The 115343-nt window shown below is 40.1% G+C and carries 114 protein-coding genes and 1 pseudogene (1 of these 115 running past the window's edge); 75 read left to right on the forward strand and 40 right to left on the reverse strand.

What is annotated here, in order from left to right; genetic code table 11:
• Nucleotides 1–574 precede the first annotated feature (574 nt).
• The 3 genes from EXE29_RS07600 (at nt 575) to EXE29_RS17825 (ending at nt 2388) form a co-directional block, all read left to right on the forward strand.
• Nucleotides 575–1501, forward strand: coding sequence for a phosphotransferase family protein (locus tag EXE29_RS07600; protein WP_120364380.1), 927 nt, complete (start codon nt 575–577; stop codon nt 1499–1501).
• A 111-nt stretch (nt 1502–1612) separates the two neighbouring features.
• The gene (locus EXE29_RS07605; RefSeq protein WP_120364381.1) at nt 1613–2074 is read left to right on the forward strand and encodes an NUDIX hydrolase; all 462 of its coding nucleotides are present in this window, start codon (nt 1613–1615) and stop codon (nt 2072–2074) included.
• Between the two features lie 185 nt (nt 2075–2259).
• Complete coding sequence (locus EXE29_RS17825) at nt 2260–2388, forward strand: hypothetical protein (protein WP_256733458.1); 129 nt, start codon at nt 2260–2262, stop codon at nt 2386–2388.
• Between the two features lie 94 nt (nt 2389–2482).
• On the opposite strand, the gene EXE29_RS07610 is transcribed toward EXE29_RS17825, so the two are convergent.
• A complete protein-coding gene (locus EXE29_RS07610) occupies nt 2483–2686 on the reverse strand; it encodes a hypothetical protein (RefSeq protein ID WP_106986633.1) in 204 nt (67 codons plus the stop codon).
• A gap of 493 nt (nt 2687–3179) precedes the next feature.
• On the opposite strand from EXE29_RS07610, the pseudogene EXE29_RS07615 reads away from it, so the two are divergent.
• A pseudogene (locus tag EXE29_RS07615) lies at nt 3180–3451 on the forward strand (hypothetical protein).
• Between the two features lie 113 nt (nt 3452–3564).
• Here EXE29_RS07615 and gloB read toward each other — a convergent pair.
• Nucleotides 3565–4296, reverse strand: coding sequence for a hydroxyacylglutathione hydrolase (gloB, locus tag EXE29_RS07620; RefSeq protein ID WP_120364382.1), 732 nt, complete (start codon nt 4294–4296; stop codon nt 3565–3567).
• Nucleotides 4297–4457: 161 nt separating this feature from the next.
• Between gloB and EXE29_RS17725 the strand changes: the two genes are divergently transcribed.
• Nucleotides 4458–4946, forward strand: coding sequence for an acyltransferase family protein (locus EXE29_RS17725; RefSeq protein ID WP_252383546.1), 489 nt, complete (start codon nt 4458–4460; stop codon nt 4944–4946).
• A gap of 5 nt (nt 4947–4951) precedes the next feature.
• Nucleotides 4952–6424: an acyltransferase family protein gene (locus EXE29_RS07625; RefSeq protein ID WP_322898947.1), complete on the forward strand. Its 1473-nt coding sequence runs from the start codon at nt 4952–4954 to the stop codon at nt 6422–6424.
• 120 nt (nt 6425–6544) lie between these two features.
• On the opposite strand, the gene EXE29_RS07630 is transcribed toward EXE29_RS07625, so the two are convergent.
• Nucleotides 6545–7132, reverse strand: coding sequence for a flavin reductase family protein (locus EXE29_RS07630; RefSeq protein WP_120364383.1), 588 nt, complete (start codon nt 7130–7132; stop codon nt 6545–6547).
• Nucleotides 7133–7249: 117 nt separating this feature from the next.
• On the opposite strand from EXE29_RS07630, the gene EXE29_RS07635 reads away from it, so the two are divergent.
• Both EXE29_RS07635 and EXE29_RS07640 read left to right on the forward strand, forming a co-directional pair.
• Entirely contained in the window at nt 7250–8086 is an 837-nt protein-coding gene (locus tag EXE29_RS07635; protein ID WP_106986628.1) for a PhzF family phenazine biosynthesis protein, read from the forward strand.
• A gap of 223 nt (nt 8087–8309) precedes the next feature.
• A complete protein-coding gene (locus EXE29_RS07640; RefSeq protein WP_120364384.1) occupies nt 8310–11093 on the forward strand; it encodes a M16 family metallopeptidase in 2784 nt (927 codons plus the stop codon).
• 122 nt (nt 11094–11215) lie between these two features.
• On the opposite strand, the gene EXE29_RS07645 is transcribed toward EXE29_RS07640, so the two are convergent.
• Nucleotides 11216–12280, reverse strand: coding sequence for an amidohydrolase family protein (locus tag EXE29_RS07645; protein WP_120364385.1), 1065 nt, complete (start codon nt 12278–12280; stop codon nt 11216–11218).
• Nucleotides 12281–12436: 156 nt separating this feature from the next.
• Nucleotides 12437–12832 (reverse strand): DUF3144 domain-containing protein, encoded by a 396-nt coding sequence (locus tag EXE29_RS07650; protein WP_106986625.1) that lies wholly within the window; start codon nt 12830–12832, stop codon nt 12437–12439.
• A 110-nt stretch (nt 12833–12942) separates the two neighbouring features.
• Between EXE29_RS07650 and EXE29_RS07655 the strand changes: the two genes are divergently transcribed.
• Nucleotides 12943–13575 (forward strand): hypothetical protein, encoded by a 633-nt coding sequence (locus EXE29_RS07655; RefSeq protein ID WP_117006993.1) that lies wholly within the window; start codon nt 12943–12945, stop codon nt 13573–13575.
• Nucleotides 13576–13700: 125 nt separating this feature from the next.
• Here the strand turns inward: EXE29_RS07655 and EXE29_RS07660 are convergent, their stop codons facing one another.
• Entirely contained in the window at nt 13701–15161 is a 1461-nt protein-coding gene (locus tag EXE29_RS07660) for a CYTH domain-containing protein (RefSeq protein WP_117006992.1), read from the reverse strand.
• A 314-nt stretch (nt 15162–15475) separates the two neighbouring features.
• Here EXE29_RS07660 and EXE29_RS07665 point away from each other — a divergent pair, with 314 nt between their 5' ends.
• The 11 genes from EXE29_RS07665 to rapA all read left to right on the forward strand — a co-directional run bounded on the left by EXE29_RS07665 (nt 15476) and on the right by rapA (nt 25245).
• Nucleotides 15476–15853 carry an Mpo1-like protein gene (locus EXE29_RS07665; protein ID WP_106986622.1) on the forward strand — a complete coding sequence of 126 codons (378 nt, stop codon included), beginning with the start codon at nt 15476–15478 and terminating at the stop codon, nt 15851–15853.
• 626 nt (nt 15854–16479) lie between these two features.
• Nucleotides 16480–17100, forward strand: a complete 621-nt coding sequence (thiE, locus tag EXE29_RS07670) for a thiamine phosphate synthase (protein WP_106986621.1) — start codon at nt 16480–16482, stop codon at nt 17098–17100.
• 41 nt (nt 17101–17141) lie between these two features.
• Entirely contained in the window at nt 17142–18440 is a 1299-nt protein-coding gene (gene hemL / locus EXE29_RS07675) for a glutamate-1-semialdehyde 2,1-aminomutase (protein WP_120364386.1), read from the forward strand.
• Between the two features lie 103 nt (nt 18441–18543).
• Nucleotides 18544–18957 (forward strand): GlcG/HbpS family heme-binding protein, encoded by a 414-nt coding sequence (locus tag EXE29_RS07680; RefSeq protein WP_117006990.1) that lies wholly within the window; start codon nt 18544–18546, stop codon nt 18955–18957.
• A 332-nt stretch (nt 18958–19289) separates the two neighbouring features.
• Complete coding sequence (locus EXE29_RS07685) at nt 19290–19556, forward strand: hypothetical protein (protein WP_120364387.1); 267 nt, start codon at nt 19290–19292, stop codon at nt 19554–19556.
• On the forward strand, nt 19544–19831 hold the full coding sequence (locus EXE29_RS07690) for a hypothetical protein (protein ID WP_120364388.1): 288 nt from the start codon (nt 19544–19546) through the stop codon (nt 19829–19831). The genes EXE29_RS07685 and EXE29_RS07690 overlap by 13 nt, the downstream gene beginning before the upstream one ends.
• Nucleotides 19832–20065: 234 nt before the next feature.
• A complete protein-coding gene (locus tag EXE29_RS07695) occupies nt 20066–20329 on the forward strand; it encodes a type II toxin-antitoxin system Phd/YefM family antitoxin (RefSeq protein WP_117006987.1) in 264 nt (87 codons plus the stop codon).
• Nucleotides 20316–20579 carry a Txe/YoeB family addiction module toxin gene (locus EXE29_RS07700; RefSeq protein WP_117006986.1) on the forward strand — a complete coding sequence of 88 codons (264 nt, stop codon included), beginning with the start codon at nt 20316–20318 and terminating at the stop codon, nt 20577–20579. The genes EXE29_RS07695 and EXE29_RS07700 overlap by 14 nt, the downstream gene beginning before the upstream one ends.
• Nucleotides 20580–20787: 208 nt before the next feature.
• Nucleotides 20788–21492, forward strand: a complete 705-nt coding sequence (locus EXE29_RS07705) for a phosphopantetheine-binding protein (RefSeq protein WP_120364389.1) — start codon at nt 20788–20790, stop codon at nt 21490–21492.
• A 132-nt stretch (nt 21493–21624) separates the two neighbouring features.
• The gene (locus EXE29_RS07710) at nt 21625–22269 is read left to right on the forward strand and encodes an RluA family pseudouridine synthase (RefSeq protein ID WP_117006984.1); all 645 of its coding nucleotides are present in this window, start codon (nt 21625–21627) and stop codon (nt 22267–22269) included.
• 138 nt (nt 22270–22407) lie between these two features.
• Entirely contained in the window at nt 22408–25245 is a 2838-nt protein-coding gene (gene rapA, locus EXE29_RS07715; RefSeq protein ID WP_120364390.1) for an RNA polymerase-associated protein RapA, read from the forward strand.
• Between the two features lie 46 nt (nt 25246–25291).
• Here rapA and EXE29_RS07720 read toward each other — a convergent pair whose 3' ends face one another.
• From EXE29_RS07720 to EXE29_RS07730, 3 genes are all read right to left on the reverse strand, one after another.
• Entirely contained in the window at nt 25292–25708 is a 417-nt protein-coding gene (locus tag EXE29_RS07720) for a hypothetical protein (protein WP_120364391.1), read from the reverse strand.
• Nucleotides 25709–25827: 119 nt separating this feature from the next.
• Nucleotides 25828–26115, reverse strand: a complete 288-nt coding sequence (locus EXE29_RS07725; protein WP_120364392.1) for a beta/alpha barrel domain-containing protein — start codon at nt 26113–26115, stop codon at nt 25828–25830.
• Nucleotides 26116–26229: 114 nt separating this feature from the next.
• Complete coding sequence (locus EXE29_RS07730; RefSeq protein ID WP_120364393.1) at nt 26230–27762, reverse strand: hypothetical protein; 1533 nt, start codon at nt 27760–27762, stop codon at nt 26230–26232.
• Nucleotides 27763–27963: 201 nt separating this feature from the next.
• Between EXE29_RS07730 and EXE29_RS07735 the strand changes: the two genes are divergently transcribed.
• The 3 genes from EXE29_RS07735 (at nt 27964) to EXE29_RS07745 (ending at nt 30650) form a co-directional block, all read left to right on the forward strand.
• Nucleotides 27964–28230, forward strand: coding sequence for a PAAR domain-containing protein (locus tag EXE29_RS07735; RefSeq protein WP_106985414.1), 267 nt, complete (start codon nt 27964–27966; stop codon nt 28228–28230).
• A 564-nt stretch (nt 28231–28794) separates the two neighbouring features.
• Nucleotides 28795–29718 (forward strand): NPP1 family protein, encoded by a 924-nt coding sequence (locus EXE29_RS07740; RefSeq protein WP_120364394.1) that lies wholly within the window; start codon nt 28795–28797, stop codon nt 29716–29718.
• A gap of 251 nt (nt 29719–29969) precedes the next feature.
• Nucleotides 29970–30650, forward strand: coding sequence for a LuxR C-terminal-related transcriptional regulator (locus EXE29_RS07745; protein ID WP_106985416.1), 681 nt, complete (start codon nt 29970–29972; stop codon nt 30648–30650).
• A gap of 17 nt (nt 30651–30667) precedes the next feature.
• Here EXE29_RS07745 and fabR read toward each other — a convergent pair whose 3' ends face one another.
• Nucleotides 30668–31327 (reverse strand): HTH-type transcriptional repressor FabR, encoded by a 660-nt coding sequence (fabR, locus tag EXE29_RS07750; protein ID WP_106985417.1) that lies wholly within the window; start codon nt 31325–31327, stop codon nt 30668–30670.
• A 179-nt stretch (nt 31328–31506) separates the two neighbouring features.
• Between fabR and EXE29_RS07755 the strand changes: the two genes are divergently transcribed.
• Both EXE29_RS07755 and EXE29_RS07760 read left to right on the forward strand, forming a co-directional pair.
• Nucleotides 31507–32574 (forward strand): ferredoxin reductase, encoded by a 1068-nt coding sequence (locus EXE29_RS07755; RefSeq protein ID WP_120364448.1) that lies wholly within the window; start codon nt 31507–31509, stop codon nt 32572–32574.
• Nucleotides 32575–32589: 15 nt separating this feature from the next.
• Nucleotides 32590–33684 (forward strand): fatty acid desaturase family protein, encoded by a 1095-nt coding sequence (locus EXE29_RS07760; RefSeq protein WP_120364395.1) that lies wholly within the window; start codon nt 32590–32592, stop codon nt 33682–33684.
• Between the two features lie 93 nt (nt 33685–33777).
• On the opposite strand, the gene EXE29_RS07765 is transcribed toward EXE29_RS07760, so the two are convergent.
• Nucleotides 33778–34422: an HAD-IB family hydrolase gene (locus EXE29_RS07765; RefSeq protein WP_106985420.1), complete on the reverse strand. Its 645-nt coding sequence runs from the start codon at nt 34420–34422 to the stop codon at nt 33778–33780.
• Nucleotides 34389–35597, reverse strand: a complete 1209-nt coding sequence (locus EXE29_RS07770) for a DUF1615 family protein (RefSeq protein WP_106985421.1) — start codon at nt 35595–35597, stop codon at nt 34389–34391. Before EXE29_RS07770 ends, EXE29_RS07765 begins: the two co-directional genes overlap by 34 nt.
• 594 nt (nt 35598–36191) lie before the next feature.
• On the opposite strand from EXE29_RS07770, the gene pgaB reads away from it, so the two are divergent.
• Genes pgaB through pgaD form a run of 3 tightly spaced genes read left to right on the forward strand, consistent with a single transcriptional unit; the run spans nt 36192 to nt 39898 of the window.
• Nucleotides 36192–38186 (forward strand): poly-beta-1,6-N-acetyl-D-glucosamine N-deacetylase PgaB, encoded by a 1995-nt coding sequence (pgaB, locus tag EXE29_RS07775; RefSeq protein WP_120364396.1) that lies wholly within the window; start codon nt 36192–36194, stop codon nt 38184–38186.
• Between the two features lie 12 nt (nt 38187–38198).
• Complete coding sequence (gene pgaC / locus EXE29_RS07780) at nt 38199–39473, forward strand: poly-beta-1,6-N-acetyl-D-glucosamine synthase (protein WP_106985423.1); 1275 nt, start codon at nt 38199–38201, stop codon at nt 39471–39473.
• An 11-nt stretch (nt 39474–39484) separates the two neighbouring features.
• Complete coding sequence (gene pgaD, locus EXE29_RS07785) at nt 39485–39898, forward strand: poly-beta-1,6-N-acetyl-D-glucosamine biosynthesis protein PgaD (protein WP_106985424.1); 414 nt, start codon at nt 39485–39487, stop codon at nt 39896–39898.
• Nucleotides 39899–40438: 540 nt separating this feature from the next.
• Here the strand turns inward: pgaD and EXE29_RS07790 are convergent.
• The 14 genes from EXE29_RS07790 to EXE29_RS07855 form a co-directional block, all read right to left on the reverse strand.
• Nucleotides 40439–40720 carry a pyocin activator PrtN family protein gene (locus tag EXE29_RS07790; RefSeq protein ID WP_009586842.1) on the reverse strand — a complete coding sequence of 94 codons (282 nt, stop codon included), beginning with the start codon at nt 40718–40720 and terminating at the stop codon, nt 40439–40441.
• Complete coding sequence (locus tag EXE29_RS07795; RefSeq protein WP_120364397.1) at nt 40720–41034, reverse strand: hypothetical protein; 315 nt, start codon at nt 41032–41034, stop codon at nt 40720–40722. The genes EXE29_RS07790 and EXE29_RS07795 overlap by 1 nt, the downstream gene beginning before the upstream one ends.
• Before the next feature lie 161 nt (nt 41035–41195).
• Nucleotides 41196–42560 carry a DNA (cytosine-5-)-methyltransferase gene (dcm, locus tag EXE29_RS07800; protein WP_120364398.1) on the reverse strand — a complete coding sequence of 455 codons (1365 nt, stop codon included), beginning with the start codon at nt 42558–42560 and terminating at the stop codon, nt 41196–41198.
• Nucleotides 42560–42865 (reverse strand): hypothetical protein, encoded by a 306-nt coding sequence (locus tag EXE29_RS07805; RefSeq protein WP_120366230.1) that lies wholly within the window; start codon nt 42863–42865, stop codon nt 42560–42562. Before EXE29_RS07805 ends, dcm begins: the two co-directional genes overlap by 1 nt.
• Nucleotides 42862–44355 (reverse strand): 3'-5' exonuclease, encoded by a 1494-nt coding sequence (locus tag EXE29_RS07810; protein WP_120364399.1) that lies wholly within the window; start codon nt 44353–44355, stop codon nt 42862–42864. The genes EXE29_RS07805 and EXE29_RS07810 overlap by 4 nt, the downstream gene beginning before the upstream one ends.
• 52 nt (nt 44356–44407) lie before the next feature.
• Complete coding sequence (locus tag EXE29_RS07815) at nt 44408–45337, reverse strand: transcriptional regulator (protein WP_120364400.1); 930 nt, start codon at nt 45335–45337, stop codon at nt 44408–44410.
• A 12-nt stretch (nt 45338–45349) separates the two neighbouring features.
• A complete protein-coding gene (locus EXE29_RS07820) occupies nt 45350–46336 on the reverse strand; it encodes a YqaJ viral recombinase family nuclease (protein ID WP_120364401.1) in 987 nt (328 codons plus the stop codon).
• A 1-nt stretch (nt 46337) separates the two neighbouring features.
• On the reverse strand, nt 46338–46553 hold the full coding sequence (locus tag EXE29_RS07825) for a hypothetical protein (RefSeq protein WP_120364402.1): 216 nt from the start codon (nt 46551–46553) through the stop codon (nt 46338–46340).
• Nucleotides 46550–46936 carry a hypothetical protein gene (locus EXE29_RS07830; protein ID WP_120364403.1) on the reverse strand — a complete coding sequence of 129 codons (387 nt, stop codon included), beginning with the start codon at nt 46934–46936 and terminating at the stop codon, nt 46550–46552. Before EXE29_RS07830 ends, EXE29_RS07825 begins: the two co-directional genes overlap by 4 nt.
• A 1-nt stretch (nt 46937) precedes the next feature.
• On the reverse strand, nt 46938–47378 hold the full coding sequence (locus EXE29_RS07835) for a hypothetical protein (RefSeq protein ID WP_120364404.1): 441 nt from the start codon (nt 47376–47378) through the stop codon (nt 46938–46940).
• A gap of 93 nt (nt 47379–47471) precedes the next feature.
• A complete protein-coding gene (locus EXE29_RS07840; protein ID WP_120364405.1) occupies nt 47472–48296 on the reverse strand; it encodes a DUF2303 family protein in 825 nt (274 codons plus the stop codon).
• 51 nt (nt 48297–48347) lie between these two features.
• Nucleotides 48348–48677 (reverse strand): YfdP family phage-associated protein, encoded by a 330-nt coding sequence (locus tag EXE29_RS07845; protein ID WP_010112842.1) that lies wholly within the window; start codon nt 48675–48677, stop codon nt 48348–48350.
• A 197-nt stretch (nt 48678–48874) separates the two neighbouring features.
• The gene (locus EXE29_RS07850; protein ID WP_120364406.1) at nt 48875–49201 is read right to left on the reverse strand and encodes a hypothetical protein; all 327 of its coding nucleotides are present in this window, start codon (nt 49199–49201) and stop codon (nt 48875–48877) included.
• Nucleotides 49202–49275: 74 nt separating this feature from the next.
• Complete coding sequence (locus tag EXE29_RS07855) at nt 49276–50001, reverse strand: LexA family transcriptional regulator (protein ID WP_120364407.1); 726 nt, start codon at nt 49999–50001, stop codon at nt 49276–49278.
• A 107-nt stretch (nt 50002–50108) separates the two neighbouring features.
• Here EXE29_RS07855 and EXE29_RS07860 point away from each other — a divergent pair, with 107 nt between their 5' ends.
• The 17 genes from EXE29_RS07860 to EXE29_RS17870 all read left to right on the forward strand — a co-directional run bounded on the left by EXE29_RS07860 (nt 50109) and on the right by EXE29_RS17870 (nt 62802).
• The gene (locus EXE29_RS07860; RefSeq protein WP_004761406.1) at nt 50109–50336 is read left to right on the forward strand and encodes a Cro/CI family transcriptional regulator; all 228 of its coding nucleotides are present in this window, start codon (nt 50109–50111) and stop codon (nt 50334–50336) included.
• 8 nt (nt 50337–50344) lie between these two features.
• Nucleotides 50345–50677 (forward strand): hypothetical protein, encoded by a 333-nt coding sequence (locus EXE29_RS07865; protein ID WP_042890567.1) that lies wholly within the window; start codon nt 50345–50347, stop codon nt 50675–50677.
• Between the two features lie 2 nt (nt 50678–50679).
• Complete coding sequence (locus tag EXE29_RS07870; RefSeq protein ID WP_120364408.1) at nt 50680–51111, forward strand: hypothetical protein; 432 nt, start codon at nt 50680–50682, stop codon at nt 51109–51111.
• Complete coding sequence (locus EXE29_RS07875; RefSeq protein ID WP_120364409.1) at nt 51108–51494, forward strand: zinc-finger-containing protein; 387 nt, start codon at nt 51108–51110, stop codon at nt 51492–51494. Before EXE29_RS07870 ends, EXE29_RS07875 begins: the two co-directional genes overlap by 4 nt.
• Nucleotides 51491–52006, forward strand: coding sequence for a hypothetical protein (locus EXE29_RS07880; protein WP_120364410.1), 516 nt, complete (start codon nt 51491–51493; stop codon nt 52004–52006). Before EXE29_RS07875 ends, EXE29_RS07880 begins: the two co-directional genes overlap by 4 nt.
• On the forward strand, nt 52003–52260 hold the full coding sequence (locus EXE29_RS07885) for a hypothetical protein (protein ID WP_061517846.1): 258 nt from the start codon (nt 52003–52005) through the stop codon (nt 52258–52260). Before EXE29_RS07880 ends, EXE29_RS07885 begins: the two co-directional genes overlap by 4 nt.
• 73 nt (nt 52261–52333) lie before the next feature.
• Nucleotides 52334–52912 carry a hypothetical protein gene (locus EXE29_RS07890; protein WP_120364411.1) on the forward strand — a complete coding sequence of 193 codons (579 nt, stop codon included), beginning with the start codon at nt 52334–52336 and terminating at the stop codon, nt 52910–52912.
• Nucleotides 52909–54366, forward strand: coding sequence for a DNA cytosine methyltransferase (locus EXE29_RS07895; RefSeq protein ID WP_120364412.1), 1458 nt, complete (start codon nt 52909–52911; stop codon nt 54364–54366). Before EXE29_RS07890 ends, EXE29_RS07895 begins: the two co-directional genes overlap by 4 nt.
• Nucleotides 54363–55331: a helix-turn-helix domain-containing protein gene (locus tag EXE29_RS07900; RefSeq protein ID WP_120364413.1), complete on the forward strand. Its 969-nt coding sequence runs from the start codon at nt 54363–54365 to the stop codon at nt 55329–55331. Before EXE29_RS07895 ends, EXE29_RS07900 begins: the two co-directional genes overlap by 4 nt.
• Nucleotides 55324–55902, forward strand: a complete 579-nt coding sequence (locus tag EXE29_RS07905; RefSeq protein WP_120364414.1) for a hypothetical protein — start codon at nt 55324–55326, stop codon at nt 55900–55902. The genes EXE29_RS07900 and EXE29_RS07905 overlap by 8 nt, the downstream gene beginning before the upstream one ends.
• On the forward strand, nt 55899–56294 hold the full coding sequence (locus EXE29_RS07910) for a DUF1064 domain-containing protein (RefSeq protein WP_120364415.1): 396 nt from the start codon (nt 55899–55901) through the stop codon (nt 56292–56294). The genes EXE29_RS07905 and EXE29_RS07910 overlap by 4 nt, the downstream gene beginning before the upstream one ends.
• A 23-nt stretch (nt 56295–56317) precedes the next feature.
• The gene (locus EXE29_RS07915; protein ID WP_120364416.1) at nt 56318–56776 is read left to right on the forward strand and encodes a hypothetical protein; all 459 of its coding nucleotides are present in this window, start codon (nt 56318–56320) and stop codon (nt 56774–56776) included.
• Nucleotides 56777–56876: 100 nt separating this feature from the next.
• Nucleotides 56877–57530 (forward strand): hypothetical protein, encoded by a 654-nt coding sequence (locus EXE29_RS07920; RefSeq protein ID WP_120364417.1) that lies wholly within the window; start codon nt 56877–56879, stop codon nt 57528–57530.
• A gap of 101 nt (nt 57531–57631) precedes the next feature.
• Nucleotides 57632–59296: a terminase large subunit gene (locus EXE29_RS07925; RefSeq protein ID WP_120364418.1), complete on the forward strand. Its 1665-nt coding sequence runs from the start codon at nt 57632–57634 to the stop codon at nt 59294–59296.
• Between the two features lie 9 nt (nt 59297–59305).
• Nucleotides 59306–61606, forward strand: a complete 2301-nt coding sequence (locus tag EXE29_RS07930; protein ID WP_120364419.1) for a portal protein — start codon at nt 59306–59308, stop codon at nt 61604–61606.
• 131 nt (nt 61607–61737) lie between these two features.
• Nucleotides 61738–62199, forward strand: coding sequence for a DUF2829 domain-containing protein (locus tag EXE29_RS07935; RefSeq protein WP_228198750.1), 462 nt, complete (start codon nt 61738–61740; stop codon nt 62197–62199).
• Nucleotides 62200–62205: 6 nt separating this feature from the next.
• Complete coding sequence (locus EXE29_RS17870) at nt 62206–62802, forward strand: Gp49 family protein (protein WP_322898951.1); 597 nt, start codon at nt 62206–62208, stop codon at nt 62800–62802.
• 48 nt (nt 62803–62850) lie between these two features.
• Here the strand turns inward: EXE29_RS17870 and EXE29_RS07945 are convergent, their stop codons facing one another.
• Nucleotides 62851–63078, reverse strand: coding sequence for a hypothetical protein (locus tag EXE29_RS07945; RefSeq protein WP_228198745.1), 228 nt, complete (start codon nt 63076–63078; stop codon nt 62851–62853).
• Nucleotides 63079–63183: 105 nt separating this feature from the next.
• Here EXE29_RS07945 and EXE29_RS07950 point away from each other — a divergent pair, with 105 nt between their 5' ends.
• From EXE29_RS07950 to EXE29_RS08040, 19 genes are all read left to right on the forward strand, one after another.
• Nucleotides 63184–64245, forward strand: coding sequence for a hypothetical protein (locus EXE29_RS07950; protein ID WP_120364421.1), 1062 nt, complete (start codon nt 63184–63186; stop codon nt 64243–64245).
• Nucleotides 64246–64271: 26 nt separating this feature from the next.
• The gene (locus tag EXE29_RS07955) at nt 64272–65561 is read left to right on the forward strand and encodes a phage capsid family protein (protein ID WP_120364422.1); all 1290 of its coding nucleotides are present in this window, start codon (nt 64272–64274) and stop codon (nt 65559–65561) included.
• A 64-nt stretch (nt 65562–65625) separates the two neighbouring features.
• Nucleotides 65626–66099, forward strand: a complete 474-nt coding sequence (locus EXE29_RS07960; protein WP_010112813.1) for a hypothetical protein — start codon at nt 65626–65628, stop codon at nt 66097–66099.
• Nucleotides 66100–66170: 71 nt separating this feature from the next.
• Nucleotides 66171–67064: a RyR domain-containing protein gene (locus tag EXE29_RS07965; protein WP_120364423.1), complete on the forward strand. Its 894-nt coding sequence runs from the start codon at nt 66171–66173 to the stop codon at nt 67062–67064.
• Nucleotides 67064–67738: a phage adaptor protein gene (locus tag EXE29_RS07970; protein ID WP_120364424.1), complete on the forward strand. Its 675-nt coding sequence runs from the start codon at nt 67064–67066 to the stop codon at nt 67736–67738. The genes EXE29_RS07965 and EXE29_RS07970 overlap by 1 nt, the downstream gene beginning before the upstream one ends.
• Nucleotides 67739–67831: 93 nt before the next feature.
• Nucleotides 67832–68029, forward strand: coding sequence for a hypothetical protein (locus EXE29_RS07975; protein ID WP_120364425.1), 198 nt, complete (start codon nt 67832–67834; stop codon nt 68027–68029).
• Nucleotides 68010–68414, forward strand: coding sequence for a hypothetical protein (locus EXE29_RS07980; RefSeq protein WP_120364426.1), 405 nt, complete (start codon nt 68010–68012; stop codon nt 68412–68414). The genes EXE29_RS07975 and EXE29_RS07980 overlap by 20 nt, the downstream gene beginning before the upstream one ends.
• 23 nt (nt 68415–68437) lie before the next feature.
• The gene (locus tag EXE29_RS07985; protein WP_130125649.1) at nt 68438–68818 is read left to right on the forward strand and encodes a hypothetical protein; all 381 of its coding nucleotides are present in this window, start codon (nt 68438–68440) and stop codon (nt 68816–68818) included.
• Nucleotides 68811–69989, forward strand: coding sequence for a fibronectin type III domain-containing protein (locus tag EXE29_RS07990; protein WP_120364428.1), 1179 nt, complete (start codon nt 68811–68813; stop codon nt 69987–69989). Before EXE29_RS07985 ends, EXE29_RS07990 begins: the two co-directional genes overlap by 8 nt.
• Nucleotides 69990–70235: 246 nt before the next feature.
• The gene (locus tag EXE29_RS07995; protein ID WP_130125650.1) at nt 70236–73397 is read left to right on the forward strand and encodes a hypothetical protein; all 3162 of its coding nucleotides are present in this window, start codon (nt 70236–70238) and stop codon (nt 73395–73397) included.
• The gene (locus EXE29_RS08000) at nt 73387–74577 is read left to right on the forward strand and encodes a hypothetical protein (protein WP_120364430.1); all 1191 of its coding nucleotides are present in this window, start codon (nt 73387–73389) and stop codon (nt 74575–74577) included. The genes EXE29_RS07995 and EXE29_RS08000 overlap by 11 nt, the downstream gene beginning before the upstream one ends.
• Nucleotides 74578–74607: 30 nt before the next feature.
• Nucleotides 74608–75195, forward strand: coding sequence for a hypothetical protein (locus EXE29_RS08005; RefSeq protein ID WP_120364431.1), 588 nt, complete (start codon nt 74608–74610; stop codon nt 75193–75195).
• 4 nt (nt 75196–75199) lie between these two features.
• Nucleotides 75200–77770 (forward strand): hypothetical protein, encoded by a 2571-nt coding sequence (locus EXE29_RS08010; protein WP_120364432.1) that lies wholly within the window; start codon nt 75200–75202, stop codon nt 77768–77770.
• A complete protein-coding gene (locus EXE29_RS08015) occupies nt 77763–78920 on the forward strand; it encodes a hypothetical protein (RefSeq protein ID WP_120364433.1) in 1158 nt (385 codons plus the stop codon). Before EXE29_RS08010 ends, EXE29_RS08015 begins: the two co-directional genes overlap by 8 nt.
• Nucleotides 78920–80818 carry a hypothetical protein gene (locus tag EXE29_RS08020; protein ID WP_120364434.1) on the forward strand — a complete coding sequence of 633 codons (1899 nt, stop codon included), beginning with the start codon at nt 78920–78922 and terminating at the stop codon, nt 80816–80818. Before EXE29_RS08015 ends, EXE29_RS08020 begins: the two co-directional genes overlap by 1 nt.
• A gap of 75 nt (nt 80819–80893) precedes the next feature.
• Nucleotides 80894–82831, forward strand: a complete 1938-nt coding sequence (locus tag EXE29_RS08025; protein ID WP_228198747.1) for a hypothetical protein — start codon at nt 80894–80896, stop codon at nt 82829–82831.
• A 77-nt stretch (nt 82832–82908) separates the two neighbouring features.
• On the forward strand, nt 82909–94602 hold the full coding sequence (locus EXE29_RS08030; RefSeq protein ID WP_165382486.1) for a PLxRFG domain-containing protein: 11694 nt from the start codon (nt 82909–82911) through the stop codon (nt 94600–94602).
• Nucleotides 94603–94663: 61 nt separating this feature from the next.
• Nucleotides 94664–95077 carry a hypothetical protein gene (locus tag EXE29_RS08035; protein ID WP_120364435.1) on the forward strand — a complete coding sequence of 138 codons (414 nt, stop codon included), beginning with the start codon at nt 94664–94666 and terminating at the stop codon, nt 95075–95077.
• Nucleotides 95058–95690: a hypothetical protein gene (locus tag EXE29_RS08040; RefSeq protein ID WP_120364436.1), complete on the forward strand. Its 633-nt coding sequence runs from the start codon at nt 95058–95060 to the stop codon at nt 95688–95690. The genes EXE29_RS08035 and EXE29_RS08040 overlap by 20 nt, the downstream gene beginning before the upstream one ends.
• A gap of 13 nt (nt 95691–95703) precedes the next feature.
• Here EXE29_RS08040 and EXE29_RS08045 read toward each other — a convergent pair whose 3' ends face one another.
• From EXE29_RS08045 to EXE29_RS17480, 3 genes are all read right to left on the reverse strand, one after another.
• Nucleotides 95704–96426 (reverse strand): phage antirepressor KilAC domain-containing protein, encoded by a 723-nt coding sequence (locus EXE29_RS08045; RefSeq protein WP_120364437.1) that lies wholly within the window; start codon nt 96424–96426, stop codon nt 95704–95706.
• The gene (locus EXE29_RS08050) at nt 96423–96713 is read right to left on the reverse strand and encodes a hypothetical protein (protein ID WP_120364438.1); all 291 of its coding nucleotides are present in this window, start codon (nt 96711–96713) and stop codon (nt 96423–96425) included. Before EXE29_RS08050 ends, EXE29_RS08045 begins: the two co-directional genes overlap by 4 nt.
• Nucleotides 96714–96791: 78 nt before the next feature.
• Nucleotides 96792–96947 (reverse strand): hypothetical protein, encoded by a 156-nt coding sequence (locus EXE29_RS17480; RefSeq protein ID WP_165382487.1) that lies wholly within the window; start codon nt 96945–96947, stop codon nt 96792–96794.
• A 110-nt stretch (nt 96948–97057) separates the two neighbouring features.
• On the opposite strand from EXE29_RS17480, the gene EXE29_RS08055 reads away from it, so the two are divergent.
• Nucleotides 97058–97375 (forward strand): Arc family DNA-binding protein, encoded by a 318-nt coding sequence (locus tag EXE29_RS08055; protein WP_065992606.1) that lies wholly within the window; start codon nt 97058–97060, stop codon nt 97373–97375.
• A gap of 31 nt (nt 97376–97406) precedes the next feature.
• Here EXE29_RS08055 and EXE29_RS08060 read toward each other — a convergent pair whose 3' ends face one another.
• A complete protein-coding gene (locus EXE29_RS08060; protein ID WP_120364439.1) occupies nt 97407–97994 on the reverse strand; it encodes a DUF4124 domain-containing protein in 588 nt (195 codons plus the stop codon).
• A 134-nt stretch (nt 97995–98128) separates the two neighbouring features.
• Here EXE29_RS08060 and EXE29_RS08065 point away from each other — a divergent pair, with 134 nt between their 5' ends.
• Genes EXE29_RS08065 through EXE29_RS08075 form a run of 3 tightly spaced genes read left to right on the forward strand, consistent with a single transcriptional unit; the run spans nt 98129 to nt 99642 of the window.
• The gene (locus tag EXE29_RS08065; RefSeq protein WP_004761334.1) at nt 98129–98509 is read left to right on the forward strand and encodes an SLAC1 family transporter; all 381 of its coding nucleotides are present in this window, start codon (nt 98129–98131) and stop codon (nt 98507–98509) included.
• Complete coding sequence (locus EXE29_RS08070; RefSeq protein ID WP_120364440.1) at nt 98506–99132, forward strand: lysozyme; 627 nt, start codon at nt 98506–98508, stop codon at nt 99130–99132. The genes EXE29_RS08065 and EXE29_RS08070 overlap by 4 nt, the downstream gene beginning before the upstream one ends.
• Nucleotides 99133–99642, forward strand: a complete 510-nt coding sequence (locus tag EXE29_RS08075; protein ID WP_120364441.1) for a hypothetical protein — start codon at nt 99133–99135, stop codon at nt 99640–99642.
• Nucleotides 99643–99646: 4 nt separating this feature from the next.
• Here EXE29_RS08075 and EXE29_RS08080 read toward each other — a convergent pair whose 3' ends face one another.
• On the reverse strand, nt 99647–101263 hold the full coding sequence (locus EXE29_RS08080; RefSeq protein WP_120364442.1) for a tyrosine-type recombinase/integrase: 1617 nt from the start codon (nt 101261–101263) through the stop codon (nt 99647–99649).
• A gap of 147 nt (nt 101264–101410) precedes the next feature.
• Between EXE29_RS08080 and dusB the strand changes: the two genes are divergently transcribed.
• Nucleotides 101411–102427: a tRNA dihydrouridine synthase DusB gene (gene dusB / locus EXE29_RS08085; RefSeq protein ID WP_265936309.1), complete on the forward strand. Its 1017-nt coding sequence runs from the start codon at nt 101411–101413 to the stop codon at nt 102425–102427.
• 103 nt (nt 102428–102530) lie between these two features.
• Here the strand turns inward: dusB and EXE29_RS17485 are convergent, their stop codons facing one another.
• Complete coding sequence (locus tag EXE29_RS17485; protein ID WP_165382488.1) at nt 102531–102680, reverse strand: hypothetical protein; 150 nt, start codon at nt 102678–102680, stop codon at nt 102531–102533.
• Between the two features lie 110 nt (nt 102681–102790).
• Complete coding sequence (locus EXE29_RS08090) at nt 102791–103840, reverse strand: NAD(P)H-dependent flavin oxidoreductase (protein ID WP_120364444.1); 1050 nt, start codon at nt 103838–103840, stop codon at nt 102791–102793.
• 224 nt (nt 103841–104064) lie between these two features.
• On the opposite strand from EXE29_RS08090, the gene EXE29_RS08095 reads away from it, so the two are divergent.
• Genes EXE29_RS08095 through EXE29_RS08105 form a run of 3 tightly spaced genes read left to right on the forward strand, consistent with a single transcriptional unit; the run spans nt 104065 to nt 106691 of the window.
• On the forward strand, nt 104065–105324 hold the full coding sequence (locus tag EXE29_RS08095) for a putative DNA modification/repair radical SAM protein (RefSeq protein ID WP_106985427.1): 1260 nt from the start codon (nt 104065–104067) through the stop codon (nt 105322–105324).
• 2 nt (nt 105325–105326) lie between these two features.
• Nucleotides 105327–106106, forward strand: a complete 780-nt coding sequence (locus tag EXE29_RS08100) for a TIGR03915 family putative DNA repair protein (RefSeq protein WP_120364445.1) — start codon at nt 105327–105329, stop codon at nt 106104–106106.
• 57 nt (nt 106107–106163) lie between these two features.
• Nucleotides 106164–106691 carry a hypothetical protein gene (locus EXE29_RS08105; protein WP_106985429.1) on the forward strand — a complete coding sequence of 176 codons (528 nt, stop codon included), beginning with the start codon at nt 106164–106166 and terminating at the stop codon, nt 106689–106691.
• Nucleotides 106692–106747: 56 nt separating this feature from the next.
• Here the strand turns inward: EXE29_RS08105 and EXE29_RS08110 are convergent, their stop codons facing one another.
• From EXE29_RS08110 to metK, 5 genes are all read right to left on the reverse strand, one after another.
• A complete protein-coding gene (locus EXE29_RS08110) occupies nt 106748–107959 on the reverse strand; it encodes a YeeE/YedE family protein (RefSeq protein ID WP_106985430.1) in 1212 nt (403 codons plus the stop codon).
• Between the two features lie 131 nt (nt 107960–108090).
• Nucleotides 108091–108792 (reverse strand): VIT1/CCC1 transporter family protein, encoded by a 702-nt coding sequence (locus EXE29_RS08115; protein ID WP_106985431.1) that lies wholly within the window; start codon nt 108790–108792, stop codon nt 108091–108093.
• Between the two features lie 194 nt (nt 108793–108986).
• Entirely contained in the window at nt 108987–109331 is a 345-nt protein-coding gene (locus EXE29_RS08120) for a hypothetical protein (protein WP_106985432.1), read from the reverse strand.
• Between the two features lie 157 nt (nt 109332–109488).
• The gene (locus EXE29_RS08125) at nt 109489–109923 is read right to left on the reverse strand and encodes an SMI1/KNR4 family protein (protein ID WP_120364446.1); all 435 of its coding nucleotides are present in this window, start codon (nt 109921–109923) and stop codon (nt 109489–109491) included.
• A 146-nt stretch (nt 109924–110069) separates the two neighbouring features.
• On the reverse strand, nt 110070–111236 hold the full coding sequence (gene metK / locus EXE29_RS08130) for a methionine adenosyltransferase (protein ID WP_106985434.1): 1167 nt from the start codon (nt 111234–111236) through the stop codon (nt 110070–110072).
• A gap of 704 nt (nt 111237–111940) precedes the next feature.
• On the opposite strand from metK, the gene tkt reads away from it, so the two are divergent.
• The 3 genes from tkt to EXE29_RS08145 all read left to right on the forward strand — a co-directional run bounded on the left by tkt (nt 111941) and on the right by EXE29_RS08145 (nt 114840).
• The gene (gene tkt / locus EXE29_RS08135; RefSeq protein WP_120364447.1) at nt 111941–113929 is read left to right on the forward strand and encodes a transketolase; all 1989 of its coding nucleotides are present in this window, start codon (nt 111941–111943) and stop codon (nt 113927–113929) included.
• A 135-nt stretch (nt 113930–114064) separates the two neighbouring features.
• Entirely contained in the window at nt 114065–114280 is a 216-nt protein-coding gene (locus EXE29_RS08140) for a hypothetical protein (RefSeq protein ID WP_106985436.1), read from the forward strand.
• A gap of 107 nt (nt 114281–114387) precedes the next feature.
• On the forward strand, nt 114388–114840 hold the full coding sequence (locus EXE29_RS08145) for a GNAT family N-acetyltransferase (protein ID WP_171356318.1): 453 nt from the start codon (nt 114388–114390) through the stop codon (nt 114838–114840).
• Between the two features lie 106 nt (nt 114841–114946).
• On the opposite strand, the gene EXE29_RS17730 is transcribed toward EXE29_RS08145, so the two are convergent.
• On the reverse strand, nt 114947–115343 hold the 3' portion of the coding sequence (locus EXE29_RS17730) for a nuclear transport factor 2 family protein (protein WP_171406261.1). Its footprint extends 134 nt past the window's final position; 397 of the gene's 531 nt are visible here — the last part of the coding sequence; its start codon lies off the right edge, out of view — the gene reads right to left on this strand; it ends in the stop codon at nt 114947–114949.

Consider the following 115343-nt stretch of genomic DNA (forward strand, 5'->3'; position numbering starts at 1 on the left):
GCACTGGATTTAGGTTCCAGCGCCGCAAGGTGTGAGAGTTCGAGTCTCTCCGTCCCCACCAAGATACAGAAGGCAAGATGAGATAATCATCTTGCCTTTTTTAATGCCGATTTTTTGTAGTTGTGCATTTTAAAAGCTGAGATATGTATTGAGTTGAGTATAAATATTTATAAAAAAGCTTTGATGTTAAATCAGGCTATATTTGAAAGTGTTTACGGACTTAACAAACTTCGGCAATAGAAAAATATCTATGATTAGCCAAATAGCAACGAATACGATTGCAGGTGAAAAGGCTAAACATGAATAAGAAAGAATAATAAATAGAATACCGCTTATATTTTTTAAGTAAAAAACAGCTTTTAACTACATTTATATCCGTTGATTATTTTATTTAAATCGTTTAATTGAGAATTATTATCAATATTTCGTTTTTTAACGAATTAAAGTTTACAACCTAGGTATGAGTCTAAGCTTTTTAATTTCGCATAACAGCTATTATGTTTAATAAAGAAGTAAAATAGGTATAACTTCTACTATGTCATGATCATTTTATTAATAATAGAAATTGAGTAGCATGAAAAATTTATATGAATTAAAGAATAAAATTCAAGAAAAGACATTAAATTTGGTTACGCAGAGAAATGGATCTTCCGTGTATCAAGGGCAATTTTTTCAAGAAAAAGTTTTTATCAAAATAGCAAAAAACCGAGAGGCCAACGATCGTTACTGTGAAATTTTAGAAGCTCTCAAAAATTTCGCATTAACGCCAAAGGTATTAAATAAATTTGAATGGGATGGTTCTTCTGTCCTTGTCATGAGTGCTATAGAGGGAACTCAATTCGATCAAATATTTAAGAATTGTACGCGGGACCAGAAAATATATTTTTTTAAAGCCGCGGGCAGATATTTAGGGGAACTTCATCGGGAAATTCCAGAGACTTTCTTATTTAATATGAGATTCTGGCAAGATAGAGATGGCTTATCAACACAGCGGATATTATGGAGTCAACAGTTAGAATTAATGATCTCTAAATGGATGTCACGCGTGAATCCATTATCATTAGATTATCATGAGTTTAGCTATCAATTAAATGAGTTACTCAAATACAGTAAAGCCTTATCCGAACCTTCACAGCTTACTTTATTACACTGTGACTATATTGGCCGAAATATCCTAGTAGACAGTAAAAATCAGATCTCGGGTGTTATAGACTTTGATGCTGCTCGTATTGGGGATGCTGTCTATGATTTAGCGAAGATTGTATGGGTAGAAATAGATTTCTCTGATCTTGAATTACGGAATGCTTTTTTAGATGGCTGGGGATGTACGTATAAGCAGAGAGTGCCTAAAGTGAATTTTCTATTCTATGTGGGCATACAATGCCTTGCGGCGATTGCTTGGACAGATAGAAATCCGTCCTCTGATGGGACTAATACTATTTTTCGCGCTTCCGCAATTCGGACGCTGAGCGTTGTGTTAAAGGAGCTAGCAGCACTTTGACTGAATTTACACGGTCATTTCGTATAATCGCCATTACTTTAAATGGGAATAAAATTTAATTTAAGAACTGTATATAATTTATGAATTAATATTTATAAAGAATTTAATTTAATGCGCGTTAGAAAATCTTCAAGATTATTAATAATAAATGAAAATTTAGAAGTTTTACTTTTTCAATTTTTTCATGAAAATGATGCTTTAGCTGGGCAGAAATACTGGGCTACTGTTGGTGGGGGAGTTGAAAATGGAGAAACTTTTGAGCAAGCTGCTTGTAGAGAATTATATGAAGAAACAGGTATAGTTCGAGATGATGTAGGAATATGTGTTGATACACGAAATTTTGAAATGCTATTACCTAGTTCTGAAATAGTAATTTCTAATGAAAGATTTTTTGTGATTTTCGTTAAAGATGATGAGATTAAGACTAATAACTGGAGTGATCACGAAAAAAAAGTTATTAGTAAAAGTAATTGGTGGAAATTAGAAGACTTAAGAGAAACCAGTGAAACTGTTTTTCCAAATGATATTCCAAATATTCTTTTTAGAAGTTTTCCACAAATATTCAAAAATTAAGATTTTCTAAAATTAACATAATACACGTTATACGCAATTCTTGAATTTTATTAATAGGTATCAGTATCTTAGTTAAATTTGTTTCTGTAAACAGCTTACGGGAAAGGATTTTTTATGATGATTCATGGATGGCACCTGTTTTTTGATCTACGTTCCATAGTTTTATTTCAGCCTAAGGCAGAAAAATGTCTAAGTATTTATTTTTAAGCTTAGGTTTAGATTTAAGCTTGTTTGATTTAGCATCTAATGAAAAGGGTAACATATACCATGTACGCCTGCTAAATAGAAAAAAGCTTGGAATAATCCAAGCTTAATAAAGAATAAAAAAAATTGGGCTGATCAAACTTTCCTTATTTGATTGAGCTGTTGATGCAACTTAAAAATGGTTGAGCGAGCTTTAAGTGCGATTTAGGCCTTAAGATGATCCTCAAATTCTTCACCTAATTGCATTGCTAAAGCATTTCCTGCAAGTTCATAAGTCACTAAACCATATTCTTTTTTGAAACTGAAAGTAAAACCACGACCATCGGCCAAGTTACGTACGTTGTAGCCGAGTTTTTCTAACCATAGACGGAAGGCGATTAGATTTTTTGCTTTAACCACTTTTTTCACAAGCGAACTCCATATTCATCTTAAAAATATTAATAGGGACATCCAAATCATTTTTAAAGGTCTGTTGACTTAGTTTTATATAAAATATTTTATTTTGAATATTTTTTCATCGAATAATGTGTTTTTGGCATTAGAGGAATTAAACAAATCCTTCATATTTTTAGATATTTTAATCATGTAACTAAATATATTAAGTTTAACTAAAAAGTTTAAGTGCGCAGAATTTCTATGGTCTAGTGTGCTGTCTTGGGTCTGCAAACATAAATGTAATTATGAATCCTTTGTAGCGTAGAAGAGTCAAATTTAGCAGGATAAATGCGCCTTACTGATTGCTTGGAACGGATATGTAAATTTAGGAGGAAGCAAGTAGGCCAGTATAGTTGTATATGCAATGATGCTTTATTCAGCATTGAGCCATACAAAACTGTATGGATTGTGTGGGAAGCCATTATACTTCACTACTATTTAGATCCATGTGTATATGAGAGCAGAAATGAGTACAGCCACAATTGAAAGTCAGGTAAAAGTACAGATTGAAGCGATGCAACAGCAAGGCCTTCAAGCTGTAGCGGTTATGTTAGGACATGAAGATTGGCTGGTTTTTCAACTGAATCAACTGTTGCTTATACGCCATTTGGCAGTGCGCGTCGTTACCAGCCTGCATTAAGCGGTTTACTGTTGGTGCGTGTAGATGAAATGCATGCCATGCGTGTAGTGACGCAAGCAGACTTAGACTTGTACACACAAAACAATCAGATTTTATAAGTACTTACCAAGCACAGCGTGCTCTGATTTTTTTTCAAATTACGCTGTGTCGATGGCTTGACCCAATTGAAGTAAAGTTAAAGCTGGTGAAGATGGTTGCTCACAATCATTATTTAAAAGTTATCTTTTAATTCCCTTAAACGCTGAAATTCTTCAACACTCTCTGCTCTTAAAAATGGATTAGTTTCTAACTCTATGTCAATACGGCTAGGCAGTGTGCATTCACCAAGCATCCGTTTACGTTTTACATCTTCGGCACGCTGCTGAATGGCCATATTGTTTGGCTCGACATGCAAAGCAAATTGCGCATTTGAAAGGGTATATTCATGTGTGCAATAGACTTCTGTTCGGGGTGGTAGGGCGGCCAAACGTGATAATGAGTGAAACATTTGCTGATGTGTGCCTTCAAAAACGCGACCACACCCCATGGCAAATAGCGTGTCGCCACAAAATACCGCATCAAGTGCATCGATAAAATAGACAATATGACCTAAGGTATGCCCTGGAACAGCAATAATTTCAATCTTCAAATCATGAAATTCAATAACTTGTTCGTGCATGAGCGCATTAGAAATAAATGGAATTTTGGACAATTCTTCGCGTGGGCCAAATACTGGAATCGAACGCGTTGCAACCAGTTCAGGTACACCGCCAATATGGTCTTTATGCCAATGCGTTAACCAAATTTGTGCCAATTTAAGTTGGTGTAATTGACAGTATTCTTCAACCAAATGAGCTTCTGTTGGGTCTATAGCCACAACTTCTGCGCTGTCTTGATGTTCAAGCAACCATATATAGTTTTGTAATTGATTTTTAACGTCGATACAGTGAATTTTATAAGTCATTTATCGGGTCGAAGAATAAAAGAGATGCTTTAACATAGCATGTTTTTAGCAACGACTTATGTGCGGATTTGCGCTAAAAATACATAATTTTTTTGCAATACACATTGAATGTGGAAGCGATAGTTCTAAAATAGCGAGTCATTTATAACCAGTAAAATTACATGAGTATTTCCTACCGTGAAGACATTGACGGACTACGCGCATTAGCCGTGAGTTTAGTGATTTTTAATCATATTGGTCTGTCTTTATTTTCGGGGGGATATATTGGGGTTGATGTCTTTTTTGTGATTTCTGGGTATTTAATTACGGCTATTTTGGTTAAAGATAGTCTACAGCATCAGTTTAGTATCAGCAGTTTTTATAAAAAACGTATTATACGTTTAGCACCAGCCTTGCACAGTATGTTGCTGGTGGTGACGTTGATCAGTTGTATGCTGATGTTACCGCATGAACTGGAAAAATATTTTAAAAGTCTGAACTACGCCATCTTCTTTATGGCCAATGTGTTCATGCGTGAAGAAGTGGGGGATTATTTTAGTCTGAACACCGATCAAATTCCGCTTTTACACTTATGGTACTTAGGCGTAGAAGAGCAGTTTTATATTTTTTGGCCTTTGTGTTTATTGTTTTACTCAAACGTGTTCCTATAAAATGGATGTCAGGACTTGTCCTGAGTCTGATTGTATTACTGATTATAAATGCTGAAATGGCAATGCAACAGAATATCGCCAAAGCCTATTTTGCGATGCCAGTTCGAGCATTTGAGCTGTTGGTTGGCGCATTGGTTTGTTTTTTACCAAAACATGTATTGCAAGATAAATGGGCAAGCTATTTAGTTTGGTTAGGTTTGATCACCATTTTAGTGTCGGCAGTTTGCATGGGGCATAGCACCCATTTTCCTGGTTTAATGGCCCTTATTCCATGCATGGCAACAGCACTGATTATTTATGCAGGCGGACAGACAGTGCATGCAAATCCTTTGCTAGTACATAAATGGAGTACATGGATCGGCAAAATTTCTTATCCGATGTATTTATGGCATTGGCCACTCATCGTATTTTTAAATATTTATTTATTAAGTTTAAATGTACTCAATCAAGTGCTGATTGTATTGAGTACCGTGCTGTTGGCCTATGCGAGCTATCGTTGGATTGAGCTGCCTTGTCGCCGTTTTAGTCGGGCATCGAGTACAAAAGTTATCCTGATTGGCTTTTTAATTCCAGCGCTAACCATTACCGCAAGTGCTCATTTGGTTGAGATAGAAAATGGCTTTCCAAACCGATTTGAAGCCAGTGTTCAACAACATTCTGATGGCTTGATTAGCTATGCGCATGAGATCCGTGGTATATGCCACAATGGCCTAGCACCAAACCAACTAGCGCCTACACAAAAGTGTATATTGGGTGTAGATAAGCCACAGATTGATTTTATGTTGATTGGTGACTCACATGCTAATCATTTTACAGGCATGTTAGATGTATGGGCTAAAGATGCGGGCTTACGAGGTTATGATGCAACACAGGACACCACAATCTTTTTGCCCCATGTGGATTTATATATTCCGAATCAAACGGGATTCACTCTAGACACGAAATTTAGAGCACGTAATGATGCACTCATTGATTATTTGCAGACACATCACTTTAATCAAATTGTTTTAGCGGGCTATTTTGAAAATTACTTACGTACCTATCGACTGAATAATTTGCCACAAGCCAGCGCAGCGCAACTGATGTTTAATAGTTTGAATGAAGCGATGCCTATTTTATTCAAATCGGCCAATGAGGTGATGATTATTTTGGATACACCGACGCTTACAGGACGAATGCATGCAAATTGCCCTGTGCGTGCAGAGGCTTTGGGTCGTCATGTAAGCTGTGATTTTGCTTTGCAACAGGATCCTGCAATGCAGCAATTTGCTCAGATATTGCAACAGTTACAACAGCGCTACCCACAGCTTAAAGTGATTGATCCAAAAGTGGCACTATGTAAAATCGGTCATTGTACGGCTTCGATTCAGGGCGTAGCGTTATACCGTGATCAAGACAACAATCATTTAAACTATCGTGGTTCAGAAGCATTGGGTCGGGCGTATTTACAACAACACCCGAATCCTTTGGGGCGCTAAATTTTAAACTTAAAAGATTATGGTTGAGCTTTCGCGTTGATTCCAACGTGAAAGCATTGCATACGAACAAATCACTAGCATAGATATGCGCTGTATTTGTAGAAGTGTTGCGAAACTATGTTATTCAACTGACACGGCTTGACCAATGGTGTAAAAATGACCGCCAGCGACATGATGTAAGCTTTTCCAATCATCTGAAGCTTGATCAAATAACCAATGGCCATCCTTAAAAATGCGTTCATCTGCATAGGCATGAATCACTTCACCTATAAACAAATCATGTTGTTGCTGATGGTGCGGTTCAGGAATAAGTTTGCATAATAACCATGCCGAGCAACCGTCAACAGCGGGCAAGGTTGAATGTGGAAAATGAAATAAATTGACGCCACATTGGCGTAGTTTTTCAGGCGCATCGTGTTGGCTCATCATACCCAGCGCATAAACCATTTTAAGCTGTTTTAAATTGGGAACTTGCAACACAAAGTGGCCAGAATTTTCAATGATGCTTCGGGTCATGGTGCTTTTATCGAGCACTACACTAACTTTGGCAGGCTTAAACTCGACTGGACAGGCCCAGGCCGCTGTCATGACTCCTGTATGCGTTTGATCTTGCGCAGAAACCAAAACTGTTGGGCCGTGATTGAGTAAGCGATAGGCCTTTTCTAAAGGGACAGGGAGTAAATGTGGGTGTAAATTAAGCTCATTCATAATTTATAGAAATAGATGACGAAAATTTAGCGGGTTGTTACATAACATATAGCATATTAGGCAATATGAATGCATAAAAGCTCATAAAATACAGACAGTTTATTTGGAATTTAAACCATGAAAATGTATCAAGTGGACGCGTTTACAGATGCGTTATTTAAAGGAAATCCAGCTGCGGTATTGGTATTGGATGAATGGCTCGGCGATGAGCTTATGCAAAATATTGCATTGGAAAATAACTTATCTGAAACGGCATTTGTTAAGTCGATAGATGCAGAAAACTTTGAAATTCGGTGGTTTACACCCACAACAGAAGTTGATTTTTGTGGCCATGCAACTTTAGCCAGTAGTTTTGTCTTGTTTAAAGACTATACATCAGCCAAAAAGATTTATTTTCACGTTAAAAATTTGGGTATTTTTATTGTGGAACAAGAAGCAGATGGCAAAATTAAAATGAATTTTCCACAGCGCAAAGCCAGTCTGGTGACTGAATACCCAGATGAATTACGCCAAGCGCTCACTAAGCCTTTTAAAAATGTGTATTTAAATGCCCAAGCTTATATTGTGGAGTATGAAAGTGTACAAGATGTGCTCGATGAACAGCCCAACTTAGAATTGCTTAAAACCTTAGGGAAGATACGCACGGCGATTACGGCATCTGAATTACAATCGCCAACTGATGTTGCGATTACCTCATTGGGTGAACAATATGACTGCGTATCACGTTATTTTGCTCCAGCCAATGGCATTAATGAAGACCCTGTGACGGGTTCAATTCATACTGCAATTGCGCCTCTGTGGGCAGAGAAACTGTTGAAAAATTCGTTACTTGCATATCAAGCTTCTGCACGTGGTGGGGCATTATATTGCACCTTGTTGGACAATGATCGGATTGAAATTGCGGGTTATGCAAAGTTATATATGCAAGCTGAGATTAATGTAGATCAAGTTTAATTGTTATATACATTTTAGTGTGGGTCTTTTAAGTGCTGTATTTATTTCTGAATGGTTGATATGTGTCCAAACTAATGATGCTACTGCATACAAACAGGAAGATAAGTGCTTAAAAGACAAAATAATTTAATAAATAACATAAAATTCACTATAAAATGAGAATCATTCTCTTATAATTGCAACATAGAATAATTGAATGTTACATGAAGGTTTATAAATAAATATGCGTTTAAAACAACTCACGCTGTCGCTTTTTTTGTTGGCTTCAACTAGCGCAGTGCTCGCACAACCTGTTTTAATCAAAACAGACAATAACATTCAAGAATATACATTAGACAACGGTTTTCGAATTATTCTTGCCCCGAATGATAAAGAAAATAAAGTATTTATGAATACGATTTACCGTACGGGCTCATTGAATGATCCGCAAGGTAAAGGTGGTTTGGCGCATCTATTAGAACATTTGGCATTTAAGGGTACGCAAAATATTAAAGGTGAAGAGTTTCAGCGCCGTTTAGATCAGTACACTCTGGGTACCAATGCCAGTACAGATTACTATTCAACAAAATATACCAATATAATTCGTCCTGAGCAGAGCGTACTCAATGAAGTTATTCATTTAGAAGCTGAGCGCATGGATAAGCTGGTCTTACAAGAAAAATATGTCCCTTCAGAAATTGCCATTGTGAAGCGTGAACGTGAAATTCGTCTAGATCAGCCTTTTTCTGTGCTGATGGATCAAATTTTTAAATCAGCTTATGGCAATCAATATTTAGGACGCTTGCCGATTGGTGATTTAAACGAACTGCAATCGATCAAGATGCAAGAGTTAAATTCATTTTATCGTACTTGGTATGCGCCTAATAACGCGGTGATGGTGCTGTCTGGTAAATTTGATGCACAAGCAGTATTGAAGCAAATCGATGCACAATTTAGCCCAATTGCATCTCGAGCTGTACCTGCACAACCTAAAGTGCCAACCATTCGTGGTAAAGATATTAAACAACGTGAATTTAGCGTACAAAAGGGTAGTGATTTAGCCAAATTCAATATTTATTTGAATGGCGCGGATGATGCGATTACAACAGCTTTATCTGTATCTCCTGTGCTTTATTCATTACAACCTAGTGGCCATTTGTATAAAGATGTTGTAGAAACTGGAATTGCGAACGCCGTACAGTCAAGTACATGGTTAGACCGAGATTTTAACTTGGTGTTCATGGGTGCAGTGTATGCGCCAAACCAAAATGCACAACAGGTTCAAACCACTTTAAATAAAGGGGTTGAACAGACTCAAGCATTTAATGATGCTGAGCTAAATCGGGTAAAAGCGATGACGCGTAATCAGGCCGATTCCATTAAAAATAATGCATCGGCAATAGGTACAAGTATTAGTGATTATTATGTGGCTTATGATGGTAATTGGGCTAAATATTTTAAAGATTTAGACGATTTGCAAAAAATGACCGTCGACGAAGTCAATCGTACCTATAAGGCATTTTTAGTGCCTGAAAATCGTATTGTAGGTAATATTTTACCAACGCCTGAAGATCAGAAAAAAGCCCAAACACAAAAGGTGGCAGAGTATGCTCAAACCTTAGATGCAACTACAGCGAAGGAAGAGCCTTTAAAAGATGTTGCTTCCTATCAGGCTGAGGTAAAACAATATGTTGAACAATCGAAAGGTTATTTGACTTCGAAAGAACAACAAATCCAGCGTGGCAAACTCAAAAATGGCATTCAATACGCACTGTTCCCAACACAGACACGTGATGATAAGACCTATGCCACGATTGCCTTGGACTTTGGTACAGCGCAATCTCTGATGAATAAAGGTGAGGTATTAGACCTGACTGCATACTTGCTATTTAGAGCATCGGCTGAGCAAAGCTTGCAAGACATCACGGATAAAATTATTGAAAGTGGTGGTGGTGCTTCAGTGAGTGCAAGTTCGAATGGACTAAGCTTGCAAATTTCGGCCAAAAAAGAAAAATTTGACGAATTTTTTAAATACTTTATGGCGGTAGTGAAAGCGCCAACCTTTGAACAAAGCCAGTTTGATTTAATTAAATCACAAAGTATTTCAAGTTTAGATCGTCCATATACAGAGCCAGATACTGTGGCAGGTATGACTTTGTCACGGATGTTAGAAAAGTATCAACCGGGTGATTTACGCTATCACTTTGAACCTGATTTGGTTAAAAAGCAGTATGAGTCCGCCACTCGCGAGCAGGTAATGCAACTGTATCAACAGTTCTTTAAAACACAGCGCGTTAATATTGCAGTCACTGGTGATTTTGATGCTAAAAATATGCAAAAATTGCTGAAAAAAGAATTCTCGCAATGGTCAACCAAAGAACCTTTTGAGCGTTTGGAGTCGGACTATACTGCATTAAACGCAACAAAAGTTCATGTGCTTTCGGAGCAACGTGAATTTGGTAGTTATCAGGCAGTATTGACCTTTCCAGCAGGTTCATATCATGTAGATATGCCAGCATTACAAGTCTTCCGGCATATTTTAGGCGATTCGCAGTTGTCGTCTCGTTTAGCGCAAGAGCTACGTGAAAAGAATGCATTGGTATATGGCTTTAACAGCTCTTTAAACTTCAGTAGTTGGAAAGACTCAGGTGCTTTGGGCATTGGGGCAAACTATACTGCGGGCAAGTCGGCACAAGTGTCTCAAGCAGTACATAAAGTATTGAATGAAATGCTGTCAAAAGGTGTGACCGAACAAGAAGTTGAAGCGGCCAAAGCCAGTATGCTGAAAAAGCGTGTCACTGCTTTAGAAGATGAGCGCCGTATCCATTCAATGCTTATTCCGCAAATGGAACATGGTCGTACTTTGGCTGAACGTGAAGAGCGTGATCAGGCGATTGCAAAATTAACCAAAGCAGATATTGATGCAGTGATTCAAAAATATATTCATTTAGATGGCTTGGTCGAGGTAATGGCAGACCAATATGGTAAAACCATTAATCAACCACCTTCAGCGTTGAAGAAAGATTAATTTTCTAAAAAGTAACAATAAAAAAGCGCCTCAGGGCACTTTTTTATTACTACTGCTAATGTGCTTTATGTGTGATTGGGAGTCTGAATGACTACAGCACAAACTAAACTTCAATTATGGTTTTACAGGCGATAGAACTGTTTGGCATTATCACGAAATATGAGGCTTAAAGCCTCTGGATGTGATACGGCTATAGCATCGCTAAAAGCATCAATAATATTGACCAAACTGGTACTGACGCTATCCATTGGGAAGTTTGAGGCAAACATGATCCGATAAGGGCCAAAGCATTGTAAAACATGACTAATTAAAGGATAAGCCAAATCAAATACTTCAGTTTTGCTGGCCAGTCGTTTTTCTTTATGAAATTGATGACCCAAAATTGGCATAAATAGCCCAGACATTTTGGTGTAAACATTGGGCAAACTTGCTAATTCAGCCATGTCTTCTTGCCAATGGAACAGAATATTTTCACGCGCTGTTTTGGTTAATCCCGTATGTGAACCCACAGAGCCAAAAAGGCCTGCTGGTGTACCAAAGTGATCGAGTACAATAGATGTTTCTGGAAAGCTTTTGGCCAATTGGACAATGTCAGGTAGTTGGCTGGAATATGCCCATGCATCAAAGCTTAGATTCATTGAAGCTAAGGCTTCAAAACCCTTCATAAATTTTGTATTGGTATATAAATGCGGATCATCTGTCCATGCATGAATTTTAGGGTCTTCATGGTAGGCCGCCATTTTACGAATACCACGAAATAGCGGTGATGCTGCTTGGTGTAGTTTTAAAATTTTTTTAAAGTTAGCATCACGTGGATCTGCAGTACCTACAATGCCAGCCAAGGTCAAATGCTGGGCTTGAAAGTCCAATGCTGAAACAAATTCCGTTTCAGCCACAACCGCTTTGCCTTTTTGATGATGCCAATTGGCTTCAACATGCACAACTTTATCTACATCATAGTGGCCAAGATCAGCTTTATAGTTTTTGGGTAAATAAGGTGCTGTCACGTGTTGGGTTAAGCCAACAGTTTCAATCAGGTCATCGGGTTGTACAAGACGGATCATTTTGTCGAGTAAATAGGGATGCTTACCCAAAAGCTTAACAGCCATTTTGGCTGCATGGGGCGTGTGATACGGGTCCCATTGATGAATGTGGGCATCAATTATTGAAAAACCGAGCTGATGCATGACTGTCCTTTGTTTGTAGCAATCTATTTTTAATATAAAAGGTCTGGGCCGATAAAACAGCAAAACATCATAAAAAAGTGACAAATGGGTGTTTTTAAAGCTTTGAGGCGCTGACAAAAACAATAAAGCTCCCAAGAGGGAGCTTTATTCGATCACTTAGTGATTATGATCGTGGTTATGCTTATTAGCATGGAATTCTTCGTTATGACGGAAGCGTAGGTAGTTTTCAAACTGGTCGCAATATTCGTCGTAGTTGTCTTCAAGCATCATTTGGAATTGCTGTAACACATAAGACATCACTTGCTCTTTGGCATCACGCATTTCATTGCCATCTTTGAAGTTGTTGGCAGCCACCCACGTATTAAAACGCGCTGTACCAAACAGCATAGCAGCACTAATTTGGCCACGTTTTTCAGCAGGTTTTTCTTCACTGCCTTTTTCTACACGGCTAAATTCATTTGCGAGTTTAATAAATTCATCTGCACGTTCAAAGAATGCCGCATTTAACGCTTCTTCTTCGGTTACATCGGTTGCATCAATCTTTTGAACCATGAATTTTTCCTGACATCTAAAATCTTAAAGCTTAATTATAGGCAAAGCCTTGCAGAAACTAAACCTTTGACTTAATCTAAAAATAGCCTAAGCAATAAAATGGATGCTTTATGCAAGATGCCATAGCGGTACAAAGTCTAAAAAGTGATATTGCCTTATTACGTCAAAACATTTGGCCACCTGCAAATTTAGCCAATGTAGAAGGCTTACCGATTTATTATGGAACTCAGGCAGAGGTGGATGAATACTATCAACAATGGACAGGTCTCATTGAAAGAGCACAAGACCTGTTTCAACCTTTTATGGAGGATGAGTTGATTGATGCCATTCATTTACCCAGTCATTTAAATCTACCGCTGTTTTATTTTCATGTAGACCGTATACGAATTAATAAAACCAGAGCCAAAGAATCTAAAAGCTTTCGTGGTATTGCGAGTTTGATTGAAAAATGTGGCCAATATGAGGCAGAGCAGGTCTTGGCGATGCGTCGTTGGTTAGACAGTGATGATACGGCAGTACTAGTTGCGCATCGCGAATTTATTGATTTAAGAACTTATGTTTTTCAGCATGGGCAAAGTGATTACACACGAACACGTTTCTATGTGAATGGTATTGTGCTGAGTGTAGAGCCTGATTTTAAGTTGGTGGATGCACGCGATAAACCCCGTAAGCAGCGTAGTGATAGTTATTCAGATGCATTGGCAGATAACAACACATGGAAGGTATTTGGAAAGAATCGCTAAGCACTTAAGTGACCTAAAAAAATCGCCATACAAGTGGGCGATATAACTATCGATCTAGCTCATAAAATAGGCAGGTATTCGCCTGCTTATTTTATGAAAGGTCAAAAGATGTTTTGCTTTAATACTTACTTAATTAATTTTCGACTCACTAAAAATTGTTCAGTCGCTTCCAGTAGGCGCTGTGCATACACTTCTTGTTTCGCCGTTAACCAGCCGAGTACAAACCAGTCACTGGCTTCTAGCTCAGTTTGTTGAATGTATTGAGCAGATGTAGATAAAACCTGATATTCATGGGCTGCTAATTGTGCATCATTCAGTGCTTTACCATACTTCTGTAGATTTTTTACATCGTAAATAGAGGTTAAAATTGGGAAGCTAAATTTGAGCTCTTGAATATGTCGAGCCAGCACATCTAAGCTTTCAAAATCAGTGATGTCGGCAAGGTTTAAACTGTCTTGTAGTAACTTGTATTGCTGTTGCAATGTGTTGTGTGCAAACCATTTTAAGTCATGGCTTTGTACATGCTGGGTTTCATTGAGGCTGAACATCATCAGTTCTAAATAATGATGCACATTGAGGGTCGATTTAACCAAATTTCCGAGTTTTTCTTTGGCATATAATATGTCTTTGGCCAAATTCTCTGCAGTCGTTGGATTTTGTAAAAAAGCACCCAGCGTATCGCGCATGTGTTCGAAGTGTTGTAATTGGTCAAACTGTTGCTTAAAAGCCTCTAATTGATAGCCCCATTTGTCAGAAACATCTGGGTTCCAATCTTTAAATAAGCTAATGGTTAATTGTAAATGTTTGAGGGCAGTGCGAGCTTCTTGCATGTGCTCAGGGGTGGCAACAGATGCAGAAATGGCCGCAATATTCGGCAGTAAATGTTGCATTTGCTGTGCAACCAAAGTCTTTAAGTTTTGGCTTGCAGGTTCTTTTTTACTTAGTACAAAGTCTTTGGCAACGACCGCAGGGCTAACCACTTGCGAGGCAACCAATAAATTTCCAATTTCAGCTTTACTGCGAACATCCAGCCAAAGTTGATATTTTTTAACCCATTCAAAGCAAAATGCCAGTAAAGACTGAATTGAACCCTGTTTTAACTCAAACTCGACTTCATGCACAATTTCTTCTGCATGTTGAGTACGAATACAGCCCACATCTAGACTAACTTCTATTTCAGCATCTTCGTATTGAATCACACGGCATGTACGCAGAATATCAGTTTCAAACTGTAGTTGTAGTTGATCAACTTGATCGCCTAGCGCATTTTTTAGTACCTGTAAGGCATCGGTATGTTGCTGATAAACAGACAAGTCAAGCTCAGGTGCATTTTCGTGTATACCTAAATCAAGATTATGTTCAAAGCGCTCAATATGGGTTTTGCCAGCTGCTTTAAGCGTTTGTATCCAACGATCTCCTTCTAAGCGTTGGCGAATCGCTGCGTGTTGTTGTGCCATTAATTTATCGGCAGTATCAAAATATTTGGCTTTAAGTTGAATCTGTTCTGATTTTTTTGGGTCGATTGCTTTAAGTAATGCTGCGCGTCGTGCTTCTGGAATCTGAAATTTTAATTCAACTTCAACCATGATTATGTCCTAAATAAAAACAACCGATTTGGAAAGGGCTGTTTACAATGTCAGATTGCCTGAAAAAGCACCTGAAATTGAATGTGTTTTCAATTTTTCAGGCTCGATTGTAACTAAAAATCAGTGCAAAGTAAGACTTGACCTTTTTGTTTGATCACGAAATCACTTCGTATTTGTTTTGAATTTGTATGGACAAAACCTCATGTCCTGTATCAAAACTAAAGGCAATATTTCAGAGTGAAGGCCGAGCATGAAATGGCTTTTCATTGATTGAAATTTAAGCTCAGGTGGAGGAAAACAATTAGGACGTTGCAATGAATGCGCAGGTACAACCCAAGTTTGAGCAAGAGCCCGAATTTCAATTACCCATTCGAAAATATTCAGATTTTTATCGTTTTTATTTGACTGAGCATCGTAATATTACCAGTCGTCGTTTACATGCCACTGGCAGTACAATAGGACTGTATTTTTTCTCCAAAGCGATTCTTAAAAGACGTCCAAAGTATGTACTTTATGGGCTGGTTTCTGGTTATGCATGTGCATGGGTAGGGCATTTTGTATTTGAGCGCAACAAGCCTGCCAGTTTCAAGCAACCTATGTACAGCTTTATTTCGGATTGGCGCATGCTAAGCGATATTATTCGAGGTAATTTAAGCTTGATTGATCGTCGCCATGACCGTATTGAAAGCTAAAATGACACAAGTGAAGAAAGTTATTTGAGCTTGTGTTGTCAAATTTGGTGAGGAATAAATATAAATTAGATAAAAAACTCTAATAAAAAACAGTAATACGAAAATGGGTTATACACATATTGCATTTTTACTGTTATTCTTCTAATAATTGTCAGTCATTAAATCTATGACAAGTTTTCCAAGCCTAGAGTGACCTTCTCTAGGCTTTTTTTATGCATAAAAATATTTTAACAAAAGATAAAATATAACCGAATTGATTAACTAGATTTGGACTATAAAACTGCAGTATGAGATGAAAATAGGTTGGATCTATAAGTGTTTCAACGCTCCCCAAAACGTTTTTTGGTGAAACACTTATAGATCCAATTTGCGCTGTATGTTTCTCTTTTAAAGTGTACTGATTTTTTTATATTATTGCTGTTGTTGTGTAAGCTATTAAAGCGTGAATATTGGCATGGCGCTATCCCTATAATTGGGTATTTTTTGTGCCTAAAAGCACTTATTTGTAAAAAACAGATCTTTTTTTTAATTTCTCAGTCAATCTTGCTGTGCACAAGCAAATATCTATGCGCTTAGAGCCATAGTTCAGCCTATAATACTGCTAAGTTTTGATAAGTGATTGTATTATGCGCGGTTTATATTTAATTACCAATGATGACCCGATTGAGCTACTTTTAGCTAAGCTTGAAGGCGCAATGGCAACGTATGAAGTGGCTGTTTTGCAATATCGCCGTAAGCATGTTGCAAAAGAGAATCAGGACTATGAAATTGGTTATATGAAGCATTTATGCGAACAGTACAAAGTGCCTTTTGTCATTAATGATGACTTAGACGCAGCTGTACAGTACGGTGTAGGTGTGCATTTGGGACAAGATGATGGTTCTATTCAAGAAGCAGTAGAACGTTTGCCTAAAGGTGTGTTGATTGGACGCAGTTGCAATAACTCTTTAGAACTGGCTGAACAAGCGATTGCTGACGGCGCAAACTATGTTGCTTTTGGCGCTATTTTTGCGACTGAAACCAAGCCTGAAGCAGGTAACATTGGTTTAGAAACTTTAAAACAAGCCAAAGCTAAATTGAACGTGCCAATTTGCGCAATTGGCGGTTTAACTGTAGAGAATTCCGCTGAAGTAATTGAAGCGGGTGCAGATCTTTGTGCTGTGATCAGTGATGTGTTAGGCCGTTCAATGTCGGTGGTTGGACAGCGTGTATATGACTGGTCTGAACTTTTTGCTGAAAAAGCTTAAGTATTGAATCGCATTTTAAATTTTTTGAGTTGAGTATTTTCATGACTTTATCTGCTAAGCAAGAACAATTATTTAAACAAGCCAGCAAGCATATTCCTGGTGGCGTAAATTCTCCTGTACGCGCATTCAATGGTGTAGGTGGTACACCAGTATTTATCGAAAAAGCACAAGGCGCATATTTGTATGACGTCGACGGTAAGCGCTATGTAGACTATGTCGGTTCTTGGGGGCCAATGATTTTAGGCCATGCACAGCCAGACATTATTAAAGCTGTGCAAGAAGCTGCAGTTGATGGTTTGAGTTTTGGTGCGCCAACAGTTCATGAAACCACTTTGGCTGATATTATTTGCGAAATTATGCCGTCTATTGAGCTGGTTCGTATGACCAACTCGGGGACTGAAGCAACCATGACAGCCATCCGTCTTGCACGTGGCTATACTGGCCGTGACAAGATTGTAAAATTTGAAGGCTGCTACCATGGTCACTCAGATTCGCTTTTAGTGAAAGCGGGTTCTGGCCTACTTACTAAAGGTGAGGGCGAGGCGACTTCTGCAGGTGTACCAGCTGATTTTGCCAAACACACTTTAACACTGCCATACAACGATATTGCTATGCTGAAAGAATGCTTTGCAAAATTCGGTTCAGAAATTGCAGGTGTGATTGTAGAGCCAGTTGCAGGCAACATGAATTTGGTGAAACCAATTGACGGTTTCTTACAAGCGATCCGTGATGTATGTGACGAGCACGGTTCTGTGTTTATCATTGATGAAGTGATGACAGGTTTCCGTGTCGGTCTTGGCGGTGCGCAAGCGCATTATGGCGTAACGCCTGACCTAACCACTTTAGGCAAGATTATTGGCGCTGGCCTGCCAGTTGGTGCATTTGGCGGTAAACGTGAAGTGATGGAATGCATCGCGCCACTAGGCAAGGTGTATCAAGCAGGCACATTATCAGGCAATCCACTTGCAATGCGTGCAGGTATTGAGATGTTTAAGCATCTTCGTGCAGAAGGTTTCTATGAAACCTTAACTGAAAAATTGGCTGGTTTGCTTGCTGGTTTACAAGCTGCTGCCGATGAAGCGGGCATTCCGTTCTTTACTCAGCAAGTGGGCGGCATGTTTGGTCTTTATTTCACAGACCAAACTGAAATCACAGGTTTTGATTCAATTTTGAAGTGTGATGTAGATGCTTTCCGTACATTCTTCCATGGCATGTTACAGCGTGGTGTAAACTTAGCGCCTTCAGCATTTGAAGCAGGTTTCTTCTCAAGCGCGCATAGCGATGAAGATATTGCATTTACCATTGAAATGGCAAAAGAAGTTTTTGCCGAAATGAAGTAATTTTCATTTAAATTGGCAAATTCTGCTTTAGAATAAAGCCTGCAGCCTGCTGCGGGCTTTTTTTGTTGTGTTAAGTTCAGCTTTTTAAGAAAAGGATTTTTAAATGAAAACCAAACACTATTTAACTTTGGCAGACGCAGAATTTTTACTAAATACAGCGCATGCTTATGCTGCCGAACAAGGTTTCAATGTCAGTATTGCAGTGGTTGATGAAACAGGTAATTTATTGGCGATGAAACGCATGGATGGCGCATCGCCAATGACAGCAAATTTATGTTTAGAAAAAGCCAAATGTTCAGCAATCAGTAAGCGCCCATCTAAATTGTTTGAAGACTTGATAAAAGGCGGGCAGATGGGTTTTCTGACCATGGATACTTTTTCAGGCATGCTGGAAGGCGGTGAGCCGATTATGTACGAAAGTCAGTTAGTGGGTGCAATGGGCGTGTCTGGCGTGAAGTCTTTTCAGGATGCAGAAATTGCACAGCAGGCGATTGAGAAGTTTTTATTTCAGGTATAAAAATTCATCAGAGTTTTGTAAGCATAACTTTAGAAATATACGTCAGTTTTATAGCCAATGATACGTGGAACGTGAATATTCACAAAAAAGCCGTTCTAGTGTGCTATACACTGGAGCTGATTAGTATAAATCATTGATTTAAAAAATAATAAAGAAGAGAATTGTGTATAGCGTGTATTATGTTAATTGTAGCAAAGCTTAATCTTAAATAATTGATTCTGTTGCCTTAAAGACTCCAAATTAAGAAGCTTAGCTAAGATCTATATAGTCAATCAATTAACAAATTAGTCCTACGGAATTTAATTTTTATTAATAAAATTTGAGAATATCCAATGAAAAAGGCAAGTGAATCTTTTAAAAATATGCATCCTTTAAATTTAAAGGAGGAGCGAGTTGGTGAGCAATGGAAAGATTTCTATCGAGTGAATATTGATGGTTGCTATGATGGAACATATGATCTTAATAAGTGGCAACATGCTTATGATCCTGCGAAATGGTGGAAAGATAATGCTAACAAAATAACATTATATTTTAATGGTTGGATGTTGTTGGGGGGGCAGAATTTGGATTCTATGTTCCCGTTTTTGTGGCTCAAGTAAATTGGGAGGGGCGAGTTTTTAGATTTTATTCTAATATTTTTAAAACACCACAAATCGCAAAATTCTCAGATCCTAAAAAAGCACATTGGATGATTTTTAAAATAGAGTTAGTTGAAGGCTTGGAACCTGGTGATTTAGAAATAGTCAAAAAATTAATTGAAAAAATTGTGAAAAATATTAAACATAAAACAACATTAAAAAATATAGAAGAAGGCTACGTACATTTTGTTTCAGGGCGTTTTGAAGAATATCCACAAGAATTATTAGGAGAATAAAATAAGAAATTTAGGTCTATCACATTAAGGTCTCTGTAAAAAAATAGCTGAATAACTCCCAATTCTGTAGACACTTTTAGGTAAATATAATTCCATTTAACATAATGGCTGTTATACGAAATTGACAACATGTACAGAATCCTGTACATTTTCATTATAGAGTTTCAATCACTACCGCTTAGGTAGTCTAGCTAGCAGCGTTTTGACGCAGCTTATCCTATGAGGGATAGATATATGCATGTATTTACATATACCGATGCACGTAACAATTTAAAATCTGTTTTAGATAAAGTAATTGACGATGTTGATGTAGCTTTTATTACGAGAAAAGAAGGTGGTCATGCTGTTGTAATGGGACAAGATCATTACGATAGCTTAATGGAAACACTTTATCTCCTGTCATCTCCTAATAATGCTAGCCGTTTAAATGAATCAATTGCTCAATTACGTGCTGGTCAAGCTAAACAAAGAGAGTTGATCGAGGATGACGAATCGTAACATCGAATGGACTGATAATGCTTGGGATGATTATATTTACTGGCAAACACAGGACAAAAAGATACTCAAACGTATCAATGCTTTAATCAAAGAGTGCCAAAGAACTCCATTTGAGGGCACAGGAAAACCAGAACCATTAAAAGCAAATCTTTCAGGGTTTTGGAGCCGTAGAATTGATGAAAAACATAGATTAGTTTATGAAGTTACGGACGAAAGAATATCTATTATTCAGTGTCGATTCCATTACTAATAATATCCCCTATTTTTAGGGGATTATTTTTTATTTAACATCAAATCTCTTATACGAAGTGCTAAATAATAAAACACTACTAAATTGTATGCTCTCGGTTTAGAGAAGCCAAGCCGAAAAATCAAGCAATCACATCAGCAAAATATCTACACCTTGGCATTCTGCGTTAGCATATAGTTGTTCCAACATGAGTTTTTACCGAGCCTGTATGCTTTACCCAATGCCTAAAAAAATCCAATTTGCACCATCTCAAGCAAAATGGCAACTGTCATCAACACAGTCTGTATTGGTATTAGTAGGACTGCAAAACTTACGTATGCAGCAGGGCATACAAGACACACCGTTGATGGAAAATCTTATCCAGTTGACCAATAAAGCCAAAGCCTTAGAAATTCCAATTGTTGATTTATATGGGGATGATTTACTTCAAGGCATGCAACAGCTTGGTGAATATGCAACAACACATCCGCAACTGATTTTTGCTGGCGAAATAACGCCTATGCTGAAACAGATTTTACCGCATCTATATAGCGTAACAGAGCAAATCTGTGTAGTGGATGATGCGCTGATGCTCAATAGTCAAGAACAGCATATTCAATGGGTAGATTCTATGTCAGAGCAAGGTATTCACCACATGAATAGCTACAGCTTAATGCGACTTTGGAATTTATCTGCACCAGCAGAATGGGTTTTATCGGCAAAAGGCATATTACTGGCAATTGCAGAACAGCTGGATATGGATGCGTTGGAGATAGATCCATTAACCGATTTACGTAGCTATGGCCTAGACTCTGTTGCGATGGTTAGCCTAGTGGGCTTATGGCGTGCTAATGGTGCAAATATTAGCTATGAAAGTTTTTGGCAACATGCAACTGTGGTTGAATTACTCAAAATTTTGCAAGCTAAAATTTAATTTTTGATGAATTGAAATTTATTTTTTATAAAATCGGAAAAATCATCGGGAAATAAGACTTTTCGCATTGTATTTCTTGGCTAAGCTTTTTATTATTGCGCCCTTGTTTTCACGATTGGCCTGGATTGAACATTGAATAATTTTCTAACAGAACATTTAATTCATCGTGATGAAGATTTTATGGTGATTCATAAGCCAGCAGGCTTACTCACCGTACCAGGAAAAACCGCAGATCTACAGGACTGCTTAATCAATCGCTTAGTTCAAGCAGAACCCAAAACATTACTGATTCATCGCTTAGACCGCGATACCTCAGGTATTTTGGTTTTTGCGCTCTCTAAGTTGGGTCAAAACCGCATCTCCCGTCAGTTTCAAGAACGTCAAACCTCCAAAACCTATCAAGCGATTGTGGCAGGCCATTTGCATGGTGAAGGTACTGTAGATGTCCCTGTGATTTATGATCCAGAACATCCACCTTTACATATTGCTGCGCCAGAACACAATAAGCCAGCTTTAACGTATTGGAAAGTTGCTGAACAGTTTGAAATTAACGGCTCTCCTGTGACGCGGGTAATTTTGACGCCAATTACAGGGCGTTCGCATCAATTACGTGTACACATGCAGTATTTGGGTCATCCAATTATTGGGGATACCTTATATGCAAGCCCAGAACAACAGGCGCTGTCATCACGTTTATGTCTGCATGCGGCGCAATTAAGCTTTAAGCATCCTAAAACTGAACAAGACGTAGAATTTATTTGTCCTGTGCCGTTTTAAGGTTTAAACAACTTCGGTTATTAGGCTCACATTTTGGTGAGCTTTATGTCAAAATATATTGCTAAAAGGTGCTATTTTTTGCTCAAATATCAAACAGTGTTTGAGTTTTAGAATATATAGCCTCAATTCAAGATAAAGGTGGAAAAATTGCAGCAGTTTGCTATTGGTCAGCGTTGGTTGTCGGACACAGAAACAGAACTTGGTTTAGGAGTTCTCATTGATGTAGATGAGCGATCTATCAGCATTTTATTCCCCAAAAGCGACGAGACTCGCGTCTATGCACGCCACAATGCGCCTTTATCTCGTATTGTTTTTAACTCAGGCGATGAATTACAAGATCAAGAAGGCTCGACTTGGACCGTTGAATCTGTAGAAGACCGTCATGGGGTGCTCCGTTATAACGTAATTCGCCAGCTTCAGGATGGTACAGAAGAACGTAAAGCACTGAATGAAACGCGTATTGGTGCGAATATTCAGCTGTCTAAACCGCTTGATCGTTTATTGGCCAGCCAAGTCGATTATAAAGAATGGTATGACTTACGTATTGAAGCATTGCTTATGCAAGCCAATATGAAAGCGAGTCCATTACGTGGTTTGGTGGGTTCACGTGTCGGTTTAATTCCGCATCAGCTGTACATTGCGCATGAAGTGGGTAAGCGTTTTGCACCACGTGTACTTTTGGCCGATGAAGTTGGTTTGGGTAAAACGATTGAAGCCGGTCTGATTATTCATCAGCAACTTAAAACGGGTCGTTCTGAACGTATTTTGGTGTTGGTGCCAGATTCACTACAGTACCAGTGGATGATTGAAATGCGTCGCCGTTTTAATCTCGAGTTCTCATTATTTGATTTGACTCGCACGGCATCTATTAAAGAACACGATCCAGACTTAAATCCATTCTTAACAGAACAACGCATTATTGCTTCTGTTGACTTGATGATTGACCACGATGACTTACGTGAACAAGCACTTGAAGCAGGTTTTGATTTGTTGGTGGTCGATGAAGCACATCATTTGATGTGGAATGAAGAAGATGGCGGTAACGACCGTTACGACTTAATTGAAGAATTGGCACAGCAAACGGCGGGTGTATTGCTATTAACAGCAACACCAGAGCAATTAGGTGTAGAAAGCCATTTTGCACGTCTGCGTTTGCTTGATCCATCACGTTTTAATTCGCTTGATCGTTTCTTAGATGAAGAAGAGCAATATCAACAAACTGCAAAAATTGCAGAAGTGTTGATGTCAGATTTTCCATTAGAAGCGGTACATTTAGACGCGGTTGAAGTTTTACTTGGCCAACGTATTGATGATACGCCAGAGCAACGTTTCCGTGCAATTCACGAAATTTTAGATCGCCACGGTACAGGTCGTATTTTATTCCGTAATACACGTGAAGCGATTCAAGGCTTCCCAGGCCGTGATTGTCAGCCAGCGCCATTAACAGCACCAGAAAACTGGTCTAAAGATGGTAAATTGCGTGAGCAAATGTGGCCTGAAGAAGCACAGCTTGATGGTGCTTGGATGGAACATGACCCACGTGTGATGTGGTTAATGGAAAAACTGCGCACAGATTTAAAACACAATAAAGTGTTATTAATCGCGCGTAGTGGTCCAGTGGTTGAAGCGCTAGAGAATGTACTTCGTCTACACGCGGGTGTACGTACAGCCATGTTCCATGAAGGCATGAGCTTGCTTGAGCGTGACCAAGCGGCGGCTTACTTTGCAGAAGAGTCATACGGTGCACAAATTTTACTGTGTTCAGAAATTGGTTCAGAAGGTCGTAACTTCCAGTTTGCCTCTGATTTAGTGTTATTCGATTTACCAGCTAACCCAGACGTATTAGAACAGCGTATCGGTCGTTTAGATCGTATCGGTCAAGAAAACCGTATTCAGATTCATGTGCCATACTTGATTGGCACAGCGCAAGAACGTATGTTTCGTTGGTACAACGAAGGCTTGAATATTTTCAGCAATATCTCGCCAACCGCACAAACTTTACAAGAAAACTTTATTGTGCAACTTAAAGATTGCCTATTGGCAGATTTAGGTCAGCAATTTGAAGATTTACTTGAAGAAGTATCTGTACAGCGTGAAGCATTAGAAGCAGAGCTTCAGGCAGGTCGTGACCGTTTGCTCGAGTACAACTCTTGCCGTCCGATTGTGGCACAAGAAATTGTGACTGCGCTTGAAGACTATGATGACAACACTACTTTGCCAATGTTTATGAAGCGTTTTATGGCGTCTACAAACATTGATTTTGATGAGCAAAGCAATAGCACAGTCATTATTAAGCCGACTGATCAAATGCAAGTTCAAGGTCTGACTTTAGATGAAGAAGGCATGACTGCAACGTTCTATCGTGATCAAGCACAATTGCGTGAAGATGCACAGTATTTAACCCTAGAGCATCCATTTACTGAAAGCGTAATGGAGATGATTAATACTCAAGGCTTTGGTAGCACCAATGTCGCGGTATTAAAGTCAGCTGCTTTACCGCAAGGTTCAGTATTGATTGAAGTTTGGTTTAAGGTTGATGTGATTGCACCTAAAGCATTGAATTTACCATCAAGCTTGCCACAACAGCTGGTGCGTGTATTGCTTAGTGAAAAAGGTCAAGACCTATCGCAGAAAATTGCGCCTGAAATCTTGAAGCCATATTTACATCATTTGGATGGCAACAGCTGTCGCCAAGTTGTTAAAGCACGTCGCGATGTGATTGAAGCGCGTTATAACCAAGCTTTGGATATTGCCAAAGCAGCATTACCAAACTTCAAGCAACAAGCCAAAGAAGTGTATGGTAATAAATGGCAGTATGAAATTGATCGTTTGACTTACTTAAAGCAATTTAACCCAAGTATCCGTGAAGATGAAATTGCACGTTTGCAAAAATTGCAGAAAGAAGGTTTAACGTTATTAGATGGTTTATCTGTAACGCCAGAAGCGATTCAAGTGATGGTCGTGGTTAAACCATAAGACGCAATAAAGCAAAAAAATTAAAAGCACCTTCGGGTGCTTTTTTTTAATCAATAAAGTCTTTAGGATCAATAGGAGAGAGCATGTAGGTGTTTTTAAGAAACTGAACTGCTTGCTCAAAGTCCTCAGCCGGAGGAATAATGGTAAAGCGCTGATTTAACGACTCATAATGTGGATGCTCAGGATCTAATTGAATGATCACGCCATACTGTGAGTTAAGCTGCTCTATATTCACGTGCTTAAAAGTTGGATGTTGCAGTGCAATAGCGCCACAATGAATGCTGAGGGGGTCTAATAAACGAAGTACATGATCGGCTTCTATACCATCAGCCACAAGGACTTCGGGTTGTTGCTCAACACAATAATTGAATAAGGTTTTGTGTAGATCTGTGTCTGATAAACTTAGGTCTAAGTGAATTTGGTGATCTTTTTGTTCAGTGTTGAAATCATCTAAAAAGCGCATGGCTAAACCCTAAAATTGTAAAATATTAAGAGAAATGAAGCATAACCTAGTCACTACGCGTGTTACATATTGCTGTATTAAACGCCCCTTAAATGAGTTAAGAGGCGGGTGTTTAGGTGTTATGCAATAAAACTTTCAAAATGTTGCCAGAGTTTTTCAGCTACTTTTTGTGCCTTATTTGAATCAGGTTTTAATCCCATTTGTTCATTTTCTATCAGTATAAGGTAATCTTTTAAGGCATCTACAGATGCATTTTCATCATCTAAAATATCAAGAAGTCCATCGATATAGCTGTCATACTCATCCTGCAACTCAGGCGAATCACCAACACCAATAGGGTTCCAATCGTAATTGAGAGTTTGGCGAATATTGAGAATAAATTGCTCTGCTGGATCTGGTTGTGTCATGGTTTATTCCCTTGCGGTGTTATGTTTTTATTTATCACAGTATTATAAGGTGTGTTCACGATTTAGCGACTATTTAGCGTCGTATATTGACGCCTGAATCACATCATAAAGAATTTATGCTGCAATCAATGAATTGTCAAAATAGATATCTTCTACCGTAAGATACTGACTAAAAGCCTGTGCAACTCGAATGACATATTCGGGTGCTAAAGCATTGGATTTTCCTGTAAGTTGATGGAATTCATATTTAAAATATTCCTTGTTATAACGTAAACCTAAAGTGCCTCTGAATTCATGCCAGCGCACTCGAAAGCAATAATATTTTTCATCATGTATGGCTTGTACAAAGCTGAGTATGCAATGCTCCATTTCAGCAGCTTCAGCCATTAATTCTTTGCTATTACAAATTAACTCAAAGGTACATTCATGCAGTACAAATGTGCTGGCTTTAAAGTCAAAAGGGGTATTGGATACGTGTATGTGTTGGCTTTTTTTGTGCCAAATTGCACTATGACGACTCAAGCTTTGTGCAGTTGTTGTAGGGTGAATCAAAGCAATATTTGGCAATTGTGTATATTCCGTTCCCTGAATCTGCTTGCCATAAATAAAATCATTCAGGGATAAATCAACTTCATGAAAAAAGAGATGGCTATTGTTTAGAATGTATAAGTTCAAAGCCAGTGCATGACTATATTGTGCGACATATTGCTCGTACAGCGGTTCATCACTATTGAGTAATATTACGCTCAGATTCAACAGTTGCTCTGGAGTATCTAAGTGTGGAATCAAGTTAAAAATAATCTGCGAGGCATACGCCTTTTTTGTGTGTGGAGAAAAGACCAGTTTTAAGATGGCTATGAATTGTTCAGAAGGCTGGGCAAATAGCTGTTTAATTTGACCTTTATGGCGAAATAAAGGGGCATTTAAATAACAGAGCTGAATTAAATGTGTATAACTAAAATAACTAGGATCGTCAACGTGGTTAAAGTCTTGCCGTAAAAGAAACCAATAGAGTCGGTTCGGATTCTCTTGTTCCCAGCGTTTTAAGTGATCTAAATAAGGGCTGAGCTTATGATTAAAATGACCATAGGCCTGCAAATTAAAATGGCTCTCAACGTGTTGAAACCATGTAGCAGTGGTTGGATCTAAGAGTTTATCTAGGATCATCACTTTTAATTGTGCCGCCAGCGTCTGTAGTTGCTGTTTACAACGCTCAATCTGTGTTTGTTCAATTGCAACTACTGGCTGTTTTGGGGATGGGCTTATGGCGGTGGCATCAAAAAAATATGAATACACTTGACGGTAGAGCGCAAACAGTTTCTTTTGTGGCTGATCTTTATATTGTGCTTGGCAATAGTGTGCGATCAGTGCAAATAAGTCATGAATGTTCTGTTGCATAATATGTCTAGCTGAGAGTAGACGATTTAAAAAATATTCAATTTCAGTAAGCGGGTTGGTTGCGGAAATTGATTGATAAAAAGCGCAAATTTGCCAAGAGTGCTGTTCATTGCATTGCGGTTGCAAGGCAAAAATAGGACCGAAATGTAGGCTAGCTATTGTTTCGTTATGATGAATTTGAATGTCGTTTAAAGTGTTTTGAAATAATTGAAAAAACTCTTGTATTTCTTGTGTGTTACATTCATTCATCAGTCAATACTCATATTTTGAGATACTGCATTTAATGTAATCGATTTGAGGCTATAAGGTAAACTTATCTCTGTGCAAGACATGAAATTTTGCAGATGTACCCAGTTTTTGGACAATGTTCATGTTGAAAGGAAGCAGTGGCGATTTTTATAGTCTTGCGCTAAAATTAGCCTACCGAAAATAACATGAAAAATAATAACAATGTCTAAAGCACTCATTACTCTTGGCGCCAAAACTTCACATGGTGGTGTAGTCACTGAAGTTGAAAGCTCTTTTACCATTAATGGCATTGCTGTACATCTTGCAGGGATGAAGCATTTTTGTCCGAAATGTAAATCTGTAGTGGCAGCGACCGCAGCAGATCAATCTACCACGGTGAAAGGTCGAGCAGTTGTTGTTGCAGGAGATAAAACCACATGTGGAGCAAGTTTTTTACCCCAACAAGCAATGGTGGTTTCGGCTAAGTAAATCGCTCAAAATACATTACAGCTCATCTTTCTTAGATATTGGTCATGATTGGTTTTTAGTTTGAAAATATTCATTGTGAAGATATATTAGAGTTAATACGGCAAGTTTATCTAAGTGAGATATCCCAGCATTTTTATACTAAGATTGAATGAATACAAGCATGCGTTTATTAGTTCAAATAGAGTGGATTGATCGCTCTTTTTGACTTTTAAATTCAGGCTTGGGAATTTTTAATCTATATTAGAACATCTTTGAAATTTTATTGATATTTTAGGTGTCAATTAATGACCATTTTTTTGATTTTTAGAAAGAACGTTATAGATGGTAATTTTGTATAGTAGCTAAATGTTTTATTTCATCTGCTGTGATCAAATTAATTATAATGAAGTTGTTTATTTTAATTTGTGATGATTTTTTGGTTTATGGTTAATTTTTTGTATTATTTATCATTTTATGAATCTTAATTTTTTATTAATATAAATATAATACCAATTTTTAAGTATTGTGCTCTTTTAGGCTAAGTCATATTTTTAAACATGAGATTATTTAAGAGAGTTTCATGTTATGAAAAATATCAACAGTATTTCAATTCTATTGGGTTGTACCTTATTTTCATTATCTGCACACATCTATGCAAAGCCAGATTGGTCAACAAAAAAATGTAAAAATGATTATCGCGCTTGTTATAGTCTTCCTGAAGTATTAAAAGCGCCTGAAAATATTGATCAGGGGCGCGTTGCATTTTCATTTAGTGATTCTGGTTGTTTAGCGTCATCGCCATTTTATCAAAATAAAACGGATCAATATATTCAAAAAAATTCGGGTATTAGTGGTACAACAAATTTTTTTAAAGGTTATAAGGATGTATGCCAATTTAATAATCAATTAGATTATTCATATATTCTTTATAATGAAGTGCAATCTACGAATAATCCCAAATATAAAGCACGTGTATTTGGTTTATATACTGTACATGATGTGGGTGCATTTGGTCATATTCATGATTGGGAACATGCTGTTTTATGGATGGAAAATGATAAGCCTATTTATTTAAGTATTAGCCGTCATGATGAGACACGCTATAAAAAGATTGAGAAAGCACCACACTTAAAAGATCAATCCAATGTTTTTGCTGTGAAATATATCTCTAATCTTGGTACACATAGTATGGGCTTTGCTGGTGCAGATAAAAATCATGTGGTGAATAATGCCCATCCAACACCTAATAATGAATGGTTTGGTCTCAAAGCTTCTCAACTGGTCGATATTCGAGAGTTAAATAAAAAATATACGCCAAGTGCTCAAAATTTAGATCCAAAGTATTCAAGTTTTGATGATTTTTTTGCACATCAAAAATTTGAAACAGCTGTACCTCGTGTCAATGATTTACAGTGGATTCAGTGTGCGCGACCTAAAGCTATTGTGAATAGTGGCGTAGATTTTATTGGAAGTTCTAAAAAATGTAGCATAAAAAATATAGAAGAATAATTTTAAATTGAGATTTTATAATCAATTTATCATCAAGTATAACTGGCTTAAATCATGCCAGTTATACGGGGTCTTGCTTCATCTTATTCAGTTTAAATGTATCTTATTATTAAAAAACATGAATTTTATCACAATATACAGCTGATATGATGAGTGATTTGTAGAATATATTGTTTAAAAATAACTATTTATAGGGATGGTGTTTGATCTAAAAATAATAAAAAATTAAAAAAAATGATTGAATGTTAACAATGATTGATTTGAATTTTAGCTTATTAAAACCGTTGCTGGTTTTAGAGGATGACCCAGTCCATCAATTGAGAGTTTCTAAAATATTAAAAACTTTTGGTTATAGAGATGATGATGTTTTTTATGCTCAGACCATTGATTTTGCAAAACAAATTTGTCGTGCAAATGCGATAAAATTTATGTTGGTAGATTTAAAACTGCCCGATGGCAATGGCATAGATTTTATAAAAAGTATACGAGGGAAAATAGCCAGTAGTGTTCCAATTATGGTGCTCTCTTCATGGAATACGTTTGAGGTGATTTATAAAGCTTTACGCGTAGGAGCCTCAGGCTATGTATTAAAAGAAAAAGATGACTTTGAACTCATGTTTTCTATAAGAACCATGCTCAAAGGTGGCGCAATTATTGATCCTGTGATTGCAAAGAAAATTTTAAACCATTTAACTCAAAGTTTAGTGCCTGAATTAGAACACGATGAGCACAATGATATAAATTTATCAGCAAGAGAAAAAGAAATACTAGACTGTGTTGCTACAGGACTAAGCAATCGTGAAATTGGCGTGGAACTAAATATTTCAAAATATACGGTGGATGTACATGTGAGAAATATTTATCAAAAATTAGCGGTAAATTCTCGAACAAAAGCAATTCATGCAGCCAAACAGATTGGGTTAATCCATTAGGCTACATGATCGATCTTTTAACGTATTTTTGCCTCATCTAATTGACGAGCACCTTCTAAGATCATTCGAATCATAATCATTGTTTGCTCGGCCACTTCAGTTCGTTCATTTGTAGGCATATCAATAACTTTAGCCCCCATATTAAACACCAGCTGTGTAATGGCTTTGGCTGCAATATCTGGGTGGGACAGCTTGCTGTTATTTAGTTTTTCCAGCACGATTAAATCTTCTCTCAACTCTTGTTGAAAAAAGTTCAATTGACGTTCAACTGCTTTTTTATATGAAAATGAACCTGTATAACCTTCACGCAGGAGCAAACTTAAATTGCCTGTGTCTGCATCAAGCTGCTGTATAAACACTTCAACAGAACTGCGAATAATACTGTTTTGCTTAGAGGCTTTTAGGCGTGCTTCATGCAAAATTTGACGAAGTACCACACCCGCGCGATCAATCAATTCAATTGCCAGTTCATCAATATCTTTAAAATGACGATAAAAACTATTTGGGGCAATACCTGCCTCACGTGCGACTTCACGCAAACTTAAAGAGGCGATACTTTTCTGAGGCCCAATTAAATTAAGTGCCGCTTGAAAGAGTTCGTCTTTTGTAATGGTCGCTTTGCGTCCTACATTGCGAACGGTATGGGTAATTTCAGGTTGCGTTTGTTCTTGGAGCATAGTGTCTATATTCGTATTCAAGGCAGACAGATGCCATGTCTTTCAAAGGATAAGAAACCTTAACATAGATTGACTTGAGCTTAATAGTATTTTGGATGTGAATAATTTATGCACAAATATATATACAGATATATATACATGTGTATAATAATTACAAAATCCATGAGATGTAGATGACTATGCATGTTCTTGCTAAAGCAAAATCTCCTTTAAGCTTCATTACAGACAGTGTGTTAGATCTAAATGCCATTAATTTTTGGCTTCAAAAAGTGAACCCACTTTGGTCGAGCAACAAAGCTTTAGGTAAAGTTGTGCAGAAGGATACTGCCGCTGAAGGAATGGTTAGTCTAACTATTCAGGTGAATCGTCATTTTAAGTTTGGGCAGGCTGGACAGCATCATCCAGTTTTTGCTGTGGTTGATGGTATTCGCTATGAACGTACATATAGTTTAACCAAGCTCGATGCGCAACATGTATTGCTCACGGTAAAAACCCTACAAGGTGGTAAAGTCAGCACATGGTTGGCTGAGCGCGCTCAGGCTGGTGACTTGGTTGAGTTTGGAGCACCTTTTGGTGACATGGTTATTCATGCGATGAACCAACCTTTAGTATTACTGGCAGCAGGAAGTGGTATAACACCTATGCTGAGTCTGCTTAAAGATATGGCCAAGCAGAATCAACTGAAAGATCAGCCAGTTCACTTAATGTATTGGGTGAAAAAACAAAGTGATGCTGCTTTTGTTGAACGCTTTGAAAAGTTAGCGTCTAAGCATCCGGCCTTTAGTTATCAAATTTTTTATACCCAAGAAGATGTTGCTGATTCGCGTTTAAATGCAAGCCATGTAGAGCAATTGACTGATGTAGAAAAGAGCACCGTATATGTTTGTGGACCATCAGGTTTTGTCTCTATCGCAGAACAGCTTTTTTCACATGCGCAGTCCTTCAAAAGTGAAGCATTTAGCATGAGCTTAATGGCGAATGATGATATTGGCTTTGTGAATGTAACACTTACACAATCAAATAAAGTGCTGAGCATTCCAAAAGGCCAATCTATTTTAGTGGCTTTAGAGCAACAAAACATCAAACCAAAACATGGTTGCCGTATGGGTATTTGTAATAAATGTGCCTGTAACAAAGCCGAAGGTTCAACCAAAAATATGGTGAATGGTGCGCAAAACACTGAACCTGGCAACTTGCTCAAAATTTGTGTGAACTCAGCTCAGTCTGATCTTGTCATTGATTTATAAGGTAGGACCATTGCGATGAATATGCCTGTAAAATTTGAATATTTTAAAAACCCAAAAAATAGCGAATTGACGCAAAGTCAGTTAGATGAACTTGCACGTGAGCTTGATGCGATTAAGCAAGAAGTATTGGATGATCTTGGCGAAAAAGATGCCCAATATATACGCCGAGTGTATGCAACAATCCGCTACGCATCATTTGCGGGCCGTGCGTTATTGTTTGCGGGATGGTTTCCGCCAGCATGGGTACTTGGTACAGGTTTATTGGGTTTTGCCAAAATCATGGAAAACATGGAATTGGGCCACAATGTCATGCATGGTCAATATGACTGGATGAACGATCCGAAGTTTAATGGCCAAACTTATGAATGGGACATCGTAGGTACAGCAGATAACTGGCGTCAAACACATAACTTTAAACATCATACCTATACCAATATTAAGGGTATGGATGATGACATTGGTTATGGCCTAGTTCGTTTGTTCCCAGAGCAACGTTGGAAGCCTGGTTATCTATTGCAACCGATTTATAGCATTCCATTTTGCTTGTTATTCCAATGGGGCGTAGCCATTCAAAACCTTGAATTGGGCAAATACTTCAAGGGGCGTAAGAGCAAAGAACAGACCAAAGAAGAATGGAAGCCAATGCAAGCCAAAATTGGCAAGCAATTGTTTAAAGATTACGTGTTTTTCCCATTGATTGCAGGCCCTGTAGCTTTACCTGTATTTACAGGTAACTTGGTGGCCAATGGTATTCGTAATATTTGGACCTTTAGTATTATTTTCTGTGGTCACTTTACCAAAGATGTTGAAGTTTTCCCGAAAAAAGTACTGGAAAATGAAAGCCGTGGCCATTGGTACATGCGTCAAATTCGTGGTTCTTCAAACCTGACAGGTTCAGAAGCATTTCACATTTTGACAGGGCACCTCAGCCATCAAATTGAGCATCATTTGTACCCAGATGTACCTGCGCGTCGTTACCGTAAAATGGCACCTAAAGTACAGGCTGTATGTGAAAAATATGGTTTGAACTATAACAATGCAAGCTTAGTAAAACAGTATGGAAGCGTGCTCAAACGTATTGTGAAATATGCGTTCCCATTTAAAAAGTAATTGCTTGATGAGTGATAAAAAAACCTGCTGATGCAGGTTTTTTTATGGTCGGATTTTGTGCTGAGTAGAAACTATTTTATTCAGGTAAGAGAGTTAAGCAGATCGTGCCAGATTTAATTCAGGCAAGCTTTGTGCTTGACCAACCATAAATGGAAAGTCTGCAAGGCTGAGCATTGCAAGGTCTTCATCGCTATTGCCGTAAGCATAGATGCTGTCATAGTCATGCAGGTTGTATTTTTCTAAAATGCGGATTTTTTTCTGTTCATTGCTACAATCTTGAGTTTGGTATCGCCCAGTCATCTTCTGATTGTGGATTTCAACTTCGCTACAAATCAGCTCAATGCCCAGTAATTCACAAATTGGCTTTAAGTAAATGTCGATAGATGCTGAAACCAAAACCACCTGATGACCCAATTGCTGATGACATTTTAATTGATGTAGAAGAGCAGGATCTAAATGTTGAATCAATTCTTTTGCATAGTCATTGGCCAGCTGGTAGAGCGACTCTGCATGGGTATTACGAAACATGGCATGGTAGAGCTTTGGACGCATGGCATGTGCAGGGTAAATATTAAGATAGTAGCCCTGAATCCAAGGCAGTATTTTTAAACCTTGCCGTACAATATGCCGCTTCGATAGCGTATAGAAAATAAACCCTGTAAAACTGTCTTTGTTACACAGGGTTCCATCAAAATCAAAAAGGGCTAAATTTTTAAATGTTTTATTCGGCTCATACATGTTTGATAGCGTCCGTTTACGCGAGAAGCGAACCAGTTAGTATTGTAGTCTCTGCTTAATTTTGGACCAGAAATAACAACTTCAGGCATTATGGCATAAAACGGTTCTTTGCCCGTTTTTTCTTGATAAAGTTTTGTCACTGCACGGTAAGTGGCTGTTTTTTCAAAATCAATATCTTTTTCCTTTTTCAAATCAGCACGAATTTGATTTGGCGTTAAGATCACATCATTTGTAGAAAAAGCTTTTAATAATTCACGTTCAGATGAACTTTTGGTTGCCAAAGGTGATCCATCTTTAGTGTAGAGGAGTAAATCACCATCTAATGCTAAATCTGAGCCACTCACTTTATTTAACATACTTTGGAAAGCGGCGTTACGGCTAGAGTATCGGCCCGAGTTGTAATCTGCGAAGCGATAGATGGGTTTGTCATAATCTGCTTCGTACATCATGAGACGGTGAATACCGTAGTACAAACCGCCGTATTGTGAATACATGTCGGTACGTAAGTCAGCCATATTGCCACTTTGACGTTTATTGTCTTTGGCATAAGTCACCAACACCTGCATTGAACCTAATGTGGTGATGGGATTCATTTTTTCACTGATGTCTTGCCCTAAAAGTTTGGCTGTACCAGTGAGGGCACTCACGTGATAGTGTTTTGCCATATAAGCGAATATTTCACGATATAGCTCATCTAATTGGCGCTCAGTACGAACACGGCTCATTTGACTTAAATAATTATCTTCAGGGCTAGGCTGGGTTTTGAGTACTTCTTGGAAATAGCCCGCGATCGTGCCACCAATTTTATCGCCTAACTTGTCTTTAAATTTTTCATCTAAACGGTCTTGTACTTCTTTCACCGCTTTTTGACCAAGCCCAGGGACTTCCGGGTCAGCATGAAAATTCGATTCTTGGTCTACCACAGCTACAATGGTGCAAACATTCTCTTTGGTTTGTGGAATGCCCAATTGCTCTGTAATGTCGTAGATGTCTTTTGCCCATGATGTACGTTCTTGCACACGACCTGGAATGGCTTTACGAATTTGTTCGGCATTAAGCGTTGGTTCTTTGTCGTTTGACCACCAAGAGCCATTGCCACATGCGGTCAAGCCAATTGAAAGTGCTAAAACAGAAAGCGTTTTAACACCATAGGTTGGAGCAAAAGATTTTTTCATATTGAAGAAAACACATTCCGAAAAGGGAGGTCTATCTGACGCTAGCAGTATACTATGTCGCCATAAAAAACATGACAATTATCTTCGCGTCATATCTTAAAACGTCACATATATAACGCTATAAGTGCTCAACTGAAGCGCTTAAATGGCATACCTAAAGTAGTAAAAACGACACAAATTAAATGAGCCTTAAACTTAAAGCTAAGTGAGTGCAGAATAGATATTTTTCAATGAGCTACGCTTAAAAAATATCATAATGCATTTATATTGCCTAGCCCTCCAAAATCAGTGGGGTATAAAAATAATTTTGCCATCTACTATGGGCTAGTCAGACATTTATAGATTGTCGTCAATATTGAGTAAATAAGGGCTTACACGATTGAGCTTAAATGTGTGGCATAACTTGTGAACAGGAGCTGTATTTACGCAGAAGAAAATAATTAAAAACCTTTATTTTTTAAGTTTCTTTTCAGCTTGTCTTGTTAAAAAGTAAGCATGGGAATTCAGTACACCCGTGCTTAGGTAGAGCAACTACAATAATGGATGATTGGAAGGTGTGCTGCAATTCTCGCAATCATATTTGAGCCATAATCCATGAAAATTCGTTTTCTTAAAACGCTAATCGCTGTCTCTCTTGTGGCAAGCTTGGCAAATCAAGCCACAATGGCTGCAACACCAAATCATAGTGCGACAACAAAAACACTTACTGTTATTGGTTATCACGAAATCACCAACAACAAAAATGCATTAATTCCAGAATATGCAGTTAGCACAGCACAGTTCCAACAACATATTGAGTGGTTGGAAAAACAAGGCTTTCACTTTATTACCGTTGATCAGTTGATCAGTGCCAACAAAGGCAAATCAACTTTGCCAGCTAAGCCTGTATTATTGACTGTCGATGATGGCTATGAATCTTTCTATCAAAATGCTTATCCTGTAATTAAAGCCCATAAAATTCCAGTGGTTTTAGCTGTGGTTGGTTCTTGGTTGGAGCCAAAAGCGGGCGCTCAAGTCGATTTTTCAGATGAAAAAATTCCACGCAGTGATATGTTGTCGTGGGATCAGCTTAAAGAAATGCAAAATAGCGGTTTGGTTGAAATTGCCAGTCACAGTTATAACCTGCATCGCGGGATTTTAGGCAATCCACAAGGCAACTCAGAACCTGCTGCAGTAACACGTTTATATGATCCTAAAACATCAAGTTATGAAGCTGATGCACAATATACGCAGCGTATTACCCAAGATTTAAAACACAATAATCAGCTTTTGGTTGCACATGGACTCAAGTCACCGCGTGTGATGGTATGGCCTTATGGCCGCTACAACATGGAGACGGTCAGTATTGCAAAACAATTGGGAATGCCCGTTGCGATTAGTTTAGATGATGGTGCGGATTCTGCGAAAACGTCTTTAGGGCAACTCAATCGTATTTTGGTCGAAGGTAATATGTCGACGACTGAATTGGCACAAGAGATTGAAAACCGTCAGAAGAACTTAGGCGATAACAACCGTCCACAAAAAATTATGCATATTGATTTGGATTATATTTATGATCCAGATCCCGCACAGCAAGAGCGTAATTTAGGGAATTTGCTTGATCGAATTTCGGCGATGAAAGTCAATACCGTCTATTTACAAGCCTTCTCTGACCCAGATGCCAATGGCTCTGCAGATATGGTGTATTTCCCAAATCATTATTTACCAATGCGTGCTGATTTATTTAACCGTGTTGCGTGGCAAATTCAAACGCGTACCAATGTCAGCCGTATCTATGCGTGGATGCCACTGCTTGCATGGGATTTACCAAAAAAGAATCCTGTTTCTGAGGATTTGGTGGAAACACAGCAAAGCAAAGAGGGTGAGCATTTAAATATGGGCTATCACCGCTTGAGCCCATTTTCAGTCGATGCTCGTGCAACCATCGCAGGCATCTATACCGACCTTGCAAAATCAGCGTCATTTAATGGGGTGTTATTCCATGATGATACCACTTTGTCGGATTATGAAGATGCTAGCCCAGATGCCATGAAAGCCTATGCGTCTATTGGTTTGCCACAAGATTTAAATGCAATTCGTAATAATGATGCGCAGCTCCAAAAATGGACAGCATTTAAAACCGAATATATTGATAACTTTGCGATGCAATTGGCTTCAGAAGTTCGTCAGTATCAACCGTTTTTATTAACTGCACGTAATTTATATGCACAAGTGGCATTAAAACCTTATGCGGAAAATTGGTACTCACAATCACTTGAACAATCGCTAAATCGTTATGACTTTACCGCAATTATGGCCATGCCTTATATGGAACAAGCACCGAACAGTGCCAAGTTCTATCAAGACATTGTCAAACGCGTCAAACAATTCCCAAATGGAATAAAGAAAACCGTATTTGAACTACAAGCTGTGGATTGGCGTACCAATCAAAAAGTACCGTCAGACGAAATGGCTTCAACCATCCAGTCTTTATATGAGCAAGGCGTGATGCACGTGGCTTATTATCCTGATGACCCAATTAAAGATCATCCCGATGTACATGTAATGCGTAAAGCCTTTGATTTGAAATCAAGCAAACTTATTCCTTAGGGGAATTGAATTATGTCAACGCTTCAGCAATTTTGGCATTCAGCATTGCACTTTGTATTTTACTATCCATTGTTTATGTCGTACTTATGGATGGTCGGTGCACTGATTTTTTATTGGAAAGAGCGCAAAGATCCGCCATTTTCAGAGCCACCCGCTTTAGCGGAATATCCTAAAGTGGCAGTATTGGTACCATGCTTTAACGAAGGCGATAATGCAGATGAAACCATTAGCCATGCTTTAGGTCTGCAATATCCAAACTTTGAAGTGATCGCCATTAATGATGGTAGTAAAGACAATACAGCTGAAGTGTTGGATCGCCTTGCTGGAAAATATGAAAAGTTACGTGTAGTACATTTAGCCCAAAACCAAGGCAAGGCTATGGCACTGCAAGCGGGCAGTTTGCTGACCGATGCGGAGTACCTCATTGGGATTGATGGCGATGCGCTCTTAGACCCGCATGCTGCAACATGGATGGTTCGCCACTTTTTAGAAAATGATGGGGTGGCTGCGGTTACGGGTAATCCACGTATTCGTACCCGTTCAACTTTAATTGGTCGTATTCAAGTCGGTGAGTTTTCTTCGATTGTCGGTATGATTAAACGCGCACAACGTAGCTTTGGTCGCTTATTTACGGTCTCTGGGGTGATTACAGGTTTTCGTAAAAGTGCGGTGCATTCAGTTGGTTATTGGTCACCAGACATGTTAACCGAAGACATTGATATTACTTGGAAGCTACAACGTGAAGGCTGGGACATTCGCTTTGAGCCAAATGCTTTGGTTTGGATCTTAATGCCAGAAACATTTAGTGGCTTATGGAAGCAACGTCTACGTTGGGCAATGGGTGGGGCACAAGTCTTACTTAAGAATATCGATGTATTGTTTAAACCTAAATTAAACTTTTTATGGCCATTAATGATGGAGCTGATTTTGACTCTAGTTTGGTCATATATGATGCTGATTATGGCGGTTATTTGGGTGCTACATTTTGTGATTCCTATGGGTGGAATTGGTGATTTAGTCAGTTCGCCATTCTTACCTTACGGTACGGGCATGTTATTGGGTGCGACCTGCTTATTGCAATTTGCCCTAAGTAAATGGATGGACAGTCGTTATGAGCCATCATTGGGTAAAAACTATTTCTGGATGATTTGGTATCCATTCGTATTTTGGTTGATTACCATCACCGCCAGTATTGTTGCCTTCCCTAAAGTATTACGACGCGGCACGGGCCAGCGTGCACGTTGGGTGAGTCCTGACCGTGGTATTCGTATAAAATCAGAAAGCTGAGTAAATATAAGATGAAAAATAATAGCTTAATTATCGATTTACGCCGCCAGTTACCATGGCATAAACGATACGCATCCAATACATCTACCGCCGTAATGTGGGGTATTTGGTTGTTGTTATGGCGCCCAGCCTTGCTGGTGATGGGTTTTCTAAGCTTGCAAAAGCACCATGTACTTGAGCATTTGTTTGGCTCATTTGGTACGGGTTTAGAGCATGGCTTTACTGCATTGGTGGCATGTGCCATTTCACTGTTGCTATGGTCGAATTATGTCCCTGCAAAAACAGTGAAAAAGCAAACGCCAAAAACATTAACAGACTATGTGCACCATTTTGATTTGCCAGTACAGGAAATTGAAAATAGCCGTCAGCAAAAAATTAGCACGGTCTATCACGACGAACATGGCAAAATTATTCATATTGAATAAAGCGCCGTATACGATTGAATCTGAAAACACTCAAGTTCACTTGGGTGTTTTTTTCATAAGTACTTAGCCCTTTAAAGCTTTACTAGAGGCTGAGCAAAGTAGACTTAGGTGGTATTTAAGCGTATTGGCGAAGCTAGAGATTTTTGCGAGAAAGATTTAGACTATACCTCTCCCATAGAAAATCGTTTTTGAGCGTCAGCATCTCGCATTTGTCAGGCAGAAGATGCAGAATTTTGTATGTCTCATCTTAGTATCTGCAATAGATTCAATAAATATTGCCGTGATGGATAACTTATTCATCCTATAGTTAGGATTTGTGGTAGCAAAATATTTTCTAGGTTTAACCTGTACGAAGTGGAAAAAATTAATGGCGCAGCATGCAGTAATTCAAGAGTTATTTGATAAGCCCATCAGCAAAAAATTGTGGGTTGCCCCGATGGCAGGTGGGTTAGACTATTTATAATAATAATTTAAAATCAATATCTTAATGTTTTTTGCGTGGCGTATGGCGTAGAATTGGCGTAAAAAAAGGAGGTGAAATCAATTCACCTCACTCCAATTTCTTTGAGACTCTTTTTGCAGTGAATCCAACCAGACTGCAACATCCGTTAAGTTTACAAAGTATTCAGATTTATTACCATCCACCTTAAATGCTGGAAAAGGTAGTTTACATTTAGCTGCTCGTTGTTTTGCAGCTGCCATATCTAAATGTGGCATGTAATCTTCCACAATATCTTTTAAGGCAACAACAGGTCTTTTATAACGCAGAATCAACATCATTGATGTGTCGATTTGGTCATTTCGATTGATAGCTACTCCCATCAAGACACCTCCTTCAAACTTTCCACAACACTTCTAGGCAACCCACTCAAATAACAACTAAACAAGTGGTATAGCTCATCCGCATTCATTTCATTTACTTCGATCATGCCACCTGTGCCATTTACAACACGCTGACGTGACCAGCCGCGCATATTGAAAGTAAACTGATTGTCGTAATCGACTGCATTGACGATTGCATTGAATGAGCCAACATCACCGGCTGACCATGACTCAATATATGGCTTGTCTTTGGCCACAAGGTTATCGAGTTGAAGCTGAGCGAATTGCACATTGGTTAATTGAATTTCAGTCATTGGTTGGCTCCTTTGGCTTAAAGCGTGAACGACGCTCCTTTTTCTCTTCACTAGTTAGACAGTAGAAGTGAACATATCCAATTTCATTTTTAGTTGTGCATCGCGGGCCAACTTTGCCACATCTAGAGCAATGGCGACTTTCATGTCCCCACGGTAATCGCTTAGTCATTGGCTGGCTCCTGTGCTTCGATCATGTCTTTATAGTCACGCCATAGCTCCCATTTTTTACTTACGAGACGTTCCTTATAAACCTTTTCTGTAATTTCCACCCATACTGGGTCGGTTTCCCCAAATGGTTTATTAACTCGCTCTAGCGCCATAGTTTCAGCAATAGTTTCGGGTAGTTCTTTCTGTACCAAAACAAACCCTTCCGGCACCGCTTGGGCTTTGGCTCTACCCAATCCAATAAGCCAAGAGTCCCATGCAACCTGAGTTGGTTCATGTAAATATTCATCACACTCATCAACTTCAAAACCATATCCAGCAAACTCAACAAGACCAGTGTCAGTCAGATGTTGCTCAAAAGCTTCTCTTTCTTTCTGAATATCCATCACGCCACCTTTCTTCAAATTTTTAATTAGCACTTCTAAAATCTGCTCACCAATTCGTTGAATCAATGGCATCGTGACTGAATTACCAGCTTGCATATATAAAGCACTATTTGCCATTTTTTCAGGGAATTGCATTTGCTCAACAGGATAACCCTGAAATGCAAAACACTCCTTTGGCGTGAGTTTACGAATACCGACCGCATCACGAATTAAAGGCACATTGTGTCCACCTGAACCCATATTGGCAGTCAGAGTAGGGCAAACTTTGCTTTTATTTTCACGCACATAAATCCGACGCCATTGATAAACCGTGTCTCTCGACTGCATGGTTTCATTCATTTTTACATAATACGGATGCTCAGGCGGATAATAATATTTAGCCTCAACAGGCATGGTTTCCAGCACATCATGGATACTTCGCGTGAGTGGAATAGCTTCTGGAAAAGTAAACTGTGCGAAATTCGTAACTTGAATAGGATCAAAAGCCACAATAAAAATTCGCTCACGGTTTTGTGGCACATTGGCATGCGTCATACTATTTAACACTTTATAAGACACTGCATAACCAAGTTCCTTTAAGGTGTTGCAAATTACTTGAAAGGTGTTGCCGTGATCGTGAGAAACAAGGTTTTTAACATTTTCTAAAAAAATCACTTTAGGACGATGTTTCTTTGCAATATCGACAATATCAAAAAATAAGGTCCCGCGGGTTTCATTAAATCCCTTTTGATTGCCTGCAATGGAAAATGCTTGGCAAGGGAAACCACCACATAAAATGTCAAAGCTTTCAGGAATTTTAGCTTTGGTTTCATTTAATGTGATATCGCCTTCAGGATATTCGCCATAATTTTGAAAATATGTTTCTTTTGCATGTTGGTTCCACTCACTTGAAAAAACACAGTGGCCATCAAGATTTTGTAAAGCCATACGAAAACCACCAACACCTGCAAACAAATCTATAAATTTGAATTTCATTAGGCCACCATTAAATAGTTAAAATTTTTACTACGAGCTACTTCAACTCTTGCTTCGCGCTCTAAGCCGACTAAAAACTCTCGATATCCGTTTAAGTAGCATCCACAAAATTGCTTGAATTTTCGCTGACATGCTTCATTCATCAAATAATCTTGCTGCATTCGGCCTTTGTGGCAGAATATTTTGAGAACACTATCGCCACGACGCATAACCACAGCATCTTTTTTCACTTGTGGCCTGTATCCATCACAGTACAACCAGTAAGTGAATAAGTTTGTAAATCGGCAAGGTAGGCGAGTGATCATGTTGCTACCTCAGCTTGGGTGTTATATCCGATAGCTTTAAACAGTGGGTTCAATGCAGAAATATCTAACTGCTTTTTAGCTCGAGTAGCAGCAACATATAAAAGTCGAGCTTCATCTTCGGTTAGGATTTTTTCACCAGGTGCAGCAGCTTCTTTATAAAAGAAATCACCACCAAGTTTGACCTTGTTAAACTCCAAGCCTTTAGACTTATGAGCTGTGGTCACAATGCAGTCATAATCACTAGAATTACTTTTTAGTAATGAGCTGATTAGAGCTTCTTCACCCACTTTATTGATTAGGCTAACAAGTGCTTTTAAGTCATTTCCAGAGACTTCATTTGTGTATTCAATGACTTCTTCCCAATTGCTAAAGCCTTCAAATACACTTCCATCGTGGACTTTTATTCCAGATTTAACTTTTTTGGCATCTTCAATGTTTTTTAATAAAGAACCTGTATCAACTTCCAAACGTGGTTCACGTCCAATTTTTACCAGCTCAACCATGTTGGAAAGGGCTGCAGCATTGGTGCGATAAATAAATGCATCGGCAACCATATCGGTGACTTCACCAACATTGGAGTCAATTTGTTCAAAACCACGTAATGGAATTTCTTCATCCAAAACATTGAACAAAATTTTATTCGCAAGATCAGCAATGTTTTCACCAAAACGGAATGATTGACTCAAACGTGTTTCAGCAATATCTAGGGATTGCATCGCATTGACAGCACCACGAAACGCATAGATTTGCTGGTGACGATCACCCACATAAATGACCTGAGCACGTTGCTTACTCAATACATTTAACATGATTGGATCAGCATCTTGTGCTTCATCAAATAAAATAAAGTCAGCATTAATCACTGGATTGCTCAATGCCCAATATTTTAGGTAATGGTCATGTTCGAGACGGTTAATACCAGCAGGATTTAAAATGTCATTCCAGTAATCATGTGCCTTAGGTAAAAGGATATTTGCCAATTCAGCACGATATGTATCATCCATCCAATCAGGTAAAGCAGCGTAAACTTGTGATAGTTGAATTTCGCTGTAATTAGAACGGCAGAAATAACCGACGGCATTCACCATAGATGTGGCCATACGTTTTGAATTAAATAAACGCTTCTGGTCATCCTCACCACGTTGTTTAACCAATGCCACTGGTACTTGATAATTCTCAAGATCATGGCGAGATGCCAATTGGTTTGACATCAAGCGACGATTTTTTAATTTATTGGTCAGCCAGCGTGGAACTGAGTTATAAGCTAGGCTGTGAAATGTTTTGCACTTAACATTATGGTTAAATTTAGACTGTGCTTCTGTTGCAATAGCCTTGTTAAATGCCAAGTACATGCCATGTTGATGATGCTTTGCATTACCAATCAGTTTAAGGGTAGAAGTCTTACCAGCACCGGCGTATGCGGTCACTTTACATGACTGACCATGTAATGCCATATCAATGGCATATTGTTGTTCAATAGTTGGATTCATCTTTCTATCTCACTATTGGTACCCTCATGTGTGAGGGCACCAGATGCCAAAGTTATGCAGTCAGTTCAGCTGCTTTACGTTCGTAAATTGAATTGATGTTGTCGATTTGAACATCAGATAAGCCAGAAGTGTGGGGTTCAAAACGCTCACCCATAATTTTATTGATGGTTTCAACTTCTGCTGCATCTTCCAGATCAACAATTAATTGAAGATAAAATTTCTGCCAGCCATGAGCATTTTTAATATCAGTTTGAGCTGGTTCACCTAAGTTAGTAGGTACTGTGTTGCTGACTTCTTTTAGCTGTTCCAGTGTTTCAGTCGCATAAATTTGTGCAATTAATGCTGCTGTATCGAACTCGGGTGCCATATCAACAACTTTGTCCTGTTGTTCACGATGTTCTAACTGTGCTTTTAGACCAGATGCACCTTGATGCTTCTTGATATTTGATGGCTCAGGAGTCACATCAATTTCTTTGTCGCGCTCTTCTTCAGCAACCCCAAAACCTTTAAGAATATCCGTGAACTCATCGCGTAATGCATAGCTACGTGCACGCATTTGCATCATACGTCGTGGATATTGAGACCAAGGACCAGCTTTAGAAAGTAAACCTGCACGTTTTGCATCTTCTTTGCTGAATGTTTTGGTAACTGATTTTTGGCCTTTACGTTTAACGATACAAGTTGCCACATCGTCGGTTTGAGTCTCTTCAAACTGCTCAAGCAATCCTGAACTACGAACCAAGGCAAGAACAGCATCACCCCAAAGCGAAGGACGACCATTAATTACTGCAATGTTTTGCATGGCCTGAAGTGGTTGCAAGCCAATTTCAGCACCCCATTGCATAGCAACCAAAATGTTGCCAGGCTTTTTCTGATAGTCCTTTGGGACAATTTCAGAGTTCGCCAATAAATCAGCAATTTGCATTGCTTCTTGAAGATTAGTAGGAGTTAAAAAGCCAGTGTTTTGAACTAATGCATTCATGATAAATATTCCTTAAATTGTTTCTTTAAATTTGTTTGAAATACGGAAAACGCGGGTACTGGATGTTTTGCTGTATTTCGTGAATAAATCAGGTTCTTCTTTTTTCAACAGCGTACTGTCGATACGAGTAGAGGATTGTTCTTTGTAAGTGCAGATGGTCATGCCTTGGCTAATCATCATTTCAGCGTCTTGCATAGATGAAACAAGCGTTAATTTGATCTCGTCTTCACGTGCTTTATCTGCTTTTTGGCGACCTTGGACTGCAATCAGTTCCTCATTGAGTTTGATTTGCTCAAAAGTTGCTTCAACTTGTTTACCAACAACGTGCTTAGACCAGCGGTGTAAAACATCATCAAAACATGTCGGATCTGGTGGAACATCAGCAATGACATGGTTGAACCAGAACGCTTTAACTTGACGAAAAATTGAATCAATCAAGTCTTCATCACGTTCAATGCGATACATGCGGAACTTATTACCTCCAATAAGCACGGCAAGGTGCCATACTTGGAAGCCTGTAAGCTTCATGTACCAAAGACATTGGGTTAGGTAATAATCTGGAATCTGATCTGTACCTTCTTCACCAAATAACTTGGATAAATATTCCGAAGCTGTTTTACATTCCAAACCTTGGTCTGTTGTTAATTTTCCATCCTTAAAGAAAACACGACCTGCGATTTCTGGATTTACAACAGCTCGATCAATGTTACCAATAGCCCAAGTTTCACCAAATTCAGCAAGTGATAGTTGCTGTGTAACACGTTGAACTTTCATGCCAGAGCGACGTGAGAACTCTTTTGCAACAACATCTTCAAGTAAGTTGCCGAAATGAGCAGATTCATTTTGTGATTCTTTACGTTCACTACGACCTGTTTTGTCTAACCACAATTGATATGGTGATTTGTACGGACTAAAACCAAGGATTGCAGCGACGTCTGAACCACCGATACCTTTTTTACGACCAGCGAGAAATTGGTCACGATTAACTTGTGTATTCATATCACACCACCTGATTTTCAGAATATTTAGGAGCCAAAGGGCGGTAGCTATCATCAGCAGCACGCTGACATTTCACACAAACCATTGCTGGTATGACGTTACGATGGAAATATTCATCATCGTAGCCATCATGTGTTTCGGTATTTCCGCAGTGCTCACATTCATAAATTGCTGTGAAATCACGACGGATTTGAGAAGTAATCTTTTTGATTTTCATGCTCTAAATCCTCTACGTGAATTCATGATTTCCAAACGAATTGAACCAATTCCCACATCAATAACTAATTCACGAAAATTTTCATTTGAAGTGATGCCAAATTTGAAAGCCCAACCACCACCGAAGCGTCCACAACTTTTGACTTTGAGTGGGTTCCAACCCCAAAATTCACCGTTATGCTGATCAAATGGTTCATCTTTAGAAACCACATGCCAAGGAAAGCCATGCATTAGGCAAATAACAGTTTTATTTCCAACATCGAATTCAAATTCGTTGTATTTGACAGGCTCACCAAATAAAGCTCGATATACATCAGCTTGAAGGCTTTTAGAGTGATCGGTTGGTTCACTAGAAGCTGTTTTAATTTCAATTAAATCAAGCATATTAACCTCTCAATTTCTGTAATTTCACAGCGATAGAGTCTTCAAGGGCATCATTGATCTTGTCGATTTCATAACGATCAAGATATGCATTGATTTCGCCATCTTCATCACCGACCAATTCAGGTTCTAATCGATCAATCTGAATGCCTACAGCACGATTAAAGCCGTTACCATCATCGAAACCTGAATAGTCAAAATTCACTTCGATGTAATACTGGTTATTTGCTGTTAATAAGGTTGCATGACAGTCATGTTGACAGTCGTTGTATGGGCCTAAATCGAGCTCATCCACCGTGTAGATGTCTGATGCCACTGTGATCTGCTGCTGTTCTTCAACAGGTAGCTTGGCTGGTTGATACATTTGCACAGACGCAAAAACTGCTGTCATTGCTACTGCACCACCTAAACCCAACAAAATTGATTTGAAATTTAATGAAACCATGTTCATAATCTCCTTATAGCGATTGCTATACCCCCTAAAGAAGCCCCGTCCTCGATCAAAATTTCGGGGCTTTTTATTGCTTAATTTTTAGTTTTAAGCGGAAAAGGTACCAATACGGACAGGGTTTTCTGGGAGCAAGGCAATCACTTTTTCTTTGAATTCTTGAATAATTTCATTACGCAAGAGTTCTTCTTTAACGATTTGCAATGCAAACGATGGCTCACCATCTGAGCTATTTACTACAAGACGCAAGCGAATAGTTTTGTTATCAAGACCGACATAAGCTGGATCAATGATTTCAAAATAACTTGGTAATTTCCCTGCTGTGCTTGAAGCTTCAACTTTGTCAAAGACCGAGCGAGTTTCTTGCATGTTTGATACTGACGAGTCAGTAGTTGAAGATGCGCCAACTTTCATGTTGCGAACTGCATTAATTGCTTCCGCAATATGGATCGTTTCACCAGTTTCACTTGTTGCAGCAAATACACTTGCCCAATCTTCAAGTAATGTTGCAAAACGCTTTTGATTAAGTTTGTTATCTTTAAGCTGATTGAGCTTTTCCCAAACTACAGTTGGTTCAAGCTGTAATACTGCTTTATGGTCACAATGACCTTGAGCCAATCCAACAACTTTGAAGTTTAAAATTGCCGTTGCTGATACATTTTTGTGGTCAACAAATACAGGGGCGTAAACTTTTACTTCAGGAACAGAATTTTCAGACTGCGTATTACCTAAAACATAACTTTTGAAATCTTCAAAAGATGGGGTTTTTAAAACACCACGTGCACGGTTACGACCAGCTTGAAATTGTTCTAAATCATGAACTTTGAAATTTTCGTGAATGGCAACAAGTTCACCACGAGATAAATCATTTACAGGTAACGCAAGTTCAACGATTTCTTTAGCAGAGTTTTCCATTTTCAGTACCTTATGGATGGTTGGTAAAATTGTTGTAATGAGAAGGGTTGTTTAAGCGTCTTCAGTGAATAATTGGCTTGTATGGTTAGCGAACAAAGTGACATCACCACCAGCATTCAAATGCATTGGAGTTTTTGAGGTAGTGTCCTCTGCACGTTTACCTTTTGCTGTTGGTTCAACAAAAGCGAGTGTGTGTGCAATTTCGACCTGGCTTGAATCACCGATACGAGCAATATCAAGTGTGATTTTGATTTGCCCTTTTTTGTTGTGCTGAACAGCACCTTGAGAAACCATGCTGATAGCTGCACCGAGTTGGTTAGCAAAGGTTCCTGCACCTAAGTCAGCAACAAATTGCTGTGCGTTGGTTGGTTTGGTAGACATTTTTACCTCACATTGGGTTAGTGTGTGAGATAAATATTAGGTAAACCTAATTGTTTAGTCAATAGGTATTCCTAATTTATTTTTAGGATTGCCTAATTTTTTGTTTTTGATAAAAGAAAACCCGCACAGAGCAGGTTGAGTGGGTTTTTTGGAATGCTGTTAGATCATTAAGATAGTGGATTACCAAATTTATTAAATTAATTTCCCCATTTTTCCCAGTCACGATAGCCAGTTAAGCCATGCTTTAAAATCTTTATAGATGAATCTTTTTTCATTATTTCTAAGTTTTTTTCATATTGGCTACAATATTTAAAATATTCAAAAGTATGATAATCTCTTATCACGTACTCAATGTGGTAATCACCAAATCCCTTAACAGTTAAATTGGGGTGCGTGACTCTTTGTAAGTGATTTCTAACCAAATCATAATCGCTTGGTTTGTTGCGACGATCTAACCAAAAAACGATATAAAAAAATATAATAATTAAACCAATAATTCCCAAGTTATATATAAAGTCATGCATTCTTAAATACCTAAATTATAATGATTTAACTTTTTCTCACTCGTTTGGGCTTAAAACACTTATACCTTCAGGTGTTACCATTTTTCCAATTTCGCAATCTGCCAAACCCAACCAATAATTTCAAATTGTTGAGAGATTCTTTCTTCTGCTGTTAGTTCAATTTCTTTATATTCTTCTGAATTATCAGATAACAATCGGATTCCACCAAAGGGTAGGTTATATAAACGTTTGCAGTAATGAAGCCCACCTATACAAATCACATAGATACGACCATCTTTAACCTCTTTGCGACCAAGATCAATGTGGATTGTATCGCCATCATTAATGGTTGGTGTCATTGAGTCGCCTGATGCAGTTGCTGCAACTGCATTAGATTCTGTGATTGCTAAGTTGCGTAAAGTCGCTTTGGACATTCTTAATTTACGTCTTTCATTAGCAATAGCTTCATTGAATGAACCACCGCCACAAGCAAAAGAAAAATCCTTGAAAAATGGGATTTCGACTTCGTCATCATCTACTGGAGTATTGGTATCCCATTCATTTACCTGGGTGAATTGAGGATTAATTTCACCATCTTGTTTAGGTGAGCCTTTACCAGTCGCAAGCCAAATAGGGTTCACATTCAAGTGATGTGCAGCTCGTAGAAGATTCTCACCTTCCATTGTTTTTGATTTACCAGAGAGCCAGTCACTAACAGATGGTGGCTTAACACCAACAGCACGAGCAAGTTCTACACCCTTTATTTTTTTTGGTGGTAAAACTTCCATTGCATATTTAAGTCTTTCAGCAAGTGTCTTCATAAGTAACTCTCAAATCATTAGGAAATCCTAACATGAATAAAATTAGGTATGCCTATTGATTATTTATAAGGAATGCCTAATAATTGCTTTTGTTATAGGAGAGCAACATGAATGACAACCAACTTATAGAAGCCCTTGGTGGATGTAATGCAGTTGCACGGCTTTTAGGTATTACAGGACCTTCAGTGAGTGGTTGGAAAGCTATTCCAACTGACAGAAAAATCCGCCTAGCTGTGATTGCAGAAGATCGTGGAATCTGCACACGCAAAGACCTTTTCCCAGAAGATTATCAGGACATTTGGATTGAACTAAGAGAACCTGAACAAATTCAATAGGTGAACCCATGGAAACAAAAATAATGTTTGTATTCAGCAAAAAACTGTTGGCACCCATGTCAACACGTGTACCGCTGGAAGTCCAAGAGATCATTGATACTTTGGCTGAAAGCCAAGGTAGTGATCGTGCGAAATGGTTAAGAGATGCCATAGATAAAAAGATCGAACTGGAGACAGGTCAATCATCATCTGAGCACATAGAAAAATCAAAGAATACAACGTCTACGAGTGTATTTATGAATGTATGCAGAAACCTGAAAAGTTTTTGGCAGGCATTAAAAAAGCCCGACGTTGCAGGTCGAGCTTCTAGTACAGCAATTCATAATCATTCAGGAAAATGAACATGAGTAATTTAACAGAACATAAGTGCGCTGGCAAATGTCCAGAATTTGATGGGGAACAGTGTAATCACTGTTTGATTGCTCAAGTGGAAAAACGTGAGTTTGAATTGGGTGTTGCGCCTGATAGTGCGTATGTAAAAGACTCATCCCTATTAAGTGTTGAGGAATTAGATTTTTTGGTGGGTGATGTTGTTGTAATAACAAGCCCAAAATTTTCAGATGACTTGTTCACTGTTGTGCATATTGTAAGCAAACCATGTTTTGCTCACCCATGCGCATTTATTGAGGATAGTAGAGGGAATCCTGATTTTTTTGGGTTTCCACTTTTGCGGCATGCAACAACACCAGAATTAAAGGCCAAAAAGCGCCTTGATGCACCTGTAGCTCTGTTTGTTTCTGATACAAATCATGTCGTGAAAGGCGGTGCCGTATGACAAATCCAATCTGTCCATACTGCAATAAAGAGTCTGATGGGGTAGATGGCACAGCCATTTACCCTCATAGACCTGACCTGTCACATAAATGGTTCTACCAATGTGTGCCTTGTGATGCCTATGTTGGTTGTCATCCTGGTACTAAAAACTCACTTGGTCGATTGGCAAATGCTGAACTTAGAAAATGGAAGTCTATAGCACATCGAGTGTTTGATCCGTTATGGCGTGATGGTCACATGAAGCGCAAGGAAGCCTATAAAGCTTTGGCTGAAGTAATGAATATTCATCCAAATGACTGCCATATTGGGATGTTTGATGTTGATCAGTGCAAAAAAGTTTATTCAATTTGCATGAATGGACAAATCAAGAAGGTGACATCATGATTGATAACACCTCAATTCTCGCCCTAACTGACATTATCCAATTGCCTGAAGCTGAACGCTTACAGGCAATCAAGGATAAGTTTTCAGCAAAATCACATGATGAATTACTTAATTTACTTGGCAATGTTCTGAATGTTGCTGTGAATTATGCCCAATCGTGTGATGAAACATTGTATTTACATCTCGTCACCACTGGCGATATGCACCCATACGCAATAGATAAGCTTATTTCACCTAGTTTTCATGGTGCTTTGAATGGGCTGATCCTAGCGCAAAAAGCACCTAATCAAGATGTTCTATGTGAATCGTGTGCTTATCGCTGCGGTACTTTAGCAAATCATTGTCTTTCTACTCAATCTGACTTGGCTCATGCCTTGGAGTCGGATGCAGTTTTTTATTGCCATAAAGATATTGAAAATTTGCATAGCCCGTCTGCTACAGATCGTAAGCGCATGAAACCATGCAAAGGCTGGGCACAGCATGTGAAGAAACATAAGGGAGTAGCAGCATGAAATCAAATGAAGCTAAAAAACCTATGTATATCTTTACTGAACTAGGTAAAGAAAAACTTTGTAAGCACTGTGATGAATACTGGCCTACAGATTCAGAGTTTTGGTTCATGATTAAATCAAAGTTAAAGGATGGAACCATTACATTTCGACCAGAATCAGCATGTAAAGGCTGCTACGACCGTGTTTATAGACCACATCATGTAAAAGGTGTGAACAAGGTTCGTTCAAGTCATGAAAAGAAGGTGGCAGCATGAAAGAACTCCACAAAACTTTGCTGTTCATTTTTACGCTCTTTGGGGCTGTTTTAATTCGATTAGGGGGTGTGGCGTGATTAAAAAACGTAATAAAAAATACAACCCCAATAAACCTGCTTTAAATCCTGTACGCAAGTTTCAGCTTATTGGTGAAGCGATTGAAGAAAATCGCATTCTCGAACTTTGGCAATTAACAAATGGGAAATCTGAGGATCAAGCGCCTGAGTTAGCCCATTTGCTAACTTTGACCAAGGGTACACTTGTGATTGCCATGCGTAAGGATTTAATCGACAACGAGCAAAGCTTCCATATCAGTTGTGACATATACGCAGATCATCCAGATGGCCGATCTATACAGCTCGATTTTGAAATAGCTGTACCTGAACGCATGACATATGGGCAGTTTTTGAATGGTTGTGAAGAAGATCAAGAGCCGATTTACATCGTTGAATGTGGTGTCAAAACTCACTGGAAAGGTGCCAACAAGTTAATGGATGAATATTTCCATGAAGTTGCGGGACCAGGATTCAAAATTGTAAAGCAGCCATACATTGTGACTTGCTTTTCTGCATTCAAGAACATGGCATGTCAGCGCGAATTTAAAGCAGTTCAGATATCTCTTACTGGTAATGGGTTGGGGGTGGCAGTGTGAATTTTAATTTACTTCCTCATGAACTAATTATTGATAATTTTGCAGGTGGTGGTGGCACCTCTACAGGCTTAGAGCAAGCATTTAATCGCCCTGTGGATGTGGCAATTAATCATGATCCTAAAGCTTTGGCTATGCATCGGATGAATCACCCCAACACCAAGCATTACTGTGAAAGTGTCTGGGATATTGATCCGATTGAGGTAACTGGTAATCAGCCAGTGGGCCTTGTTTGGTTGTCACCAGACTGTAAGCATTTCAGTAAAGCGAAAGGTGGTAAGCCTGTTGAAAAGAAAATACGAGGTCTGGCATGGATTGCGTTACGTTGGGCAGCTAAAACTCGACCTCGTGTGATCATGCTTGAAAATGTAGAAGAATTTAAAACATGGGGCCGTGTTGCTGAAGATGGCAAACCATGTCCTAAGTATAAAGGGGAAACTTTTCGAAGTTTTGTTAAAGCACTTCGTTACCAAGGGTATACGGTTGAATGGCGAGTATTACGTGCTTGTGATTATGGTGCACCAACGATACGCAAACGCTTTTTCTTAATTGCACGTCGTGATGGTTTACCAATCTCATGGCCTATAGCCACGCATGGTGATCCAAAAGATAAAGGCGTTCAAAAAGGTTTGCTAAAGCCATATCGAACTGCAGCTGAATGTATTGATTGGTCCATTGAGTGCCCTAGTATATTTGATCGCAAACGACCTCTTGTGGATGCAACTTTAAAGCGGATTTTTAATGGTCTTGATAAATTTCTTTTCAATTGTCTTGATCCTTTTGTAGTTGATGGCTCTGTTGTTCCTGTTTTAACGGAGTGTGCAAATGCAACAAGTCCTAGAACAATGGCTACAAACGAGCCTTTAAGAACTATCTGTGCACAAGTTAAAGGTGGCCACCACGCTTTAATATCCGCGCACATTGCTAAAAATTACACTGGAGTGATCGGTAGTAGTGTGAATGAGCCAGTACATACGGTGACTGCCAAGGACCACAACTCATTAGTAGTAAGCCATTTATCAAAACTGCGTAATAATTGTGTCGGTCAATCTATAAAAGAGCCAATGCACACTATTACCGCAGGTGGTGGTCATTTTGCCGAAGTTCGAGCTTTCCTTACAGCCTTTTACGGCAATGAAAAAAATGGAAACTCTTTATACGAGCCTTTACGAACCATTCCAACCCGTGACCGTTTTGGTCTTGTCACAATTAATAATCAAGCTTACCAGGTGATCGATATTGGTTTTCGAATGTTGCAACCAGTTGAGCTGTTTAGAGCCCAAGGTTTTCCAGATTCTTATATTTTTGAAAAAGGGCTGGACGAGACAGGCAATGAAATCAAGTTAACTAAAACAGAGCAGACAAGAATGGTGGGTAATTCAGTTTGCCCTCAACTTGCACGAGCCTTGGTGGAAGCTAACTTTAGCCATGAGAAAAAATACCGAGGTGCTGCATGAGCAATTTCAACTTTGTTAAAGCTGTACGTCAAATTTCCATGCCACCAACAACTAAGTTAGTGGCAATCACTTTGGCTACATACGCTGATTATGAAACTGGTGAATGTTTTCCATCCATTCAAACACTCATGGATGATACTGGACTATCAAATCGAGCAGTGGGCTTACACATTAAACACATCGAAAATTTAGGAATATTAGTTGTAGATCGTTCAAATGGTCGTCGATCTTATTACCGTTTTGATGTGGAAAGTCTCACAAAAGCAGTGACGCAGGGTCATAGCTCTGAAAATGAAAGCAGTGACTCTGGTAACAATACCAGTGACTCTGACGACAGCAAACCAGTGACTCTCACGCAACAACCAGTGACTCTGGTGCAAAAAGCAGTGACGCAGGGTCATACTAACTACCAAGAACAACCAATAGAACAACCAATAGAACGTAGTAGTAATACGCACGAGGAAAAAATTGCACTACCGCCAGCTCAGTTTGTGCAGTACCACAATTTTGATCTTGCAAAAATCTCAGTGATCGAGCTTGGTCAGAAATATTCAACATTGAAATCTGATTTCATCGAATTGTCTAAACCTAGACACCCTGATCTTGATCAACACGATCTTGAAAACTTGTTTGATGAATTTGGAGATTGGTTTGCATCACCGAACGATTACGGCAAGCAATCTTTCAAGACAGCACAGAAGTGGGCTGTAGCGTTTCTGACATGGGTAAACAACAACAAGCATAAACTTATCAACCGAAAGGCGAAAAATAGCGTCACTGAGCAATCAGGACGAAATAAACCTATCCAAACACCATCTGCATACCAAGCTAAACAGGAAAATGTAAATCGTTGGTTGCGTTATGGTCAAAAAGTCCGTGAAGAACAACATCAGGAATCATCAGTAATTGATGTAGTACCTGAACCCCCAAAGAACTTTCTGATTGAGGAGGTGGGTCATGCGTGAGTTCACCATTACTGAAGCACGTCGTTTAATTGACAAAATGCGTATTCGTTACGGTAAGAAATTTACAGATTTTTGGGCAGCAGTTGATGAAGCTGATCTTGAGCAGGCAATGATTGAGGACTTTTCAGGATTGACAGTACAGCAGTTGGAAAATGGATATAACCGTATGCTCCATGAACCATGGCCACCATGTATTCAAGATTTTAAGATTTGGTGTTTACAAGGTTCACATTGGCTCACTGAAAATGAAGCATGGCAACAAGCATTAGCATACGAGAAATCGAATCAGACGATCTCAATCAGTGTGCATGTGCTCAAAACCCTTAAAGAATTTAAGAAAGGCTTTGATGAATTAAATCCACGTGCTGAATCACAGTCAAAAGCATTCAAGGATATGTACGTTCGTATCGTTTCAAATGCGAAATTGATGGGAGATGTTCAAGCATTCACTGATCCAGTTGGAGCATTAAAAGCACCTAAGGAAGATGAGAGAAGAATCACCACTTGTCCACCTGAATTGATGGCTCAGTTGAAAGGTGTCAATAAGAATTCTAATGCAGGTAGAGCATGACAAATTATTTATCACAATCTCAAATTAAAAGACTTGTACATCAACGTGACAACAAGCCTAAACAGCCAAAGTATGGGAATCATAAAGTTGTCGTTGATGGTGAAAAAGTTGCTGATTCACAGCATGAATATCGTCGTTTAAATGATTTAAAGGTCTTACAACGTGCAGGTGAGATCAAGGATTTACAGACCCAGGTTCGATACAACCTGATACCGGCACAGAAAATTTGTGGTGTGAAAGTGCGTGGCACAGATTACATAGCAGACTTTGTTTATTGGACCAAAGATGATCAGTTCATCTGTGAAGATGCCAAAGGTCATAAAACCGCGGATTACATCATCAAACGTAAATTGATGAAATTAATTCACAATATCGACGTAGTTGAAGTTTAAGAGCGATTTAGGGGAGTATGACAATGAAGTCTAACGCTGAAACAATCCTTGAAGCCATTGAGGATTTACATAATCAAGAGCAGATTGTTACCAGAGAAACTTTGTCACAATTGACAGGTTTAAAACTATCAATTGTTGACGATCGTTTAAGGTGCCTTGTCGATAGCGGTCAGATTATCCGTGTTCAGCGTGGAGTGTTCATTCCAGCCCCTAAACATCGTCCATCTCGTATTATGTCCAAGATGGTTTTACCTGATGGTACCGTTAAAATTGAAATTGGTGATGACCAGATTTTGACATTAACGCCACGTGAAGCACGTAACCTTGGCAATCTTATGGTTGCTGAAGCAATGCAATATGCAAATATTGAAATGGGCCATCACATGGCAATACTTCAGAGTGAAGTTTCAGGTCAAGTGCGTAAATTATCGAAGCAAGTAGGGGATCTATTAGATATAGGCAAGCAAGGAGAGCTGTTGTAATTTATCAAAACGGCTTCACCCCCCTCTAAGGTTAGACCTCCCCCACATATATACATGATCATTAAGCCAAGAGAGGTTTCTTGCGGAATATATTCCTCACATGGCTGAAAAAAAAGTAATTGATTGGGAAAAGATCGAACTCGATTATCGAGCAGGTATTAAGTCTCTACGTCAAATTGCAGGTGAGCATGATATTGCAGAATCAGGCATTAGACGTAGAGCAAAGCAATACGAATGGGTTCGTGATCTATCTGAAAAAATTAAAGCTAAAGCAGATGACATTGTGCGCAAGGAGAGTGTGCGCAGCAGTGTGCGCACGAAAACGACCATTTCAGAAAAAGACAAAATTGATGCGAGTGCCAATGAAGTAGCGTCAGTCCGATTGGCCCATCGTAAGGATATTCAACGTTCACGCAAGATTGCTATGAGTCTTTTTGATGAGCTCGAAATGATGGTCGGTCACGAGAATGTCAAATTGCTGGAAATGTTGGGTGAGCTTATGTGGTCACCTGATGATAAAGGCAACGACAAAGTAAATGACCTTTACATGAAGATTATCTCAATGCCTGGTCGTGTGAAGTCTATGAAAGATTTAAGCGACACACTCAAAACATTGATTGCTTTAGAACGTCAAGCGTTTGGACTTGATGATGAGAATAATAAACCTGTCGATGCACTGACTGCATTACTTGAACGAGTGAGCACTGGAAATAGTTCTGCATTTAAACCAATTGCCGATGATCCTGAATATTAGTGCATGTACGTGAATGGAACGACTAATCACCCACACCAAAACAATTTCATTCACGTACACGCTTCAAAAATGCACCAATGTTGTGCAAAATGGAGTAAAAATTGATTTATAACACTAACTTACAGCCACTACCGACAAATGCCGAGGAGCTTGAACGCTGCTTGGCAGACCCTGTTTGGCGTATTTTTAGTGGCTGTTTATATAAGATTAAAATTAAAGGTGATGACTTTGTAAATGAGTTTGGGCAAGTAGAAGAAGCTCCAACATTTGAATTACCGTTCCAGCCTAATGATGCACAGAAGAAATTCTTAAATCGGTTGTGGTACCGCAATATTATTTTAAAGGCACGGCAGTTAGGTTTCACCACATTGATTTGTATATTGTGGCTTGATCACGCTTTATTTAATGCTAATCAACATTGTGGTGTTATTGCACAGAACCTTGAAACTGTTGGTGATATTTTTAGCGATAAGATTAAATTTGCGTACGATAACTTACCACCTGAAATATTAGAACGTTTCCCACTCAAAACGAATAATGGAACTGAGATGGAATTCGCGCACAACGGCTCTAAAATCTCAGTGGCGACTTCATTCCGTGGCGGCACAATGCACCGCTTGCTTATTTCTGAGTATGGAAAAATCTGTGCTCAGTCACCAGGTAAAGCAAAAGAAGTGCGCACGGGTTCATTGCCTGCAGTACCGACTACAGGTATTTGCGTTATTGAGTCTACTGCTGAAGGTCGTGGTGGTGACTTCTTTGATAAGGTTCAGATCGCACAGAAGAACTTTGCGTCACGTAAAAAGCTCACACCTAAAGATTTCAGACTACATTTTTATGGTTGGTGGGAAGAACCTAAGTACCGTATTGATTCATCAGAAGTTATTATTACTAAGAAAGACCACAATATTTTTGATCACATTGAAATTGTTGTATCCAGAAACTTAGGCAAGAAGATCAAGATTGATCCTGATCAGCGCGCTTGGTATGTGTCAACACGCGATAACGACCTGTCTGGTGATCAGGCTTTGATGTGGCAAGAGTATCCATCGTTCCCCGATGAAGCATTTCAGGTGAGTACAGAAGGGAATTACTACGCAAACGATATGCTTGAGTTGCGTAAACGTGGTGGTATTGCTCAAATTGAAGTTTTAGATGTACCGACGTGTACATTTTGGGATATTGGCAACCATGATGGTTGTGCAATTTGGTTCCATCAAATGATGAATCAGCAAGATCGCTTTATTGATTATGAAGAAGATCATTTTAAAGACTTGCGTCATTACGCAAAGCTGATTAAAGACAAGCCTTATCTATATCACACACACTTCTTACCGCATGATGCTGCACATCAAAGGCTTGGCGATTACAACAAATCAGTCTTGGAAATGCTGGAAGAATTACTACCTGGTCATAACTTTGTGGTGATTCCACGTATTACCTTACTTACAACAGGTGTTCAGCAGACTCGTAGACTTTTAAAGAACGCTTGGTTTGATGAGGAAAGATGCAAATTGGGTATTGAGCGTATTGAAGGTTATAAGAAAAAGTTTAACCAGCAAGCGAATATGTTTATTGATCAGCCTGATAAATCTAATGGTTGTTCAGAAGGTGCTGATGCGTTAAGGCAATGTGCGCAAGCAAAAGAAGCAGGTTTGCTTGGTGATTACGTCTATACGGCTAGTCTTACTGGTATGAATCAAGGTACAACACATCAAAATACACATGGTTATGTCGAAGCACCTCCGACAGATTGGCGTTTATAAGGAAAAGCTATGTTTACTCAAGAATATACAGCTACAAGTGAGCAGATTAGCGATGATGATACGCTCAATCTGGAAGAATTGACGGAGATTATGCATGAAATTGAGGAACAACCTCATTGGCGTCACATCGCAGATAAAGAGATGGATTATGCAGATGGCAATCAATTAGATACAGATTTGCTTAACCGTATGCAACAGATCGGTATTCCACCCGCAGTAGAGGACAGAATTAGTCCAGCTTTATTGTCGATTATGGGTTATGAGCTACAGACTCGTACTGATTGGCGTGTAAAAGCCAATGGTGAAACTGGCGGTGATGATGTTGCCGATGCCTTGAACTACAAGTTAAATCAAGCTGAACGCTTATCTAAAGCAGATAAAGCGTGTAGTGATGCTTTTCGTCCTCAAATTTCATGTGGTTTAGGATGGGTTGAGGTAAAGCGTGAGCAAGACCCATTCAAATATCCTTATCGTTGTGTTGTAGTTCATCGTAATGAAATTCATTGGGATATGAAGTCTACAGAACCAGACTTATCTGATGCACGCTGGTTACGCCGTACACGCTGGGTTCATCCTAAACGATTGATGAGTGCTTTCCCAGAACACAAGGAGCTCATCCAAACAGTTGGTCGTTATGGTGGTTCATGGTGGCAGCAACCTGATGTGCTCGATGGTGGAGCAAGTACAGGTTTACATAATGCTTGGCTTGATGCACGTTCATGGACGATAAGTGAAAACTACTGGTATAACCCGACATCTAAAGAGATAAACGTTACTGAGGTTTGGTACCGTCGTTGGGTGCATGTACCAGTTTTAAAGTTCAGTGATGGTCGTATCGTTGAGTATGATGCCAATAATATGGCTCATGACTTAGCAATTTATCAAGGTGTTGCACGTGTAGAGCAGGCTACCATATCAAAGTTGCGTCGTTCATATTGGCTTGGACCACACCTTTTACATGATAGTCCTTCGCCATATTCACACCATTATTTCCCTTATGTACCTTTTTTTGGGTTCCGTGAAGATAATACTGGCATACCGTATGGCTTTGTTCGCGGCATGAAGTACAGTCAGGATAGTATCAATTCAGGTATTTCTAAACTGCGTTGGGGCATGAGTGTTACACGTGTTGAACGTACCAAAGGTGCAGTGGCGATGACAGACGAACAATTACGTCGTCAAGTTGCACGTCCTGATGCTGATATTGTATTGGATGCAGCACACATGGCTAGACCTGGTGCAAGATTTGATGTTAAACGTGACTATGAATTATCACAGCAACATTTCCAACTGATCAGTGATAATCGTGCTGCTATTGAGCAAGTAAGTAATATTACTTCTGGGTTCCAAGGTAAAAAAGGTAATGCTACTTCTGGAAAACAAGAACAGTTACAGATCGAGCAGTCAAACCAGACCTTAATGAAGATGATGGATAATTTCCGTGAGGGACGTACCCTCATGGGAGAAATGCTACTATCAATGATCGTTGAGGATATGGGCACTCAGCAACAGACCATCATTATTGAAGGTGATGCGGTACGTGAGGATCGTACAGTTGTTATCAATAAACCCGAGGTTGATGAACATGGTTATCCTTATGTTAGTAATGATGTTCAACGTACACGCTTGAAAGTTGTACTTGATGATGTTCCAAGTACCAGCACTTTCCGAGAACAACAACTTAATGCCTTGTCTGAGATTGTTAAATCCTTACCTCAAGAGGTTCAAGTTGCAGTATTGCCTTATGTGATGGCCTTGACTGACATTCCATTCAAGAAAGATATTATTGAATCTATTCGTCAAGCTACACAGGCACCGACACCAGAACAAGTGGAACAACAAATTAAAGAGGCTGTTGATAAAGCACTTGCCGATGCTGGTATTGATCTAAAACGTCGAGAGCTTGAACTTAAAGAGCGTAAAGCAGTAAGTGAAATTAATGAAATAGACGCACGTTCAGTACAAATTGGTGTGCAAGCAGCTTATTCTGCTATGCAAGCTGGAGCACAGGTTGCACAAATGCCAATGATTGCACCAATTGCGGATGAGGTGATGAAAGGTGCAGGTTATCAGCGTCCTAATCCTTTAGGTGATGATCCAAATTTCCCGATAGCTGATCAGACAGCAGCGAGTAATATTCGCAGCCCATATATTCAAGGGCAAGGTGCTCAGGTTGGGTCTGAGCAATTACCAGTACAGCAGAATACAAGTCCAATGAACCCACCAGTACCACAGCAAGGTTCAACAGGAATGCAGGGGATTGAGACTCAACGAATCAGTGATAATATGCCCCCTGTAAGGCAAGAGTAATTTTCATTGTTCACAGATACTAAGGCAGTCAAATTGACTGTCTTTTTTATTGTGGGTATAAAATGTTAAAGAAATTATTACCTTTCGCTATGTGTGCATACATCGGCACTAAATCCGTATTAGCAACAACTATGACACGTGGTGAATATAACCATTATCGTAATTGGGATATACCTGAAAACGAAGACCCTTCAGAACAAGGCTACTTAGTTGAATATGTTGATGGTGGAAAACCAAATGATGAACGACATAAAGGCTATATCTCTTGGTCGCCAGCATGTGTATTCAAAGATGCTTATCGACCAAACGGAAGTTTAAATTTTGGTGATGCACTTAGTGCTTTGAAACTAGGTAAAAAAGTTGCTCGTTCATGTTGGAATGATTTGCAATATGTGGTTGCTCAAGGTGAATCCAAGCAAATTGAATCAAACTATATCTGGAATCCACACAACAAAGCTCATGCTGAAAAACTTGGTGGGTACATTGATGTTGCACCATATTGCACATTAAAGACAGTACAAGACACTTTGGCTATGGGTTGGACACCATCTACAGGTGATCTATTCGCAAATGATTGGTTGATTTTGGAGTAAACCATAATGTTAAATACTGAAAAACAAATAACTTTACAACTTGATCCAACCACTGACACTACTGGTAATGCTGAGCAGGTTGCACGAATGATTGGCGTTAGTGCGTGGCATATTTCAGGTAATTACTTGGTTGTCGAGAATCCATTACTTGATTATCGAGTGACAAATAATGAAACTTATAGTCATAAAACAGATCGTATTCCGAATGGTGCAGTCGTGATTTTGGTTCAGGAAGAACCCAAGACAGTAGAACAGCAAATTGAGCAAGAAATTCAATCTAAAAACTTAAATGCACCACGTTTAACGCCTACGGATATTAATTCGGTTATTGCAGATGAATATTACTTCACGGCAAAAGATGGTGTAGTTGGCGGGATGGATGCTTATAACGCCATGGGATTTCATGAGTCATTGAAGACCCTAACGTTCTGTGTATTGATTCTAAAAAATGGCTTCAAAGTCGTTGGCCAATCAGATTGTGCAAGCCCTGAAAACTTTGATGCCGAAATAGGTAAAAAAGTTGCGCGCGAAGATGCACGCAACAAAATTTGGATGCTCGAAGGCTATTTACTGAAAGAAAAATTATATCAGCAAAACATTTAACCCTATCGAATTCGAGACCTTTAAACCAGCATCAATATGCTGGTTTTTTTATTTCTTGATTTTCCATTCAACGGCATGATTTCCATTGTCGCAATCATGGCTCACACATTCACCTTTGTGATTCACCTGAATTACACCACAACCTTCACATATTACTGATGCGAGATATTCGGGCTTACATTCACCTATAAATCCGTTTTTCATTCCATATTGCTTTGCACATTGAGCACAATATTCTGCCATTAATCCTACCCCCTGTAAGGCTAACGACATCATATATAAATCCTAGACACTTGTCTCATGTTGAGCAATCAACAGCTAAACGCTAGATAACTCTAGCCATTCGCCTTTGCGGTCACAGCGATAAGTGATAGGACAGACATGGATATTACAGAGCAACAAAATGAGTTGATTGAAGCTAACGGTGGTAAAGCATCACCTGAACTTGCAGCGCAGCTTTTAGAGCAAGCGTTAAATGGCGATACCGCAAATGCGGAAAATGGTAGCCAGCCAGCAACTACCCAAGTTACAGAAGAAAATACCCCAAAAGTTGAAGGTCAAGACGGTACGCATGAGGAGCATAGCTCCGCAAGAGCTAATACACAGCAAGCACAACAGCAACAACAGGTCGATGAAAGCCAGTTAAATGCTGAAAATGCTGTGATCTTAGCTAAAGACGGAAAACACACCATTCCCTATGACAAGTTAGTGGAAGCACGTAACGGTGAAAAGGAATGGAAGCAAAAGTTTGATGAAGCTCAACAACAGTTGGCACAACTTCAAGCTGATGCACAGGAACGTAAAGATAACGGACAAGCTCCAACTACACAGGATAACCAAGCAAATATCGCACAACAAGCGATTGATCATGGTGTAGACCCTGCAATCTTTGGGGATTTTAGCGAGAAAGATTTGGCTGCTGGTATTCAGAAACTTGTTAATTCACAGGTTTCAACTTTGGTGCAACAGCAATTACAAACTGCTTTAGCTCCAATTCAGCAACAACAGCAGGTCAGTGTAGAGCAAGCCCATTTTAACGAAATCTTTACAGCACACCCAGATGCAGAATCTATTGTTGAATCAAAAGAATTTAATGATTGGAAGAATGCACAACCAAGTTTTCTGAAAGATGCGTATGAAACAGTTTTGGATAAAGGTTCAGCTGCTCAGGTGGTAGAACTTCTAGGATTGTATAAGTCGAATACCCAATCAGGTCAACAAGCTGCTCAACCTGCCAATGATGCAGTAAAGGCAGTAGCGCAAAAAGCTGTGAGTCAGGCTCAAACACCACCACCGAACAGTCTGAGTGATTTGCCTGCTGGTAGTCCTGCTGGTGTTTCTCGTGATGAGCGTTTGGCAGCAATGTCGCCAGCGCAACTTGCAGAGGAAATGCAAGGATGGACACCCGACCAAGTGGAGCAATTTCTCAATAGACGTGTTTAAACATACGTGATGAGAGTATTTGAAACATGACTACTAAAACTAACGCAAGTTATGGCGATAAGACCAATTTAGTTACCCAAGCGGTAGGTCTGTTCGCTACACACATGAATCGTAACAGCACCTTAAACCTATTGGCTGGGAAAATGCCTAAGGGCGAAGCAGGTGCGGAAGCGACTCTCCGTAAACAAACCACATCCCATATGCCTATTGTTCGTGTTCAGGACTTAGGAAAAGGGCGTGGTGATGAAGTTACATTCCACTTACTAAATCCAGTCGGTGCATATCCAATTATGGGTAGTGCTTATGCTGAAGGTCGTGGTGTGGGGATGTCTTTGAATGAAGATCGCCTACGTGTGAACCAAGCTCGTTTCCCTGTTGATTTGGGTAACGTGATGTCACAGATTCGTAGCCCAGCTGATTTACGCAAACTTGGTCGTCCAGTCGCTCAGAACTTGATGGATCGCTATTGTGATCAGTCATTACTGGTGCATATGGCTGGTGCACGTGGTTCTCATAACAACATTGAATGGGTTATTCCTAAAGATAATCATAAAAACTTCAATGAAATCATGGTAAACCGTGTTAAAGCACCAACTAAAAACCGTCACTATGTTGTTGATGGTTCTGGTGTGCAGAGCGTTAAAAGCAATGCAGGTGAGTTTGATATTGCAACAACTGATCTATTTACAATGGATTCAGTTGATTCAATGAAAACTGTTCTGGATCAAATTGCTTTACCACCACCTATTTGTAAGTTTGAAGGTGATGTTGCTGCGGAAGATTCACCATTACGTGTATGGCTTGTATCGCCAGCACAGTACAACAAATTTGCTGCTCAACCAGGTTTCCGTTCTTTCCAATCATCTGCATTTGCACGAGCAAGTCAGGCAAAACAACATCCGCTTTTCTTAGGTGATGTAGGTTTATGGAACGGATTTATTATCCGAAAAATGCCACGTCCAATTCGTTTCTATGCAGGTGACACAATTAAATATTGTGCTTCGCATGACAGTGAAGCTGAATCAGATTTAATCGTGCCATCAAGCTTTGGTAGCACTTTCGCTGTTGACCGTTCAATTATTTTGGGTGGACAAGCAATTGCGGAAGCAATGGCTGCAAGTGATAAGTCTGGCGTACCTTTCTTCTGGTCTGAAAAAGACCTTGATCATGGCGATAAATGGGAATTATTGATCGGTGCCATTCGTGGTACATCAAAAATCCGTTTCGCTGTTGATACTGGTGAGCGTACAGAATTTACCGACTATGGTGTAACTGTTGTCGATACCGCTGTGCCAATCATTGGTGCTAATCAGTAATTGTTTTGGGTATGTCCAGTTATGGGCATACCTCATCTTATTCTAATCCTTGGAGATTTTTAAAATGGCGACAATTAAGAAGAAGCCTAGTGGTTATGGTCAGTTTGGTGGATTCTCACCATATGGCAATGTTACAGCGTTAGCATTTTTTCTTGCCACGAATGCTTCAGGTGCCGTAATTGATTCAGACACAACTGTTGCAGTAGCAAGTGGTGATGTTATCGATTTAGGTGAACTACCAGAAGGTATGCGCCTTGATGATGCTCAAATCCTGATTAAAACAGGTATGACAGCCACCGTTACAGGTTCACTTGGCTTTAAATATGTTGATGGTGATAGTACAGAAGTACCACAAGATGCAGCATATTTTATCAATGCTGGTGATCTTGCAACTGCAGGTCGATTACGTGCTAATACAGGTAAATTGGTAACCTTGCCTAAGGCTGCACGATTGATTTTAACCACTGGTGGTGCAGCGAATGCCAAGGCAAGCGACATCAAGGTTATTGTCAGCGGTGAATTGACAGGTCCTCGTTAATGTTTTGATGGTGTAGGTTTTAGACAGACCTACACCATTCTTTTTATTTTTTAACTTATTACGGTGATAAGATGAAAACGATTGCAATAGCGATGATGTGTCATGCGATTAATGCTGCATATTGCCAATCAATGGGTGATGATAGTCAACCTACTTGGGATGACACACCAGAATCACATAAACAAAGTTTGATTGCTGGCGTTGAAATGCATTTGGCAAATCCTGATGCCACACCTGAACAGTCTCACGAGTCTTGGTATAAGGTCAAAGAAGCTGAGGGCTGGAAGTATGGTGAAGTAAAAGATATGGAGAAAAAAGAACATCCATGTTTTTTACCTTATGAAGAATTACCAGATGAACAAAAGGCAAAGGATTATTTATTCCGTACAACGGTGCATTTGGTTAAGCACTTGCCTGATCCTGAAGATTACTTGGCATTGAGTGCGGAAGTTGTGAATCTACGCCAAAAGGTTGAGCATCAAAAGAATGTCGCAATTAATACAGCGACAATAACCCCAACCAATGTTGTTCAAAAATCTGCTGGTGTATCAATTCAGTATATTGGAAATAAATCTATATATACCGACCACTTATACGAATCAGCTTTAACCTTTGAACAAGGTCAAGTGCGATCAATTCCAAGTGATTTGGCAACCAAGTTTTTAAAACATCCTGAGTTTACTCGTTATGAGGGTGAGCCTGAATCCATTTCTGGTGAATCTATTGAGCAAGGCTTAGATGATGATACGTCAAGTATTCTCAATCGCTCTAAAGAAAAACAGCAAGAAGAAATTGATAAAGAAAATAAAGTTCTTGATGAAATTGAAACGATTGGAAAAATGACAAAGGCTGGCTTAGTTCAATATGCTTTAGAAAAGTATGAGCAGAAACTTAGCCCACAAAAAAATCTTGATGAATTAAAAGAATCAGTTACTCAAATGATTCATCAATATGGGGTTGTGTAATGCAGCTAAATGACCTGATCAGCCGTTTTCGTACACTGGCCAACGATAAAGTAGAACCATATTTTATTGATGATGCCAGTGTCATTGATTGGCTTAATGATGCCGTAAGTGAAGCGTGTATCCGTGGTCGTTTATTGCATGAATCCCAAAACAATGATGTTTGTAAGATTAATATATTGATTGGTTCATCTCGTTATCAGTTACATGAATCGTTATACGAATTGACTCGAGTGTGGTTCCAGCCAAGCGATGGAACAAAAGGGCAATACTTGACTTTAATGTCAGCTGAATTACTCGATCATTACTATGATGGTGAGAATTGGCGAGTGAAACAGGGTAAACCTGAACACATTATTCAGGATGACACAGGTATTCGTCTTGTTCCAATTCCTGATGTAGGCGGTGAATTACAATTGGAAGGCTATCGTGTGCCATTGTCACCAATGGAAAGTGATACTGATATTCCAGAAATTAACCAAATTCACCATGTTCAATTGATTCAGTGGGTTCTACACCAAGCGTTTAAGGTACCAGATGCAGAATTCTTTGATCCAAATCGGTCAGCATTAGCAGAACAGGAATTTACAGACTATTTCGGTATTCGTCCTGATAGTGATTTGCGACGCATTACTCGTGAGGATATACCGCATAACGTTATTCCATTCATGCCATGACTTGCTTGTGACATAAGCACCCCTGTAAGGCTAAAGCTTTTCAGGGGTTTTTTACATAATGATCTTACTTATTTTATTTAATCATGCACAAATATGGGCAAACGTATTATTGATTTAAAGACCGAAGATACGCTTTACATTGGCGATGCCAAAGTTCAATTGATCAAAAAATCTGGGAAATTGGCTCGAATTTGTGTTGAAGCAGATAATCACATTGAAATCAAACATAAGCGCATGAGTGCTTCCGATTTAATTACGGAGACTCAAACGCATGGCAAACACACTTTATGATACGGCCCGCAAAGGTTATTTAGAGGGTCAATTCAACTGGCTTTCAGATACAATTAAATGCATTCTTGTTTCATCAGGCTATGCAGTGCAAACAGGTACGCACCAGTATCTTTCTGATATTTCAACATCGGCAATTGTTGCACCAGCAGTAGCCCTTAGCGGTAAATCTACGAACGGTGGCGCGGCAGATGCCAATGATGTGACATTCTTGGCAGTTTCCGGTAGCACCATTACGTCAATTATCTTATATGTGGATACCGGAACGGCTGCCACAAGTCCTCTGCTGGCCTACATTGATACAGCCACAGGCCTGCCAATTACGCCGAATGGCGGCGACATTATTGTCACATGGGATAATGGCGCGAACAAAATCTATAAAGTCTAAATCCAATCTCATGCCTCAGCGGTATGAGTAACAAGACCACTTATGTCAATCATGCAGAAGGATTAAAAATGACAGAAAAGCCACCAGCGCAGTCGATTGGTGTAACCAGTATTGATCCAGAGCCGATGGGTGAAATTGGCGGCGCATCTTTCATTCATGATTGGCGCAGATTTTCTATGGTTCCGAAATTTCAGACTTATGCGTATGAGCAGTGCAAACAGCCTTATGATCAAGTCGAACAATGGATTGAGCCTTTTATTATTAAAGCCATTCAGGCTAACGGTGAACAAGCATTGTATGAAAGCTATGTTCAATGGCATGACGAACAAGGCTATTGGAAGAATGAAGATCCGTATGGAAATATCATAGATTCTAAACCGCCTGTAGAGGTGGAGCATGTCTGAAGAAAAAGGTATCCGTCTTGAGTTTGCACAGTTTGGTCATTTTGATTCTTTTGAAGTGTTCCGTTCACTTACAAGTATGATTGGACTAGCGGATCATGAGCTACCAGCACCGATAGCCACTGGTTTAAAAACCATGCGTTTTATTGATCAGATTAATCTAAAAAGTGTGTTGGATCGTGATCTTTATTATAGAGTGCGCGTGATACGCGGTAATCAGTCACTATTGAGTGATGAATTACAGACCTATATTTCCACATTCAGTGCACCGCAAAATCTCATTGTGGCTTTTTCAAATAATGCGTTGGAAATTGAATGGGATTTTGAAAGTGTAACTGAGCTTCATTACTATTGTTCTGAATTCCCGATTGATATAAATAACTTGCCTTTACCTAAGGCAGTAATCGCGGGTAATGTGCGGACTTATGTGGATACAGATATTGATATTGGAAAGACATATTATATTTGCATTGGATCTGTGAAAAATGGCGTTGAGAAAATTAGCGATGAAATAACCGTGTCCACAGGCGATGCTTATTTTAATGATGTTGATTTACTGATTGTTGCCGATACTGAAGCGAATTCATATATTGATCACTCAAATAATGCTCGCACGATCACAAAACGTGGGTCGATGTGGTTAGAAATGCATGATGGGAAAAAATGCATTCGATTTGATGGTTATGCAAGCCAGCCTGCGAATAACTCAGTTAATGGCTGTCTTATTTCTGCAATTAGTGCGCTAAGCACTGGCGATTACACAATTGAAATTGTCGCAGCATATCCAGCAGCACAGACTGGTGGTGCTCGATTGTGGGAAATTGGCACTGAAAATGCAAATAGGACAGCTATATTACCAACCGTCACTGGCTACAATGGTGAGTTGCTTTTAAATAACTCGACAAAAGCATCGTATAGCAATATCTATTTCGACGGAATATTGAGAAATCACACATTAATGAGGAAGAATGGCGTAACTGCTTATTATGTCGATGGCGTTAATATCACTCAGACTACTGATACTATCAACATAACAGTAGATCGCATCACAATCGGCGCTGCGCTGGTTTTTAATGGCCCATTGTTGGGATGGGTGCATGCTTTACGCATCACAAATGCAGCTAGATACAGTGAAACTGGTTTTACACCTGACTCAGAGTTTCAAAAGTTCTAAGCACCCGAAAGGTGCTTTTTTATTGCCAAAATCTATGGGGGTGAAGGGCTTAGGGTTCGTACACTTGTTGAATTAAACTGAAAACAACATTGAAAGCTGTGATCGACAATGACAGATGACGTTGAAAAACCTTTCAGGCTCATAACTGAATATACCATTGAGCAAAATTCCAGCCTTGAAAAATCATTTCGATTAACGCTGACAGTCGGTGATATTTCAGATTTAGATCCTGTTGCGCCGCAGTATGTGCTGGGGCTGGGTTTTAACAGTTTATCTTTTGCATCACCTAAGCTGGCCTTTACCCAATTTATTAAACCAGCTGGACTGTCTTTTCAGTCTTTCGGCGTACATAAAGCCTATAATCTGCGTCAAATAATAAAGCCATCCGGATTGAATGCATCGGTTTTTGGATCTGCAAAAATCTATAATGGCAATCAATATCTTTCGGTATTCGGTTTTTCTACGCAAGTATTCGGCAGCGCGACATTAAAAAATAAAAATCAGAAGCTGATTGCGGCGGGTTTCAGTAATCAAGCATTCGGCACAGCAAAGCTGCATAACAGCCGGCAGTATCTCGCTGGATCAGGTTTCAGCAATCAAGCGTTCGGCAACGCTGGCATTATCAGTAAAAATCAGCAGACTAAGGTCAGCGGTTTTAATTCATCTTTGTTTGGTTTAGCCAAGCTGTACAATCTTAAACAGCTGATTAATGTTTCAGGATTCAGCGCTTCAGAATTTGGCAATGCATCCGCTGTAAACAAAAACCAGCTGGCAACTGTCAGTGGTTTTAATGCATTGCAGTTCGGCACCACACGCATATACAACAGCAAGCAAATTATTGCAGCGCCAAGCTTAAGCCCGCTGGCGTTCGGTAATCCAGCCCTGCTCGGCGGCGTTCGATGGATATTTGCCACAGGCACAGACAGTGCGCAGTTTGGAAAGCCAAGTGTCATCAGTTTAAGGCGCTATCTTGAAGCTGGAGGCAAGGACAGCAGCGCATTCGGTTCTGCTCAGCTGGATTTTAAAAACCGGCCAGTGCAGACAAAAGGGGCTGCGTTTAATGATTCAGGCACTCCTCGCATTGAGCATGGCATCCGGACAGTATCAGTTTTAGGTTTCAGCTTATCGATCGTTTCTTCAGGCGGATGGGTTACGTTTAAAACACGGAACATTGCACCGGATGGTATTGAAGCGCCTGCTGTTGGGCAACCTTGGGTTGGTGGCGAGCAATACATTGGCCCGCAAGGCTTTGATGCAGCGCGTTTCGGTACACGGATCATTCCTGAAATTCAAACTATTTCAGCATTAGGATTTACAGGCGCATTCGGCAACGCTGGAATTTCACTGAAAAAGCGCTATCTCGGCGCGAAAGGCTTTCTGACTGCTGGCAATGAAGATGCGCAGCGCTGGGGTTATGCTAAGGCTTGGAATTTACGCCAGTATATTGTTCAAACCTTTATACATGACAGCGGCCTTGTACCGCCTGAAATTGTCGGCTGGACAGCGATTGCCAACCGCAACAGGACAATGCAGGCCAGCGGCTTTGTGCATAGCAAGTTTGGTCATGCATTCATTGAGAATACAGGCCGTGATCTGCAAGTGAAGGGCTTTGATGCAATTGCTGGATTAGGGCAGCCGCGGATTACACACCGTGTCCGCAAGATTAAACTGGACGGCATTGAAGCGCCGTATATGTCAAGCTGGCATATTGCATACAATACGGCAGCTGTTCTTAAACCCAAAGGCTTTAATGCGCAGGCATTCGGTAATGTAGGCATAGAAAATACCCGGCGCAATTTCCAGCGCATCGGCAACATTGAAAGCCAAGCATTCGGCACAGCGTTTATTGCTTACCGTATCCGCACAGTAAGCATTGAAGCGCGTTATTCCATTGCGCCGCCACCGATCAGAATGCCTTCTGTACATTTGCATACACGCTATATTGATCCAGTCGGCGGTATAGATGCATTTGTCAGTGGATTTGGTGAAGTATTTGAACGATGGACGAAGATTGCGCCGAAATGGGCCTTGCGTGATTTCTTTGGCACACCGCAACTTCATAATGTTACGCCTGAATTGCGGATCTTTGGTCATGACAGCGCAGAATTTGGCAGCGCATCTATACGGACGCAATGGCGCGATGTAAATGCGCAAGGCGATACACTTACTTTATTCAGCAAGCCGGTGATTGCGTTTCGTGACAGGTCATTTGATTTTGCTGGCTGGCATTCGATGCAGTTCGGTAGAGCGCGCCTAGCCAAAACGGCACAGCCGCCGTTTACAGATCAGCGTATTTGGCTGGATTCTATATCCATTGATGGACAAGATTATTCAGGTCACGGTATTAAACCGCCTCAAAATCAAGTTCCAGCACCAGGCATTAACCAGAATGTGCTGTATCCATCGGGTATTTTCCGCAGCGTTTTCGGATCTCCTTCTGTGCGCTCAAACGTCATTCAGATTCAATCCGGCATTCAGGTGCTGGATTTTGGCAGTCCAGCAGTCGGCAACCGCAACCGGACTATTGGTGTTAAAGGCTTTGAACATAAGATCGAAATGGGCCGTCCGCGCATGTCGCCAAATATCATCTATGCCGTTACTGAAGCACCAGCACAAGCACAGCAGAATAATCCTGCCAGTGGCATACTGCACTTTGTCAACAGTGATGGCGGCAATCGGGCTGCGGGTGAAGTTTTTGGTAATGCGACCGTTACGAATCGACACCGCAAATTGCAAAATGTTTCTGCTTGGGCGAATTTAGGTTTAGGTCATCCAAGCGTATTTAACCGAAAAAGCTATATTGGAGTGAAGGGATTTACCTCATATCGCGCGGGATGGCACGTTGTAGGGCCTTTTGAGCAGATACTAGAACAATTTGACTCTGCAGACTTCTTTGAAACGGGACACGTGTCTATACAGCACCGTGCTGAAATTGGCGTAGATCGCATTTATGTTGGCGCAATGAATATGCAGGCGTTTGGCGGTCAGCGGATTGAGCTATTCAATCGCTCAATCGGTATGCAAGGTTATGATGCTTTACAAATGGGGACGCGCTTGTTTGGTGATGGTCCATTCATGTGGCAAGGTTTACGCATTGGAGGCCTTGTCAGCGGTAATTATGGTGGCTTTAATGCTGAAAAATTCGGACAAGCATGGATCTCGCTGAAGGTTCGTGAAATTAATCCTGCCAGCTTTGATACGTTTAGAGCAGATTATGATCATACCCGATTTGATCAGCGCATGAAGGTGAAGCGCATACCGTTGCCGCCGCCACCAGAACAGGTAATCGGCGCTCTAGGGTTTGCTTCTAGCACACTTAACACGCCTAATATCGGCAATAAGGTTCACTATATTCGCCCTTATGGGAATGGTGATAACTACCGAAAAGGAGCGCCAGATGCCGATTAGAAAATTACCTTCATTTGCTGGAATAGATAATGCGCGTGAAGATGAGGCGTTAGAACGCGGCGGCGACAGTCCAAGCCTGCATGTTCGAGAGGCTTTGAACATTGATATTTCTGAAACAGGCCGTGCATCTTTACGCGCAGGTGTTGCACAGCAAACGCAATTGCCTTTTAAATGGCTATGGCAATCTAGTTTACACGGTGATTGTTTTGCTTCACTGCATGGTGATTGGGTCAAGGTAAATCCTGAAGACTGGTCGTATGAGGTGCTCTATGCCGGCGTAGCGGCTGGGCGTACAAAACACATTGTTTTAAACAGCCATGTGTTGATGTGTAGTGATGCAGGCTTGTTTATATATGACGGCAAGAATGCCCTGAAGTTTACGCTGGATACGCCAGCTGCGCCGTATGTGACGCAAGATGGTGATGGCAGCCTGCATGAAGGCCAGTATAATTTTGCAGTGTCATGGCTGCGTAGCGGCGCTGAATCTGGACTGTCAGAAATCAGCAGCCTTCAGTGCGCAGGGCAGAATGTAGCGCAGGTTACTTTTCCGTTGTGTTCTGATCCATCCGTCACGCATATCCGCCTTTACATGACTGAGGCAGGCGGATCTGTGCTGTATCGAGTTGAAGATTACCCAATATCAGCAGCGCAAGCGCATATTGCGATGCTGCCGGCGCTTGGCGCTGCGACTGTCACTCAATACATAGATCCGATGCCTGCGGGCAAATACTTGAATTTATGGCGGGGCCGGATTATTACAGTGCGCGCCAATGTCATTTACTTTTCACAAGCGATGGCTTTTCACTTATGCGATATGCGCTACAGCTTTATTCAAATGCCACAGCGCATTACTTTCTTGGAGCCGGTTGAAGGCGGTATTTGGGTTGGTCAGGTGGATCATACGGTATTCCTCAGAGGCGCGGATTTACAGCAGATGATAGTTGAGTCGAAAGCTTCAGCACGGCCTATTCCAGACAGTAGTTTTTTAGCGGACAGTGCATTGCTGGCGCATTTGGATACCAGTAGTAGTGCCGCCGTTTGGTTAAGCGAGAAAGGTTTTACTGCCGGTACAGCTGATGGACAGCTGATCGAGCTGCAAAAAACTGTGATGAAGAATATCAGTGGTATCAGCGCCTCCGCTGTAGGGTTGGATGGGCGTGTCACTGCTGTTGTAAATTGAAGGCATATTCATTTACAGCAGCGCAGAGCAATGAACAAACAGCGTATTAAAAATGACTTGCAGAAAGATCTGCACAACGAAGTTTACGACCAGACAGAGGAGGGTATTTATTTTCCTCGTCACGGCATTATTGCAACAGGTGAGTATTTTGACCGTGTGAATGACGGTGAATGGACGCGCACTAAAAACTTAATTACCAAAGAAGGTTTGCTTGATGTATTGAATACATATTTCATTGCAAGCAAAGCTAAACCTGCCGGTTTTTATTTGGCGCTTTTTAATGGTTCAGCTGCACCAGCAAGCAACTGGAAAGCAAACAACTTCGCAACAGTGGCAAATGAAATTACATCACTAACTGAAGGTTATACCAGCGCAACACGTCCAGCATTTACGCCTATTCAGGCCAACGAAGATACATATATTGAAAACTTGGCATCGACAGCGCGCGTGGTATTTGCAACAGCGTCACAAGTCAATGTGACAGGCACAGCACTGCTGACGCATTCAGCCCGTGGCGGCACATCAGGTGTGCTGATTTCAGCAGCGAAATATGCGGCAGCGCGCACCTTTCAAAATGATGACACATTCGATATTGGCTACCGTTTTGCACTAGCGTAAAGCGATGCATAGCGCTAAACCGTATGGTTTAAGTGTTGAGGGCGGCCTACTCAGTGAGCGCGACAGCGCGTTTATTGATGTTTCAGTCCGCCGCTTCTCAGACTTCAAGCAAGCAGGCAACGTCGAAAGCCTACGCAGAACCGCCTACCTACCGGATGGCGGTTATTTTGTTATTTCAGATATGGCTGGAATACTCAAAGTGCTGGCATATAAGCGCAGCGATGAGCGTTTCAGCTACACCGGATTTGCCAAGTCTTATGTGCCTATGCTGTATAGCGGATGTATTACCGATGCAAAGCCACAGGCAGATCAAGGCACGGGTTTGATGCTGTCAGAACAGACCCGCGCGCGCCTTAGCGGATATGGAAAGCGGGAAAAGCCTGCAAAAAAATTGAAGCTGCACCGCTTTAATGTTTCAGTCAATGAAAGCATAGTGAATGAGTTTGCACCAAAGAATATGAATGCGGTGTATATGACTACACAGTATGTGCAGCAGCGGCCTACGTGGTACAGCGGCGCTATGGCGGAAGTGATGCAAATTGTCGGCGGATACGGTATTCAGGATTTTGAGAGCCTGCCGAACAATGAGTTTGAACGCGCTGAACTAGCACTGCCTGAAGACTTGCGTGAAGCTATTGAAGAAAGCATTAAAAACAATTTGTTGCCTGCATATTCTGGAATACCGCCAGTCAGCGGACAGTTTCAATATGACTACAAATTCAGCAATACAGATGCGGTGAGCTTTGATAGTGGTGGCGCACCTTGGCTACTTAAAGTCAATGCTTCAGGCGTTTGGGCGATGCCGATGCCATGCATACCCGCAACGGCAACACCGGAATTTTATGAATGGATTAGTGAGCAGGGCGACAGTGAGATTCTAGCCATTCTTGATCGTTTCGGTGCTATGCCTAGCGGTGAGGGATTTCCTGAAAACCATAATGATTTTTTCGCATGGCATCGTGCTGGCGCAATTATCAAAGTCTGCGACACGGCAGACTTTTACAGCTTCAATGCTTATACCGAAGTCTGTGGCTGGTCGTTTAATCTGAATGGAACTGAAGGCATAAATACCTGCTGGGGGGTAAATCCTGATACTGGCATTAGTATCGGTTACACCTATTTGCTGAATGCTAGTTTTATGCCTGCTGAAAACAGAGGCATGCTTGGCAAGGTAACAATGTCGCAGCAGGATGCTCAAAGCGCTGGCCCATATTTGAGCGCTCTTATTCCTCTTTTACCTGCAGGAACTGTTAAAGCTGCAAGTATTCTTTATAAACTTCGCCGTGCTGACAGCAGCATGATTTTAAGCCGTTTAGGCCAGACGGTGAATGAGGATGAAGTCAATTACTGGTACAACTTGACCATGGAGCCGATTGCAAAACACAGTGGCAACATCCGGCGCTATGCAGAGGGTTATCTGTACCATAACGCAGCGCCGAAAAATCAGCCACAGATTAAATTCCCTGATACTTGGTTTGGTGCATGCATTTCTTTTGATTTCGGTGCTTATCAGCCCGTTCCAGCCAGCCAGCGACCAAACTGCGACACCATTATGTATGGATACTACATTGGCGACAGTATTAAAACGATCAGCTATTTTGTGGATTGGCGTAGCTATCAGAAGGAAGTTGTAAATAATTTTGAGCCAGTGATGACGGTTGGGTCATGGGAGCAGACGGAAATATCAGGGCAGTCATCACCGCATGGCCATTTTTATATTTCTGATTTGGATCTGCGCGAAATCTATGATCCAGTAACCATTACAACCAAGATCACAGGCCGTGATAAAGGTTTTGATTCACAGCCATTTTTCGCATTCGATCATTTCTTTTCAATGTCGGGCAGTGTGTGGCGTAACCGTTATTACACTCATGAAACTATCGTGACACGCTCAAATGATCAAAGCTTAGGCGTCGCCGTATGTATCCCGTATTTTATGCGCAATGCAGCCTTAACTGCTTCACAAAAGCTGCAGACAAGCCAATCTGTATCTGAGAGTTTGGCGCTGCACAGCATCACCGATCCTACCAGCTACCGCATGTGGACTTATGACTTTATTTTTGCGTGGAATAATCCGCTGGAAAAAATGACAGGTGTGCCGTATCCAAAAGACGGCAACCCGGTTTGGGTGGAAATTCTCAAATATGCGCCGTCAGATGCCAATGCATTTGCAGATCAGGGCCCTTGGTTGCCTAACCTACCTTATGACATTCGCTGGCTAGTACATCCAAGTGTGCATGAGTGGAAGCAAAGTGGCGGTGGCGGCCCGCCTAAAGTGCATACCTACAGTAAAAGTTCCAGTCCGCCAGCAAAAAGCAGTAATGCGATTTATGCCAGTATTCAGGATGAACCGCTACTTGCCGCTAAAGACACACGTGTTACAGAGTATTTTCTGCCATCCCCGGATGAAACTGGAAACTATGTGGTTAAGGATGGTTGTAAGGCTGTGTTTGGCAGCTGCGAATATGCCAACATTAGTGAAAGTAATGAACGCATGCGCAGGATTTATTGGGGTTATACCAGCCTTGCTGATCATTCTGGCGCACATCACTTTATTGGGGTAATCAATGAGTAATTATCAAGATATTACCAGCGAACTGGCAATTGCAAGTGATAAGACTTGGAGCAATACAGCATTTTTTACGGAAGAATTTGCACGTTTAGCTGATACGCAATTTGTCCGCATTTCAGCAAAAATTGAAGAACGGGCTCTTGCATCTGACTTTGATCTAGGTCAAATCGTTTACATAATTTATGAACAGGCGGCTTTATCTGATCATGCATTTGGTGCAGCGCACAGCTACGGGTATGTGCTGGAACAGGCTACGCTGACAGATAAACCGTTTAGTGGCATCAGCGCAATGGCTGTTACAGAAACCGCCTATGCCTCGGATCTGCAATTTTATATACAGTCACACCGCATACTGGAATCCGCTACCACGACTGATACTGCATTTGGACAGCGCGCAGTAGCGACTCAAGTCAGTGAAAACGCAGTCTTGACAGATACGGCTTACAAGTCACTCATAGATTCCGTGCAAGAGCAGGCGCTTGCGCAGGATCTGCTGTCCGGCAGTCGGCATTCCTACTTCTTGACGCTAGAAAGCGCAACCACAGCGGATATAGATCAGAGCATTCAGCTGAGCGAGTTACGCATAAGTGAAAGGGCAGTCATGTCTGACATGCCGTTTGGATTAAAATATGCACATTTTATGGTGCTGGAATCGGCATTTATTACCGACAGTTATGTGCAAACGCAGAGCCATGCACAAGCATGGACGGCAAATACTGACAATTGGGCCATGTCACGCTATGCGCCTTATAATTTTGAAGGTGCGACGGTAATCAATGGACAGCTGCACTTATGGAATGAGCAGGGCGTGTATGTTGCTGGGCTGGAAGGTGAGCAGATCAGCGCAGAATTGAAAACAGGCAAGATTGATTTTGGTGATTCTTTAGTGCATCCGCAGGCAGCTTATCTTGAATACTCCAGCAACGGCAATTTGCCTATCGCGGTTGATGTAAGCACAACACAAACCGGTGCAGAACAGACTTTCAAATATTTCATGCCGCAAGAAACATCTCAGCAATTAACCAATGGCAGAGCAGTGTTCGGGCGTGGCCTAAGAGGCCGTCATTTTACATTTGCACTTTCAATACAAGGCAGCGCAGCACATATCAACGCATTGTCTTTTGATTACACCAATACAAAAAGGAGAATCTAATGGCGGGTTCTGTGCAGGATTTAGCGCCGGACGGCATTATGGGCGCGGCAATTACAACAGTTATTGAACAGATGGATAAAATTGATACGTTCGCTGAGAAGTATCAAACACAGCTCAATGGCGCATTGCAGGATATTAAAAATGTTGCTGTAGCGCCGATTGATCCGTATGTCCGTATCGGTATTCCTGAAACACCGGTTCCTGTACTGGACTTTGGCCATCAGCCGGTTTTAACAGCCTCACCGCTGGCATATCCGGATTTACCGTCCTTCACCAATATTGAGCATTTGCTTGCTGATTTGGAGTTAGATGATCTCAATATACCGGTTGCGCCTGAAATGCCAGCGATTCAGATGCCGTCTGCACCAGGTATTACAATATTGCATCAGCCAGCCAAGCCGGATATTTCGACAGATATTGAACTGCCTAAACTGCCGGAATTGCAAATGCCGGAATTAGATCAGCTGGTACAGCTGCAAATACCGGAGTTCCATTTTCCGGAATTGGCAGACTTTGACGGCAAGCCACCTTCATTGGATTCAATTGCTGTGCCTAATGTGTTTATGGAATGGCGTGAGCCATCCTATGAATCAGCACTGCTGACTGATATTGAACAAAAGGTGAAAGCATGGATGGCAGGTGGCACGGGATTGCCTGCGCCGATTGAGGATGCGCTGTTTAGCCGTGCAAGAAGCCGTTTAAGCCGTGACACTGAGCGCGCAGTTCAAGAATCTATCAATGACTGGTCAAGCAGAAACTATTCTATGCCACCGGGCATGCTTGCCAAGCAGGCCGCTTCAATCCGTGAGCAGGGCCATTTACAGGCGGGTGAGCTGAATCGGGATATTTTAATCGAAGCCAGTAAAATGGAAATTGATAATATTCGATTCATGGTTGAGAGGGGCATTGCGCTTGAGCAGATCATGGTCAATGTGTTTAACAACACAGTGAATCATTTATTTGAAACAGCCAAGTTTAATGCTGAAAGCAAGATCAGTGTTTTTAATGCGCAAGTGGCGCTGTTTAATGCGCAGAACAGCGCATTTGAATCGCTGACTTTGGTATATAAAACAAAACTGGAAGGCGCAATTGCTAAACTGTCTGCCTACAAAACAGCTGTAGATGCTCAAGTGGCGCTGGGCCAAGTCAATGAACAGCATGTGCAGGTGTATAAAGCGCGCATAGACGCAGTGCTGTCTAATGTTGAATTGTACAAAGCATCCATGCAGGGCGCGTCAGTACGTGCGGACGTTATCAAGAATCAATTTGATGCATACCGCAGTGAAGTGCAGGCATTCGGTGAGCAGATCAATGCTGAAAAAATTAAGGTCGATGCGTATGAAGCGCAGACCCGCGCTGAATCTGCGCGTGTCAGCATGTTTGAAGCGCAGACCCGCGCTTATGCATCAACGGTTCAGGCAGTTCAATCGAAAGCCAGCTTAAAGAGTGACGAGATTAAGCTGAAAATGGAAGCGGCCCGCACATGGATCGCCAAATACAGTGCAGATATGGATGGCTACAAAGCAGACTTACAGACCCGTTTAAGTGAAGCGCAGCTTCAAACATCCAATTTCAGCGCGCAAGTCGATGCTTGGAAGTCCAGCGCGGGTGTTGAAATTTCGCATGCTGAAATGCAGTCACGCTTTGCAGATGGCAATACACGGACCAACATTGCGATTGCAGAAATGCAGATCAAAGAATATGAGGCAAAGATTCAGAAATCACTGCAAGAAGCCCAGCTGGCGCTTGAACAAGCGAAAGCGCTTGGTCAGTATTCAGCACAGCTTGCGGCAGGAGCAATGTCTGCAGCGCATGTATCCGCATCAATCAGTGGCAGCGGATCTGCAAGCACATCGAAATCCACAAGTAACAGTGAAAGCCATAACTACAGCTACTAACACGCTGTAGGGGTAGGCCCTAAGCTTATTTGATGCATAAGATTTAACAATTCAAATAAGTTTTAGGGCTTTTTTATGAGCTTTGGCATTAAGAAAGGCAGTCCAGCCAAGGGCGGTAAAATCAAAGGCGCTGGCACTGGCACATCGGATGATGTAAAAAAAACCGTACCATCTGGCAGCTATATTATGCCAGCAGATTCAACTGAAGCGATTGGTGAAAAAAATCTGCAAAATATAGGTGATCCCACGCCAGTTAATCTCAGTAACGGTGAATTCCAACTCTCGCCTGACCAAGTTCATTCGGTTGGTGTGCAAACACTTGATGCCATGAAAGATCAGACACATATGCCTGTTAATCAACCTCAATTGGGTTTTAAGCCTGGTCAAAATAAACCTGAGTTATTTTTTGCAAATGGTGGACTGGTACCAAGTGCCTACCCAAGTGCAGATGATATTCGTCGTGCACAACAAAATAGAGTTGGTGGGCCACAAATGCGTGATGTATCTGGTATCACTCGTGATGTGAATAGATCTTTACCAAGCACAACAGTAAATACACCATCAACAACCAGCTCACCATCAGCAAGTCCAAGTAATACAGCACCAACACAAGGTGGGGGTTTTGGCGGAGGTATAAGAAATTTTGTCAACAACAGCAAGCTTGTAAAAGGTGTAGGTTATTTAGGTGCAGCATCATCTTTGTTCGCAAACGCTGCCACACCAAGTGAAGATTATCGTGAACGTTTTGGTTTAGGTGATCAGTCACCTGAAGATTTAGGTACAGCAAAAGGATTTGCTAAAGATTTTGGTGTTCGTGCATTGGGTTATGCTTCGGACTTAGGGAATGCTTTAACATTTGGACAGGCTGGACGCTTGTATGCAGACAAACAACGTATTGCAAGTGAAGCAAAGGCAGCTCAACCTGAATTTAATGCCAAACAAAATAATCCAAATACTGTTGTAGACAATCCATTTGGTAATAATAAAACACCATCTACTACACAAACACAGCCTGAAGCCCAGACTCAATCAAACTCTGTACAAAATTCTGATCCTTATGCTATTCAGCAAAAAGGAAACAGCTTTAGCTATGCTAATCCTAGTGCAGCAGCTCAAGCACGAGCAGATGGTATTAGAGAAGGCGAAGGACTAGGATTCAAAGTAAGACCAGTGAATGACCCTCGTGGGGTAGCAAATTTATTTGCCAATACTCAAGAAATGGGACCGACTGAACAACAGATTCAAAATGCAATCGCTCAACGTGAAATGAATTTAGGCTTGGGTATGCGAGGTTATGGTAATAATCCTGTACAAGCACCTCAACGTAATGATTCACAGGAAGCTGAACGTCAAGCTGTAATTCGTGCAGCAAGCACACCAATAGCAGGGGCAAGAGGATTAACTGCTAATCAAGTCCGTACTTTATCTGATTTACAGCAAGGTGAGGATAATCGTGCCAATCAACGTTATACCACCGATGCGAACAACGTTGCTGCTTTACAGCGTGAAGCCATGGGGCAAGCTGGACAGAACTATCGTACAGAGCTAGGTGAGCAAGGTACCAATAACCGATTTAATGCAAATTTAGGCTTTGATGCACAAAAATTCCAAGCAACCAATGATTTAGCGAATCGAGAATTTAATCTTAATGCCACTGAAAAAGGTTTTGGCATTCGTAACTCAGCACGATTAGAGAAATTGTATGAACAATATGATTCTGCGAAATCGGATGAAGATCGTAAATCAATTCAGGAAAAAATTAATCGTTACACTGGTGGAAAAGCTGATACAGGTAAAGATCGTTATATGACTGTTGGCGGTGGTCAAGTTTATGACAAAGAAAGTGGTTTGATTAACCAGCCACAACAATTGTTTGATACTCAGACTCAGCAGTTCGTAAATACACAAATTAATAATCAAACTAGTAATGGTCCAAAAGTAGGACAGGTTCAGGGTGGTTATAAATTCAAAGGGGGTGATCCGAATAATCCATCTTCTTGGGAAGCTATTTAAAAAGTTTATCCCCCTCTAAGGTTCGACTAAAAAGTATTTAACCTAGAACATACATGACATGCTAATAGGAGTTTGTCATGTCTGAGCAAAAGAAACCTTGGGAACAGAATTGGAATCAACCAACTGCAAATAATTCTGACTCTACCAATAAAAAGCCTTGGGAACAAAACTGGAGCGAAGAAAAGACAGACCGACCTAAAGATAAAGGTTTTCTTGGTCAAGCAAAAGATCATGCAGTTTCCTTTCTTGGCAAGGGTACGGTAGCCGTAGGTGAGGTAGCAGTCGGTCTAAGTGACATGATGTCCGATGGTGCTACAGGTAAAATACTTTCCGAAAAACTTGGTTACGACCCAAAAGCTGCCAAAAATGTAATGACAGGTTGGCAGTCTGAGCAATACCAACAACAATTAAAAGATTCTGCAAATATTGGCAATCGAAAAATTGAGGAAGGTGACGACTTCGCAACAAAGGTTGGTAAAAAATTCGACAATGCTGTTGATATAACAAAAAATGCCATCAACAACCCATCACTTATCACAAATACTGTTGCTGAATCTCTCCCTTCAATGCTGCTGGGTGGTGTATTAGGTCGTGCTTCTGGTATAGCCAATCCAGTTGTAGCTGGTGCTGTTGGTGAAGGTGCAGTTATGGCAGGTAGCCAAGCTGAACAAATTCGCCAAGAAACCGTAGATGGACGCTTAACCGCAGATCAATCTTTAGCAGGTGCGGCTACTGGTGCCCTTGGTGGCTTGTTTGGCTATGCTGGTGGTCGTCTTGCTCAGAAAATGGGCTTATCAGATGTTGATACAGCCATGCAAACAGGGCGCTTAACCACGCAACAAGTGGGTGAGGAAATCGCTAAGACACCGATGAGTGCAATTCCAACTGCTGTGATCAAAGGTGCAATTTCAGAAGGCTTTTTAGAAGAATTACCTCAATCCGTTTCAGAGCAAATTTTACAGAACTTGGCATTAGATAAGCCTTGGCATGATGGTGTTGAAAATGCAGCAGTCATGGGTACTTTGGCTGGTATGGCAATGGGTGGTACAGTCAGTGGTGCGGGTAAAACTGGTGATTGGTGGAATAGTCGATCTGACACAGGGTCACAAGATAGCCAACAACAATCAGGTTCACCTAATTTACCATCGGCACCTCCACAATTAGGTTCAAACCCAAATAGTGCATTGACCGGTGAATATATCCCACGTGAAAATGTGCCACAGGGGGCTAATCAAGGTCGCACAGCTTTTGTTTATGATCAACCATCAATGGAAGCTGATAATCTATTAAACAACAACTACAAAAGTGATGCTGATTTCGATACATCTGGTAATTTTGACCCATCAAATAACCCAGACAGCCCATTATCCCCAAGTGGTGGAAACTATTTTGAGGATCATTCAACACAGCCACAGTTACCATCAGAACGTTTAGGTATTAATCCAGATGATGGACCTATGTCAGCCGCAGCAGCCTTGGCCGTGGATAGTGGTGCAACTACTTCAATGCTCAATGCACCTGCTGTAACTGATACAGCACAAGATGATGTTAATAACAATGCACCGTTAAGCAGTGCAGCAGGTCTACTCAATGCGCCAAACGAAAATAACTCAACCATTACGGGAACCAATGCAAACAGTAATGCAACTTACAGCACAGGCAACAGTGTAGATGGAAGCAATGAGAGCAGTTTACGAAATGATACCAACACGCCATTGGATATGCTGTTGGGATCTAGCAGCGAAACCCAAGCAGAAGCTGGTACAGGCACAGATATGGCAACGCAGAAAGTGGCAGAACCCATACTTGGTGCAGACGGTAAAAATAAATGGTTTGGTAGCCAAGAAAAAGCACAAGCGTTCTTAGATAAGAAAAATCTAGGTAATGATTATCAGGTAGCTCAGGATGGTAAGCGTTTTGAGATTCAGCCAAAATCTCAAGTTGCTCAAAATCAAAATGATAATTTGAATAATCAAAATAGTATTTTAAACACTAAAAATACTATTTCTAACACTGAAAATAATATTGACAAAATTCAAAAAATTTCAGCACTAGAACAACAGCTTGCGAATGAAAAAAGCGTGATTAAAAAGGTGCGCTTGCGCAAGCAGATTACTGAACTTCAAAATGGATTAGATCAAAACCAAGTCAGTGCAAATTTAGATGAACCACGAAAGGCAACCGCTGAGAACCTGAGTGGCGAATTTAAAAGAATGGAACAAGCGACTGCACGTGTGAATGCAGTACGTCAACGTATTCGTGAAGCCAATCCTGAAATCTTCACCGCTGAAAATGATCGTGTCCGTGAAACGCATGGCCTGACCAATGCGCGTGTGACTTCTATTGCCGACGAAATTGAAACATCGGGCAATTATGAATTATCTGATCGTGAATACGAGAAGATCAAAAACAATCCGAATTACAAGATTGACTATGATGCGCGTAACTTCATGGGCAAGGTTACAGCTGTTAAAGATCCACATAGCGGTGAATGGGTAGGTAATAACGAACAGACTGACCTGAACGATGCAGCAGTTCCGGTGCAAGACGATGCGCACTTCCAAAGCAAGTTGGATCAACTTGATAAACAACGCGCACAGTTTGAAGCAGCCGGTGATTATGATAATGCTGAAAAACTCTATAACGAGATGCAAGTCGTGTCACGTGAATGGCAAATATCAGACACTAAAACAACGGAAACAAAGCAAAAGTCAGAGTATGTAAAAACAGAAAGCGATAAAGCATGGTCTGATTTCTATAAAACAAACCGCAACATGATGGTCGACGATCTGTTTGAAGGAGGACACAAAGACAAAAGTGCTTTAGAAAATTCACCTAAAGAAATACAAACACGTTCTGCACATGGCATGGCAAAGAGTTCACCTGCTAGTGCTGTTGCTGACCTGAAAAAACTATTAACCAATGGTATTGATCCTAATCGCGGTGAAGGTCGCTTATATACAGCTCCATTAAATAATGTCTTTGAAAATGATGAAGATCGTCGCGCTGCATCAATGTCAGGAACATCGAGTGGTTCGTCCTATGCTGATGGTGCATTTACCTTAGTTGCTAAGGAAGGTATTGGTGATATTTATTCAATTGACGATGTTGATGCAGTCATGGTCAATTCATCAGTGCCAAAAGCTGTAGTAGATGGTTTGCGTAAAGACTTTCCTGGAATGAAAATTGGTTATGCCAATGAGTTACAGGGCTTGTTATCAGGAAGTAAACAATCAAACAATTCACAATCCAAAGTCGCGGATATTGAATCACAGCATCCGGTAAACAAGTGGCAAGAGGAAATGAACAAGGCTTTAGAAAAGGCCGATCCTGAGCATCCACTTTTTAAAAAACTACAAGCTAGTGCTAAGAACGGATTACGCTCTGTTTCTGATCGTGCTGTGGCATTACGCCAGGCGCGTGAGATCGAGAAGAAAGCGGAAGCACCAAAAACCGAACAACCGAAAGTCAAAGTATCTGAAAACAAATTTGTGACCGATGAACGTCGTGCTGAATTAGAAAAACGCATTAAAGCCAAATTATCACAGCTTAACAGTGGTGTTGATCCTGAACTGATTGTGCTTGGTACCGAACTTGCGCTGTACCATATTGAACGCGGTGTGCGTACCTTTGCTGCTTATGCAAAAGCTATGACGGAAAGTTTGGGTGATAGTTCAAAACCATTCCTAAAGTCTTGGTATATGGGTGTGAAGTTCGACCCACGTGCATCCGGTTTTGATGGCATGAGCTCATCGGCAGAAGTCGAAAACTTTGATGTTGATGGTACCCTCACAAATGAAGGTACCATGACAGGAAAAACAGAAACGGTTGTTACACCTGCAGGTCGTGAATTTGAGGTGCGCCACAAAGTCGTTGAAGCAAGCGACTTAATCACATCAAATCTGGACAGCGGTGCAATTAATGCAGAATACCCACAAGCCTTACAACCACGTGACCGCACCACTTTAAAATCCGTTACCCAGGTCAATGACATTGCCAACAAACTTAACCCTAAATTATTGGGTGATAGTGCAAGCTCTACCAATGGTGCGCCTATCGTATCGCCTGGTAATGAAGTTGAAAGCGGTAATGGTCGTACCCTGGCGATTCGCAAAGCCTACCAAATAGGCAAAGCAGACGCATACAAAGCATGGTTAGCTGAACAGGGCTATGATGTGGCCAACATGCAGCAACCGGTATTGGTCCGTGAACGTATCACGCCAATGAATATGGCCGAGCGTGTAGCCTATACCACAGAATCCAATGAGCGTGAAACACTGGATATGAGTCCAAGTGAACAAGCTATGTCGGATGCGCCAAAGGTGATGGATATTTTGCACCTGGTACAAGGGGGCAGCTTTAACAACACAGCCAATCGTGATTTTGTGAATGCCTTTTTAACTGGTGTAGCATCTAAAAACGAGCGCGGTACCATGCTCGATAAAGATGGGGTATCACTCACTCAGGACGGATACCGCCGTATTGAATCAGCCTTGCTTGCAGCTGCTTTTAATGATGCTCAAATTATTAGTCAGGTGATTGAATCTAAAGACAGCGATATTAAGGCGATTGGTAATGCCTTGATTGAAGCGGCACCACAATGGGCACAAGTCCGTAAAGGTGTGCAAGATGGCATTTTGGTTGAAGGCGTGAACGTCGAAGCCAATTTGGTTGAAGCGGTCCATCTGGTACGTAAGGCACGTCAGCAAAACTTATCTTTATCTGAAATGTTGAATCAGGACGATATATTTGACGGCAGCATTGACCAGGTTACGAAAGACTTTATTAGTATTTTTTATAGTGGTGATAAACTCAACAAAGCACGAAGCAGCCAGAAAGTTGCAGACGCATTAAAGTCGTATGCGCAATTGGCTATGACTGCAAAAGCATCTCCAAATCTTTTCGGTGATGCGCCTTTAAGCAATGAACAAATTTTAGGACAAGTACATGAAAAACTCAGACAAAGTGAAGCCGAAAAGCAGCAAGACTTCTTCTCTAGCCCGCAACCTAATGAACCAGACACTGGCACAGTTGGCGGTGGACGATCAGGACGAGGAGCTATTGCAGGAAGTGAAACAGCGCAAGAACAATCAGAGCCTACAAAAGCCTTAAAGAAGACAGCTCCAACATCTGAAAAAGAAACGATTCAAGATTTTGGTGAAAAAATTGGTGGTGCTCGTAAAGATACTTCAGTGAAGACTGGCCCCAAAACCTCTGGCACTACTACAAAGGACAATCGTCCAACTTGGGCCAAGCGATTTGAGATTACTGAAATTGCTGCCTCAAGTAATCCAAATGAAGTTGGTAAATGGATTATCACGGATACAAGAAAAAAGGATTGGAAGGGGAATGCCAAGCAACTAGGCAAACAATTTTTTGATTCCCAAAAAGATGCTGAACTTGCACTACCAATTCTAGCTGTAGCTCAAAAGCATCGTGTGTGGGCTGCTGGAAAAGATAGCTTTTCTATCTATCGTGAAATTAGTGATCGGAAGCGCGTTAAAGTTGTCGAACAAGAATTTCAAACACGTGAAGATGCTATGAAATATATGGCAATCCATGCGATTGGAATTCTAGAAACCAATACAACTTTTGGGGAAATTGATCTTCCTCGACCTGAAAATACGGTAAGAAAAGGACGAGATCGCCGTAAAGGTGATGCTAAAGATACCGATTTTATTCGTGTGTTTGGTTTCCGTGGTGTTGAATTTGGGAACTGGAATAATCAGGCAGAACGTCAAGAGCTATTAAATGATGCCTTTGATGGTCTCATGGACTTGGCTGAGATTTTAAATATCCCACCTGCAGCAATTAGCCTAAATGGGGAACTCGCTTTAGCGTTTGGCGCCAGAGGGCAAGGATTAAGTGGTGCAAAGGCGCACTATGAACCCGAACGTGCTGTAATTAACTTGACCAAATTGAATGGCGCGGGTTCATTAGCTCATGAATGGTGGCATGCACTAGATCACTATTTTGGTCGACAAGATGGCAAAGCTCCATCTGAATGGGTAACGAATGCGGATGGCAGTCGATCATTAAAGATTGCAAAACACTTTGAAGATATGAGCGTCACTTCTGGATTCTCTTATAAATCAAATGTTCGTGAAGATGTGCAAGAAGCCTATAAACAATTGGTACAGACAATTTTTAGAAAATCTGAAAACTATATTGATGATACTGTTAAGGTTGAAAGCTTCGTTAGTTCTGCGAGAAACAACTTAAAAGATCAATTAGATAAGTTACGTGCTGATCTTAATCGTGAGCTTGATCCAAAATATTACAAGCGCTTTAACAAAGCTGCCTCAGCTGAACAGCTGGCTGAGTTTGATACGGTTGCTGAGTTATTGCTTACAGGTACAGCACTTACTACGGAAATACGTCACAACAATAATAAGAATAGTCGAAATATATTTAGTGGTGCACGTTGGTCTAATGATGCCCTAGATAAATTGAGTGTGATTTATAAATCTGTTCGTGGTAGATCAGGGTTTAATGCTGAACAAAAGGGTGTATTAGACCGATTACGTCAATACATGAATACCTATGCCCAACGCCTCAAACTATTGGCAGAAGCTCAAAATGGTACAGAGAAAGCGAAAATGATACCAACGGATTTTGCTATGAACGCAAAAGAGTTAGATCAGGGACGCGGTACAGATTATTGGATTACTACTCCTGAAATGACAGCACGTGCATTCCAAGGGTATGTAGAAGATAAAATTTCAGAAAATAGTGGCTACAGTCCGTTTCTGAATTTTGGCCCTGAGAGTGCTGCGATTTTTACCCCATGGGGTTTTAAGCGACCATTTCCTACTGGTGCAGAACGTAAAGCGATAAATGCAAAGTTTTCTGATTTGGTTGATACACTAAAAACAGAAGAAACAGAAACAGGGATTAAACTTTATAGTCGTGACAAATTAAAACCTGATAACGAGCGTAGAGGTGCTTCACCATTAGACACGACCTTTACTCCCTTATCAGTTGTCAGTGCTACTCGACGAGTCCTTTCTGTTCTTCAACATCTCAAAATGTCCGCTACACAAGATGCGTCTTCTAGGGGGCGTATCAATGTCAGTCTTAATAATAGGATCAGGGTCAACAAAGTCGGGAATGTGAATTCCAATGGGTTTAGTGTTCAGGTTATTTCTAGTTTTAGCGATCTTCCGAAAGTCATACAAAATGATGCAACCTACAAAGATGAAAATGGCAAAACCCAAAATTACGATGTAAGCGGTGTTTGGCATGATGGCACGCTCTATGTGGTTGCTGATCAGGTTTATGGGGATAGCAATAAACAGCTTACTACATTTGATGCTTATGAGGAATTATTAACCCATGAAATTGTTGGGCATTTTGGTGTTCAAAAGCTATTTGGAAATGAGTATAAGACCAAATTTCAACAACTATTTAATGCTCTGGGTAAGCTTGAGGGTATTCGTAAAATAGCAAAAGATAATGGCGTGGATATGCAGCAATTTGAAAGTGCATATATTGAACCATACACTCAAGGTGTTAAAGATGAAATTTATACCGAATCAGATGTTCAGCAAGCTTTGGTTTCTGAGCTATTTGCTTTTGTTGCACAAAATGCCAAGTCACGTCCTTTTGTACGTCAAAAGCTAAAGGAAGTGCTTGGTTATATCCGCCAATGGTTTCGTGATCGTGGCTTTGATAAATTTCTTTCACGTTACAATGATGCCGATTTGATGATGTTTTTGTCAGAAGCTCGTAAGGCTGTAGTTGATCGAAGCTATTTTGGTAAATATAAAAATCAAGAATTTTCATCTAAGAACAATTCTGATACTCCACTTTATAGCCGTCGCACTAAAAGTAATTCAGGTTCTACAACTCAACAAGTACGAGACGTGTTGATTGATCGTTTTGGTAAAGAGACCATTGATGAGCTTGAACGACAAGGTAAGCTTGAGATTATTCAGGATTATCAGGTTGAAGGTGTTGAGGGCTTCTATTACAACGGTAAAGCCGTACTCGTTGCATCGAATCTGACTGCTGAAAGCACAGTGCCAACATTCTTACATGAGTTGGGTGGTCATGCTGGTTTTCAAAATATGATGAACCAGAAACAATATAATGAATTGATGAATCAATTTAATAAATTAGTTGAGCAGGGTAATCCTGTTGCTTTAGCTGCAAAGATGCTTGCAGAACGTGAACAAGGCTCTGAACGTCAGCAGCTTGAATATTTACCATATTTATTAACCCTTTCATCTACTATGCAACAACGTAATGTGATTCAACGGAATGCACTGCAAAAGTTGATTAACAATATTGTTTCGTATGTAAAAGCATGGGTATTTGATAATTTTGGTATCAATCTTAATTTGAATCCTGATGATATGCTTGCATTATCAGAGCGTATGATTGGGCAAATTAAACATCAATCATCATTGGATTTAATTCGTCAAAAATATCATGGTACAAATCAATGGATGACAGCACCAAACGGTGCAAAGACACATCTTTCAGAACAACAATGGTTACAAGTCCGCACACCAGAATTTAAGAAATGGTTTGGTGATTGGGAAAATGATGCAGCAAATGCTTCACAGGTATTGGATGAAAATGGGGAGCCTAAGGTTGTTTATCATGGTACTGCCACCGAGTTTAATGAATTTAAGCAGGGTCATGGCTTATTGGGGGGTGGTATTTACTTAACTGATAGTTTTGATACAGCAGATGTATACGCCAATATCCGTGGGGAAAATGGCTTTGTACTTCCATTATTTGTAAACATTCGGAATGCGTTCAAAACTACAGGTAATGTTTCACGTGATGAATTTGTAGAAGCGACAACTTCTGGGAAATATCAGGGAATTGTTCATCAGTTTGAAAATAAAGAATATATTGTTGCGTTAGAACCTAATCAAGTAAAAATGGCTGAGGGGAATACAGGTACATTTAATAGTGAAAGTTCAGATATTAGATTTAGTCGTAGTTCTAACTATGATGATATTACCAATCGTATTGTTAATGGTTTTAAGAGCTTGCCTAAAACAGGCGACTGGATTAATAACAGGGGAGTAGATTGGTTGAAATTCGGCTTACAAGCTTTAAGTCGCCGACATTTAACTGAGATTTATGGAAAATTATTACCACCACTAAATAAATATAATGAACTTGCAGCTCAGATGGATGCTGATAAGAATGATATTGCTGCTGAAGCGGATAATATTGTACGTGAGTGGTCTAAATTAAAGGATGAAGAAGCTTTAGCAAATGTAATGCATGATGCAACTTTAGCTCAAATTGACCCTGCTAAACCATACCAACAGGGCGATAATAAAGTTAAATATCAACAATTACTCCATGCGTATAATAATTTATCCCCTGAAGCTCAAGCAATGTATAAAAAGGCTCGAAATGCCTATAGTGGGCATTATGCTAAAGTTCGTGAAGCGATTAGAGAACGCATTTTGCGATCAGCTTTAAGCAGCCAGAAAAAAGCAGATTTATTGCAGAAAATAGAGGGTTCTTTTGGTCAAATTAAAGGTGTTTATTTTCCTTTAGCTCGTTTTGGTAAATACGTGGTGGTACTGCGTAACCAAAATGGTGAGGCTGAGGTTGTTAGTCGTGCTGAAACTAAAAATGAAGCTGAATCGGTTCGTGCAGAGTTAATAAAAAAATATCCACAATATAAGGCTGATGACGTAAAAAAAGATGCGGAGTTCAATGCAAGTCGTGACAGCGTTGGTCGTGGATTCATGTCTGATCTTTTTGATGAGGTGGGAAATTTGGGTTTGGATGCAAAATCACAAGCTGATTTTGAAGACACTCTAAGTCAATTATATCTATCATCTATGCCTGATTTATCCTGGGCAAAACATGGGATTCACCGTAAGGGTACAGCAGGCTTTAGCAATGATGCACGTCGGGCATTTGCACAACATATGTTTAGTGGTGCAAATTATTTAGGGAAGTTGCGTTATGGCGATCAATTGGCTCAACAACTTGATGAAATGAAAAAGTATTCTGAAGATCAATTTAAAAAAGGTGTTGGCTATGACCAGAATTCTGCTAATGATGTTATTGATGAAATGGAGAAACGTCATGAAAATTTAATGAATCCTAAAGGGTCTCCAATATCAAGTTTTCTCACAAGTGTTGGTTTCATGTATTACATGGGTTTATCACCTGCAGCTGCCATCGTCAACTTATCTCAAACAGCATTGGTTGCTTACCCGATTATGGGGGCTAAATGGGGATTTGATAAAGCTGGAAAGGAATTACTTAAAGCATCACAAGACTTTGGAATTGGTTTAAAAAATGGGTATAAAACGCCAGACTTTTCAAGCCTAAAGGGTTTTAAAAATAGTGTCGGTGATATCTATAACCCAAATATTGCATCAATGTTAAAAGGTGATGAACTAGTTGCGTATGAAGAAGCTGTAAAGCGTGGTGTGATTGATGTTACGCAGGCTCATGATTTAGCAGGTATTGCTCAAGGTGAAGATAGTAAAGTGATGTGGTATTTCCGACCTGCTATGCGTTTGGCAAGTGGCATGTTCCATCATGCGGAGCGATTTAACCGTGAGGTTACTTTTATTGCAGCCTATCGTCTAGCACGTCAGCATGTTAATACTAATGGTTCAAAGGCAACACACAGTGAAGCTTTTGAACAAGCAATGGATGCGGTATATAGAGGGCATTTTGATTACTCAGCAGGGAACCGAGCACGTTTTATGCAAGGTCCTGTTGCTAAAGTTCTTTTACTGTTTAAACAATATGCTCAGAATATGATTTATACCTTGGTACGCAATGCCCATCAGTCAATATATGCGCTCGACCCCAAGGAGCAAAAAGAGGCTCGTCGTGCTTTGGCTGGTATTTTGGGTATGACGACTTTGGCAGCTGGTGCAATTGGATTACCAATTACAGGAATGCTTTTCACTGCCTCTATTTTAATCGCAAAGAAAAGTAAACTCGGTTCTGCTGCATTTTTTGCGGCTTGGGCTGTGGCGTTCTTTGGTGCTGCGGATGGCGACGAGGAAGACCCTTATGAGTTGGAAATTGTAATCCGAAACTGGTTGGCAGATATTCATCCTAAGTTTGCTGATTTGGTATTTGGTGGTGTACCTCGCGTATTCAGCCCAGTGGATTTATCAGGTCGAGTCGGTCTAAACAACTTAATTATTCCTGACGTACAGGAAGGACTTGAAGGTGCAGATTGGGCAACTGCAATGCAATCTGCATTACTTGGACCAGTCGTAGGTATTAGCACAAGTACAGTAAAAGGCTTGCAACAAATTCAAGAAGGTGATTACGGTCGTGGTATAGAGACCATGCTGCCGATTTTTCTTAAAAATGCGATGAAGTCTTACCGTTATGCTGATGAGGGGGTGTTAACCAAAAATAAGGATGTGATTCATGATAAGGATGTCACAGGGGTTGAGTTATTTTCTCAAGCCATTGGTTTTTCACCGGCATCGGTAAGAACCTCATACGAGGGGCGGTCTGCGATTTTCCAATATAGAACTAAGCTGGAAGATCATCGACGTGAGTTGATGCGCAAGTGGGTGGTGGCTCGACAAGAAGATGATAGTGATGGCATGAATAAAGTATGGACTGAAATTTTGGAATTTAATGCAAAAACTGCCGAGAAAAATCCAAAGATGCGAATTAGTCGCATGAACCTTATGCAAAGCTATAAAGCTACTGAGCGTAAAGCAAAAGAAACTGGTGATGGAGGTGTATACCTTACTAAACGGCAGAAAGGTGCTGAGGAGCAAGGTGGGTTTGCGTTTAATCGTTAAAGGGAAAAGCCACCTTGCGGTGGCTATTTTATAAAAAAATGATAACTATAAAAAATGGATAATGAAAGGTTTGCATAAAGCATATACAATAAATAAGGTATTTACTTTTGCTAATGGAAGTATTTGTATTTACGAAACGGAGAATAGTATGCATATTGAAGCTGAAGATTTCACAGTAGAAGATGCTCTTGGTGTGGTTTTAGTGCGAGGGGTAAGAATTCCATCTCGCCGAATTACCCAAGTAATAGCACCTGCTGGGGAAGATCAAGCTAAAATTGGTGTTGTTTACTTAGAATCGAAACCGCATTTCATAAATTCAAGAAGAATATCAGGTAGTGCGGCACGTTTATTAAGATCATCAAGTCCTGTAACAGAAATAGGGGTCGAAGCTCTTCGTACTTTCGCTTTTGATATTGAAAATGTGAATGAAGCATTTGATAAGGCAATGAAAAAGCATGTCGGAACAATTGCGTGACCCGAATTTAAGCTGGGTTTATCAAGAACTAACAAAAGATGATAATGGTAATTTCAATTTAGTAAATAACATTGCCTATATATTGTATAAGCAAAGGAAAATTGAATTTTATCAATCTCATAATGGACATCCCACAATAGAGCAGTTAAGAACTTTTCAAGAATCCTACATGCTTGCTGGGGTAATTAAGGGATTAAGGGATGAGTCTGCCTCAATTGTTCAGGATATATTAAAAGCTAGTTTGGCTAACAAAGTGAGAGAGGTAGAGATACGTCTAACTACCACTTTAGAAGCAGAAATGAAAACAGAGCTAGCTACACTTAAAACTGAGTTAAGTGGTAATCATACCCAATTAAAAACATTGTTAGAGACTGCAACTCAAATCCGTGGATCAAATCATTCTAGTTTAATTGGTAAACTTGATGGTTTGTCATCACGCGGCTGGAAATGGTGGTGTGCTGAAATTGGAAAAGGAGCTCTAATCACAATTGCTAGCACAATTTTATTGTGGTTGATATTTGTTGCAGTAACCTCCGGGAAGGAAAAACAAGCTAAATTTCAAGATAATCATTTGCCTGAGAAGCCAGAAAGAAAAACAACAAAGCCACCGTAAGGTGGCTTTTCTTTTATTTGCCGTTTTCTTTATTCACCATACCAGTAATCCTAGTCAAGCCAAATGCTGTCACTCGCATGTGTAAAAATACACGCTCTTGACCATCATTTTGATTTTTGATTACTGGTGATGCTTTATTGGTAAAAACACCATTCAACACATACTGTGCATGTGGTTGTAATTTCTTTTCAGCATCTCGATAACACCATTTTTTTTGAAGTAAAAGATTAATGAGATCCTTTTCTTTTATTCCAATTGTTTTGGCACATTCACGGATACAGTAGGTATGTACTGTTTCAGCAATGGTATCGAGTGCTTGCGCTTTGGGCTCAAGTTTTTCAACTTTTTGGGTTAGCTCGATATTTTGTTTTGCCTGAGTTTCAATTGCTTGTAGTAGGTGATAAGGATTTGAAATATCAAATACTGGTTGAGCAACCTGAGCCTCAAGTTCTTGCCAACGATCTACCAAGCGAGCTGTAAATTCAGGGCATAATTGAGCAACTACAATAATACTGTCACGCTTACCTTGTTCACCTGTGAACTTATAAACAATAGTGTTTTGTTTTCGACCAATTGAATTTAGAAAAGACGTTTCCTCAAATTGAGGAAGCGTTATAACTCGTTGATCTACTAAATTTTTGATTGTACGCTTAACATTGTCATGGCGTTTTTCAACAAGCTCAGCAATTTCCAAACTTGTCATCATTTGAATTTGTACAGGAACAATTGCATTCATGCTACCAACTCCTCTGCAAAAAACTTTACCAAATCTGGTGAGCGTTCTTTGAAGTTATCAAATTCTTCAACACAAATATCTCGAAAGTTATTTGCTATTGATGAAGCTAAATGTGCCAAAGTTTTGATTGTTGGGGATAGTTCTGACTTTTCAGCAATTACAGTTGTTAATGCTGAAATTTCATCAAAACGATTATTTGCGATACGCACAAATTCAAGCAAACTCCGTAATTGTTGCTCACTGACTTGAACTTGCTTGTCTTGGGTGAATTGAGTTATATTGTTCATAGGTATTCATCCTTAGTGATGGCAACTGAACCTTGTGCGATGTGGTAGTTGAACAAGGTTTTTTTGTGCCTGTTGATTTCATGCTTTCGCACTCTTTCTATTTTCAATTAATAATTTAACTGCCTCATTCAATAGAAATACCATTGAGCGTTTTTCTGAATTAGCAATAACCTTAAGTTCTTTGTGAAGTTCTTCTTCTAAGCGAGCTTTCACATAAACAAATTCATTCTCCACTATCTTCTCCTAGCCCCCATTATGGGGTGTTGATTTATAGTACCCATTTTGGGGTTATTGGTCAAGACCCATTTTGGGGGTAATATTCGTTTTATTTGGGTTAATTTTTCATGAGTGAAGATCAAAACAGTGTTGTGACGCTCAAAGTTCGAGTATCACCTGAATTTAGAGAGAAAATTGTAAATACAGCAAAAGCAAATAATCGTTCTATGAATCAAGAAATTGTTGCTCGTTTAGAAAAGAGCTTTGAAAACAATATTCCTTCAACATTAGTTTCTGAATACATGCAGGCTGTTGAAGAAAAAAATGATATGATTAAAAAACAATTAGAAATCTCTAATCTTCTTGTACTTAAACTAGCTGAAAAGCTACCTGATGACGATCCATCGAAAAGCAGAATGTTAGAATTAATTAATCAATTGAATTAAAAAAAGCCGACTTGATGTCGGCTTTAATTGTTTAATTACACTGCATTTGTCCGCCGACATTTTGGCATGAGCCACCAGTAGAAGGAAAGTAAGTATCACCAGCACCACGATTATAACGAGTACCATCTGATCCCCAGCAACCTGAACTATCACAATTTGATACTGTCGATGGTTGGCGTTGAGAACTATTTGAATAGCCACCGCTAGAATTATCACCACCATTTAAAGTTGATAGTGTATTGCGTTGACTGGCTGTTAAACCTCTTGCTCCACTATAGGGAGTGCTTGCTGACCTTAATAACGCTTGTCTTTCAGCCTCTTGTTCAGCAGAACGCGTTTGTTGCTGAGGTTGACTGTATGTTTGACGACTATAATTTTGCGATTGATAGGATTGTTGCGCAGAATTTCGATTACTCTGTGAATATGTTCGTTGAGGCGCGGGAGCTGATCCAAGCGAGCGTATCGTTTCAATCTTCTGTTGTTTTGCACCCGTTGGTGGAGGTTTACTTGAATAGGTAACATTACCTTTTGCATCAACCCATTTGTAGACCCCTGCATATAGATTTACTGGAATACACAGTAAAATAAATGTTGTAATTTTTAATACACTCATGCGCATCTCAAAGATAATAATTATATGAAATTACGATAGATTAATTTTAGAGCAGTATCAACCCCCTGTAAGGTTCGCTAAATAACCACCTTTAAATAAAACTCTACGAAATAAAGTAGAGTTTTATTTCGGGGCAAGTTATGCAAGAAAACACAATTCCATGGATCATCAAAGTTGTGCCTGCCGTAGTGGGGGCTATTCTTGCCCTAGTATTAAGTGGTGACATTGATAAAAACGGAAAAATTCAAGTTTCTTTGGGTGTTATAGGCAAGTTTTTATTCAGCGTTTCAGTCAGCCTTTATGGCGGTTCAGCATTTATTGAATATTACGAATTATCAAAATATTCTCACATGGCTCAAGGCTTTGTGATGCTTATGTTTGCAGTTTTTGGATTATTAGGGATTGGCATTCTTTATCAGTCCATTGCACTGATGCAGGGTAAGCCTTTATCCGAGGTTATTAGTGAGGTCAAAGCTGCCTTTATTTCAATACTTAGTAATGGTAAAGGTGACAAACAATGAGCGTAGATCAATCACAACAAGTTGCTCAGGCATATTCATGGCTTCGTGCTATGTCTGGTGGCAAATTAAGTCAATCTCAGGTTGTAGCTGGTGATCAGATTATTGAGAAAAATGGCTTAAATGTTTTTGCAAAACTTATTGGCTTTGAAATACCTACACCTTTAGTAAATGGACAGCGAGATATTTCTGAGAATGGTTATGCAATTATTAGAGATGCTGAGGGTTTTCGTTCAACAGCTTATTTAGATACAGGAGGTGTTTGGACTATTGGCTTTGGTACCATTAAATATCCAAATGGTACATCAGTTAAAAAAGGTGATACTTGCACGAGAAATGAAGCTAAACAATGGCTTAAAAACGATTGTGTATGGGTTGATGCTTGTCTTGATAAAAATGTCAAAGTTAATCTTAATCAAAACCAATTTGATGCATTGGCTTCTTTTGTCTACAACATAGGCGAAACCGCATTTGTAAAAAGCACAATGCTTACTCTTATTAATCAAAACAGTTTGACCTCGGCTGCAAGTCAATTTGATCGTTGGGTGTTTGATAATGGAAAGCGTATTCAAGGCTTAGTCAATCGTCGAGCAAAAGAAAAATCATTATTCCTAAAGGTGGCTTAAATGATTGATGCTGTGTTAGGTAAATTTTACAAATACATTATTTTAGGCTTGATGATATTTATCTTTGGATATGTTTTTTATGCCAATTCTCTTGCTGGAAAATTGGCAAATGCTGAAAAAGTTAAAACTAAAGCAGTAGCTGATGCTATTAAGCCTTATCAAGATGCAATTGATCAGGCTCAAAAGGAAAAAGCCGCCATTATGCAAACATGGTCAGCTAAAATTATAGAGGTAGAACAAAATGCGATTAAAAAAATACAAGATGCGAATGCTGCCGCTCGTAGTGCTGACTTGGCTGCTAGTGGGTTGTCAAAGCAACTCAGTGAAGCCAACAAACGTTTGTCCAGTGCTCCCAAGCAAACCATCATTAACTACACCATTGCCAACTCAGAATTACTCGAAAGTTGCACAGCAGAATATCGAAGCTTGGCAGAAAAAGCTGATGGACATTCACTGGACGCAATGAGGTTATACGATAGTTGGCCAGAACTAAATAAAACCCTCAATTGAGGGTTTATTTCTTGATAAGGTTTGAAATATCAGCATCAAAATATTTAGTAATATCGAACCATTTTTCTATTTCTTTTTCCCATTTATACACACGTTCATTTTCAATTTTTAATACATCTAACCCTTTAATGCTAAAGTGAGTTGTATCATCTGGAAGCTGTTTCCAATCAATAACCCCATTATCATTAAACCAATTTTCCCAAGCATTTTGTATGTATGGGACCACAAAAGACTGTTGCACATCATTCCATGCAAATATGTTTTGTATATTGGATTTTTCTTTATACATATCTTTAACACTTTTAGTCGGGCGGAATGATTTCATAAATCTTTCCAACTGTTCTTTAATAAAAGAAAATTCAGTATTTATAACGTCAGGTGTTTGAACTTGAGAATAAGCTTCCTCTGCATCCGCAATATCAGCAGCTGATACATACCTTTGTTTTAAAGCAAATTTAGAATAATTATCGTCATATTGTTGTCGGGCAAATTGAATAGCTGTCTGATAATCTAAACGTTCTCCACGTTTTCTTAGGTTTACATACCGTTTAAGACTATTCCATGATGAATGCAATGTAATTGTTTGAAGTTGCGGTATCGTAAAGCCATCCTCTGCATAGCGTGTTGCAGCTTCATGGCGTAAATCATGGAACCTTAAATCTTCAATTCCATTTAAACGACATGCTCTACGAAAATAATCACTGACCGTCTGTACATTGACAGGTAATAAAAGCTCATCACTATAACCCAGCTCCAGCATTCTTTTTCGAGTAGAAGGTTCAAGTAATTCTTCAATAATGAGGAGGGCATTAGGCTCTAAATGGGCAAACTTATGATTTCCTTTGGATCCATCTGGATTTTTAACGTCTCTGATCTTCCATTGACTATTTTTTTTGTCAAAATCAGCTAAACGCATTTCACATAGTTCACCTTCACGACGACCTGTATAGATCGCAAGCCACATGACCAGGTGCATAGGAATGGCATTGCGAACTCGTTTCCAGCCTTTATAAAAGTGATTGGTCAGAATATGAAGTTCTTCTGATGTGATTAAACGATCACGTTCCTTTGATTTAGTAACAATACGAGCTTTTTTTAGACCGATCAGCGAATGTGATAATTCATTTTTAGCATGTGCAACATCTTCACCCCATACAAGTTCAGCATGGTTTAGAACCGATGAAATATGGGATAAATCCTTTAATACAGTTGCTGGGGCAACTCCATCTATCATTTCAATTGGATTGCCTTTTCGTCGTTCAATGGCAAATGATGAGAAATCTTGGCGTGAAAGGGTATAAGCATCTTTATGGGCAATATCATAATTACATATATTTTTTAGTGCTGCAGTTTTGGTATCAGCAAATTCGTCACTAATTTCATCTAAATATTGAGTGATGAATTGTTCTAAAGTTTTTGACACAACCTTGGCTTCTGGATTTAGAATAGCAGGATTAACAAGAATCTCTGCTTCAAGTCGCTTAATCCATTCTTTGGCCAATGACTCTTTTGCAAAAGTTCTTGTTTTAATAAATGGTGGTAAGCCTTTACGAGTTATACGTATTTGAGCTCTGTATCGAGTTTTACCATCTGCTGTAGTTCGTTCTGCAATTGTTCCCATATTTACGCCATAAAGTTGGATTTACGCCACAAGGGTGATTATGGCGCAAATAAGGCGTAAAGAATAGTTAAGAATGATTGAAAATGATGTAAAACCTTTGAGAATATGGGAAAGTGAAAATTGAGTAAAAACAACGTAATTGCAGAATTGTTTGATAAATCAAAGCATTCCCCTATTTTTGTCGCCCCGATGGCAGGGGTTACTGATCGGCCATTTCGTACGTTATGTAAATACTTTGGTGCAGGGCATGCGGTCAGTGAAATGATGACGGCAGACAAAACCTTGCGCATGAGTAAAAAGAGTTTATATCGTGCTAATTTTGATGGTGAAATTGCGCCTATTTCAGCGCAAATTGCGGGTTCAGATCCACAAGAACTTGCAGAAGCTGCACGCTTTCAAGTGGCGAATGGGGCGCAAATTGTTGACATCAATATGGGTTGTCCAGCCAAAAAAGTTTGTAATAAATTAGCAGGCTCAGCATTGCTGAAAGATGAAGACCTTGTTGCACGTATCTTAGACAGTGTTGTGGCGGCAGTCGATGTTCCAGTGACTCTTAAAACCCGTTTAGGCTTTTTAAATGGGCATGAAAATATTTTACGTGTGGCGAAACGTGCTGAAGAAGCGGGGATTGCCGCTTTGGCTCTACATGGTCGTACCCGTGAAGATATGTACTTAAACACTGCTCGTTATGCTCTCATTAAAGAAGTTAAAGCTTTACTGAGTATTCCAGTGATTGCCAATGGCGACATCGATACACCAGAAAAAGCCAAATATGTATTGGATTATACAGGTGCGGATGCGGTGATGATTGGCCGTGCAGCACAAGGTCGCCCTTGGATCTTTAGGGAAATTGCGCACTATTTGGAAACTGGTGAACACTTGGCCGCGCCTAATATTGAAGAAGTTAAAAAAGTGCTGTTAGGGCATTTGGCAGAACTCTATGAATTTTATGGTGAATACTCAGGCTGCCGTATTTCACGTAAACACATTGCTTGGTATACCAAGGGTTTACGCTCAAGTAATGAATTCCGTCAAAACATGTATAAAGAAGATTCAACTGCTGCACAATTTAAAGTGGTAGAAGCGTATTTTGATCATTTACTTGATCATGGCGACATTATGAGTGATGTGCAGGTTGAACAAGTAAACTTGCTAGAAACCTAAATCTGTATAGTATTAACGCGCGTAACGTGACACATACGTTTTGCTCATTAAAGAAAAAACCAGCCAAAGTGGCTGGTTTTTTATCTTTTGGTTGCTGTAGAGCTTAAGAGGCGTGTGCTTCAGAAGCAGGCGTTACATCAGCTTTAGTATCCGCTTGTGCTGGGGTAACTCGAGTTGATTTTTCTGATTTAAAGTGATGGGTTGTGTCTACGGACACCCCTATGAGCACTAAAATAAGGAGAACAGCTGCCATATATATCCTAATTGTTATCCTGTTGTTGTTTATTTATATGATTTACATATAGCAACATAATATTACTTTTGGATAACAAAGAGGGGTGGCTTATTCAAAAAAACGAGCATTTAGTCTGCGTTAAAATTCATTTCTAAAACCAATTGATTTATTAAGTCTGGTGCTTCTAGGGCACGAATTTTCGCAACTTGGCTTCCCGCCCAAAATGCTCCAAAACCATGATCACCATGTTGTGACGCAAGTTGATGGAGCTGTTTCGCTAAATCATAAGCATAAGGGTAGTCGGCAACTATTGGGCGCTCAGGCGTATCAATTTGACTATGCCAATGATTAATTAATCCACGTGCAGGTCGACCCGATATGCTTGTTGTTATTTGCGTAATAGGCTGATCAAATAATGCTTTACGATAGGCTTCATTGGCATTCGAGCTTTTGCATTGTACAAATGCGGTCCCGAGTTGCACGGCATCTGCACCTAATTTCAGCATATATTTAGCATCTTGGCCTGTCATAATGCCACCTGTTGCAACAATTGGAAGATTGCAGTGTTTTTTCAGTAATTGTACTAAGTCACTGGTTTGAATGCTACTGTCAAAACTTGGGTTGAATATGCCACGATGCCCACCCGCTTCAATACCCTGAGCAATAATGATATCAATGCCTGCCGCTTCAATTGCGCGTGCTTCAATTAAGTTGGTTGCAGTTACCATCGTGATAATGCCTGCTTCTTTTAAGGCTTGAATCTGATGGGGATACGGAATGCCAAAGTGAAAACTGACGGCTTTGGGACGTGTTTCGAGTACAAGCTGTAAAAAATCATCGTGATCTAAAAAGCTTGGATAAATACAATCGAGCTGTGTGGGTGCGACTGCGCCGTATTGTTTGAATTGTGGGCGTATATAATCAATCCACGTTTGGGAGCGTTGCTGATTAAACGCTTGCGATTGATGGCAAAAGAAATTGACCTGAAAAGAATGATCAGTTAAGGCTTGAGTCGCTAAGATTTGTTGCTTGGCGGCATCAACACTGCTTGCCCCTAGACCGAGTGCGCCTAAGCCCCCTTGATTAGATACCTCAGCAGCCAAAGTGGGTGTGGAAACACCTGCCATTGGAGATAAAAAAATGGGGTGTTTAATGGCTAAATCTTCTAATACATTCATTTTAGTTGCCTCCTCAATTCTTTTTACTTTGCCGAAGGCCTACGCTTTATGCAAACCATATTCATTATTTTGTCTGTAAATAGATGTGTATTAAATATTAAAAGAAAACAGCTCGCGATTTTTAAACGACACACCGTGACGTGTAAAGATCCTAACTTTATATTTCCTTATGATGAGCGGCTTATAATTTAGTTGTAATTGATAATTTACGCTGAATTTCTCCTATGTCTGAACGTATTCGTGAAAAATTGCAAATATTGGCAGATGCGGCTAAATATGATGTGTCGTGTTCATCCAGTGGAAGCAAACGCCAAAATAAAGACCGCGGTCTTGGTAATACAGGTAATGGTATTTGCCATAGTTATACCGAAGATGGTCGCTGTGTGTCATTACTCAAAATCTTATTTACCAATGTGTGTATTTTTGACTGTGCCTACTGTGTGTCGCGTCGTTCCAATGATGTGCAACGGGCAGCCTTTACCGTGCAAGAAGTTGTGGATTTAACCATCAACTTTTATCGTCGTAATTATATTGAAGGGCTATTTTTAAGTTCGGGTATTTTTAAGTCAGCCGACCATACGATGGAGCGTATGCTACAAGTGGTCAAAAAATTGCGCTTAGAAGAAAACTTCAACGGCTATATTCATCTGAAAACGATTCCGGGTGCGTCCAAAGAAATTATTACAGAGGCTGGTTTATATGTGGACCGCATGAGTATTAATTTGGAAATGCCGACCGAAGCAGGTTTACAGCAATTTGCACCCGAAAAAAGCCATGCAGAAGTACAAAAAGATTTAGGAATTGTGCGTGACCGTTTAATCGAACTGAAAGATGAACGGAAAATTATTCGGACTGTGCCACAGTTTGTTCCTGCAGGTCAGACCACGCAAATGGTGGTAGGTGCTGCGCAAGAAACGGATCAAGATATTATTATGATGGCGGATCGGCACTATAAAGAATTTAAGCTAAAACGCGTGTATTTTTCGGGCTATATTCCAATTAATGAACAAGAAAAGGCGCTACCAATGGTAGGTTCTGCACCGCCATTGCTCCGTGAAAACCGCTTGTATCAAAGTGATTGGCTCATGCGATTTTACGGCTTTGATGCATCTGAAATAGTAGATGATGCTCATCCAAATTTGGATTTAGATGTAGATCCGAAATTGAGCTGGGCGCTTCGTCATCCAGAGCAATTTCCTATTGATATTAACCGTGCGGATTACCGCATGATAATGCGTGTACCGGGAATTGGCGTACGTTCAGCTAAAAAAATAGTACAGGCAAGACGCTTTGGGCAAATTCATATTGACCAGTTAAAGCGTATGGGTGTGTCTTACAATCGTGCGCAACATTTTATCCGCTGTGTAGATACGCCGAAGTTTCAGCGTGACCAAACACCCAGCCAAATTCGCAATCAGATTTTGCAGATGGGCAATTCCAAATATACGCAGCAATTGTCACCTCAGCTTGGTTTCGGGTTCTAAACATGGCGGTCTATCAATTTGATGGCACGATGACTGGGCTATTGAGCTGCGTATTTCGCGCGTTTGAGTTTAAGGAATTTAGTGTACAACTGTCCGCTGGACAGCTGCCTCAGTCAGGCTTATTTGATGAGTTTGTTGAGGTTCCATCCAATGAGGAACATGGGCAACGGGTCTGGCAGGGTTTAAAACAAAAGCTTTCAGCACAAGCACTGCGGAATTTTTATTACAGCTTTCTCTCAGAGCAAGATGAAGCATTTCAGCATTGTTTTAATTTTGCAGTTTATGTCTTTCAGTCACAGCGTCCAGTAGATCAGGATTATGGCCATGCCGATGTGTTGGGTATTTCACAATGGGCCAAGCAAGTTGGTCGTGAAAAGCATCGCATGGAGGCATTTGTACGCTTTAAAAAATGCCAAGATGGCTTGTATTTGAGTCTGATTTCGCCAGATTTTAATGTTTTACCTTTAATTGAAAGACATTTTTGCCGTCGTTACCAAGATCAGCAATGGCTCATTTATGATGAAAAGCGTAAGTACGGCATTTATTATGATTTAAAAGATGTGCATCAGATACAGATGAATGCGTATGAGGTAGACACAAATCTACAGCTGGGACATAGTCAGGCTTTTAGTGTGCAACTCGACGATGATGAGCTGTTATACGACCAGCTCTGGAAAGATTATTTTAGAAGTGTAAATATTGAAGCGCGTAAAAATATGCGACTGCATGTGCAGTATGTACCAAAACGCTATTGGCGATACATGAATGAGAAATCGCTTTAATTCGGATTTTATGCATAATATGGGCTGTTTTAAAGTTTTAGACCAAAGAGTGCATTTATGAAGTTTGTCCTTGCTTTGAGCATTATGTCCAGCTTAATGCTCAGTGCTTGCACTGCCGATCAAAAGCCATCTGTAGAAGTCAAAGCCACTGATTATGCTGTGACTGATGTGGCAAGTTTGCAACAAAAGATTGATGCCTTAAATACTCAATTGGCATCTGATTATCAGCAATTGAAGCAACAGCAAAATATCGCATTTTCAGATCAATCACCTTTAGATGTCACGAATTTGAGTACCTTGCATTTGCATGCGGTGAGTGCAACCTCGCTTAAACCTGTGAAAGAAGAATACTGTCAGCTCATGAATGCTTATTTTAATGAGCTTTATCGCGTTGGGCATTTTAATTTACAGTGGTTAGATCAAATACAATTAAAGCATCAATCTCAGACAGCATTAGCACCACACTTTGCCAATGCAGATGCTTTTTATGCATTTGCTTTAACTGACTACAGTAGCTATAAGCAAGCACAGCAAATTATGGGCTTTGGTTGCAATTTAAGAGCTGCTTTAAGTCCAAACGCATAATGATAAAGCGCAATAAAAAAAAGACCATATTGATGGTCTTTTTTTCATGAAGCGTATTAACAGCCTGTGAGTTTTTCAGGTTGCGGACGTTCACCAGGGAAAAAGATTGGACGTAGTTTTACACCAATACCATTACCAATAAAAGCAAAGATCAGCCATAACCAACCATGTAAACTGCCCGATGCAATACCACTGAAGTACGCACCAATGTTACAGCCGTATGCTAAGCGTGCACCATAGCCCAACATTAAGCCACCAATTACTGCAGCAGCAAGTGAGCGCTTTGGAATATTAAAGTTAGGAGCGAATTTACCCGCAAGGCTAGCTGCCAATAATGCACCAATCATAATGCCAAAGTTCATCATAGAGGTAATATCAAACCACAATGATTCGGCTAAGGCTTTTGCATTGGCAGGTTGTTGCCAGTAGTTCCATGACGCAACATCAATGCCCATAACACTTGCAGATTTGGCAGCCCACACTGCAAGTGCAGAGGTCACACCCCAAGGACGACCTGCAAGCGCCAAGGTTGCAAAGTTGAGGAGGGTTAAAATAATACCGCCCCAAATTAATGGCCATGGGCCACGAATAAAACGCTTCCAGCCATGGTTTTGGCTTACAGGTTCAAGCTCTAAACTACCGTGACGTTTCTTTTCAAAATACACTGTTGCAACAGCAATGAGTGCAAATAATACAAAGTTGATGAAGAGAGCAGGGGCAACACCTAAGCTGGTCACAATAGAAATTGGAGCTAAATGCGGCAGGTTAAACCACCAATCAATATGCGAGGTTGCAATCAGTGAGCCTGTGCAGAAGAAGATCAGCGTCACAATCATGCGCATACTGCCTGAGCCGACAGTATAAAGCGTACCTGATGCACAGCCACCACCCAATTGCATGCCAATACCAAAGATAAAAGCACCAATCATGACAGACATAGAAACAGGGTTTACATTACCTTTGACTGGCGTGCCAAATAATTCACCTGCACCTAATGCAGGGAAAAAGAGCAACACGGCTAAAGACAACATGATCATTTGTGCACGTAAACCACGGCCACGACGTTCTTTAATAAATACACGCCAGCTCGAAGTAAAGCCAAATGAAGCATGGTAAAGCGTCATACCAAGCGCGCCACCAATAAGGAAAAGGAGGGCTTGTTTAACGCCAACCACTTGATAGGCACCGATCGTACCTAAAATTAAAAGAATAAAAGACACCCAAACCGATACATTTGATCGATTTGCAGGTGCAGCAATAACAGACATAGGAGATTAAATTAAAAATAAAAAATCAGGGCTATTGTATAAAAGTTAACAGCCCTCAAGGGACAATATATATAAATATACTATGTGTATATTTGAATTATTATATTAGTAAAAATTATATGTAAGAAATGCTATAGCGGTGTGACATTAAAGAGAGAACCAATCCAGCTGGAGAAAAGCATGGCAATAATGCCCCAAATACATACGCGCATACTGCCTTTAAGTAGCGATGTACCCGCAGCATAGCTTGAAAGTGCACCCAGTAAAGCCAATGAAACCACACCTACAACCATGACTGTTTGAGCGACATACTGCTCTGAGCTTAACAAAATAGACAACATGGGAAATAAAGCCCCAATTGAAAATGCCAAAGCTGATGAGCCTGCAGCCAATAAAGGTTTAGCTGCCGTATTATCGTTAATACCAATTTCGTCACGCGCATGCGCTTCTAAAGCATTCTGAGCAGTAAGTTGCACGGCAACATCATGCGCCAGCTCTGGTGTTAAGCCACGAGCAATATAAATGTGAGTAAGTTCTTTGAGCTCTAGCTCTGGATTACGTTGTAATTCACGATGCTCCATAGCAAGGTCAGCTTTTTCAATGTCTTCTTGAGATTTCACTGAAATATATTCGCCTGCAGCCATAGAGGTCGCACCCGAAATTAGACCCGCAATACAGGTAATGAGCAAAGTTTGTGTGGAAGCGCCACTGGCTGCCATGCCCATAATTAAGCTTGTCACAGAAATAATGCCGTCATTTGCGCCCAATACAGACGCACGTAACCAGCCTGTACGTTGCATATAATGTTGTTCTATATGATGAGACGAAGGCATAACACATGCTCGCTTAAGTTAAATATTGTTCTGTTAAGGAGTATAGCCTGTGTGAGCAGATCGACAAAGTAAAATGGTCAATAGCAACAGGCCTTTGATTCCTTAGGGATAATGATGCTGTAAGAGCCGTGTAGTGATATTTTTGAAGACAAAACAAAGCCCTCATGTAGAGGGCTTTGTTGGATGCAATAAAATTATTGCTGTGCTTTTTCTTTAACGTCTGCAGCACCTTGTTCAACGGCACCAGCTGTTGCAGCAGTCGCATCTTTCGCTGCTTCTTTTGCATCATGTGCAGCGGCTTCAGCGTGATTTGCGGCATTGTTTGCAGCATCAGCTGTCGCAGTTGCTGCGTTGTCTACAGCAGTTGCAGTCGCAGTTGCTGCTTCTGATGTTGCATTGGCGATATCATGGCCAGCTTGGTCAGCGGCGTTTTCAAGGTGTTCACCCGTTGTAGCACCAGTTTCAGGAGCTTTGTCTTTGTTACAGCCAACAAGTGCAACAGTGGCAGCTAAACCTAGAGCAACTAATAATTTATTCATTGTACAGTTTCCTTTTTTTGTTATACCCGTAGCATGGGCTGAACATATATTAGCTGAAAGGCTGTTTATAAATCGATCAAAAATTGTTGATTAAGTGTAATTTTTACCAATATGCCTTTTAATATTTGAAATATTATTGCTGGCACAAATAATTTTCTTAACTTGGTATCAGCTCTTCAATTGAAGGTGCTAGAAGGTAGATAAATTCAGCGTCTTCATGGCGCCATAAGTAAATTTCTTCTCCCAATTGTGAATCTTCATTAGCTCGCATTAACAAGTAATCACCATCGCCATTATGCGCAATTGCAACACTGTTTTCTGGGAAGTCTTCAATTTCTAGAGTGGATGTATGCTCTGCGACAAGATGTTCCATAGTACGCTTAATTCGTTTTACATCACTGGTGTCGTGAAAGGGGAAAAGCCACCATGCTTCAATATCGTCACTATCTTCATATTCGTCTTCATCAGATAAGCTGATCGCGAATTCGCCACCATTTTCAATTTGCATTTTTGCCTTATATTTTTCAGGAAATTTAAATCCTAATTTTTCCTCGGCAGTGCTTATAAATTTGTATTCTACTGGAAATGGCATGAAATCATTCTTTATATATTTTAGATACTTATTAATAAAAGTTGCGTAAATTTAAGTCAATAGTTGAGAGGGTAAAATGGACATATTAAAAATTGAACAATAAAAAAGCCTGCATGGCGCAGGCTTTTTTAACGAGAAATTTACAATTAAAGACCAGCAGCTGCTTTAAGCGCTTCAGCTTTATCTGTTTTTTCCCAAGTAAATGCAGTATCAGAACCTTCACGACCAAAGTGGCCATAAGATGCAGTTTGTTGATACATTGGTTGAATCAAGTTCAACATGCGAGTAATACCGTATGGACGCAAGTCGAAGTGTTCACGTACCAATGCAATAATCAAATCTTCAGATACTTTTGCAGTGTTGAATGTGTTGATAGAAATAGAAGTTGGCTCAGCAACACCAATGGCATAAGACACTTGGATTTCACATTTGTCTGCAAGACCAGCAGCCACAATGTTTTTAGCAACATAACGACCTGCGTATGCAGCAGAGCGGTCAACTTTAGATGGATCTTTACCAGAGAAAGCACCACCACCGTGACGAGCCATACCGCCGTAAGTATCTACAATAATTTTACGGCCAGTTAAACCACAGTCACCTACAGGGCCACCAATCACGAACATGCCTGTTGGGTTGATGTGGAATTTAGTACCCGCATGGAACATGTCCGCTGGGATTACTTTTTTCACAATTTCTTCAATTACAGCTTCTTTTAGCTGTGCTTGAGTAATTGAAGGGTCATGCTGAGTAGAAAGCACAACAGCATCTAAGCGTACAGGCTTGCCATTTTCATAGGCAAAAGTTACTTGGCTTTTCGCATCTGGGCGTAACCAAGAAAGTGTACCTTGCTTACGTAACTCTGCTTGTTTTTCCATTAAGCGATGCGCGTATGAAATTGGCGCAGGCATTAATACATCTGTTTCACGGCTAGCATAGCCAAACATTAAACCTTGGTCACCAGCACCTTGATCTTCAGGTTTTTGGCGGTCTACACCTTGTGCAATTTCAGGTGATTGTTTACCAATCATATTGATGACAGCACAAGTTGAACCATCGAAGCCAAGATCTGAATGATGGTAGCCGATACCATTTACAGTGTTGCGGACAATCGCTTCAAAGTCGACGTTTGCAGTCGTTGTGATTTCACCAGCAAGTACGACCGCACCAGTTTTTACAAGCGTTTCACAAGCGACCCGCGCATAAGGGTCTTCTTTTAAGATCGCATCCAAAATAGCATCACTGATTTGGTCAGCCATTTTATCTGGATGGCCTTCGCTTACAGATTCCGAGGTAAATACAGCGTACTCGCGCATAAGTCCTATCACAGTTAATTTAAAAGACGCAATATGTTACATCGACTTCAGTCTTAGGACTAGCGCATGTCGACCAAAATGAATGAATTTATTTCAATTTATTGGTGTTTTATTTGATATGGTCATTAAAAAAAGTGATAACGCTATCTTTATTAGATGTAAGTGGCTGAAATTTTATACGTTCAGTCATGTAAAGTGCTGACTATAATTCAAGGTTTTTTTGGCCTTTAAGACTTTCAGAGGCTGATTTGTTGCTGTGCTAATGTGTTTAAGTTGTTTCAAAACAAGAGGATATAATCATATTTTGTAATTGGATGAGTGTAATGTTGTTAAGTTTTTCTATGAAAATTCATTTTTGAATTATAAACATGAATAAAATTCATCTTTTGATTAAGATATTGTATTTTAAGTATTTGTTTTGATTTTTTTGTGGCGTTTACCAGGGTGCAACTGAAGATTCATGTCATCTTAAATATATTTTTGCAGTTTTAGATGCAAAACATATATCGCAAGATTATAAAAATATAGAAAATTTTAAGGCGGTATGTGCTGGATAATTGTGCAAAAAATGATTTCATTACGAATTAATAGCGAAAACTCGGGCTTGAGGCTTTACCCCTTAGCTATTTTTTAAGACAATATACACAGTTTTGAATTTCTATTCACTTTTCTAGTTTCTTTTAGATTTATTTGGACGCTGACCTATGACGACCCCACTTAATGAACGTCGAGTTGCAAACGCAATTCGTGTATTGGCAATGGATGCTGTGCAAAAAGCGAATTCAGGCCATCCAGGCGCGCCAATGGGGATGGCAGATATTGCTGACGTTGTATGGCGTGAGTTTTTAAATCACAATCCTAGCAACCCACAATGGGCTAACCGTGACCGTTTTGTATTGTCTAATGGCCATGGTTCTATGCTTCAGTATGCTTTATTGCATTTGACTGGCTATGATCTTTCAATTGATGACTTAAAAGCATTCCGTCAATTGCACTCTAAAACTCCGGGTCACCCAGAGCTTGGTTATGCACCTGGTATTGAAACAACGACTGGTCCACTTGGCCAAGGTATTGCCAATGCTGTAGGTTTTGCTTTAGCTGAAAAAACTTTAGCTGCGCAATTTAACAAAGATGACATCGCTGTTGTAGATCACTTCACTTACTGTTTCTTGGGTGATGGTTGCTTAATGGAAGGTGTTTCTCACGAAGCATGTTCATTGGCAGGTACTTTAGGTCTAGGTAAACTTGTTGCTTATTATGATGACAACGGCATCTCAATTGATGGCGAAGTAGAAGGCTGGTTCTCTGACGATACAGAGCAACGCTTCTTGGCTTACGGCTGGCAAGTGCTTAAAGTTGATGGTCATGATGCAGATGCGCTTCGTGCAGCAACTTTGGAAGCGAAAGCTGAAACTAAAAAACCAACCATCATTATTTGTAAAACAGTGATTGGTTTAGGTTCTCCAAACAAACAAGGTAAAGAAGATTGCCACGGTGCGCCGCTTGGTAATGACGAAATCGCGTTAACACGTGAAGCTTTAGGTTGGACAGAAGGTCCATTCGAAATTCCTGCTGACGTATATGCAGCTTGGGATGCTAAAGCAAAAGGTTCTGCTTCTGAGTCTGCTTGGAATGAAACATTTGCTGCTTATGCTACGAAATACCCAACAGAAGCTTCAGAACTTAAACGCCGTCTATCTGGTGATCTTCCTGCTGACTTTGTTGCACAAGCGGATGCTTACATTGCAGAAGTAAATGCTAAAGCAGAAACGATTGCTACACGTAAAGCAAGCCAAAATGCGATTCAAGCATTTGCACCATTACTTCCTGAAATTTTAGGTGGTTCTGCAGATTTAGCAGGCTCTAACCTTACACTTTGGAAAGGCGCTCAAGGCGTTCAAGACAATCCAGCAGGTAACTACGTACACTACGGCGTACGTGAATTTGGTATGACTGCGATTGCGAACGGTGTTGCGCTTCATGGTGGCTTTGTTCCTTACGTAGCTACATTCTTAATGTTTATGGAATATGCGCGTAATGCAGTACGTATGTCTGCATTAATGAAGCAACGTGTGATCCATGTATACACACATGACTCAATTGGTCTTGGTGAAGATGGCCCTACACATCAACCTGTAGAGCAAATTGCATCTTTACGTGGTACGCCTAACCTCAACACATGGCGCCCATGTGACACTGTAGAAGCTTCTATTTCTTGGAAATCTGCATTGTTACGTAGTGAAGGCCCAACAGCGTTAATTTTCTCTCGTCAAAATTTACCATTCCAAACACGTACAGCGGATCAAATTGCTGACGTGGCTAAAGGTGGTTATATCCTTGCGAAGGAAAAAGGCGAACTTAAAGCAATTATTATTGCAACTGGTTCAGAAGTATCATTGGCAATGGAAGCATACGCACAGCTCGAAGGTGTACGTGTAGTATCTATGCCATGTGCTGAAGAGTTTGTGAAGCAAGATGTAGCTTACCGTGAAGCAGTTCTTCCAGTAGCGATTCGTGCTCGTGTTGCTGTAGAAGCAGCACATGTTGACTACTGGTGGAAATTTGTTGGTCTAGATGGTCGCGTAATTGGTATGACAACTTACGGTGAATCTGCACCTGCAAAAGACTTGTACAAACACTTCGGTATCACTACTGATGCTGTTGTTGCGGCAGTTAAAGAAATCACTGCTTAATACCTGTTATTAAACAGTCTTTAAAAGACGCTCTCAATTGAGAGCGTCTTTTATTTTTGAACTTTACAGCAGGGCTGATTACATTGCTGTCAAAAGTTTACCCATACATAGGCAAAACGAAGAAGTGAGATAGAGATGAGTTTATATGAGCAAATCAGTGATGAGATCACTTTAATGGATGCAGGTGAGCAGAAATGGATTGGTCAAGACCTTCCATTAGAAGCCATGGTTGCAGTTGAGCTGTTGTTACAGGATATGGCTGAAGAAAAAATTATTAAGGTACGTCGTAAAAATCATGAAAAAACCACAGGTTTAAAACAGATTGATCGCATCTTGATTGAAAAGCTTTAAGTTTTGAATGCGGTGCTAAAAAAGCTTTGTTCTTTTAAGGAGAATAAAGCTTTTTTTATGTGCATATTTTGTTTATAAAAAACATAGAGCATTCAAAAGAGTAGATCGTGAGTACATTCAATATTCAGGCATTATCGTCGGCGGGCATTCAATATTCAGATTGGTTGCAACTCTGGCAAGGCTATCAACAATTTTATCAAGTACAGTTGACTGAGGAGCTCAGCCTAAATACTTGGCAGAAGTTAACTGATCCGAAGCAAGAACACATCTATGGCTTTGTGGCTTATTTAGACCATGAAGCAGTGGGCTTGGTGCATGTGATTGAACATGACAGCTGTTGGACCATACAACCCTATGCGTATTTACAAGATCTATTTGTGTTGAATGAGCAACGCGGTCAGGGAATTGCTAAAGCTTTGATTGAGCAGGTACATGCTTATACAAAGCAAAGACAATGTGATCGTGTGTATTGGTTAACCCATCAAGACAATGACGTTGCACAAAAGCTTTATGATCAGATTGCACGCAAAACAGGGTTTATTCAATATCGATTAAATTGAGTGGCCAGCTAAAAATGATTTTTAGTCTGACCATTTATCTACAGGGTGAATATCTTTAAATCGCACCAAACATTCATTTAATGTGGCTTAGATGTCGATGTGGATTTTATTCGCTTTTAGATTTTTCTGAAACTTTAAAGTTTTTTGCAGGATCGGCATCTTGTTGGATGGTCCATTCACCAGCAACACGGAAGGAAGATGCAGAAGAATAAGTGTCTTCCATGAATTGGAAATAAGTAATCAGGCCATCTTTGACAATTGCTTTAATTGAAAATGGTGAGGTGAAGGTGCGTTTTGCATATACGGATGTGCAGGTAAACTGCCCAAATACTGCCACTGTTTCACCTTCAGCGAGCATGTCGGTAATTTGAAAATCATCAATTTGCCAATAAGTCCCTACATTTGCAAAAGTATAAATATAAACATCACGGCCTTGGTAAGAGCCAGCCCAAGGTTCAATTTGTTTTAGTTCAGGGTTACTAAAATTTAAAGAAACATAATCG

This window comes from Acinetobacter sp. WCHAc060006 (assembly GCF_004209135.1).
Taxonomy (GTDB): Bacteria; Pseudomonadota; Gammaproteobacteria; order Pseudomonadales; family Moraxellaceae; genus Acinetobacter; species Acinetobacter cumulans.

Coding starts and splice junctions, on each gene's coding strand:
- EXE29_RS07870 (WP_120364408.1), top strand. CDS start 50,680: ATGAGTAATTTAACAGAACATAAGTGCGCTGGCAAATGTCCAGAATTT.
- EXE29_RS07730 (WP_120364393.1), bottom strand. CDS start 27,762: ATGAATGAATGTAACACACAAGAAATACAAGAGTTTTTTCAATTATTT.
- pgaC (WP_106985423.1), top strand. CDS start 38,199: ATGTCAACGCTTCAGCAATTTTGGCATTCAGCATTGCACTTTGTATTT.
- EXE29_RS07695 (WP_117006987.1), top strand. CDS start 20,066: ATGCATGTATTTACATATACCGATGCACGTAACAATTTAAAATCTGTT.
- EXE29_RS17870 (WP_322898951.1), top strand. CDS start 62,206: ATGTTAAATACTGAAAAACAAATAACTTTACAACTTGATCCAACCACT.
- EXE29_RS08125 (WP_120364446.1), bottom strand. CDS start 109,923: ATGCCATTTCCAGTAGAATACAAATTTATAAGCACTGCCGAGGAAAAA.
- EXE29_RS07740 (WP_120364394.1), top strand. CDS start 28,795: ATGAAAAATATCAACAGTATTTCAATTCTATTGGGTTGTACCTTATTT.
- EXE29_RS07990 (WP_120364428.1), top strand. CDS start 68,811: ATGTCTGAAGAAAAAGGTATCCGTCTTGAGTTTGCACAGTTTGGTCAT.
- EXE29_RS17825 (WP_256733458.1), top strand. CDS start 2,260: ATGTCTAAGTATTTATTTTTAAGCTTAGGTTTAGATTTAAGCTTGTTT.
- pgaB (WP_120364396.1), top strand. CDS start 36,192: ATGAAAATTCGTTTTCTTAAAACGCTAATCGCTGTCTCTCTTGTGGCA.
- EXE29_RS07980 (WP_120364426.1), top strand. CDS start 68,010: ATGGCAAACACACTTTATGATACGGCCCGCAAAGGTTATTTAGAGGGT.
- EXE29_RS07945 (WP_228198745.1), bottom strand. CDS start 63,078: ATGATGTCGTTAGCCTTACAGGGGGTAGGATTAATGGCAGAATATTGT.
- EXE29_RS07840 (WP_120364405.1), bottom strand. CDS start 48,296: ATGGAAAACTCTGCTAAAGAAATCGTTGAACTTGCGTTACCTGTAAAT.
- EXE29_RS07905 (WP_120364414.1), top strand. CDS start 55,324: ATGCGTGAGTTCACCATTACTGAAGCACGTCGTTTAATTGACAAAATG.
- gloB (WP_120364382.1), bottom strand. CDS start 4,296: ATGACTTATAAAATTCACTGTATCGACGTTAAAAATCAATTACAAAAC.
- EXE29_RS07810 (WP_120364399.1), bottom strand. CDS start 44,355: ATGAATCCAACTATTGAACAACAATATGCCATTGATATGGCATTACAT.
- EXE29_RS07930 (WP_120364419.1), top strand. CDS start 59,306: ATGTTTACTCAAGAATATACAGCTACAAGTGAGCAGATTAGCGATGAT.
- EXE29_RS08110 (WP_106985430.1), bottom strand. CDS start 107,959: ATGTCTGTTATTGCTGCACCTGCAAATCGATCAAATGTATCGGTTTGG.
- EXE29_RS07880 (WP_120364410.1), top strand. CDS start 51,491: ATGATTGATAACACCTCAATTCTCGCCCTAACTGACATTATCCAATTG.
- EXE29_RS07770 (WP_106985421.1), bottom strand. CDS start 35,597: ATGAAAAAATCTTTTGCTCCAACCTATGGTGTTAAAACGCTTTCTGTT.
- EXE29_RS07860 (WP_004761406.1), top strand. CDS start 50,109: ATGAATGACAACCAACTTATAGAAGCCCTTGGTGGATGTAATGCAGTT.
- EXE29_RS07975 (WP_120364425.1), top strand. CDS start 67,832: ATGGGCAAACGTATTATTGATTTAAAGACCGAAGATACGCTTTACATT.
- EXE29_RS07960 (WP_010112813.1), top strand. CDS start 65,626: ATGGCGACAATTAAGAAGAAGCCTAGTGGTTATGGTCAGTTTGGTGGA.
- EXE29_RS07950 (WP_120364421.1), top strand. CDS start 63,184: ATGGATATTACAGAGCAACAAAATGAGTTGATTGAAGCTAACGGTGGT.
- EXE29_RS07660 (WP_117006992.1), bottom strand. CDS start 15,161: ATGGTTGAAGTTGAATTAAAATTTCAGATTCCAGAAGCACGACGCGCA.
- EXE29_RS08120 (WP_106985432.1), bottom strand. CDS start 109,331: ATGAATAAATTATTAGTTGCTCTAGGTTTAGCTGCCACTGTTGCACTT.
- tkt (WP_120364447.1), top strand. CDS start 111,941: ATGACGACCCCACTTAATGAACGTCGAGTTGCAAACGCAATTCGTGTA.
- EXE29_RS08035 (WP_120364435.1), top strand. CDS start 94,664: ATGAAAGGTTTGCATAAAGCATATACAATAAATAAGGTATTTACTTTT.
- EXE29_RS07825 (WP_120364402.1), bottom strand. CDS start 46,553: ATGAAAATCAAAAAGATTACTTCTCAAATCCGTCGTGATTTCACAGCA.
- EXE29_RS07835 (WP_120364404.1), bottom strand. CDS start 47,378: ATGGTTTCATTAAATTTCAAATCAATTTTGTTGGGTTTAGGTGGTGCA.
- EXE29_RS08025 (WP_228198747.1), top strand. CDS start 80,894: ATGAGCTTTGGCATTAAGAAAGGCAGTCCAGCCAAGGGCGGTAAAATC.
- EXE29_RS08045 (WP_120364437.1), bottom strand. CDS start 96,426: ATGAATGCAATTGTTCCTGTACAAATTCAAATGATGACAAGTTTGGAA.
- EXE29_RS07635 (WP_106986628.1), top strand. CDS start 7,250: ATGAAAATGTATCAAGTGGACGCGTTTACAGATGCGTTATTTAAAGGA.
- EXE29_RS07630 (WP_120364383.1), bottom strand. CDS start 7,132: ATGAATGAGCTTAATTTACACCCACATTTACTCCCTGTCCCTTTAGAA.
- EXE29_RS07935 (WP_228198750.1), top strand. CDS start 61,738: ATGACACGTGGTGAATATAACCATTATCGTAATTGGGATATACCTGAA.
- EXE29_RS08095 (WP_106985427.1), top strand. CDS start 104,065: ATGTCTGAACGTATTCGTGAAAAATTGCAAATATTGGCAGATGCGGCT.
- EXE29_RS07700 (WP_117006986.1), top strand. CDS start 20,316: ATGACGAATCGTAACATCGAATGGACTGATAATGCTTGGGATGATTAT.
- EXE29_RS07885 (WP_061517846.1), top strand. CDS start 52,003: ATGAAATCAAATGAAGCTAAAAAACCTATGTATATCTTTACTGAACTA.
- EXE29_RS07955 (WP_120364422.1), top strand. CDS start 64,272: ATGACTACTAAAACTAACGCAAGTTATGGCGATAAGACCAATTTAGTT.
- EXE29_RS08115 (WP_106985431.1), bottom strand. CDS start 108,792: ATGCCTTCGTCTCATCATATAGAACAACATTATATGCAACGTACAGGC.
- EXE29_RS07680 (WP_117006990.1), top strand. CDS start 18,544: ATGAAAACCAAACACTATTTAACTTTGGCAGACGCAGAATTTTTACTA.
- EXE29_RS07815 (WP_120364400.1), bottom strand. CDS start 45,337: ATGAATGCATTAGTTCAAAACACTGGCTTTTTAACTCCTACTAATCTT.
- EXE29_RS07735 (WP_106985414.1), top strand. CDS start 27,964: ATGTCTAAAGCACTCATTACTCTTGGCGCCAAAACTTCACATGGTGGT.
- EXE29_RS07910 (WP_120364415.1), top strand. CDS start 55,899: ATGACAAATTATTTATCACAATCTCAAATTAAAAGACTTGTACATCAA.
- EXE29_RS08040 (WP_120364436.1), top strand. CDS start 95,058: ATGTCGGAACAATTGCGTGACCCGAATTTAAGCTGGGTTTATCAAGAA.
- EXE29_RS08060 (WP_120364439.1), bottom strand. CDS start 97,994: ATGCGCATGAGTGTATTAAAAATTACAACATTTATTTTACTGTGTATT.
- EXE29_RS07745 (WP_106985416.1), top strand. CDS start 29,970: ATGATTGATTTGAATTTTAGCTTATTAAAACCGTTGCTGGTTTTAGAG.
- EXE29_RS08080 (WP_120364442.1), bottom strand. CDS start 101,263: ATGGGAACAATTGCAGAACGAACTACAGCAGATGGTAAAACTCGATAC.
- EXE29_RS07655 (WP_117006993.1), top strand. CDS start 12,943: ATGCAAGATGCCATAGCGGTACAAAGTCTAAAAAGTGATATTGCCTTA.
- EXE29_RS08065 (WP_004761334.1), top strand. CDS start 98,129: ATGCAAGAAAACACAATTCCATGGATCATCAAAGTTGTGCCTGCCGTA.
- EXE29_RS07900 (WP_120364413.1), top strand. CDS start 54,363: ATGAGCAATTTCAACTTTGTTAAAGCTGTACGTCAAATTTCCATGCCA.
- EXE29_RS07965 (WP_120364423.1), top strand. CDS start 66,171: ATGAAAACGATTGCAATAGCGATGATGTGTCATGCGATTAATGCTGCA.
- EXE29_RS07920 (WP_120364417.1), top strand. CDS start 56,877: ATGGCTGAAAAAAAAGTAATTGATTGGGAAAAGATCGAACTCGATTAT.
- hemL (WP_120364386.1), top strand. CDS start 17,142: ATGACTTTATCTGCTAAGCAAGAACAATTATTTAAACAAGCCAGCAAG.
- EXE29_RS07665 (WP_106986622.1), top strand. CDS start 15,476: ATGAATGCGCAGGTACAACCCAAGTTTGAGCAAGAGCCCGAATTTCAA.
- EXE29_RS07725 (WP_120364392.1), bottom strand. CDS start 26,115: ATGACACAACCAGATCCAGCAGAGCAATTTATTCTCAATATTCGCCAA.
- EXE29_RS08005 (WP_120364431.1), top strand. CDS start 74,608: ATGAACAAACAGCGTATTAAAAATGACTTGCAGAAAGATCTGCACAAC.
- EXE29_RS08105 (WP_106985429.1), top strand. CDS start 106,164: ATGAAGTTTGTCCTTGCTTTGAGCATTATGTCCAGCTTAATGCTCAGT.
- EXE29_RS08070 (WP_120364440.1), top strand. CDS start 98,506: ATGAGCGTAGATCAATCACAACAAGTTGCTCAGGCATATTCATGGCTT.
- EXE29_RS07820 (WP_120364401.1), bottom strand. CDS start 46,336: ATGAATACACAAGTTAATCGTGACCAATTTCTCGCTGGTCGTAAAAAA.
- EXE29_RS07915 (WP_120364416.1), top strand. CDS start 56,318: ATGAAGTCTAACGCTGAAACAATCCTTGAAGCCATTGAGGATTTACAT.
- EXE29_RS08030 (WP_165382486.1), top strand. CDS start 82,909: ATGTCTGAGCAAAAGAAACCTTGGGAACAGAATTGGAATCAACCAACT.
- EXE29_RS08090 (WP_120364444.1), bottom strand. CDS start 103,840: ATGAATGTATTAGAAGATTTAGCCATTAAACACCCCATTTTTTTATCT.
- EXE29_RS08055 (WP_065992606.1), top strand. CDS start 97,058: ATGAGTGAAGATCAAAACAGTGTTGTGACGCTCAAAGTTCGAGTATCA.
- EXE29_RS07855 (WP_120364407.1), bottom strand. CDS start 50,001: ATGAAGACACTTGCTGAAAGACTTAAATATGCAATGGAAGTTTTACCA.
- EXE29_RS07790 (WP_009586842.1), bottom strand. CDS start 40,720: ATGGGAGTAGCTATCAATCGAAATGACCAAATCGACACATCAATGATG.
- EXE29_RS07765 (WP_106985420.1), bottom strand. CDS start 34,422: ATGTATGAGCCGAATAAAACATTTAAAAATTTAGCCCTTTTTGATTTT.
- EXE29_RS08140 (WP_106985436.1), top strand. CDS start 114,065: ATGAGTTTATATGAGCAAATCAGTGATGAGATCACTTTAATGGATGCA.
- EXE29_RS17485 (WP_165382488.1), bottom strand. CDS start 102,680: ATGGCAGCTGTTCTCCTTATTTTAGTGCTCATAGGGGTGTCCGTAGAC.
- EXE29_RS07650 (WP_106986625.1), bottom strand. CDS start 12,832: ATGGTTCAAAAGATTGATGCAACCGATGTAACCGAAGAAGAAGCGTTA.
- EXE29_RS08010 (WP_120364432.1), top strand. CDS start 75,200: ATGCATAGCGCTAAACCGTATGGTTTAAGTGTTGAGGGCGGCCTACTC.
- EXE29_RS08050 (WP_120364438.1), bottom strand. CDS start 96,713: ATGAACAATATAACTCAATTCACCCAAGACAAGCAAGTTCAAGTCAGT.
- EXE29_RS17725 (WP_252383546.1), top strand. CDS start 4,458: ATGAGTATTTCCTACCGTGAAGACATTGACGGACTACGCGCATTAGCC.
- dcm (WP_120364398.1), bottom strand. CDS start 42,560: ATGAAATTCAAATTTATAGATTTGTTTGCAGGTGTTGGTGGTTTTCGT.
- EXE29_RS07795 (WP_120364397.1), bottom strand. CDS start 41,034: ATGACTGAAATTCAATTAACCAATGTGCAATTCGCTCAGCTTCAACTC.
- metK (WP_106985434.1), bottom strand. CDS start 111,236: ATGCGCGAGTACGCTGTATTTACCTCGGAATCTGTAAGCGAAGGCCAT.
- EXE29_RS07805 (WP_120366230.1), bottom strand. CDS start 42,865: ATGATCACTCGCCTACCTTGCCGATTTACAAACTTATTCACTTACTGG.
- EXE29_RS07720 (WP_120364391.1), bottom strand. CDS start 25,708: ATGCGCTTTTTAGATGATTTCAACACTGAACAAAAAGATCACCAAATT.
- EXE29_RS08100 (WP_120364445.1), top strand. CDS start 105,327: ATGGCGGTCTATCAATTTGATGGCACGATGACTGGGCTATTGAGCTGC.
- EXE29_RS07830 (WP_120364403.1), bottom strand. CDS start 46,936: ATGCTTGATTTAATTGAAATTAAAACAGCTTCTAGTGAACCAACCGAT.
- EXE29_RS07760 (WP_120364395.1), top strand. CDS start 32,590: ATGAATATGCCTGTAAAATTTGAATATTTTAAAAACCCAAAAAATAGC.
- thiE (WP_106986621.1), top strand. CDS start 16,480: ATGCGCGGTTTATATTTAATTACCAATGATGACCCGATTGAGCTACTT.
- EXE29_RS07985 (WP_130125649.1), top strand. CDS start 68,438: ATGAGTAACAAGACCACTTATGTCAATCATGCAGAAGGATTAAAAATG.
- EXE29_RS07970 (WP_120364424.1), top strand. CDS start 67,064: ATGCAGCTAAATGACCTGATCAGCCGTTTTCGTACACTGGCCAACGAT.
- EXE29_RS07625 (WP_322898947.1), top strand. CDS start 4,952: ATGTCAGGACTTGTCCTGAGTCTGATTGTATTACTGATTATAAATGCT.
- EXE29_RS07850 (WP_120364406.1), bottom strand. CDS start 49,201: ATGCATGACTTTATATATAACTTGGGAATTATTGGTTTAATTATTATA.
- EXE29_RS07600 (WP_120364380.1), top strand. CDS start 575: ATGAAAAATTTATATGAATTAAAGAATAAAATTCAAGAAAAGACATTA.
- EXE29_RS07605 (WP_120364381.1), top strand. CDS start 1,613: ATGCGCGTTAGAAAATCTTCAAGATTATTAATAATAAATGAAAATTTA.
- EXE29_RS07705 (WP_120364389.1), top strand. CDS start 20,788: ATGCTTTACCCAATGCCTAAAAAAATCCAATTTGCACCATCTCAAGCA.
- EXE29_RS07845 (WP_010112842.1), bottom strand. CDS start 48,677: ATGTCTACCAAACCAACCAACGCACAGCAATTTGTTGCTGACTTAGGT.
- EXE29_RS08075 (WP_120364441.1), top strand. CDS start 99,133: ATGATTGATGCTGTGTTAGGTAAATTTTACAAATACATTATTTTAGGC.
- EXE29_RS07640 (WP_120364384.1), top strand. CDS start 8,310: ATGCGTTTAAAACAACTCACGCTGTCGCTTTTTTTGTTGGCTTCAACT.
- EXE29_RS07755 (WP_120364448.1), top strand. CDS start 31,507: ATGCATGTTCTTGCTAAAGCAAAATCTCCTTTAAGCTTCATTACAGAC.
- EXE29_RS07685 (WP_120364387.1), top strand. CDS start 19,290: ATGAAAAAGGCAAGTGAATCTTTTAAAAATATGCATCCTTTAAATTTA.
- EXE29_RS08015 (WP_120364433.1), top strand. CDS start 77,763: ATGAGTAATTATCAAGATATTACCAGCGAACTGGCAATTGCAAGTGAT.
- EXE29_RS07645 (WP_120364385.1), bottom strand. CDS start 12,280: ATGCATCAGCTCGGTTTTTCAATAATTGATGCCCACATTCATCAATGG.
- pgaD (WP_106985424.1), top strand. CDS start 39,485: ATGAAAAATAATAGCTTAATTATCGATTTACGCCGCCAGTTACCATGG.
- EXE29_RS07875 (WP_120364409.1), top strand. CDS start 51,108: ATGACAAATCCAATCTGTCCATACTGCAATAAAGAGTCTGATGGGGTA.
- EXE29_RS08000 (WP_120364430.1), top strand. CDS start 73,387: ATGCCGATTAGAAAATTACCTTCATTTGCTGGAATAGATAATGCGCGT.
- EXE29_RS07865 (WP_042890567.1), top strand. CDS start 50,345: ATGGAAACAAAAATAATGTTTGTATTCAGCAAAAAACTGTTGGCACCC.
- fabR (WP_106985417.1), bottom strand. CDS start 31,327: ATGCTCCAAGAACAAACGCAACCTGAAATTACCCATACCGTTCGCAAT.
- EXE29_RS08020 (WP_120364434.1), top strand. CDS start 78,920: ATGGCGGGTTCTGTGCAGGATTTAGCGCCGGACGGCATTATGGGCGCG.